This window comes from Tateyamaria sp. ANG-S1, from assembly GCF_000814025.1.
Lineage (GTDB): Bacteria > Pseudomonadota > Alphaproteobacteria > Rhodobacterales > Rhodobacteraceae > Tateyamaria.
On record NZ_JWLL01000006.1, the window covers coordinates 558,464 to 671,057 of the forward strand.

At 60.3% G+C, this 112,594-nt stretch carries 120 protein-coding genes, 1 tRNA gene and 1 other RNA gene (2 of these 122 cut by a window edge); 57 read left to right on the forward strand and 65 right to left on the reverse strand.

Annotation, left to right across the window (positions count from 1 at the left end):
* The 5 genes from RA29_RS14020 to RA29_RS14040 all read left to right on the forward strand — a co-directional run.
* Nucleotides 1–5: the 3' end of a LysE family translocator gene (locus RA29_RS14020; protein WP_039686909.1), read on the forward strand. It extends 598 nt beyond the left edge of the window; only the last 5 of its 603 coding nucleotides appear in the window; its start codon lies beyond the left edge, outside the window; its stop codon occupies nt 3–5.
* A gap of 2 nt (nt 6–7) precedes the next feature.
* Complete coding sequence (locus RA29_RS14025; RefSeq protein ID WP_039687810.1) at nt 8–544, forward strand: GNAT family N-acetyltransferase; 537 nt, start codon at nt 8–10, stop codon at nt 542–544.
* 145 nt (nt 545–689) lie between these two features.
* The gene (obgE, locus tag RA29_RS14030; protein ID WP_039686911.1) at nt 690–1,724 is read left to right on the forward strand and encodes a GTPase ObgE; all 1,035 of its coding nucleotides are present in this window, start codon (nt 690–692) and stop codon (nt 1,722–1,724) included.
* Nucleotides 1,712–2,818 carry a glutamate 5-kinase gene (gene proB / locus RA29_RS14035; protein ID WP_039686913.1) on the forward strand — a complete coding sequence of 369 codons (1,107 nt, stop codon included), beginning with the start codon at nt 1,712–1,714 and terminating at the stop codon, nt 2,816–2,818. The genes obgE and proB overlap by 13 nt, the downstream gene beginning before the upstream one ends.
* 76 nt (nt 2,819–2,894) lie before the next feature.
* Nucleotides 2,895–4,160 carry a glutamate-5-semialdehyde dehydrogenase gene (locus RA29_RS14040; RefSeq protein WP_039687811.1) on the forward strand — a complete coding sequence of 422 codons (1,266 nt, stop codon included), beginning with the start codon at nt 2,895–2,897 and terminating at the stop codon, nt 4,158–4,160.
* A gap of 3 nt (nt 4,161–4,163) precedes the next feature.
* Here the strand turns inward: RA29_RS14040 and RA29_RS14045 are convergent, their stop codons facing one another.
* Nucleotides 4,164–4,757: a histidine phosphotransferase family protein gene (locus RA29_RS14045; RefSeq protein ID WP_039686915.1), complete on the reverse strand. Its 594-nt coding sequence runs from the start codon at nt 4,755–4,757 to the stop codon at nt 4,164–4,166.
* 38 nt (nt 4,758–4,795) lie between these two features.
* On the opposite strand from RA29_RS14045, the gene RA29_RS14050 reads away from it, so the two are divergent.
* The 7 genes from RA29_RS14050 to RA29_RS14075 all read left to right on the forward strand — a co-directional run bounded on the left by RA29_RS14050 (nt 4,796) and on the right by RA29_RS14075 (nt 9,690).
* Complete coding sequence (locus RA29_RS14050) at nt 4,796–4,978, forward strand: DUF3553 domain-containing protein (RefSeq protein WP_039686917.1); 183 nt, start codon at nt 4,796–4,798, stop codon at nt 4,976–4,978.
* Nucleotides 4,979–5,073: 95 nt separating this feature from the next.
* On the forward strand, nt 5,074–5,835 hold the full coding sequence (locus tag RA29_RS14055; protein ID WP_039686919.1) for a GNAT family N-acyltransferase: 762 nt from the start codon (nt 5,074–5,076) through the stop codon (nt 5,833–5,835).
* Entirely contained in the window at nt 5,832–6,689 is an 858-nt protein-coding gene (locus RA29_RS14060) for a lysophospholipid acyltransferase family protein (RefSeq protein WP_052249663.1), read from the forward strand. The genes RA29_RS14055 and RA29_RS14060 overlap by 4 nt, the downstream gene beginning before the upstream one ends.
* Nucleotides 6,690–6,956: 267 nt before the next feature.
* Complete coding sequence (gene rpsB / locus RA29_RS14065; protein ID WP_039686921.1) at nt 6,957–7,757, forward strand: 30S ribosomal protein S2; 801 nt, start codon at nt 6,957–6,959, stop codon at nt 7,755–7,757.
* A 73-nt stretch (nt 7,758–7,830) separates the two neighbouring features.
* Nucleotides 7,831–8,706, forward strand: a complete 876-nt coding sequence (tsf, locus tag RA29_RS14070) for a translation elongation factor Ts (RefSeq protein ID WP_039686923.1) — start codon at nt 7,831–7,833, stop codon at nt 8,704–8,706.
* 69 nt (nt 8,707–8,775) lie between these two features.
* Nucleotides 8,776–9,078: an alpha/beta fold hydrolase gene (locus RA29_RS23410; protein ID WP_206540147.1), complete on the forward strand. Its 303-nt coding sequence runs from the start codon at nt 8,776–8,778 to the stop codon at nt 9,076–9,078.
* A gap of 15 nt (nt 9,079–9,093) precedes the next feature.
* Complete coding sequence (locus tag RA29_RS14075; protein ID WP_206540148.1) at nt 9,094–9,690, forward strand: hypothetical protein; 597 nt, start codon at nt 9,094–9,096, stop codon at nt 9,688–9,690.
* Between the two features lie 369 nt (nt 9,691–10,059).
* Here RA29_RS14075 and RA29_RS14080 read toward each other — a convergent pair whose 3' ends face one another.
* Genes RA29_RS14080 through RA29_RS14100 form a run of 5 tightly spaced genes read right to left on the reverse strand, consistent with a single transcriptional unit; the run spans nt 10,060 to nt 13,383 of the window.
* On the reverse strand, nt 10,060–10,659 hold the full coding sequence (locus RA29_RS14080; protein WP_039686925.1) for a histidine phosphatase family protein: 600 nt from the start codon (nt 10,657–10,659) through the stop codon (nt 10,060–10,062).
* A gap of 3 nt (nt 10,660–10,662) precedes the next feature.
* Nucleotides 10,663–11,412 (reverse strand): LuxR family transcriptional regulator, encoded by a 750-nt coding sequence (locus RA29_RS14085; RefSeq protein WP_039686927.1) that lies wholly within the window; start codon nt 11,410–11,412, stop codon nt 10,663–10,665.
* Nucleotides 11,409–11,852: a type II 3-dehydroquinate dehydratase gene (gene aroQ / locus RA29_RS14090; RefSeq protein WP_039686929.1), complete on the reverse strand. Its 444-nt coding sequence runs from the start codon at nt 11,850–11,852 to the stop codon at nt 11,409–11,411. The genes RA29_RS14085 and aroQ overlap by 4 nt, the downstream gene beginning before the upstream one ends.
* Nucleotides 11,853–11,893: 41 nt before the next feature.
* Complete coding sequence (locus RA29_RS14095; protein ID WP_039686931.1) at nt 11,894–12,385, reverse strand: MaoC family dehydratase; 492 nt, start codon at nt 12,383–12,385, stop codon at nt 11,894–11,896.
* Nucleotides 12,382–13,383 (reverse strand): NADP-dependent oxidoreductase, encoded by a 1,002-nt coding sequence (locus RA29_RS14100; RefSeq protein WP_039686933.1) that lies wholly within the window; start codon nt 13,381–13,383, stop codon nt 12,382–12,384. Before RA29_RS14100 ends, RA29_RS14095 begins: the two co-directional genes overlap by 4 nt.
* Before the next feature lie 26 nt (nt 13,384–13,409).
* Between RA29_RS14100 and RA29_RS14105 the strand changes: the two genes are divergently transcribed.
* Nucleotides 13,410–14,072, forward strand: a complete 663-nt coding sequence (locus RA29_RS14105) for a histidine phosphatase family protein (RefSeq protein WP_039686935.1) — start codon at nt 13,410–13,412, stop codon at nt 14,070–14,072.
* On the opposite strand, the gene RA29_RS14110 is transcribed toward RA29_RS14105, so the two are convergent.
* A complete protein-coding gene (locus RA29_RS14110) occupies nt 14,069–15,064 on the reverse strand; it encodes an NADPH:quinone oxidoreductase family protein (RefSeq protein ID WP_039686937.1) in 996 nt (331 codons plus the stop codon). The genes RA29_RS14105 and RA29_RS14110 overlap by 4 nt on opposite strands.
* A 138-nt stretch (nt 15,065–15,202) precedes the next feature.
* On the opposite strand from RA29_RS14110, the gene RA29_RS14115 reads away from it, so the two are divergent.
* From RA29_RS14115 to RA29_RS14160, 10 genes are all read left to right on the forward strand, one after another.
* A complete protein-coding gene (locus RA29_RS14115) occupies nt 15,203–16,027 on the forward strand; it encodes an SDR family NAD(P)-dependent oxidoreductase (RefSeq protein WP_039686939.1) in 825 nt (274 codons plus the stop codon).
* Complete coding sequence (locus tag RA29_RS14120; protein ID WP_039686940.1) at nt 16,024–16,908, forward strand: SDR family NAD(P)-dependent oxidoreductase; 885 nt, start codon at nt 16,024–16,026, stop codon at nt 16,906–16,908. Before RA29_RS14115 ends, RA29_RS14120 begins: the two co-directional genes overlap by 4 nt.
* Before the next feature lie 90 nt (nt 16,909–16,998).
* Complete coding sequence (locus RA29_RS14125) at nt 16,999–18,195, forward strand: acetyl-CoA C-acyltransferase (protein ID WP_039686943.1); 1,197 nt, start codon at nt 16,999–17,001, stop codon at nt 18,193–18,195.
* A gap of 79 nt (nt 18,196–18,274) precedes the next feature.
* Entirely contained in the window at nt 18,275–19,267 is a 993-nt protein-coding gene (locus RA29_RS14130) for a nitronate monooxygenase family protein (RefSeq protein ID WP_039686945.1), read from the forward strand.
* A gap of 2 nt (nt 19,268–19,269) precedes the next feature.
* Nucleotides 19,270–20,298: a phosphotransferase family protein gene (locus tag RA29_RS14135; protein ID WP_039686946.1), complete on the forward strand. Its 1,029-nt coding sequence runs from the start codon at nt 19,270–19,272 to the stop codon at nt 20,296–20,298.
* A 181-nt stretch (nt 20,299–20,479) separates the two neighbouring features.
* A complete protein-coding gene (locus RA29_RS14140; RefSeq protein ID WP_039686947.1) occupies nt 20,480–21,721 on the forward strand; it encodes a branched-chain amino acid ABC transporter substrate-binding protein in 1,242 nt (413 codons plus the stop codon).
* 135 nt (nt 21,722–21,856) lie between these two features.
* Nucleotides 21,857–22,813 (forward strand): branched-chain amino acid ABC transporter permease, encoded by a 957-nt coding sequence (locus RA29_RS14145; RefSeq protein ID WP_039686949.1) that lies wholly within the window; start codon nt 21,857–21,859, stop codon nt 22,811–22,813.
* A complete protein-coding gene (locus tag RA29_RS14150) occupies nt 22,810–24,108 on the forward strand; it encodes a branched-chain amino acid ABC transporter permease (protein WP_039686954.1) in 1,299 nt (432 codons plus the stop codon). Before RA29_RS14145 ends, RA29_RS14150 begins: the two co-directional genes overlap by 4 nt.
* Nucleotides 24,105–24,860 (forward strand): ABC transporter ATP-binding protein, encoded by a 756-nt coding sequence (locus tag RA29_RS14155; protein WP_039686956.1) that lies wholly within the window; start codon nt 24,105–24,107, stop codon nt 24,858–24,860. The genes RA29_RS14150 and RA29_RS14155 overlap by 4 nt, the downstream gene beginning before the upstream one ends.
* Nucleotides 24,857–25,561 carry an ABC transporter ATP-binding protein gene (locus RA29_RS14160; protein ID WP_342666424.1) on the forward strand — a complete coding sequence of 235 codons (705 nt, stop codon included), beginning with the start codon at nt 24,857–24,859 and terminating at the stop codon, nt 25,559–25,561. The genes RA29_RS14155 and RA29_RS14160 overlap by 4 nt, the downstream gene beginning before the upstream one ends.
* A gap of 92 nt (nt 25,562–25,653) precedes the next feature.
* Here RA29_RS14160 and RA29_RS14165 read toward each other — a convergent pair whose 3' ends face one another.
* Nucleotides 25,654–26,265 (reverse strand): glutathione S-transferase family protein, encoded by a 612-nt coding sequence (locus RA29_RS14165; RefSeq protein ID WP_039686959.1) that lies wholly within the window; start codon nt 26,263–26,265, stop codon nt 25,654–25,656.
* 29 nt (nt 26,266–26,294) lie between these two features.
* Here RA29_RS14165 and RA29_RS14170 point away from each other — a divergent pair, with 29 nt between their 5' ends.
* Nucleotides 26,295–27,551 (forward strand): serine hydrolase domain-containing protein, encoded by a 1,257-nt coding sequence (locus RA29_RS14170; RefSeq protein ID WP_241462613.1) that lies wholly within the window; start codon nt 26,295–26,297, stop codon nt 27,549–27,551.
* Between the two features lie 13 nt (nt 27,552–27,564).
* On the forward strand, nt 27,565–28,443 hold the full coding sequence (locus RA29_RS14175) for an acyl-CoA thioesterase II (protein WP_039686961.1): 879 nt from the start codon (nt 27,565–27,567) through the stop codon (nt 28,441–28,443).
* On the opposite strand, the gene RA29_RS14180 is transcribed toward RA29_RS14175, so the two are convergent.
* The 13 genes from RA29_RS14180 to RA29_RS14240 all read right to left on the reverse strand — a co-directional run bounded on the left by RA29_RS14180 (nt 28,431) and on the right by RA29_RS14240 (nt 40,388).
* Nucleotides 28,431–29,195, reverse strand: coding sequence for an SDR family oxidoreductase (locus RA29_RS14180; RefSeq protein ID WP_039686964.1), 765 nt, complete (start codon nt 29,193–29,195; stop codon nt 28,431–28,433). The genes RA29_RS14175 and RA29_RS14180 overlap by 13 nt on opposite strands.
* Nucleotides 29,196–29,404: 209 nt before the next feature.
* On the reverse strand, nt 29,405–30,094 hold the full coding sequence (gene phoB, locus RA29_RS14185; protein ID WP_039686966.1) for a phosphate regulon transcriptional regulator PhoB: 690 nt from the start codon (nt 30,092–30,094) through the stop codon (nt 29,405–29,407).
* A 12-nt stretch (nt 30,095–30,106) separates the two neighbouring features.
* A complete protein-coding gene (gene phoU, locus RA29_RS14190; protein WP_039686968.1) occupies nt 30,107–30,808 on the reverse strand; it encodes a phosphate signaling complex protein PhoU in 702 nt (233 codons plus the stop codon).
* A gap of 12 nt (nt 30,809–30,820) precedes the next feature.
* Nucleotides 30,821–31,618: a phosphate ABC transporter ATP-binding protein PstB gene (gene pstB / locus RA29_RS14195; RefSeq protein WP_039686971.1), complete on the reverse strand. Its 798-nt coding sequence runs from the start codon at nt 31,616–31,618 to the stop codon at nt 30,821–30,823.
* A 10-nt stretch (nt 31,619–31,628) separates the two neighbouring features.
* Nucleotides 31,629–32,960 carry a phosphate ABC transporter permease PstA gene (gene pstA, locus RA29_RS14200; RefSeq protein WP_039686973.1) on the reverse strand — a complete coding sequence of 444 codons (1,332 nt, stop codon included), beginning with the start codon at nt 32,958–32,960 and terminating at the stop codon, nt 31,629–31,631.
* Nucleotides 32,960–34,432: a phosphate ABC transporter permease subunit PstC gene (pstC, locus tag RA29_RS14205; protein ID WP_039686975.1), complete on the reverse strand. Its 1,473-nt coding sequence runs from the start codon at nt 34,430–34,432 to the stop codon at nt 32,960–32,962. The genes pstA and pstC overlap by 1 nt, the downstream gene beginning before the upstream one ends.
* Nucleotides 34,433–34,543: 111 nt before the next feature.
* Nucleotides 34,544–35,584: a substrate-binding domain-containing protein gene (locus RA29_RS14210; RefSeq protein WP_039686976.1), complete on the reverse strand. Its 1,041-nt coding sequence runs from the start codon at nt 35,582–35,584 to the stop codon at nt 34,544–34,546.
* A gap of 130 nt (nt 35,585–35,714) precedes the next feature.
* On the reverse strand, nt 35,715–36,776 hold the full coding sequence (locus tag RA29_RS14215) for an ATP-binding protein (RefSeq protein ID WP_039686978.1): 1,062 nt from the start codon (nt 36,774–36,776) through the stop codon (nt 35,715–35,717).
* Nucleotides 36,777–36,788: 12 nt separating this feature from the next.
* A complete protein-coding gene (locus tag RA29_RS14220) occupies nt 36,789–37,976 on the reverse strand; it encodes an aminotransferase class I/II-fold pyridoxal phosphate-dependent enzyme (protein WP_039686980.1) in 1,188 nt (395 codons plus the stop codon).
* The gene (locus tag RA29_RS14225; protein ID WP_039686981.1) at nt 37,973–38,296 is read right to left on the reverse strand and encodes a hypothetical protein; all 324 of its coding nucleotides are present in this window, start codon (nt 38,294–38,296) and stop codon (nt 37,973–37,975) included. Before RA29_RS14225 ends, RA29_RS14220 begins: the two co-directional genes overlap by 4 nt.
* A complete protein-coding gene (locus RA29_RS14230) occupies nt 38,296–38,823 on the reverse strand; it encodes a gamma carbonic anhydrase family protein (RefSeq protein ID WP_039686983.1) in 528 nt (175 codons plus the stop codon). The genes RA29_RS14225 and RA29_RS14230 overlap by 1 nt, the downstream gene beginning before the upstream one ends.
* Nucleotides 38,820–39,470 carry a guanylate kinase gene (gene gmk / locus RA29_RS14235; protein ID WP_039686985.1) on the reverse strand — a complete coding sequence of 217 codons (651 nt, stop codon included), beginning with the start codon at nt 39,468–39,470 and terminating at the stop codon, nt 38,820–38,822. Before gmk ends, RA29_RS14230 begins: the two co-directional genes overlap by 4 nt.
* Nucleotides 39,471–39,473: 3 nt before the next feature.
* Complete coding sequence (locus RA29_RS14240; protein WP_039686987.1) at nt 39,474–40,388, reverse strand: YicC/YloC family endoribonuclease; 915 nt, start codon at nt 40,386–40,388, stop codon at nt 39,474–39,476.
* A gap of 228 nt (nt 40,389–40,616) precedes the next feature.
* Between RA29_RS14240 and RA29_RS14245 the strand changes: the two genes are divergently transcribed.
* Nucleotides 40,617–41,279: a PAS domain-containing protein gene (locus RA29_RS14245; protein ID WP_241462614.1), complete on the forward strand. Its 663-nt coding sequence runs from the start codon at nt 40,617–40,619 to the stop codon at nt 41,277–41,279.
* Between the two features lie 59 nt (nt 41,280–41,338).
* On the opposite strand, the gene RA29_RS14250 is transcribed toward RA29_RS14245, so the two are convergent.
* On the reverse strand, nt 41,339–42,712 hold the full coding sequence (locus RA29_RS14250) for a 3-deoxy-7-phosphoheptulonate synthase class II (RefSeq protein ID WP_039686991.1): 1,374 nt from the start codon (nt 42,710–42,712) through the stop codon (nt 41,339–41,341).
* Nucleotides 42,713–42,891: 179 nt separating this feature from the next.
* Here RA29_RS14250 and RA29_RS14255 point away from each other — a divergent pair, with 179 nt between their 5' ends.
* Nucleotides 42,892–43,896, forward strand: coding sequence for a GlxA family transcriptional regulator (locus tag RA29_RS14255; RefSeq protein WP_039687815.1), 1,005 nt, complete (start codon nt 42,892–42,894; stop codon nt 43,894–43,896).
* 69 nt (nt 43,897–43,965) lie between these two features.
* A complete protein-coding gene (locus RA29_RS23245; RefSeq protein WP_193743532.1) occupies nt 43,966–44,124 on the forward strand; it encodes a hypothetical protein in 159 nt (52 codons plus the stop codon).
* A 315-nt stretch (nt 44,125–44,439) separates the two neighbouring features.
* Here RA29_RS23245 and RA29_RS14270 read toward each other — a convergent pair whose 3' ends face one another.
* Complete coding sequence (locus tag RA29_RS14270; protein ID WP_039686997.1) at nt 44,440–45,165, reverse strand: RlmE family RNA methyltransferase; 726 nt, start codon at nt 45,163–45,165, stop codon at nt 44,440–44,442.
* A gap of 113 nt (nt 45,166–45,278) precedes the next feature.
* Nucleotides 45,279–46,403, reverse strand: a complete 1,125-nt coding sequence (locus RA29_RS14275; RefSeq protein ID WP_039686999.1) for a Ppx/GppA phosphatase family protein — start codon at nt 46,401–46,403, stop codon at nt 45,279–45,281.
* Between the two features lie 467 nt (nt 46,404–46,870).
* Here RA29_RS14275 and RA29_RS14280 point away from each other — a divergent pair, with 467 nt between their 5' ends.
* The 10 genes from RA29_RS14280 to RA29_RS14325 all read left to right on the forward strand — a co-directional run bounded on the left by RA29_RS14280 (nt 46,871) and on the right by RA29_RS14325 (nt 54,373).
* Nucleotides 46,871–47,167 carry a virulence factor gene (locus tag RA29_RS14280; protein ID WP_039687001.1) on the forward strand — a complete coding sequence of 99 codons (297 nt, stop codon included), beginning with the start codon at nt 46,871–46,873 and terminating at the stop codon, nt 47,165–47,167.
* Between the two features lie 31 nt (nt 47,168–47,198).
* Complete coding sequence (locus RA29_RS14285; protein WP_039687003.1) at nt 47,199–48,128, forward strand: methylenetetrahydrofolate reductase; 930 nt, start codon at nt 47,199–47,201, stop codon at nt 48,126–48,128.
* Nucleotides 48,129–48,293: 165 nt separating this feature from the next.
* Nucleotides 48,294–49,373 (forward strand): methyltetrahydrofolate cobalamin methyltransferase, encoded by a 1,080-nt coding sequence (locus RA29_RS14290; RefSeq protein ID WP_039687005.1) that lies wholly within the window; start codon nt 48,294–48,296, stop codon nt 49,371–49,373.
* A gap of 192 nt (nt 49,374–49,565) precedes the next feature.
* The gene (locus RA29_RS14295; protein ID WP_039687008.1) at nt 49,566–49,844 is read left to right on the forward strand and encodes an STAS domain-containing protein; all 279 of its coding nucleotides are present in this window, start codon (nt 49,566–49,568) and stop codon (nt 49,842–49,844) included.
* Nucleotides 49,841–50,206 (forward strand): response regulator, encoded by a 366-nt coding sequence (locus tag RA29_RS14300; protein ID WP_039687010.1) that lies wholly within the window; start codon nt 49,841–49,843, stop codon nt 50,204–50,206. Before RA29_RS14295 ends, RA29_RS14300 begins: the two co-directional genes overlap by 4 nt.
* A gap of 8 nt (nt 50,207–50,214) precedes the next feature.
* Nucleotides 50,215–52,314, forward strand: coding sequence for a chemotaxis protein CheA (locus tag RA29_RS14305; protein WP_241462615.1), 2,100 nt, complete (start codon nt 50,215–50,217; stop codon nt 52,312–52,314).
* A complete protein-coding gene (locus RA29_RS14310; protein ID WP_039687013.1) occupies nt 52,311–52,769 on the forward strand; it encodes a chemotaxis protein CheW in 459 nt (152 codons plus the stop codon). Before RA29_RS14305 ends, RA29_RS14310 begins: the two co-directional genes overlap by 4 nt.
* Nucleotides 52,769–53,632, forward strand: a complete 864-nt coding sequence (locus tag RA29_RS14315) for a protein-glutamate O-methyltransferase (RefSeq protein ID WP_039687015.1) — start codon at nt 52,769–52,771, stop codon at nt 53,630–53,632. The genes RA29_RS14310 and RA29_RS14315 overlap by 1 nt, the downstream gene beginning before the upstream one ends.
* A 10-nt stretch (nt 53,633–53,642) precedes the next feature.
* On the forward strand, nt 53,643–54,029 hold the full coding sequence (locus RA29_RS14320; protein ID WP_039687017.1) for a response regulator: 387 nt from the start codon (nt 53,643–53,645) through the stop codon (nt 54,027–54,029).
* Complete coding sequence (locus RA29_RS14325) at nt 54,029–54,373, forward strand: hypothetical protein (RefSeq protein ID WP_039687019.1); 345 nt, start codon at nt 54,029–54,031, stop codon at nt 54,371–54,373. The genes RA29_RS14320 and RA29_RS14325 overlap by 1 nt, the downstream gene beginning before the upstream one ends.
* Before the next feature lie 20 nt (nt 54,374–54,393).
* Here RA29_RS14325 and RA29_RS14330 read toward each other — a convergent pair whose 3' ends face one another.
* The 7 genes from RA29_RS14330 to RA29_RS14360 all read right to left on the reverse strand — a co-directional run bounded on the left by RA29_RS14330 (nt 54,394) and on the right by RA29_RS14360 (nt 61,950).
* Complete coding sequence (locus tag RA29_RS14330; protein ID WP_039687021.1) at nt 54,394–54,906, reverse strand: chemotaxis protein CheD; 513 nt, start codon at nt 54,904–54,906, stop codon at nt 54,394–54,396.
* Nucleotides 54,903–56,012: a chemotaxis protein CheB gene (locus tag RA29_RS14335; protein ID WP_342666416.1), complete on the reverse strand. Its 1,110-nt coding sequence runs from the start codon at nt 56,010–56,012 to the stop codon at nt 54,903–54,905. The genes RA29_RS14330 and RA29_RS14335 overlap by 4 nt, the downstream gene beginning before the upstream one ends.
* A gap of 95 nt (nt 56,013–56,107) precedes the next feature.
* Nucleotides 56,108–56,662 carry a sulfopyruvate decarboxylase subunit beta gene (gene comE, locus RA29_RS14340; protein ID WP_039687023.1) on the reverse strand — a complete coding sequence of 185 codons (555 nt, stop codon included), beginning with the start codon at nt 56,660–56,662 and terminating at the stop codon, nt 56,108–56,110.
* Nucleotides 56,659–57,165, reverse strand: a complete 507-nt coding sequence (comD, locus tag RA29_RS14345) for a sulfopyruvate decarboxylase subunit alpha (protein ID WP_039687025.1) — start codon at nt 57,163–57,165, stop codon at nt 56,659–56,661. The genes comE and comD overlap by 4 nt, the downstream gene beginning before the upstream one ends.
* A 19-nt stretch (nt 57,166–57,184) precedes the next feature.
* On the reverse strand, nt 57,185–58,159 hold the full coding sequence (locus tag RA29_RS14350) for an alcohol dehydrogenase catalytic domain-containing protein (protein ID WP_039687027.1): 975 nt from the start codon (nt 58,157–58,159) through the stop codon (nt 57,185–57,187).
* Nucleotides 58,160–58,213: 54 nt separating this feature from the next.
* The gene (gene hisD, locus RA29_RS14355) at nt 58,214–59,521 is read right to left on the reverse strand and encodes a histidinol dehydrogenase (RefSeq protein ID WP_039687029.1); all 1,308 of its coding nucleotides are present in this window, start codon (nt 59,519–59,521) and stop codon (nt 58,214–58,216) included.
* A gap of 203 nt (nt 59,522–59,724) precedes the next feature.
* Nucleotides 59,725–61,950, reverse strand: coding sequence for an NADP-dependent isocitrate dehydrogenase (locus RA29_RS14360; RefSeq protein WP_039687819.1), 2,226 nt, complete (start codon nt 61,948–61,950; stop codon nt 59,725–59,727).
* 296 nt (nt 61,951–62,246) lie between these two features.
* On the opposite strand from RA29_RS14360, the gene RA29_RS14365 reads away from it, so the two are divergent.
* The gene (locus RA29_RS14365) at nt 62,247–62,609 is read left to right on the forward strand and encodes a hypothetical protein (RefSeq protein WP_206540150.1); all 363 of its coding nucleotides are present in this window, start codon (nt 62,247–62,249) and stop codon (nt 62,607–62,609) included.
* A gap of 4 nt (nt 62,610–62,613) precedes the next feature.
* Here the strand turns inward: RA29_RS14365 and RA29_RS14370 are convergent, their stop codons facing one another.
* From RA29_RS14370 to RA29_RS14440, 15 genes are all read right to left on the reverse strand, one after another.
* Nucleotides 62,614–63,168 carry a pyridoxamine 5'-phosphate oxidase family protein gene (locus RA29_RS14370; RefSeq protein WP_039687033.1) on the reverse strand — a complete coding sequence of 185 codons (555 nt, stop codon included), beginning with the start codon at nt 63,166–63,168 and terminating at the stop codon, nt 62,614–62,616.
* Nucleotides 63,161–64,201, reverse strand: a complete 1,041-nt coding sequence (locus RA29_RS14375; protein WP_039687035.1) for a lipocalin-like domain-containing protein — start codon at nt 64,199–64,201, stop codon at nt 63,161–63,163. The genes RA29_RS14370 and RA29_RS14375 overlap by 8 nt, the downstream gene beginning before the upstream one ends.
* Nucleotides 64,191–66,560 (reverse strand): FtsX-like permease family protein, encoded by a 2,370-nt coding sequence (locus RA29_RS14380; protein ID WP_039687037.1) that lies wholly within the window; start codon nt 66,558–66,560, stop codon nt 64,191–64,193. Before RA29_RS14380 ends, RA29_RS14375 begins: the two co-directional genes overlap by 11 nt.
* On the reverse strand, nt 66,557–67,228 hold the full coding sequence (locus RA29_RS14385) for an ABC transporter ATP-binding protein (protein ID WP_039687039.1): 672 nt from the start codon (nt 67,226–67,228) through the stop codon (nt 66,557–66,559). The genes RA29_RS14380 and RA29_RS14385 overlap by 4 nt, the downstream gene beginning before the upstream one ends.
* Entirely contained in the window at nt 67,225–68,556 is a 1,332-nt protein-coding gene (locus tag RA29_RS14390) for an AarF/ABC1/UbiB kinase family protein (RefSeq protein WP_039687041.1), read from the reverse strand. Before RA29_RS14390 ends, RA29_RS14385 begins: the two co-directional genes overlap by 4 nt.
* Nucleotides 68,557–68,692: 136 nt before the next feature.
* Nucleotides 68,693–68,782, reverse strand: a tRNA-Ser gene (locus RA29_RS14395).
* 58 nt (nt 68,783–68,840) lie between these two features.
* Nucleotides 68,841–69,560 (reverse strand): alanyl-tRNA editing protein, encoded by a 720-nt coding sequence (locus RA29_RS14400; RefSeq protein WP_039687043.1) that lies wholly within the window; start codon nt 69,558–69,560, stop codon nt 68,841–68,843.
* On the reverse strand, nt 69,557–71,974 hold the full coding sequence (locus RA29_RS14405; protein WP_039687045.1) for a DUF3772 domain-containing protein: 2,418 nt from the start codon (nt 71,972–71,974) through the stop codon (nt 69,557–69,559). The genes RA29_RS14400 and RA29_RS14405 overlap by 4 nt, the downstream gene beginning before the upstream one ends.
* Nucleotides 71,974–73,008 carry a cysteine synthase A gene (locus tag RA29_RS14410; protein WP_039687047.1) on the reverse strand — a complete coding sequence of 345 codons (1,035 nt, stop codon included), beginning with the start codon at nt 73,006–73,008 and terminating at the stop codon, nt 71,974–71,976. The genes RA29_RS14405 and RA29_RS14410 overlap by 1 nt, the downstream gene beginning before the upstream one ends.
* 68 nt (nt 73,009–73,076) lie before the next feature.
* A complete protein-coding gene (locus tag RA29_RS14415) occupies nt 73,077–74,186 on the reverse strand; it encodes an NUDIX domain-containing protein (protein ID WP_039687049.1) in 1,110 nt (369 codons plus the stop codon).
* A 4-nt stretch (nt 74,187–74,190) separates the two neighbouring features.
* Entirely contained in the window at nt 74,191–74,631 is a 441-nt protein-coding gene (locus RA29_RS14420; protein ID WP_039687051.1) for a TrgA family protein, read from the reverse strand.
* An 18-nt stretch (nt 74,632–74,649) separates the two neighbouring features.
* Nucleotides 74,650–75,858: a cyclopropane-fatty-acyl-phospholipid synthase family protein gene (locus RA29_RS14425; RefSeq protein ID WP_039687054.1), complete on the reverse strand. Its 1,209-nt coding sequence runs from the start codon at nt 75,856–75,858 to the stop codon at nt 74,650–74,652.
* Nucleotides 75,859–75,933: 75 nt separating this feature from the next.
* Nucleotides 75,934–77,352 (reverse strand): deoxyribodipyrimidine photo-lyase, encoded by a 1,419-nt coding sequence (locus RA29_RS14430; RefSeq protein ID WP_039687056.1) that lies wholly within the window; start codon nt 77,350–77,352, stop codon nt 75,934–75,936.
* Between the two features lie 78 nt (nt 77,353–77,430).
* The gene (locus RA29_RS14435; RefSeq protein ID WP_039687821.1) at nt 77,431–78,657 is read right to left on the reverse strand and encodes an aminotransferase class V-fold PLP-dependent enzyme; all 1,227 of its coding nucleotides are present in this window, start codon (nt 78,655–78,657) and stop codon (nt 77,431–77,433) included.
* Nucleotides 78,658–78,746: 89 nt separating this feature from the next.
* Nucleotides 78,747–80,441 carry a BCCT family transporter gene (locus tag RA29_RS14440; RefSeq protein WP_082029542.1) on the reverse strand — a complete coding sequence of 565 codons (1,695 nt, stop codon included), beginning with the start codon at nt 80,439–80,441 and terminating at the stop codon, nt 78,747–78,749.
* Nucleotides 80,442–80,537: 96 nt separating this feature from the next.
* On the opposite strand from RA29_RS14440, the gene RA29_RS14445 reads away from it, so the two are divergent.
* On the forward strand, nt 80,538–80,741 hold the full coding sequence (locus RA29_RS14445; RefSeq protein ID WP_039687058.1) for a hypothetical protein: 204 nt from the start codon (nt 80,538–80,540) through the stop codon (nt 80,739–80,741).
* 29 nt (nt 80,742–80,770) lie between these two features.
* On the opposite strand, the gene RA29_RS14450 is transcribed toward RA29_RS14445, so the two are convergent.
* The 6 genes from RA29_RS14450 to RA29_RS14475 form a co-directional block, all read right to left on the reverse strand.
* Nucleotides 80,771–81,187, reverse strand: a complete 417-nt coding sequence (locus RA29_RS14450) for an HIT domain-containing protein (RefSeq protein ID WP_039687060.1) — start codon at nt 81,185–81,187, stop codon at nt 80,771–80,773.
* A 41-nt stretch (nt 81,188–81,228) separates the two neighbouring features.
* Complete coding sequence (gene acuI / locus RA29_RS14455; RefSeq protein WP_039687825.1) at nt 81,229–82,215, reverse strand: acryloyl-CoA reductase; 987 nt, start codon at nt 82,213–82,215, stop codon at nt 81,229–81,231.
* An 86-nt stretch (nt 82,216–82,301) separates the two neighbouring features.
* Complete coding sequence (locus tag RA29_RS14460; protein WP_039687061.1) at nt 82,302–83,405, reverse strand: dimethylsulfoniopropionate demethylase; 1,104 nt, start codon at nt 83,403–83,405, stop codon at nt 82,302–82,304.
* Nucleotides 83,405–83,914: a DinB family protein gene (locus RA29_RS14465; protein ID WP_241462617.1), complete on the reverse strand. Its 510-nt coding sequence runs from the start codon at nt 83,912–83,914 to the stop codon at nt 83,405–83,407. Before RA29_RS14465 ends, RA29_RS14460 begins: the two co-directional genes overlap by 1 nt.
* Nucleotides 83,911–84,618: a DUF1326 domain-containing protein gene (locus tag RA29_RS14470; protein WP_039687063.1), complete on the reverse strand. Its 708-nt coding sequence runs from the start codon at nt 84,616–84,618 to the stop codon at nt 83,911–83,913. The genes RA29_RS14465 and RA29_RS14470 overlap by 4 nt, the downstream gene beginning before the upstream one ends.
* A 1-nt stretch (nt 84,619) precedes the next feature.
* Complete coding sequence (locus RA29_RS14475; protein ID WP_039687065.1) at nt 84,620–85,408, reverse strand: DUF2182 domain-containing protein; 789 nt, start codon at nt 85,406–85,408, stop codon at nt 84,620–84,622.
* A gap of 84 nt (nt 85,409–85,492) precedes the next feature.
* Here RA29_RS14475 and RA29_RS14480 point away from each other — a divergent pair, with 84 nt between their 5' ends.
* From RA29_RS14480 to RA29_RS14520, 10 genes are all read left to right on the forward strand, one after another.
* Nucleotides 85,493–86,248, forward strand: a complete 756-nt coding sequence (locus RA29_RS14480; protein ID WP_039687067.1) for an FCD domain-containing protein — start codon at nt 85,493–85,495, stop codon at nt 86,246–86,248.
* A 72-nt stretch (nt 86,249–86,320) separates the two neighbouring features.
* Nucleotides 86,321–87,724: a selenium-binding protein SBP56-related protein gene (locus RA29_RS14485; RefSeq protein WP_039687069.1), complete on the forward strand. Its 1,404-nt coding sequence runs from the start codon at nt 86,321–86,323 to the stop codon at nt 87,722–87,724.
* A gap of 5 nt (nt 87,725–87,729) precedes the next feature.
* Nucleotides 87,730–88,377, forward strand: a complete 648-nt coding sequence (locus tag RA29_RS14490) for a hypothetical protein (RefSeq protein WP_082029566.1) — start codon at nt 87,730–87,732, stop codon at nt 88,375–88,377.
* A 73-nt stretch (nt 88,378–88,450) separates the two neighbouring features.
* Entirely contained in the window at nt 88,451–89,143 is a 693-nt protein-coding gene (locus tag RA29_RS14495; protein WP_039687072.1) for a 1-acyl-sn-glycerol-3-phosphate acyltransferase, read from the forward strand.
* Between the two features lie 37 nt (nt 89,144–89,180).
* Nucleotides 89,181–89,534, forward strand: coding sequence for a DUF4345 family protein (locus RA29_RS14500; protein ID WP_039687074.1), 354 nt, complete (start codon nt 89,181–89,183; stop codon nt 89,532–89,534).
* A 79-nt stretch (nt 89,535–89,613) separates the two neighbouring features.
* Nucleotides 89,614–89,965: a transfer-messenger RNA gene (gene ssrA, locus RA29_RS22460) on the forward strand.
* A 111-nt stretch (nt 89,966–90,076) separates the two neighbouring features.
* Entirely contained in the window at nt 90,077–90,505 is a 429-nt protein-coding gene (locus tag RA29_RS14505; RefSeq protein ID WP_039687076.1) for an ester cyclase, read from the forward strand.
* A gap of 149 nt (nt 90,506–90,654) precedes the next feature.
* The gene (locus RA29_RS22880; protein ID WP_152613017.1) at nt 90,655–91,383 is read left to right on the forward strand and encodes a rhodanese-like domain-containing protein; all 729 of its coding nucleotides are present in this window, start codon (nt 90,655–90,657) and stop codon (nt 91,381–91,383) included.
* Nucleotides 91,380–92,630, forward strand: a complete 1,251-nt coding sequence (gene chrA / locus RA29_RS14515) for a chromate efflux transporter (RefSeq protein ID WP_039687078.1) — start codon at nt 91,380–91,382, stop codon at nt 92,628–92,630. The genes RA29_RS22880 and chrA overlap by 4 nt, the downstream gene beginning before the upstream one ends.
* A 72-nt stretch (nt 92,631–92,702) precedes the next feature.
* Complete coding sequence (locus RA29_RS14520; RefSeq protein ID WP_039687080.1) at nt 92,703–93,206, forward strand: ClpXP protease specificity-enhancing factor SspB; 504 nt, start codon at nt 92,703–92,705, stop codon at nt 93,204–93,206.
* Between the two features lie 9 nt (nt 93,207–93,215).
* On the opposite strand, the gene RA29_RS14525 is transcribed toward RA29_RS14520, so the two are convergent.
* The gene (locus RA29_RS14525; protein ID WP_241462618.1) at nt 93,216–93,782 is read right to left on the reverse strand and encodes a hypothetical protein; all 567 of its coding nucleotides are present in this window, start codon (nt 93,780–93,782) and stop codon (nt 93,216–93,218) included.
* 169 nt (nt 93,783–93,951) lie between these two features.
* On the opposite strand from RA29_RS14525, the gene fumC reads away from it, so the two are divergent.
* Genes fumC through RA29_RS14545 form a run of 4 tightly spaced genes read left to right on the forward strand, consistent with a single transcriptional unit; the run spans nt 93,952 to nt 95,989 of the window.
* Nucleotides 93,952–95,343, forward strand: a complete 1,392-nt coding sequence (gene fumC / locus RA29_RS14530) for a class II fumarate hydratase (RefSeq protein WP_039687081.1) — start codon at nt 93,952–93,954, stop codon at nt 95,341–95,343.
* Entirely contained in the window at nt 95,340–95,516 is a 177-nt protein-coding gene (locus tag RA29_RS14535) for a DUF4169 family protein (protein ID WP_039687083.1), read from the forward strand. Before fumC ends, RA29_RS14535 begins: the two co-directional genes overlap by 4 nt.
* On the forward strand, nt 95,513–95,728 hold the full coding sequence (locus tag RA29_RS14540) for a ribbon-helix-helix domain-containing protein (RefSeq protein WP_039687085.1): 216 nt from the start codon (nt 95,513–95,515) through the stop codon (nt 95,726–95,728). The genes RA29_RS14535 and RA29_RS14540 overlap by 4 nt, the downstream gene beginning before the upstream one ends.
* Before the next feature lie 24 nt (nt 95,729–95,752).
* Entirely contained in the window at nt 95,753–95,989 is a 237-nt protein-coding gene (locus tag RA29_RS14545; RefSeq protein WP_039687087.1) for a hypothetical protein, read from the forward strand.
* 100 nt (nt 95,990–96,089) lie between these two features.
* On the opposite strand, the gene RA29_RS14550 is transcribed toward RA29_RS14545, so the two are convergent.
* From RA29_RS14550 to RA29_RS14565, 4 genes are all read right to left on the reverse strand, one after another.
* Nucleotides 96,090–96,983, reverse strand: coding sequence for a fructose bisphosphate aldolase (locus RA29_RS14550; RefSeq protein WP_039687089.1), 894 nt, complete (start codon nt 96,981–96,983; stop codon nt 96,090–96,092).
* Between the two features lie 85 nt (nt 96,984–97,068).
* Nucleotides 97,069–98,409, reverse strand: a complete 1,341-nt coding sequence (locus tag RA29_RS14555; RefSeq protein WP_039687090.1) for a cytochrome P450 — start codon at nt 98,407–98,409, stop codon at nt 97,069–97,071.
* Entirely contained in the window at nt 98,406–99,626 is a 1,221-nt protein-coding gene (locus RA29_RS14560) for a hypothetical protein (RefSeq protein ID WP_039687092.1), read from the reverse strand. The genes RA29_RS14555 and RA29_RS14560 overlap by 4 nt, the downstream gene beginning before the upstream one ends.
* Before the next feature lie 152 nt (nt 99,627–99,778).
* Nucleotides 99,779–100,531, reverse strand: a complete 753-nt coding sequence (locus RA29_RS14565) for a cytochrome c biogenesis protein CcdA (protein WP_039687095.1) — start codon at nt 100,529–100,531, stop codon at nt 99,779–99,781.
* A 94-nt stretch (nt 100,532–100,625) separates the two neighbouring features.
* On the opposite strand from RA29_RS14565, the gene RA29_RS14570 reads away from it, so the two are divergent.
* Nucleotides 100,626–100,856: a sulfurtransferase TusA family protein gene (locus RA29_RS14570; RefSeq protein WP_039687098.1), complete on the forward strand. Its 231-nt coding sequence runs from the start codon at nt 100,626–100,628 to the stop codon at nt 100,854–100,856.
* A gap of 46 nt (nt 100,857–100,902) precedes the next feature.
* Here RA29_RS14570 and RA29_RS14575 read toward each other — a convergent pair whose 3' ends face one another.
* From RA29_RS14575 to purC, 8 genes are all read right to left on the reverse strand, one after another.
* On the reverse strand, nt 100,903–103,707 hold the full coding sequence (locus RA29_RS14575; protein WP_039687833.1) for a ribonuclease E/G: 2,805 nt from the start codon (nt 103,705–103,707) through the stop codon (nt 100,903–100,905).
* 497 nt (nt 103,708–104,204) lie between these two features.
* Entirely contained in the window at nt 104,205–105,008 is an 804-nt protein-coding gene (locus tag RA29_RS14580; RefSeq protein ID WP_039687835.1) for an endonuclease/exonuclease/phosphatase family protein, read from the reverse strand.
* A gap of 73 nt (nt 105,009–105,081) precedes the next feature.
* The gene (locus tag RA29_RS14585; RefSeq protein WP_052249668.1) at nt 105,082–105,759 is read right to left on the reverse strand and encodes an HAD family phosphatase; all 678 of its coding nucleotides are present in this window, start codon (nt 105,757–105,759) and stop codon (nt 105,082–105,084) included.
* A gap of 110 nt (nt 105,760–105,869) precedes the next feature.
* On the reverse strand, nt 105,870–107,204 hold the full coding sequence (locus tag RA29_RS14590; protein ID WP_039687101.1) for a sigma-54 dependent transcriptional regulator: 1,335 nt from the start codon (nt 107,202–107,204) through the stop codon (nt 105,870–105,872).
* A gap of 20 nt (nt 107,205–107,224) precedes the next feature.
* Nucleotides 107,225–109,006, reverse strand: coding sequence for an ATP-binding protein (locus RA29_RS14595; RefSeq protein ID WP_039687103.1), 1,782 nt, complete (start codon nt 109,004–109,006; stop codon nt 107,225–107,227).
* A 37-nt stretch (nt 109,007–109,043) separates the two neighbouring features.
* Nucleotides 109,044–109,712, reverse strand: coding sequence for a phosphoribosylformylglycinamidine synthase subunit PurQ (gene purQ, locus RA29_RS14600; RefSeq protein ID WP_039687839.1), 669 nt, complete (start codon nt 109,710–109,712; stop codon nt 109,044–109,046).
* A gap of 126 nt (nt 109,713–109,838) precedes the next feature.
* Nucleotides 109,839–110,069 (reverse strand): phosphoribosylformylglycinamidine synthase subunit PurS, encoded by a 231-nt coding sequence (purS, locus tag RA29_RS14605; RefSeq protein ID WP_039687109.1) that lies wholly within the window; start codon nt 110,067–110,069, stop codon nt 109,839–109,841.
* Nucleotides 110,070–110,083: 14 nt separating this feature from the next.
* Entirely contained in the window at nt 110,084–110,845 is a 762-nt protein-coding gene (gene purC, locus RA29_RS14610; protein ID WP_039687110.1) for a phosphoribosylaminoimidazolesuccinocarboxamide synthase, read from the reverse strand.
* Nucleotides 110,846–110,996: 151 nt separating this feature from the next.
* Between purC and RA29_RS14615 the strand changes: the two genes are divergently transcribed.
* Nucleotides 110,997–111,314, forward strand: coding sequence for a DUF1476 domain-containing protein (locus RA29_RS14615; protein WP_039687111.1), 318 nt, complete (start codon nt 110,997–110,999; stop codon nt 111,312–111,314).
* A 164-nt stretch (nt 111,315–111,478) separates the two neighbouring features.
* A protein-coding gene (locus tag RA29_RS14620) for a phosphatidylglycerol lysyltransferase domain-containing protein (protein WP_039687112.1) crosses the window boundary here: on the forward strand, nt 111,479–112,594 show its 5' portion. The gene runs 759 nt beyond the window's last position; the window shows 1,116 of its 1,875 coding nt (coding positions 1–1,116); it begins with the start codon at nt 111,479–111,481; its stop codon lies off the right edge, out of view.

Here is a 112,594-nt window from a genome sequence, read left to right on the forward strand (position 1 = left end):
CATGACGATGGAAATGGAGAAAATCGTGACCCAGGATGTGATCGAGACCGAGCGCTTTGTGCTGCGGCCCTTGCGCAAATCCGACATGGGCCTGATCGACATGTATGCCAGCGACAAGCGCGTGGCATACATGACGGCATCTATTCCACATCCCATGCCACCCGGATCGACCGAGGCGTTTGTCGCGCGCGCAATGACCGATGAACGCGACGAAGACGTATGGGCGATGGATGGTCACAAGGCTGGCGGGACAGAGGTGATGGGCCTGATCTCCCTCACACGCATGGACCGCAACCAGTCCGAAGTGGGCTATTGGGTTGCGCCGCCGTTCTGGAACACGGGGCTCGCGTCCGACGCCGTGCAGGCACTGGTCGAGGCAAACCCGATGGGCAACGACACCATGTTCGCGAGTGTCTTTCAGGACAACCCGGCCTCGGCCCGCGTGCTGACCCATTGCGGGTTCGAATATCTGGGCGATGCAGAAAGCTTCTCGGTCGCGCGGGACGCCACGGTGCCAACCTGGACGTACAGCCGCAAGCTTTAGTCGCTCTTCAACTTCCCTGTTTGAAAAAAATCCCGGGGGTCGCCATTGTGCGCCATTGGTTCAAGCACAATGGCGACGGGCTTTTCCCCCGGTTCCGCGGCCGATCCCCGTTCCAATCCACTCCAATCTGGACTAAGCCCACCCCATGAAGTTTCTTGATCTGGCCAAGGTCTACATCCGCTCGGGTGCAGGCGGGAACGGGTGCATCTCGTTTCGGCGCGAAAAATACATCGAATACGGTGGTCCCGACGGCGGTGACGGCGGCACGGGCGGCTCGGTTATTGCCGAGGCGGTCGACGGCCTGAACACGCTGATCGATTTTCGCTACCAGCAACACTTCTTTGCCAAGAACGGCCAGCCCGGTATGGGGCGGCAGCGCACGGGCAAGGATGGCGATGACATTGTCCTGCGTGTCCCGGCGGGGACAGAGATATTGGACGAGGATCAAGAGACAGTCATTGCTGACCTCGTGGACGTGGGCGACACGGTCGAACTCGCCCGTGGCGGCAATGGCGGCTGGGGCAACCTGCACTTCAAATCCGCCACCAACCAGGCGCCACGCCGCGCCAATCCGGGGCAGGACGGGGTAGAGCGCACCCTATGGTTGCGCCTGAAGCTGATTGCCGATGTGGGCCTGCTGGGCTTGCCCAATGCGGGCAAGTCCACCTTTCTTGCCACCACGTCCAATGCGCGGCCCAAGATTGCGGACTATCCCTTTACCACGCTGCACCCGAACCTTGGCGTTGTGGGCGTGGACAACACCGAATTCGTGGTCGCCGACATTCCCGGCCTGATTGAAGGCGCCAGCGAGGGACGCGGCCTGGGTGATCTGTTCCTGGGCCATGTGGAACGCTGCGCCGTGTTGCTGCATCTGATCGACGGCACATCGGAAACGGTTGCCGAAGACTACGCGACCATCATCGGTGAGCTTGAAGCCTATGGCGGTGATCTGGCCGACAAGCCGCGTATCACCGTCCTGAACAAGATCGACGCGCTGGACGAGGACCAAAGGGACGAGGCACGCGCCGCTTTGGAGGCGGCATCAGGCGGCCCGGTTATGCTGATGTCCAGTGTCGCACGCGAAGGCGTGACGGATGTTCTGCGCGCCTTGCGCGGTCAGATTGACGATGACCGTTTGCGTCACAAACCCCAGGAAGAGGCGGAACCATGGCGTCCTTGACCACGGCCAAGCGGCTTGTGGTCAAGATCGGGTCGGCCCTGCTGGTCGACCGGACCACGGGTGCGTTGCGCACGGATTGGCTGGCCGCCCTTGCACGCGATGTGGCGTGGCTCAAAGGGCAGGGGGTGCAGGTAGTGCTCGTATCTTCGGGCTCCATCGCACTAGGGCGCGGTGTTTTGCGATTGCCGTTGACCGATCTGGCATTGGAACAATCGCAGGCCGCCGCAGCTGTCGGGCAGATCCGTCTCGCGCGCGCCTATGAAGAGGCGCTGGCCCCCCACGACATCACGACAGCACAAGTGCTGATGACGCTGGAGGACAGCCGCGACCGGCGACGTTACCTGAACTCACGCGCGACGCTGGAACAGCTGGTGGGTCTGGGCGTGGTGCCCATCGTCAATGAGAATGACACCATTGCCACCGATGAAATCCGCTTTGGCGACAATGACCGGCTGGCCGCGCAGATCGCCGCAACGATTGGGGCTGACACGCTCGTGTTGCTGTCGGATGTGGATGGTTTTTATTCTGCGAACCCCGCCGTGGACCCCGGTGCGCAACGCTACACAACAATCGACCGGATCACACCGGAGATTGAGGCACAAGCGGGCGATGCGGGATCTGGATTGTCCAAGGGCGGGATGAAGACAAAGCTGATGGCCGCGAAAACGGCGACCGCAGCCGGGTGCCGGATGGCCATCTGTCATGGCGCGGCGCTTCGGCCGCTGACAGCTTTGGAAAACGGGGCAAACGCGACGTGGTTCACGGCGACGCTGGATCCGCAAGCTGCCCGTAAGCGCTGGATCGCAGCCATGAAACCGTTAGGTTCTGTAACGCTCGACGCAGGAGCGGCACAGGCTTTGTTCAATGGAAACAGCCTTTTGCCTGCTGGTGTTCACGCCGTTAGCGGTGCATTTGGGCGGGGCGACCCGGTCTCGATCTCCGGACCTGATGGACGGCAATTGGGTTTGGGTCTGAGCCGCTACACCGCGGATGAGGCACAAAAGATCAAGGGCCACAAAAGCGCGGAGATCGAAGCGCTGTTGGGCTACCCGGGCCGCGCTGCGCTGATCCACAGGGATGATATGGCGCTGTGATCTTCTTCTGACTATAAATACCACCGCCGGAGGCATGGAAATCCTTCGGTGTACCGCCTGCAAAGGACGCGACACAATGAAAGACTTCGCTGACATTCCCACGTTGATGGCCGATATCGGCGCGCGGGCCAAGGCTGCCGCCGCCACGCTTGCCTTTGCGAGTGCGGAACGCAAACATGCGGCCCTGATCGCCGCGGCTGACCATGTCTGGAACAGCCGTGACGCCATCATCGTGGCCAATGAAAAGGATATGACCTTTGGCCGCGACAAGGGCCTGAGCGACGCCATGATGGATCGTTTGCGCCTTGATGAAGAGCGTATTCGGGGCATCGTGGACGGTTTGCGGGCTGTGGCGGAGCAGGCTGACCCGGTTGGTGAGGTCCTGGCCGAGTGGACGCAACCCACCGGGCTCAACATCCAGCGTGTGCGCACGCCTCTGGGCGTTGTCGGCGTGATCTATGAAAGCCGCCCCAACGTGACGGCGGATGCCGGGGCCCTTTGCTTGAAGGCGGGCAATGCGGTGATCTTGCGGGGCGGCAGCGAGAGTTTCCATTCCTCCGCCGCGATTCATGCGGCGTTGCAGGCGGGTCTGCGCGATGCCAACCTGCCCGAAGATGCCATTCAACTGGTGCCGACCCGCGACCGGGCCGCGGTCAGTGAAATGCTGATCATGACGGACACCATTGACGTGATTGTGCCCCGTGGCGGCAAGGGATTGGTTGGCCTTGTCCAGCGCGAGGCGCGTGTCCCCGTCTTTGCCCATCTTGAGGGCATCGTGCACATCTATGTCGACAAGGATGCCGACCCCGAAAAGGTGCTGAAGGTTGTCCTGAACGCCAAGACGCGGCGCACCGGGATTTGCGGTGCGGCCGAATGCCTGCTGATACACGCGGATATTGCGCCGACCATCGGGCAAGGTGTGGTGAAGGCGCTGATGGACGCGGGCGTCCGGGTGCATGCCGACGTCGGACTTCAGACCATCGAGGGCGTACTGGCCGCGTCCGACGCGGACTGGGGCAAGGAGTATCTGGACATGGATATTGCAGCGCGCATTGTGGCTGATATCGACGCGGCTATCGATCACATCCGGACCTATGGGTCAAACCACACCGATTGCATCCTGACCGAGGATGCGGGCGCTGCGGCCCAGTTCTTTGAACAACTGGACAGCGCGATCCTGATGCACAACGCCTCCACCCAGTTTGCCGATGGTGGCGAGTTCGGGATGGGCGCAGAGATCGGGATTGCCACTGGCAAGATGCACGCGCGCGGTCCGGTGGGTGCTGCGCAGCTGACCAGTTTCAAATACCTGGTGCGCGGCGACGGCACCGTACGGGCATAGCGGTCAGAACCGGATCGACAGCCTGTCGGGTGCGATATCGGTGCTGAGGGGGCGGTTTGCATCTTTTGCAACTTCATGCAGGAGCGCAAACTGAACGTGGGCCGGGGCAAGTTCGTCCACCTCATTCCCCTCCAGCAGGCCCCAGAGGCCAGCATCCACGCTTTGCTTGGCCGAATGCCCCGAGATGTCCCAGGTGCCATTGGCGTGGGCCATTTCGATCCGACCGCCATAGGGCAGGCTGGTTTCCAGGCATTGCACCGCGAGAAAGGCCATGCGGACAGCCCAGCGGGGTTGCGCATCAAGCGGGCCATAAACGACCTTGAGCCGCTCGCCCCGCATGCTGTCAGACAGGATCGACACCACTTCCGCGCGCCCCAGGGATTGATCACTGGCAGCGCCATAGGCGATACGGAAGAACCGGATGCGGGCGCTGGCATTGCCAACACTTTCCGAGATCAGGTCGAGCTCCGGCCCCTCGCGCGCGTCGGACATCCCCAGCAGTTCAAGGCCATTGTTGATCGCCCCAATCGGGGATATGAGATCGTGGCAGATCCTGCTGCCGATGAGAGCGGCCAGGTTGATGTTACTTTGGCCCATCAGCGGCCCCCCAGTTCAGAATATGGGAAGGCCCTGTCATGGAAGATCTGAACGCCATTCTGGCCCCCGGTATGTTGGTGCGTCACCCGCAGCATGAAGACTGGGGAACAGGTCAGGTTCAAAGCAACATCGCGGGCAAAGTCACCGTGAATTTTCCCAATGAGGGCAAGGTGGTGATCGATGGGACGCGGGTTGCACTGATCCCGGTGTTTGATGCCTGAACATCCTTTCTGAATTGTTAACGTGTTGCAACCTGTGGTCGCATCTGCATTGGAATGCCTATCCAATTTCAAATGATCTCGCTAAACGGCCTGCGATGACCCTGACCCACGCGCCTGAATTCCGCATAGCACTCGCCGACACTGACGCAGATCTGCAGGACGCGCAGCGCCTGCGCTATGATGTGTTTGTGCGCGAGCTGGGTGGGGGTGGGCCGCTGGTTGACCATGAGGCCGGGCTGGAGCGGGACCGGTTTGATCCGTTCTTTGACCACCTTCTGTTGCATGACGATGCCGTGGGGCAAGTGGTGGCCGTCTACCGGATGCTGCGTCCCGAACAGGCCGAGGCGGCCGGGCAGTTCTATTCCGAGGATGAGTATGATCTGGCGCCCCTGCGCGCCACGGGGCGCCGCCTGTTGGAGTTGGGGCGGTCCTGTGTGCATGCGGATTATCGCGGCGGGCCTGCGATGTTCCATCTTTGGAACGGTTTGGCGGACTATATCGACCGGCACGGGATCGAGATTCTGTTTGGTGTTGCGTCCTTTCATGGCACCGACACGGGGCGTCTGGCGCAACCCTTGTCGTTACTGCATCACCGGCATCTCGCGCCGGAGCACCTGCGCGTACGGGCCCGTCCGCCCCATGCCGTTTCCATGAACCTGCTGTCCGAAGCCGAGATCGACAGGCGGGCTGCCATGCTGGAGGTGCCCGCGCTGATCAAGGCCTACCTGCGTCTGGGCGGCGTTGTGGGGGAAGGGGCGTTTGTGGATCATGGCTTTAACACCACTGATGTTTGCCTGATCATGGACACGGCCGCGATGTCGGAGCGACAGAAACGCATCTACGGGGCGCAGGCATGAGTATTACATGGGACGGTGCGCCGCCGCCCGCGCATATCAAGCTGGGGCCGCTTGCGGTCCTGCGCGTGGTTTGGCGGGGCCTGGGCATTCTGTTGATCATTCTGGCGGGCCTTGCGATTTTGCTGCCGCTGAGGCTGATTGAGCGCCCCTTGTTTGGTCTGCATCGCCCGTGGACGCCCTGGATCACGCAGGTCGTGTGCCGCCTGTCCCTGTTCTGGCTTGGGTTGGCCTATCGTCGCAGTGGCAAGCCGATGAAGGGGCAGGGGGCGATTGTGGCGAACCATTCGTCCTGGCTGGATATTTTTGTGCTGAACGCGGCTGACCGCATCTATTTCGTGTCGAAGTCCGAAGTGGCAGGTTGGCCCGGGATCGGGACATTGGCACGCGCGACGGGCACGCTGTTCATCGCCCGCGATCGGCGGGAGGCCAAAGCGCAGACGGAGCTGTTTCAGGAGCGTTTGCTGGCCGGTCAGCGGCTGCTGTTTTTTCCCGAGGGTACCAGCACCGATGGGCAGCGTGTCTTGCCATTCAAGACGACGCTTTTTGCGTCTTTCTTTGCCGATGACCTGCGCCCGCGCGTGGCTGTGCAACCCGTCACCGTTGTCTATCACGCGCCACGGGGGCGCGACGCGCGGACTTATGGGTGGTGGGGAGATATGGAATTTGGCACGCATCTGTTGGCCACGCTTGCGTTGCCGCGCCACGGTCATGTCGAGGTGATCTATCATCCGGCGATTGCGGTGTCGGATGTGGCGGATCGCAAGGCGCTGGCGGCGGCGGCGGAGGCGGTTGTGCGGGACAGTCACCGGCTTGCCTCGGATGAACAGGGCGTTACAGAAAGCACTGTCACTTAGCCAAAGGCCGCGCGGACGCGCGACGACATGTTTTAGGGGGCTCTGCCCCGTCCTGCGGACTCCCCGAAGTATTTTCAGCCAGAAGAATGGGAGTTGCGGTTGGTGGGGCATTTGGGGCTTGTCAATTGGGGGCGGCTGCCGTAAGGCCCGCGCATCAATCCGCAGTTCGGGGCGGGCAGATGGGGGAGACATCCCCAGATGTCCACCGGTTGACGCATCCGCGTTGATACCCCGGGCAAGGCGAAAACCGGAAAAAGGATAAAGCACATGGCTCTTCCCGAGTTCACCATGCGCCAGCTGCTGGAAGCAGGCGTTCACTTTGGTCACCAGACACAGCGTTGGAACCCGCGCATGTCGCCGTTCATCTACGGCTCGCGGAATGGCATCCACATCATGGACCTGACGCAGACCGTTCCCATGCTGGACCAGGCTCTGCAAGCGATCCGCGACACCGTCGCCAAGGGCGGCCGCGTTCTGTTTGTGGGTACCAAGCGTCAAGCCTCCGGCCCCGTGGCCGAAGCAGCTGAGAAATGCGCGCAATACTACATGAACCATCGCTGGCTGGGTGGCACGCTGACCAACTGGCAGACCGTGTCGCAGTCGATCAACCGTCTGAAGTCGATCGACGAGCAGGCCGAGACCGGCTTTGAAGGTTTGACGAAGAAAGAGCGTCTGGGCATGGAACGTGACCAGGGCAAGCTGCAAGCCTCGCTTGGCGGTATCCGCGAGATGGGCGGTCGTCCCGACCTGCTGTTCGTCATCGACGTCAAGAAAGAGGCATTGGCCGTCGCAGAAGCCAACAAACTGGGCATTCCGGTTGTGGCTGTGGTCGATACCAACTGCTCGCCCGATGGTGTGGACTACATCATTCCCGGCAACGACGACGCGGCCCGTGCCATCGCGCTCTACTGCGATCTGGCATCCCGCGCGGCTCTGGACGGTATGAGCGCCCAACTGGGTGCGGCTGGCGTTGACCTGGGTGCGATGGAAGAAGCACCGGTCGAGGAAGCTGTGGCCGAAGAGGCGCCCGTCGAGGAAGCCGCAGCCGAAGCGCCTGCCGAGAGCTGAAGCGTCACGGAACTGACATATGCGGCAGGCTAAGCCCTGCCGCAGCACACACCTATTTGAGGAGAGCCGAGAGATGGCAATCACAGCAGCATTGGTGAAAGAACTGCGCGACAGCACCGGCGCAGGCATGATGGACGCGAAAAAGGCGCTGACCGAGACCGGTGGCGACATGGAAGCCGCCGTGGACTGGCTGCGCACCAAGGGTCTGGCGAAAGCGGCCAAGAAGTCTGGCCGTACGGCTGCCGAAGGTCTGGTCGCCGTCGTCGTTGACGGTGGTACCGGCGTTGCGGTCGAGGTGAACTCGGAAACCGACTTTGTTGGCAAGAACGCTGAGTTCCAGGAAATGGTGTCGGGTATCGCCACCGCCGCTCTGGGCGTTGATGATGTGGACGCGCTGGTGGCTGCTGACATGGGCGGCAAGTCCGTGGCTGACGTTGTGACAGACAAGATCGCGACCATTGGCGAGAACATGTCTGTGCGTCGCATGGCAAAGATCTCCGGCGGCACTGTTGTGTCGTATGTCCACAACGCCGCCACGGCGGGCATGGGCAAGATCGGCGTTCTGGTCGCCATGGATGGCGGTGACGAGGCGTTTGGCAAGCAGGTTGCGATGCACATCGCTGCTGTGAATCCTGCCGCGCTGTCCGAGGCTGACATGGACCCCGCCGTGGTCGAGAAGGAAAAGCAGGTCCAGATGGACATCGCCCGCGAAAGCGGCAAGCCCGAGCAGGTCATCGAAAAGATGATCGTGGGCCGCATGAAGAAGTTCGTCGCCGAGGCGACGTTGCTGAACCAGTCCTTCGTGGTGAACCCTGACCTGACGGTTGAGGCCGCAGCCACCGAAGCCGGGGCAACCATCACCGGTTTTGCCCGTCTGGAAGTGGGTGAGGGCATCGAGGTCGAGAAGGAAGACTTTGCAGCCGAGGTGGCCAAGGCCGCTCAAGGCTAAGCTTCTCCTTGCATTGAGTTCGAAACGGCGCGTCCATGAGGGCGCGCCGTTTTGCGTTGGAGGGCTGCGATGTTTCTGGATGTGGGCGATGGACACCGCCTGTGGTTTGAGCAGGCGGGGCAGGGCGTGGATGCGCTGGTGCTGCATGGCGGGCCAGGGTCTGGATGCAGGCCGGGGCATTATGATCTGTTTGATCTGACCCGCTACCGGGTGACCTTGCTTGATCAGCGGGGATGCGGGCGGTCAGAGCCGTTGGCATCCGAGACGCTGGAAGCCTTGGAGGCGAATACGACCGCGCATCTGATCGCAGACATCGAGGCGTTGCGGGCGCATCTGGGTGTTGAGGCGTGGCTGCTGTTTGGCGGGTCGTGAGGAACGACGCTGGCGATGGCTTACGCGCAGGCGCACCCGGCGCGCGTGCGAGGGATGGTGCTGGCCGGTGTAGCCACAACGTCGGCGCGCGATCTGCGATGGCTCTACAGCGATGTGGGGGCCATGTTTCCGGAAGCCTATGCTGCGTTCTGTGCGCATGTTCCCGAGATCCCGGATGATGCGCTTGCGACCCCGCAGAGGATTTCTGCATATGCGGAGAGGGTGCGGGACCCCGAACGGGCACAACCAGCGGCTGATTCGTGGTGTCAGTGGGAAACTGCGATCTTTGGCGGAGATATTCATGATCCGGCGTCGCGCTATGCGGATCCGGCGTTCCGCCTTGGCTTTGCGCGAATCGTTACGCACTATTTTGCCCATCGGGCATGGTTGCCCGATGACATTCTGCGCAAGAACATCGGTCGCATGGCCCATATCCCGTGTGCCATGATCCACAGCCGATTTGATCCATCGTGTCCTTTGCGCGGTGCGTGGGAGCTGGCGCAGGCATGGCCCGCGTCCACCCTGCAAATACTGGGCGGCACAACCCATTCCGCACTGGATGCAGAAATGTCAGCGGCCATACGCGCGGCTACGGATCGGTTTGCAGACTAGAGAAACAAGGTGGGCGGGACTGCGTTTGGGGTCGCAATCCCGCCCTTTTGTCGGCGTCCTTGGCCACGGGGATGAGACACGTGGACGCTACAAATCCGACCCACCTGCCGATCAATAAGCAGGCGAGTCGGTTCCGGATAACCGGTCGAAACGAAGAGCCCCCGATATCGCGAGGGGTCCGCCCCGCTGTTCCCTGGCTAAAGCCACCACTCACGGAACTTGGCCACAATGCCAAATTTAGTCGGGAATGGCAAAGTGGGGGATTCCTTACCCGACAGTCAAATGTTTCTAATGACGTAGGGTTTGTTGCATTTTTGTTTCGGATCGGACACGTGAAACGGAGTAGAGGTGCGCCTGAACACCTTTGTTTTATAGGCGAAAGTGACCTTCGAGGGACTGCCATTCACTATTGATTTCAAGTGTTTCACGGTCGAACATGAGAAGATTTCCGCCACCGCCGGGCCCCTGATCGTAGTCGCGGCTGATGGGATGCCCCTTGGCTGCACAAAAAAGCAGCGTTCCGACGGCACCATGTCCGACGATCAACACATCACCGTCCGGTGCTTCGCTTAATACGTGTTGGACACTGCGCAGAATCCGGGTCTGAGCATCGACCGCGCGCTCCCAACCGCGAACAGATTCTCCGGGTCTTCCAAAGAAAGCATCGGCCGTCTTTTCGAATTCAGCCGGGGGCAGGAAGCCGGTGGATGAACGGTCATTCTCGTAGCTGTCATCGGCAATTCGGACCGGCATGCCAAGGGCTTCGGCAATCGGTTCGGCGGCCTCGCGGGCCTTGCGTTCCGGGCTGGAGTAGATGGCCGTTGTCCCTGCCAGCCTGTTGGATGCGACAGCCGCGAGCGCGTAGATCCGTGCGCGCCCGACGTCATTCAGCGACCATTCGGTGATTTCAACAGCGGGATCGATCTGAACCTGGGGGTGGCTCAGATACCGCAACACGGATTTTGGCATGGGCTAGGCCTCGAGGATAAACATCTGGTTGGCGAAGGCCGCCTTGAGCACGGCTTGTGCCGTGGTTTCCACCGCCAGCGCTTCGCGTGCAAGGCGCAAATGCTTTTCCACGGTGGCAGATGTCAGGCCCATGAGGACTGCAATATCTTGCATGGTTTTGCCGTCCCCGACCCATTCCAACGCTTCGCGCTGCCGCTTGGTCAGGGACCGGTTGGGCGCGCTGTAGGGCAGGGTGAGGATCTTGAGGTGCGCGACGTTGTTCATCAGGTGAATGTCGCGCCCATGTTCAGCCCAGATGGCATCGACGTCTTCCTGGCTCGTCCCTGCGCGGGCTGTCAGAGCGATGGCCCCTTTGGACCGGGCGGACACGGATTTGAAACTGATCGTGTAGCCGGCGGTCACGCCCATAGAGAAGTTGAACTCCAGCACACGCTGTTCGGATCTGGTGAGCGTTTGGGTCGACTGCATCTGGCGCAGAATACCCCAACTGCAAGCACCCTCGTTGTTGAGCGCCCAGTTGACCATGGGGGCGTGCACATAGTGCTGCTCCCCCAGGAACGTGTCGGTGTATTCCTTGGCGTGGTTCGTCAGGATGATGAAGTCTTCGGGATCGCCCAGCGACGTGCCAGAGCGGTAGCGCGTAAAGCCGTAGATCAGCCGGTCAAACCCGTACTCTTCCATCTTGCGCGTGTGGGCTTCCCACAACTCTTCGATGGTCTGGCAGTTTGACAACCTGTGCAGATAGCTTTTCACGTGCGTCCCCCAAGATGCCCGATCAATGCGTCCAGAGCCAGAGTATACCCAGCAACGCCGAAGCCGCAAATCATACCAATGGCCACAGGGGAAATGTAGCTTTGGTGGCGGAATGCCTCGCGCGCGTGGATGTTGCTGAGATGCAGTTCGACCACCGGCAGTTCTGTGCTGAGGATCGCGTCATGCAGCGCGATGGAGGTGTGCGTGTAGGCACCAGCGTTCAGGATGATGCCGCCATGCGTGCCCTTGGCCGCGTGAATTGCATCTACCAACGCGCCTTCGTGATTGGATTGGTCGCAGGTGACGTCACAGCCATTGGCAGCGCCGTGATCACGGCACATCTGTTCGACCTGCGGCAGCGTTGTAGCGCCGTAGATTTCAGGTTGGCGCGTGCCCAACAGATTGAGGTTGGGCCCATTGAGAACCAGAACGGAAGTCATCGAAATTACCTTGATGTTCCCGAGGTGTTAGCGAGTCTGGACTATGCCTGTCCAGAGATACGTTGATGCAATTGTGCAAAGACCGCCAACCCAAGCCATTCTGCAACAAGGGCAGGGGTTTCGACGCCTTCGATCTGAATTGTCAGATCGAAGCTGCGCAACAACTCGGTTGGGCTGCGTTTGCTGACATCGCGCAGGGTAAAGCGCCCGCGCAGCTGTTGCCCCGGACGCACGGGTGTCAGAAACCGCAGGCGGTTAAAGCCGTAGTTGATGCCCATGCTTTGCCCCGGCAGGAGCGGGAAGCAGTCGTAGGCGAATCGCGATGCGAGGCTGAGTGTCAGGAAACCGTGCGCGATGGTGCCGCCCAGGTCGCTGTCGGCGGCACGCACGGGGTCAATGTGGATCCATTGGTCGTCACGGGTGACGTCCGCAAATCGGTTGATCATGGGTTGGTCGACGGTGATCCAGTTGGATACGCCGACCTCGGACCCGATTTGTGCTTGGAGCGCATCGAATGCCGCCTCGATGCTCATGGATCGGCGCCCACGCGCACCATGCGCTTGCCGGTATTGTCGCCGTTTAGCAGTCCGATCAGCGCGTGCGGCGCGTTTTCGAGGCCATCCACGATGTCTTCGGTCACCTTGATCTTGCCCTGTGCGACCCATTCCTGCAGGGCGCGCGTTGCCTTGGCGTCGTCGCGGGCGAAGTCCATGACGATGAACCCTTCCATACGCAGGCGTTTCACAACAACAACGCCCGGCAGGTTACGTGGTCCAGTCGGGTTTGTCGTGTCGTACTGACTGATGGCACCGCAGCACACAACGCGCCCGCGTTCGTTCATCAGGCCTAGCGTTGTTTCGAGGATCTCGCCGCCGACATTGTCGAAATAGACGTCGATGCCATCGGGGCAGGCGGCGCGCAGCGCTTTGAACACGCCGTCCGCACGATAATCGACGCAGGCGTCAAAGCCGAGTTCTTCGGTAACAAACGCGCATTTTTCGGGGCCACCCGCGATACCCACGACCCGACAGCCCAGTGCCTTGCCGATTTGACCTACATAGCCGCCCACTGATCCTGCCGCCGCGCTGACCACGATCGTTTCACCGGCCAGCGGTTGGCCGATCTGCATGAGCCCGTGAAAGGCTGTTTTGCCCGCGATGCCGTAGACGCTGAGTAGGTGGCTGAGTGGCTGCACCTTAGGCAGTTTCTGCACCTTGTGGGCGGGGCGCGTGACATGATCGGCCCAGACGCTTTCGGCAGCGACGATGTCACCGGGGCTGAGGCGGGGGGACGTGCTCTCCATCACTTCGCAGATGGCGTAGGTCGGCATGGGATCGCCTGCGTTGACCGCGTCGCGGTAGGTGGCGCCCTGCATCCACGAGCGGTTGGCGGCGTCGATGCTCATCAGGATGGTGCGCAGGAGCACCTCGCCGTCCTGGGGCTTGGGCATGGGCCCCGTCTGCAGTTCGAAATGATCCGGGCTGAGGGAGCCCTGCGGCAGTTCGGCGACGACAATCTGGCGGTTGGTCATATGGTGGCTCCTGTGTATGAGGGGGCATGACGAAAGAGTACCGCCAGCCCGTCTATGCGCCGCCCGCGGGGGCGGCTGATCTGTTGTTGATCCGGCACGGTGAGAGCGCGCCCGCGCGCCCCGGCGTGTCGTTTCCGATGAAAGATGGGCATGGCGACCCGCCATTGCACCCGCAAGGGGAGCGGCAGGCTTTGGCCGTGGGTGATCGTTTGAAAGGTGAAGCCTTTGCAGCGCTTTACGTGACGAAGTTGACGCGAACACATCAGACGGCGGCGCCGCTTGCTGCGCATCTTGGGCTGACGCCGCAGGTGAACCCCGACCTGCATGAGGTGAGTCTTGGCGATTGGGACGGTGGTTTGTATCGGATCAAGGCGGCTGAAGGCGATCCGATCTACCGCAAGGTTGTTGATACACAAGACTGGTCGCCTATTCCAAACGCCGAAACCCGAGACAGCTTTTTTGGTCGCGTGCGCAAAGGGTTGCTGGACATTGCTCAGGCGCATGCGGATCAGAGGGTTGCCGTGTTCGTACATGGCGGCGTGATCGGAGCCGCGATGGCCATCGCCTCGGGCTCCGAGCCATTTGCTTTTCTCGGGGCTGCCAACGGGTCGATCAGCCGGTTGGTGATCACCGACGGTCGGATGAGGGTGCTCGGGTTCAATGATACGCAGCATCTGGCGCACCTCTAGGTGTTGGTCAGCACCACTTTGCCCAACACCTTTCGGTCCGCGATCAAATTCAGCGCCTTAGCAGCGTCCTGCATCGGAAAGCTGGCAGAGATGCGCGGTTTGACCTGACCTTTTGCATACATATCAAAGAGCTCCGCGACATTCTGCATGTGTCCAGCGGGGTCGCGGTAGATGGATGCGCCCCAAAAGACGCCGACGACCTGGCAAGATTTCAACAGTGTCAGGTTGAGGGGGATCGACGGGATACCTGCTGGAAAGCCGACAACAAGAAACCGGCCGCCCCACGCCATGGAGCGGATCACCGGCTCGGCATAGTCACCACCCACCGCGTCGTATGCGACATTGACGCCATCCGGGCCGGCGATCTTCTTGATCTCCACCGACAGCGCCTTTTGCGCGTCGCGGTCCATCTCGCGTGGATAAACAATCGTGTCGTCAGCGCCCAGCTCTTTGCAAAAATCCGCCTTGTCCTGTGAACTGACCGCAGCGATCACGTGGGCATCCGCAGCCTTGCCCAATTCGATGGCCGCAGCGCCTACGCCACCTGCGGCCCCGAGGATGAGCAGAGTTTCACCGGATTGCAATTCCGCACGGTTTTTCAATGCATAATGGGACGTTCCGTATGTGAAGATAAAGCAGGCAGCATCTTCGAAAGGCATGTCATCCGGGATTTTAACGCAGGCTATGGCTTGCGCGCAGAGATGGGTGGTAAAGCCGCCAAAGCCGGTCATCGCCAGCACCCGGTCGCCTTCGGCCAGATGCGACACGCCTTCGCCAACGGCTTCGACCACGCCAGCAACCTCGCCACCCGGTGCAAAGGGACGCGGCGGTTTGACCTGATAGAGATCGCGAATGATCAACGTGTCGGGGAAGTTCACGCCCGCCGCCTTGACCGCGATCCGGACCTCACCCTTCTTCGGCTCAGGGGTCGGCCCTTCGGTCCATTCCAGCGTTTCGGGTCTGCCGGGCGCGGTGCTGAGCATGGCGTGCATATCGGGTCCTCCCTCCCGTGACGTTACGGCAGGGGTGCAATGTGCCTGCCTTTGTCTCATCCTGCAGTTGAGGAGGCGCCGCTGTAAAGCGGCTGGGCCGGGCGACGTAGCGGTAGCCCGCGCAAGGGAGGAAAAGCGATGGACCCCAGGACCCTGTTTTCGTTGGAGGGCAAGGTGGCCCTTGTGACCGGTGGTGCGACCGGCATTGGGCGGATGGCCGCCACCGGGCTGATGATGGCCGGTGCGCGTGTTTTGATTGCGAGCCGCAAGGGCGATGCCTGCGAAGCGGTCGCGGCGGAGTTGAACGCCATGGACGCCCCGGGCTCAGTCGAGGGCTTTGCCGGAGACATTGGCAGCGAGGAGGGAATCGCAACCCTCGTGGCTGAGGTAACCGGGCGAACGGATTATCTTCATATCCTGATGAACAATTCTGGCGTCACCTGGGGTGCGCCTATGGGCCAGTTCCCCCATGCCGCCTGGGAAAAGGTGATGAATGTGAACGTGGCCGCGATGTTCCATCTGACGCAATCGCTGCTGCCTGTGCTGATCAAGACCGGTACCGCCGATGATCCGGCGCGCGTGGTCAACGTGGGCTCTGTCATGGGCGAGGTGCCGCTTGGGGATGGGGCCTATTCCTATGCCGCATCCAAGGCCGCTGTGCTGCATATGACCAAGATCATGGCCAAGGAACTGGCGTCGCATCATGTCACCGTGAATGCGCTGGCGCCGGGGCCGTTCGTGTCTAACATGACGGCCTTTGCCACCGCTGACGAGGATATGCGTGAAAAAGTCGGTGCCGATGTGCCGCTGGGGCGCGTGGGCCGGGATGAGGACATCGCGGGCTGTATGCAATTCCTCTGCGGGCGCGGAGGCGCGTATTTGACAGGGGCGGTGCTGCCGGTGTCGGGTGGTGTTCAGGTCATGACCGGACCGAACCTGTTCCGCGCGGCCTTGGGCGGATGATCCGCTTCGACGATCAGGTTGCGATCGTCACCGGGGCGGGCGCAGGATTGGGCCGGTCCCACGCCCTTGGGCTTGCGTCCAGGGGTGCGAAGGTCGTGATCAACGACATGCACGCGGCAGGCGATATCGTGGCCGAGATCGAAAGCGCAGGGGGCGAAGCGTTCGCTATAGCGGCAGACATCTCCGACACACAGGCCGTCGCCGATATGGTCGCGCAGGTCATGGAGCGCTGGGGCCAGATCGATATTCTGATCAACAATGCGGGCATCCTGAGGGACAAGACCTTTGCCAAGATGGACATGGCTGATTTCGCCAAAGTCATAGAGGTGCACCTGATGGGCACGGCGCTGTGCTGCCATGCGGTCTGGCCGATCATGCGGGCGCAGGGGTACGGCCGGATCGTTCTGACGTCATCCGGGTCCGGGCTTTACGGGAATTTCGGCCAATCGAACTATGCAGCGGCCAAGGCCGCGATGGTTGGGTTGATGAATACGCTTCATCTGGAGGGCGCACGCGACGATATCCGCGTGAATACGCTGGCCCCAACCGCCGCTACGGCAATGACCGAAGGGTTGCTGCCGGACGCGGCACTTGCTCTTTTGCAGCCGGAAACGATCACACCCGGCGTTCTGTATCTGGTGAGCAAGAACGCCCCGAGCCGCACGATCCTGTCGGCGGGCGGTGGCACCTTTGCCGTGACGCAGATCACCGAAACAAAAGGCGCGCTGATCGACGGTGACGTCACACCGGAAGCCGTGGCGGCTGCATGGTCGACGATAACCGACCCGACGGGTGCCGAACCGCTTGAAAACGCCTTTGCACAAACCCGCAAATACGCCCTTCGGGCAGCCGCAGCCAAGGGGGTGGACCTTGACTGGTAAGACCCCAATCCCCTTCATCTTGCCAAGTAAACTCCGGGGTCCGGGGCAGCGCCCCGGTCCTGACCTCTCAAAACACAAGGACATCTGATCATGCGCGACGCCGTTATCGTCTCCACCGCCCGCACGCCCATCGGCAAGGCATACCGTGGCGCATTCAATGCAACGCCGCCGCAAACGCTCGCGGCCCATGCCATCGAACATGCGGTCAAGCGGGCAGGCCTTAACGGGGCCGAGGTGCAGGATGTCATTATGGGGGCCGCACTCCAACAGGGCCACCAGGCGGGCAACGTGGCACGACAGGCCGCGATCCGGGCGGGGCTGCCCGTGACCGTGGCGGGGATGAGCGTGGACCGGCAGTGCGCCTCGGGCATGATGGCGATTGCGACCGCGTCGAAGCAGGTGGTGCATGACGGGATGGAAGTTGTCGTCGGTGGCGGGGTCGAGTCCGTGTCGATGGTGCAGACGCAGGAGATGCGGACCCATGCAGACCCGTGGCTGAAGCAGAACAAGCCCGAGATTTACATGACCATGCTTGAGACAGCCGAGACTGTTGCGGCCCGGTACGGCGTGAGCCGTGAGGCGCAGGATCGCTACGCCGTGCAGAGTCAGGCACGCACCGCAGCAGCACAGGAGGCGGGCAAGTTCGATGATGAGATCGTGCCGCTTTCCACGGTGATGAAGTTCCAGGACAAGGAGACTAAGGCGATCTCGGAGCACGAGGTGACGCTCGACAAGGATGAGGGCAATCGGCCCGAAACAACCTACGAGAACGTCGCTGGGCTAAAGCCGGTTTTCGCGAATGGCATTCATGTTGAGCAGGGTGAATACATCACTGCGGGCAATGCCTCGCAGCTGTCTGATGGGGCGTCTGCTGCTGTTGTGATGGAGGCGTCGCTCGCCGAGAAGAAGGGGCTTTCGCCCTTGGGCCGGTGTGTCGGCGTCATGGCCGCCGGGTGCGAGCCGGACGAGATGGGAATTGGACCCGTCTTTGCCGTGCCCAAATTACTTGAGGCGCATGGGCTGGGCATGGACGATATTGGCCTTTGGGAATTGAACGAGGCCTTTGCGGTTCAGGTGCTCTATTGCCGCGATACGCTCGGCATTCCCGACGAGCTGTTGAACGTCAACGGCGGGGCGATTTCCATCGGACACCCATATGGCATGTCGGGCGCGCGGATGGTGGGCCATGCGCTGATAGAGGGCAAACGGCGGGGAGCCAAGCATGTGGTCTGCACCATGTGTGTGGGTGGCGGCATGGGGGCGGCTGGTCTGTTCGAGGTGCTGTGACCGTGGCTTGGTTTGAGGGTGCGGGAGCCTCCGGCGGGGATTTTTTGAAACAGGGAAGGATGGACCCGTGGCGCGAGATATGATGGCTGACCGACACTTGCCTGCCGCTTTGCAGGGCTTGCGGATTCCCATGATCGCGGCACCGCTGTTCATCATTTCAGTGCCGGAACTGGTCATCGCGCAGTGCAAGGCGGGTATTGTCGGGTCGTTTCCGGCGTTGAACGCGCGGGAGGCCGAAGGCGAGCCGCCGCTGCTGGAAGCTTGGCTGACGCAGATTTCGGAAGAGCTAGATCGCCATAACCAGGCACATCCGGACCGGCCGGCGGCACCTTTTGCCGTAAATCAAATCGTGCATCGTTCGAACGCGCGGCTGGACCGCGATCTGGAGATTTGTGTGCGTCACAAGGTGCCGATCTGGATCACCTCGCTTGGCGCGCGGGTCGAGGTGAACGAGGCCGCCCATTCCTGTGGCGGTGTGGTCTTGCACGATGTCATCAACAATACTTTTGCCCGCAAGGCCATCGACAAGGGCGCGGACGGCCTTGTCGCCGTGGCGGCAGGGGCCGGTGGACATGCGGGCCAGCAATCACCCTTTGCCCTGATCCGCGAAATTCGCGAATGGTTTGACGGACCGCTTGCCTTGTCCGGCGCCATCGCGACGGGCGAGGCACTGTTGGCAGCCCGCGCCATGGGTGCTGATTTCGGCTATGTCGGCTCGCCCTTTATCGCCACGGACGAGGCCAACGCCGTGCAAGGATACAAGGACATGATCGTCGAAAGCGGGGCGGAAGATATCGTCTATTCGTCCCTGTTTACCGGTGTTTGGGGCAACTATCTGCGCGGATCGGTAGAGGCTGCGGGGATGGACCCCGACAATCTGCCAACGGCAGATGCCTCGTCCATGAACTTCGCGTCTGGTTCTTCCAAACCGAAGGCGTGGAAAACCATTTGGGGATCGGGGCAGGGTATCGGTGCGGTCACATCCGTGGGTCCGGCGGGCGCAATTGTAGACCGTATGGCGGATGAGTATGCGGCTGCGGGCGCACGGCTTGCGCGGGATTTTGTGGGGTAGTTATGGACACGCAAACACTCGATACCGTGGCTGTTGCGCACTTTCTCAGGGACAAGCTGCCCGGGTTCGATACGGCCATCACGGCGACGAAGTTCACAGGCGGGCAGTCCAACCCGACATTCCTGCTGGAGACGGGCGCGGGAAACTATGTCCTGCGCCGCAAGCCGCCGGGACAATTGCTCAAGTCTGCGCACGCCGTCGACCGCGAGTTTCGTGTCCAAAAGGCCCTGCATGGCTCTGAGGTGCCCGTCGCCAAGATGCATGTGCTGTGCGAGGATGCTTCTGTGATCGGTTCGGACTTCTATGTGATGGATCACGTGAAAGGTCGCAATTTCAATGAGCCGACGATGGAGGGGCTGACCAACGCCGACCGTACCGCGGTGATTTCAGACATGAACCGGGTTCTGGCAGCCCTGCATGACGTGGATGTGGACGCCGTTGGGTTAAGCGATTACGGCCCGCCCGGGCACTATCTCGAACGGCAGATCGGGCGCTGGACCAAGCAATACCGCGCCTCGGAAACGCAGGACATCCCGGCCATGAACAGTCTCATCGAACGGCTGGCGGCCGATATGCCGGAGGATGATGGGCAACGAACGCTCGTGCATGGCGACTACCGGATCGACAATATGATCTTTGAGGCGGAGGGCACTCGCTGCCTTGCCGTGCTGGACTGGGAGCTGAGCACCATCGGTCATCCCAATGCTGATCTGGCATCTGTCATCATGCAATGGCAACTGCCCGCTGGATCAGAGGGCCGCGGGTTGATGGGCGTAGATCGAGGGGGGCTCGGCCTGCCCACGGACGCGGAATTTGTGGCGGAATATTGCCAACGCCGCGGGTTAGAGCGGGTGGACCGCTTCGGCTTTTTCGTCGCTTTTTGTTTTTTTCGCATGGGCGCGATCATCCAGGGGGTGCTGAAACGGGCGCTGGATGGCAATGCGTCGAACCCGAAACGTGCCATGCAACTTGGTGCCTTTGTTTCGGTCTTTGCTGAGAATGGTCTGAAGGCACTGGAAAATGATGTTTAGCAATGGTTTGCGATGCTATCCTTATGTGTTACCTGAAGTAGCTTGCCGCGCCATGCTGAACGCAAACGGATTCAACCTAGACGCTTGACTTATCCTGTACCTGTGCAACGCTGGACTTATCCCGCCTCGCAAACTGGCCCGAAGAGGCCGCTTGGCGGACCGCGTTCTAGGGAGGAACATCATGCGCACCAAGACCATGCTGGGGCTGACGACAGCCCTGACACTTGCCGTCAGTGCCTTTGCCGCTGGCGCTGACACCATCAAGATCGCCTTTATCGATCCGCTCAGCGGACCCTTCGCCGGGACGGGCACCAACGGGTTGCACCAGTATGAATTCGCGGCCGAAGAGCTGGTGAACAAGAAGGGCGGCGTGCTGGATGGCGACATGTTCGAGATTGTCGCCTTCGACAACAAAATCAGCCCAAAAGAGTCCCTGATCCAGTTGCAGGTCGCGATTGACCAGGGCATCCGCTACATCGCACAGGGCAATTCGTCCGGCGTTGCCAACGCCCTGACCGAAGCCATCAACAAGCACAATCGTCGCAATCCAGACGACCGGGTGCTGTTTCTGAACTATTCGGCCGTCGATCCTGCGCTGACCAATGACAAGTGCAATTTCTGGCACTTCCGGTTTGATGCCAATGCCGACATCAAGATGGACGCCCTGACCGACAGCATCGTCAGTAATGACGAGATCGAGAAGGTCTATATCATTGGTCAGGACTACAGCTTTGGCAAAGCGGTTGCTTCGGCGGCGGTAAGGTATCTGGGTGAAAAGGCCCCCGAAATCGAGATCGTCGGGAATGAGCTACACCCCATCGGCAAGGTCAAGGATTTCACGCCGTACAGCCGCAAGATCGTGGCATCCGGCGCGGATGCGGTGATCACCGGAAACTGGGGCGCAGACATGGTGGGCCTTGGCAAATCGGTGCTTGAGAATGGCTTTACCGGTCCGATCTACACCTACTATGCCGCCGCAGACGGGATCACCGCCGCCTTTGGCGATGCAGGTGTGGGCAGTCTGCGCCTGGTGGCTGAGGGCCAGTTGAACCCGCCGCCGAACGACCGTGCGTCGGAATACATCCAAGCGTTCAAAGCCAAATATCCGGATGGCAATCTGAGCCAGGCGCGGATCACCAACGTGATTGAAATGCTCGCCAAGGCCATCAATGAGGCGGGCACAGCTGATGATGTGGTGCCCGTGGCCTACGCTCTGGCCGGGATGGAGCATGAAAGCCTGTGGGGTGGTAACCTGATGATGCGCGAAAGCGATCACCAGCTGATCCAGAACGTGCATATCATGGAACACACCAGCGACGTGGTGCACGACCATGACAACTCCGGCTTCGGCGTAAAGGTCGTCAAAACAGTCGAGATGGCGGCCGCAGACAGCCCAACGACGTGCGAGATGCGTCGCCCGTAAACGGTGCGCACGGGGTGCAACCACATCCCGTGCTTCTTCTCTTTCCAAATACGGTGGGGAGTTTGAGGGGTGAAACCCCTCATTCCTCAAACATGAATCGTTTCGCCGCACGGCGTCCTTTGGATCACAGCTGATATGGACCTCATTCTCGTCAATCTCATCGACGGACTTGTCACTGGCCTCCTGCTTTTCATGCTGTCGGCGGGTCTCACGCTCATCTTTTCGATGATGGGTGTACTCAATTTTGCCCATGCGAGCTTTTACATGCTGGGGGCCTATTTCGCCTTCCAGATCAGCCTTTACCTCGGCTTTTGGATGGGTCTGCTGATCGCTCCATTGGTTGTAGGCGTGCTGGGGGCAGGGGTCGAACGATATGGCCTCAGGCGGGTGCATCAATACGGTCACGTGCCCGAGCTGATCTTTACCTTCGGCCTTGCCCTGCTGATCGAAGAGCTGGTGCAGTTCATCTGGGGCAAGAACCAGATGCCCTATGCCACGCCCGAGATCCTGCAATTCACTGCCTTCTCCATCGCGGGCAATTCGATCCCGGCCTACAAAATCTTCATGATCTTCATCTCCATCGCGATCTTCATCGGGCTCTTGTATGTGCTGACGCGCACACGGGTGGGCATGATCATCCAAGCAGCGCTGACCTATCCCAAGACGGTCGAGGCTTTGGGCCACAACGTGCCGCTCATCTTCATGGGAGTGTTCGGCGTGGGCACAGCACTGGCCGGTGTTGCAGGCGTAATCGCAGGTCCGGTCTTGGGCACGTTTCCGGGCATGGCCTTCGTCCTCGGCTCCATCGTCTTTGTCACCATTGTCATCGGGGGGCTTGGCAGCCTCTGGGGGGCGCTGGTGGCCTCTCTGCTCATCGGATGGATCACGACATTCTCCAAAGCCTACAACCTGCGGATGGAGGATCTGCTCACCTGGCTCGGCTTCACCAAGCCGGAACCCATCTGGGACAGTGCGTGGCGTGACCTCTGGTCGATCACCAGCCCGCAGATTGCAGACATCCTGCCTTACATCCTGATGGTGCTGATCCTGATCTTCCGCCCCTATGGCCTGTTCGGAAAGCGTGACGCATGACAGATCAGCTGACCACCGACCCGACCAAACCTGCCCAGCGGATTGGGGCAGGGTCCCTGACCGTCCCCCTCATCCCTTGGGTACTGGCCGCGGCGCTGTTGATGGTCCTTCCGTTCATCTTCACAGCCAATTCCGCCATCACGATCATGAATCAGATGGCGATCACCATCATCTTTGCTTTGGCCTACAACATGCTTTTGGGGCAGGGCGGGATGCTAAGCTTTGGCCATGCCGTCTACGCCGGCGTCGGCGGCTTTGCCTGCGTTCACATCATGAACATGGACGACTTTTTTGCGCAGATCCCGCTGCCACTGCTACCGATCTTTGGCGGGTTGATGGGCATGGGGCTCGCGACGATCGTGGGCGCCTTTTCGACCCGTAAAGCAGGCACAGTCTTTGCCATGATCTCGCTGGGCGTGGGCGAGTTGATCGCAGCCTGTTCGGTGATCATCGTCGCCTTCTTTGGCGGGGAAGAGGGTATTTCCGGCGACCGCACCTACGGCATGCCATTCTTCGGCGTCGAGTTCCTGCAACAGATCGAGGTGTATTACCTGATTGCGGCGTGGCTGCTGATTTCGGCTGCGCTGATGTATCTCTACTCCCGCACACCGCTGGGCCGGATGGCAAATGCCGTGCGCGACAACCCAGAACGTGCAGAATTCCTTGGCTACTCTGCCCGCTGGGTGCGTTTCTTTTCCTTCGTCGCATCCGGCTTTTTCGCAGGTGTCGCGGGCGCACTCTTTGCCATCAACTACGAAATCCTGACCGAAGAGAACCTGAACACCACGCAGTCCGGGCTGATCCTTCTGGCCACCTTCCTTGGTGGCGTGGGCTTTTTCTTTGGGCCCATCCTTGGGGCCATCGTCTTCACGTTGGTCCAGACCGTGCTGAGCCTGCAAACTGAACTCTGGGCCTTTTATCTGGGCATCGTCTTTGTCGTCACAGTGATGTTTTTCCCCGGCGGGCTGGCAGGTCTCTTGATGATGCATGTGCCTGCCATGCGTCTGGGCAAGCTGGGCCGGTTGGGTGTGCCGTACCTGAAAACGCTCGGGTCAGGTGCAATCGGATGCCTCGGGGCCGCGGGACTGATCGAAATGACCTTCCATCTGCGCCATGCAAGCGCGGGCGATCACAGCATGACCCTGTTCTGGATCACATTCGACAGCCACACCATCTTGCCTTGGATCGTCGCGATCGCGGTCACCTTCGTGGGCTTGGGCATTGCGCGCCGCACAGCCCCCGCACTGGCTGAGGCATGGAACGAGGCCAACACACCTGACGGAGCCCCAAGATGACCGCCGCGCTCGAACTCGATGGGCTCAAGAAGTCCTTTGGCAAGACCGAGATCATCCGCGGCGTTGACCTGAGTATTGGCAAGGGCGAGCGGCACGCGATCATCGGGCCGAATGGCGCGGGCAAATCCACGCTGTTCAACCTGATCACGGGGCGCTTTCCGCAATCCGAAGGCCATATCCGCATGCACGGGCAGGATCTGGCGGGCAAGGCCCCGTTCCAGATCAATCGCATGGGCCTGTCGCGCAGTTTCCAGATCACCAACATCTTTCCCAAGATGTCGGTTTTTGAAAACGTGCGCTGTTCACTGCTGTGGTCGATGGGCTACCGCTATAATTTCTGGTCCATGGTGGGCCGGTCCCGGGCGTTGACCGAAGGGACGGACAGGATCCTCGACCAGATCAACTTGACCGCCCGACGTGATCTGCCCGCCGGTGTGCTTAGCTATGCCGAACAGCGCGCGCTCGAGATCGGGATCACCATTGCGGGTGGCGCGGATGTGATCATGTTGGACGAACCCACGGCCGGGATGAGCCACTCGGAAACCGATTACATTGTTGAGCTGATCCGCGCCGTGACCGAGGGCAAGACATTGATCATGGTGGAACACGACATGGGCGTTGTCTTTGGCCTCGCTGATCAGATCAGCGTGCTTGTCTATGGCGAGATCATCGCGACCGGCACACCTGAAGCCGTGCGCGCCAACCCAAAGGTGCAGGAAGCCTACCTTGGCGAAGCGATGGAGGTGCACTGATGCTCGATGTCACTGATCTGCATGCCTATTACGGCAAGTCTCACATCCTTCAGGGTGTGAACATCCAGATCGCCGAAGGGGAGATCGTCGCGTTGTTGGGCCGCAACGGGGTCGGGCGCTCGACCACCTGCAAGGCGGTGATGGGCGAGGTTGAGCCGTACGGCTCCGTCAGGTTCCGGGGGCAGGAGATTGCAGGCAAGAAGGCCTATGAGGTGGCCAATATGGGCATCGGCTACGTGCCAGAAAACCGCGATATCTTTCCCGGTCTGACAACGCGGCAGAACCTGATACTTGGTCTCAAGCCCGGCCAGAAGGATGGGGAAGGGCGCTGGTCCATGCAGGACATGTTCGACATGTTTGAAAACCTCGAACGCCGTGCAAACGTCGAAGCGTCTGTCCTGTCGGGAGGCGAACAGCAAATGCTGACCATGTGCCGCACCCTGATGGGCGATCCAGACCTCGTGATGATTGACGAGCCGACCGAGGGGTTGTCACCGCAGATGGTGCAGCGTGTTGCGCAACTGCTGCAAGAGATTGCCAAGCGCGGGATTGCGACGCTGCTGGTGGAACAGAAGCTGTCCATTGCCCTCGACATCGCGCATCGCGTCTACGTGATGGGTCACGGACAAGTGGTGTTCGAAGGCACGCCAGCCGAGCTCAAGGCGCGCGACGATGTGCGCAAGGAATGGCTGGAAGTCTAACCTTCTTCTCTTTGGAAATACGGTGGGGAGTTTGAGGGGTGAAACCCCTCATTCCTAAATATGGATCGCGTCGCCGCAAGGCGTCCTTTGGATCACAGAGCCGCAGCTTTTTCATAAGCAGGGCGGGCCGTCAGCCGTGCAACATAGGCAGAGAGATGCGGCATGTCTGACATATCAATGCCGATCCCCTTGGCAGAGATTGCCGCCGAACCTGTCATGATGTCAGCCGCTGAAAAATCCCCTGCAAGATAGTCGCGCCCCTGCAGTGCAGCATCGACCGGCACCAGCATTTGACCCATCAGCTTCGCCGCCCGTTTGGCATGCACCTCTGATCGCCGCTCCGGGGGCAAAAAGAACGTCTCCACCATATAGCTGTTCACCTGCGGCATGATCATGCCCTCGGAGTAGTGCAGCCACTGCAGATAGGCCGGGTAGTCTGCGCTGTCGGGCAGGGGGCGAAAGCGCCCGTCACCGTGCCGTGTCAGCAGGTATTCGAGGATCGCGCCGCTTTCCATGACCTGCACATCGCCATCGACAAGCACCGGCACGCGCCCCACTGGATGCACCTGCTCTCGAAAGTCTGCGCTGCGCATGGCCGGATCGCCAAGGGCGTAGGACACAAGGTCATAGCCCAACCCCATTTCTTCCAACAACCAAGCCACCCGGACCGCGCGGCTGCGCGGTGCAAAGTAAAGTTTCAGCATTCTGTCCTCCCTCAAGACAAAGGCTAGCCATGATGCTTTTGCCTTGGCAAGGCCGCACAGCCCCGTATCGTGGCGGCATGCCCTTGACCCTTGATCCCGCCCGTCTGTCTCGTATTCAAACCTGGGCCGACGGGTACGTGGGGGCGGAGAAGTTCGCGGGACTATCTGTTCTCATCCACCAGCACGGCAAGGAAGTTTTGTTCGTTCAATCCGGGGTTCGTGACCTCGACACCGGCGCGCCCTTTGATCGAGACACGGTCGCGCGCATCTATTCGATGACCAAACCCATCACCTCGTTTGTTCTGATGACATTGGTTGAGGAGGGGCGCGTGCATCTGGACGCGCCGCTATCCCGTTTCTTGCCCGCGTTCGAGGATATGCGCGCGCTTCGGTCTGGTGCTACCGACATCACGCACACAGATCCGTGCGCGACGCCGACATTGCACCAGTTGCTCACGCACCGCTCCGGTCTGAGTTATCCCTTCAATCCCGGCGTATTGCCCCAAGCGATGGAGGCGTTGGATCTTCTGTTCAAACCCACGGCTGGCACATTGGCGGAACAATGTGATCTGTTGGCAACGCTGCCGCTGGCTTTTGCGCCTGGGCAGCGCTGGGAATACTCCGTCGGGATCGACGTTATTGGCCGTGTGATTGAAGTGATTACTGACGAAACACTCGATCAGGTGTTTCGTGACCGGGTGCTAGGACCCTTGGGGATGGTCGACACGGGCTTTGCAATTCCTGACAGCGCGCTTTCACGGTTTGCCAGCCTGTACACGCCGCTGGCAGGGGACGCGATGAACCTGAACGCTTCTGCGGACGGCGATACGACCTTGCGTATGTTCGATGATGCGGCGGGCTCTCCGTTTCGGCACACGACTTGTTTCAGCGGCGGCGGCGGTCTTGTCGGCAGCATTGATGACTATATGGCCTTTGCCGAATGCTTGCGGCGGCGGGGTCAGGGGCTGATCTCACCCTCGACGGCGGACTTTATGATGTCGAACCACCTGCCCGGAGACATCGCAAGCCTTGGCCCGGCCAGCTTTGCCGAGCAACCGATGGAGGGGATGGGGTTCGGCATCGGCGGCGCCGTCGTCATCGACCCGGCGCGCAGCCGCGTGCCGTCTTCCATTGGGGATTTCAGCTGGGGCGGTATGGCGTCGACCTTTTTCTGGGTGGACCGTGTGCATGATTTCAGCGTGGTGATTTTCACGCAGCTCAGCCCGTCCTCAAGCTACCCGGCCCGGGCAGAACTCAAGGCGCTGGTGCATGGCGCATTGATGTGACAGGACAGCGCCCATGACAGATGCACATCAAACCTTGCTGGATCTGCTAGCCGTCGAGCGGCTGGAGGTCGATCTATTTCGCGGCACAGGGCAGGGGGGTGAGACCCCGACCCGCATCTTTGGCGGACAGGTGATCGGGCAAGCGCTGGCCGCAGCCTATCTCACGGTCGAAGACCGGCTGTGCCATTCGCTGCACGCCTATTTCATTCGGCCCGGTGACCCGTCGATCCCCGTCATCTATCAGGTCGACCGTGCCCGCGACGGGGGCAGTTTCACCACCCGCCGCGTGGTGGCAATCCAGCATGGGCGACAAATCCTAAACATGTCGGCCTCGTTCCACGCGGACGAGGATGGGTGGTCGCACCAGCATCCGATGCCCGAAGTCGAAGGGCCCGAGCACCTGCGCGACCGCAAGGAGTTGCGTGAAACCGTCGTCGATCGCATTCCGGAGAAGTATCACGAGGAATTCCTGCGCCCGCGTCCCATCGACATCCGCGAGGTGGCGCCGCGCGATTTCTTCACGCCAGAGCCGATGGACGACCGCAGCCATCTGTGGTTCCGCATGGCGGCTGCACGCGGCATCAGCCCGCAATTGCAGCATTGTCTGCTGGCCTATGCCTCTGACCTGAACCTGCTGGGCACAGCGCTGCGCCCGCATGGACAGACATGGTTTACGGGCCGCGTTATGGCGGCGAGCCTTGACCACGCCATGTGGTTTCACGCGCCAGCGACGTTCTGCGACTGGCATCTTTACACGATGGACAGCCCTTGGTCCGGTAAGGGCAGGGGCTTTAACCGAGGAATGATCTACGACAAGGACGGCACGCTTGTTGCTTCCGTTGCGCAGGAAGGGCTTATTCGCCCGATCACGCCCAAGGATCAGCCCGAATAGGCGCGGTTCAGCTTTTGCATCCCGGCAATCCAGCGGTCGTAGTCGGCTGTCTTGAGTTGCATGTATTTGCGCACATTGGCGTGCGGCAGAACCAGAAACGCCTCGCTGCGGATGGCATCGATACATGCATTGGCCGCGTCCGCCGGTTCAAGCATCCCGTCGATTGCGGCCACATGATCCTCGTGCCCCTCGGTCATCGCGGTGCGCACCGCCTGAGGACAAAGAACCGAAACCTTGATCCCAGCATCGCCATGTGTGATCGCCAGCCACTCGGCAAGCCCGACGGCAGCGTGTTTGGTGACGCCATAGGGCGCTGACCCGATCTGGTTCAGCAGACCTGCGGCGGAGGCCGTGTTCAACAAATACCCGCCACCGCGTTCGATCATACGTGGAACCACATGGCGCGCCGCCCAGACATGCGCCATGACATTTATGTCCCAAAGCCGCTGCCAGTCTGCATCCGGCGCGTCTGCGCCACCTTCGACCAGCACGCCCGCGTTTGAACAAAAGATGTCGATGGGACCAACGGACTGTTCGACATCCGCAATCAGATTGGCAATCTCAGCCTCGTGGGACACATCAACTGTCCTGGCTATCCCATTGATTGAGAATGCTGTTTCTTCGGCGCCATTGGCGTCGATATCCGCACAAACAACCGTGCGCGCGCCTTGGGCTGCAAAAGCGCTGCACAGCGCGCGGCCGATACCGGCTGCAGCGCCTGTGACGACGACAACCTTGTCCTTGATGTCCATTGCTGTTCCTTGAACGGCGGTACTCGTTAGGAACAACCCTAGGATGCACAGAATGATGTGCCAAGGGACGAGGGCGCTTGGACACAAACCTGACGGAACGTCATGGATGATCGACATTTGATGCAGTTGTGCCTAAACCTTATAATCCAAATTATGTAAATTATAGGAGTGACTAAAAGCATGTAGAACAGCTGCTTATAGTGCTTAACTCATCCAAGTGCGTATCCGGCGCCCCGGACCGTCCGCACCGGATCTGCACCGCCAAAATACGTCAAAGCCTTGCGCAAGCGACCGATATGCACGTCCACGGTCCGCGTATCAACGTAGATGTCGCGGCCCCAAACACGGTCCAGCAATTGCTCGCGGCTCCACACGCGCCCCGGCTTCTCCATGAACGTGCTGAGCAAACGGAACTCTGTTGGTCCAAGTTTCAACTCATCCGCACCGCGCGTCACCTTGTGGCTTTCGGCGTCCAACACGATGTCATCAAATTCAAGCCGCTGGCCCACGGTTGACGGCCGCACGCGGCGCAACTGGCTGCGCACCCGCGCCATCAACTCGATCACCGAATACGGTTTGACCACGTAGTCGTCCGCACCGGTTTCCAGCCCGCGCACCTTGTCCACTTCCTCGGAGCGTGCGGACAGCATGATGACCGGAATGCCGCGCGTCTCTGGCTTGATCTTCAGCCTGCGACACACTTCGATCCCCGACAGGTTCGGCATCATCCAGTCCAGAACGATGATGTCCGGCATGTCTTCGTCCACGAGCAAAAGCGCTTCGTCGCCGTTCTGCGCGCGGCTGACGGCAAAGCCTTCGGCCTCTAAGTTATACGCAAGCACTTCGCGTTGTGCCGGCTCATCTTCGACAACCAGAACTCGGGGCTGATCGGCGGACATTGGACTGTTCTCCTAGGCCTGAAGCGAGGTTTTGTCCGCCTTCTGGCGGTTTTCGTCGGGTGTTGTGCCGGTCACCAGATACACGACCTGTTCGGCGATGGATGTGACGTGATCGCCCATCCGTTCGATGTTCTTGGCGATGAAATGAAGGTGCATACACGCCGTGATGTTGCGCGGGTCTTCCATCATAAAGGTCAGGAATTCGCGGAAGAGCGCATTGTACATCTGGTCGACTTCGGTGTCTCGATCGATCACATCCTGTGCCAGTTCCGCATCGCGCGCCACGTACGCATCAAGGGCGTCCTTCAGCATCCGTTCAACCTCTTTCGCCATGCGGCGCAAGGCGGCGGCACTGTCGTTCACCGGCGCCATCTGGGACAGAACGCTGGTGCGCTTGCCCATGTTTTTGGCATAGTCTCCAATGCGCTCCAGGTTGGCGCTCACCTTGATCACAGACAGCACGAGCCGCAGATCGATGGCCGTAGGCGCACGCAGCGCGATAACGCGCGCGGCTTCCTCGTTGATCAGCTCTTCCAGCTCATCAATTGCCTTGTCGCCCTTACGGACCTGTTCGGCACGCTCTTCGTCGCGCGTCTCAAGGCTGATGGCGGCTTCGAGAATGGCGTTCTCGACCAGCCCGCCCATTTTCATGATCTGCGCCTGGATCGCTTCGAGGTCCCGGTCAAAGGCCGACGCAATGTGTTGGTCTTGCATATGTTCTGCTCCTTAGCCGATGCGGCCAGTGATGTAGCTTTCGGTGCGCGGATCGTTCGGGTTGGTAAAGATTTGACCCGTCTCACCATATTCCACGAGATTGCCGAGGTGGAAGAAGGCCGTCTTTTGGCTCACCCGCGCTGCCTGCTGCATGGAGTGCGTGACGATCACCACCGAATAGCTTTGACGCAACTCGTCGATCAGTTCCTCAACCTGCGCCGTTGCGATCGGGTCGAGGGCCGAGCATGGCTCGTCCATCAGCAGCACCTCAGGTTCCGTCGCCACAGCCCGCGCGATGCACAGGCGCTGCTGCTGACCACCAGACAGGCCAGTTCCAGGCGCATCGAGACGGTCCTTAACCTCGTCCCAGATCGCTCCGCGACGCAGAGATTTCTCAACCAATTCATCAAGTTCCGCCTTGTTCTTCGCAAGGCCGTGGATGCGCGGGCCGTAGGCAACATTGTCATAGATCGACTTCGGAAACGGGTTGGGCTTCTGGAACACCATCCCGACCTTGGCACGCAGCTGTACCGGATCGACCTTAGGGTCATAGATGTCTTCGCCGTCGATATGGATGTCACCGACCACGCGGCATACATCAATTGTGTCGTTCATCCGGTTGATACAACGTAGAAAAGTCGACTTGCCACAGCCCGACGGTCCAATGAACGCGGTCACTGTCTTGTCTTCGATCTCGACATCCACGTCCTTGATCGCGTGATTGTCCCCATAATAGACCTGCACGCCCTTGGCCGCGATCTTGACGTCGTTTTGCTGCACGTCTCTCTCCACAATTCTCATGTCGTTCATGGGCTTGCCCCTACCAGCGGCGTTCGAACCGGCGCCGCAGGATCACGGCGATGGTGTTCATGGTGACCAGGAACAAGAGCAGCACAATGATGCCGCCCCAGGCCTTTTCGGTAAAGACCGCGTCGGAACGCGCGGCCCAGTTGTAGATCTGCGCAGGCACGGCCGAGTTCGGTTCAAGGAACCCTTCGAGGAACGTGTCCGGATAGCGCGCCACGAAACCGACCATCCCGATCAGCAGCAATGGTGCGGTTTCCCCCAACGCCTGGGCCAGACCGATGATGGTGCCGGTCAGGATACCGGGCGCGGCCAGCGGCAGCACATGGTGGAACACGGCCTGCATTTTTGAGGCCCCTACCCCAAGTGCCGCATCCCGGATCGACGGCGGCACCGCCTTGAGCGATGCGCGGGTCGAGATGATGATCGTCGGCAATGTCATCAGCGTCAGCACCAGCCCACCAACCAGCGGCGCGGATTGCGGCAGATGCGCAAACTGAATGAACACAGCAAGGCCCAGGATACCGAACACGATGGACGGCACGGCAGCAAGGTTTGCGATGTTGATCTCGATGAAGTCGGTAAAACGGTTCTTGGGTGCAAATTCCTCAAGGTAGATGGATGCCGCCACACCAATGGGCAGGCTCAGGACCAGCACCACCAGCATCATGAAGAACGAGCCCAAAACCGAGGCGCCGATCCCTGCGCCACCGGGGTTGTCCACGCCAGTGTCGACGCCCGTGATGAAGTTCCAGTTGAACACCTGTTTGATCAGACCAGCCTCTTTCATGGCGTCGATCAGATCGAAATCTTCGGGCATGAAGAAGCGGTTGCCGCCTTGCAAGTCTTCGCGGGTAAAGGTGCCTTTCAGATACCGGTCCACGCGCGAGGACGCAGCCAGCTCAAATTCAATCTCTTCCCCGATCTGATCCGGGTTGTCGCGAAAATGCGAACGCAGATCGCCACCGACCTTGCCCAGAAGGCGCTCAACAGCGTCTTCATCGAACTTGATCTGCACACCTTCGGCCTGCATCGTGTTCGACAGCGATGTGATGAAGTAATTGGTGTAGATCGCAGTCTTCAGCATCGCCTCTTCGGCTTCGTCATGCTGTTCTTGCGTCAGGGTAAAGGGCACTTCGACCACAGCCTGGCGGAAGGCGGGCAGCCCTGCGCTGAGGATTGCGGCCAACAGGGCCAACAAGAAGAACAATCCAGTGCAAATGGCGGCGATGCCGTAGGCGCGGAACCGGCGCTCGGATGCGTTGCGTTTCTTGGTGCGCGCGTCTTCCTGCGTCAGTGATCTGGGCGCACGCGCGTTGTCTGGGGAGTTGAGGCTTGCGTCAGTCATTACTCGTATTGCTCCCGATATTTGCGCACGATGTAGAGGGCGAGAACGTTCAACCCGAGCGTCATGATGAACAGCGTCATGCCGAGGGCGAAGGCCACCAGCGCCTCGGGCGAGGCGAAGTCGCTGTCGCCGGTCAATTGCGATACAATCTTGGCGGTTACGGTCGTCATGGCCTCAAACGGGTTGAGGCTGAGCCGGGCCGCGGCCCCTGCCCCAAGCACAACGATCATCGTCTCGCCAATCGCGCGGCTGGCGGCCAGAAGAACAGCGCCCACAATGCCGGGCAAGGCGGCTGGCAGCACCACCTGCTTGATGGTTTCGGACTTCGTTGCGCCTAGGCCATAGGATCCGTCGCGCATCGCCTGTGGCACAGCGTTGATGATGTCATCAGACAGCGAACTGACAAACGGGATCAACATGATGCCCATCGCCAATCCGGCCGTCAGAACAGCGCGTTGCCCCTGCATCCAACCCAGACCGTCATTGCCAAAGACCGACAACAGGATCGGCCCGATGGTGAGAAGCGCAAACAGGCCGTAGACGATGGTCGGGATGCCGGCGAGCACCTCCAGCAGCGGCTTGGCGATGCTGCGCATCCTGGGACCTGCATATTCCGATAGGTAGATCGCCGCAAAGAGCCCGATAGGCACAGCGACGAGCAGAGCCACGAACGAGATGTAAAGCGTGCCCCAAAGAAGCGGGATGATCCCGAGGCTCGAAGCCCCGCCGCGACCCGAGAAGCTGGGCGCCCATTCCAGCAGGAAAAAGAATTCGGAGGCTGGGTACAGCCGGAAAAACTCGACCGTGTTGAAGATCAGAGACAGCACAATTCCAACCGTCGTCAGGATCGCGACAGAGGCTGCGGCGATCAGCAGTGCCAGCACGCCCTGTTCCACAGTGTTTCGCGCGCGAAAGGTTTTCTGCCCCTCGCTCGCGCCCCAAACCGCCCCTGCGAGCGCCACGATCAGCACCGCAATTGTCATCAGCAGGTTCGATGTTCCGCTGAGCGCGCGATAGGCTTGCGCGGCTTCCAGAACAGGCTGTGTGATCTGGCCCGTCACCACCTGCCCAGCATCGCGCAGGATCTGCGTCAGTTCGGCGACATCCGATTGACCGTTTCGTGCGGCATCATTGTCCAGCAAACCCGCCGCAACGGCGTTCTCAAGACCATCGGCGGTCCGGCGCACTTCTGCCATCACCAGCCCAATGTTCGACCCTTCGGCAATTCCGGCCTCGGGGATCATCTGGGCGATGCGGTTGTCGATGAACAGCGGTTGCGCCAGCAGCCACAAAACCATCAGGCCAAATGCAGGCACGATCGATTTCATCAGGGCGTTTGAGCCATAATAGATCGGCAGCGAGTGCAGGTTACGGCTGTCGCCATCCGCACTGGCCAGCGCGCGACGGCGTCCCAGAACGAACCCGACAACCGAGATCGCCAGAACGATCAGCGTGAGCCAGATGACAGGCATATGTCCCCCAAAGTGCGAGGCGCGCGTCTCAGGCGGCCTTGAAAGCAGAAAACCGGGCGACATAGGCGCCGCCCGATTGTGTGTTTTGGCATGAGATGATCCGTACTCAGATCAGGAACCGCTGCCCATGGTCTGTTCTTCGGCTATCATGGCTTGCGTTTCCGCCAGCTCAGGGTCGGACACGAGGCCATAGGCGGCCAACGGACCGTCAGGACCTGCCAGAGCGTCCGAGACGAAGAATTCTGCGAATTCCTTGAGGCCAGGGATCACGCCGATATGCGCCTTCTTGATGTAGAAGTAGAGCGGACGTGACACGGGGTACTCACCGGCTGCGATGGTTGCGGTGGTCGGCTCAACACCCGACATGGTCGCCACTTTCAGCTTGTCGGTGTTGTTTTCGTAGAAGGCCAGACCAAACACACCGATGGCGTTAGCATTGGCGTCGATCGAGGCCAGCGTTTCGGTGTAGTCACCGTCGATGTCGACCGAACGGCTGTCGGTGCGAACGCTCAGGCAGGCATCTTCGGCGTCATCCTCGGACATGCCGCCCGCGATCATTGCTTCCATCGCGCCTGTGGCTTCGCAGCCTGCCGCAATCACCTTTTCCTCGAACACTTCACGTGTGCCGTGCTTGGTGCCGGGGATGAAGGCCAGGATGTCCGCTGCAGGCAGGTCGGCGTTGAAGTCGGACCATTGCGTGTGCGGGTTGTCGACCAGCGCGCCATCGACCATCACCTGGGGTGCCAGCGCGTTGAAGATGTCGGAGGGTGTGAAGGCCGTGAATTCGGGGCCTGCGATCTGGCTGGCGAACACGATGCCGTCATAGCCGATGCGCACTTCGATGATGTCGGTCACTCCGGCTTCGGCACAGGCCTTGATTTCCTTGTCACGGATCGCACGCGAAGCATTCGCGATGTCGGTGTGCTGGGTGCCAACGCCCTGGCAGAAGCGCTTGAGGCCAGCCGAGGAGCCACCTGATTCCACAACCGGTGTCGGGAAGTCGGAGTTGTCGCCGAAGAGTTCCGCAACGATGGATGCGTACGGAAGAACGGTGGACGACCCGGCAACTTGAACCTGGTCACGCGCCACAGCGGCAGTTGCAGCCATGGCCGAAAGGGCCAGCGCCGATGTGGTGAGTTTCACGAAGGACATGAATGTCTCCTGTCTGAACATTTCTCTTGATCCCCCCTATGGGAACCTTGCCGCCCATCTAGGGACCGTGCGCAATGCTTTTGTGACAGATACGTAACAGTTTTATGACAGGCCGCAGAATGCCCTGACGTCAGCGCAAATTTTCCTGCATCGGCAGAACGACGGTAAATGTCGCGCCCTCTCCCAGAGTGCTTTCCACGCGCAACCGCCCACGGTGCCGGTTGATGATGTGCTTGACGATGGCAAGGCCGAGCCCCGTGCCGCCAAGCGCGCGACTGCGGTGATCATCGGCCCGGTAAAAACGTTCGGTGATGCGTGGCAGGTGGACCGGGTCGATGCCCGGTCCATAGTCCACGATCTGCACCCGTACACCGGGCGCGCGCAGCGCAGGTTCGCGCGCGCTGGTGGTGACACGCACCGTCACACGCCCGCCAGTGCCGCCATATTTGATCGCGTTTTCAATGAGGTTGGTGAACACCTGCTTCAGCTGATCTGCGTCGGCCATGATGTGCACCGGATCGCCGTTGAACTCCCGTTCGAACGTGACACCTGCCTCTTCGGCTAACGACCTTAGGGTGCGCAATGTCGAATCCAGGATGTCATTCAACACCACAGCCTCGGTCGGGCGCACACGCTCGTCGCCTTCGACCCGGTTGAGCGACATCAGATCACCCACAAGCCTGTTCATGCGCTCGGCTTCGTCCTGCATGATGTTCAGGAACCTCTCGGCCGCCGCGGGATCGTTGCGGGCGGGGCCGCGCAACGTCTCGATGAAGCCCATCAGGGCCGTCAACGGTGTCCGCAATTCGTGGCTGACATTGGCCACAAAATCGCGCCGCATCTGGCTGGCCTGTTCCACATGGGTGATGTCCTCGAACACCAGCACGACCGCCCCTGCCGCATTGCGGCCCATACCGGGGACCGCTCGCACACTCACGCGGAACGTTGTATCCTGTGCGCCGTCATTGCCCAGATAGCTGGTGCCGCGCGGCTGCCCGTCCTGCAAGGTGGCCTCGATCGCGTCCAGCAGCGCGGGTTGGCGCAGCATTGTGACGTAGTTCCGGTCAAGGGCCTGTTGCCCGATCAGCGTCAGCGCCTCAGCATTGGCCGCAATGATGCGTTCGGTGCCGTCAATGGCGAGTGTCGGCAGCGGAAATGCCGACAGCAGCGCGTCCAGAACATCATTTCCCATTGGCCTGCTCCTTCAACCGGACGCTGCCTCGACCGCGCGGCTGAATACCTCGCACAGTGTCGTGGGGTCTTCGAGACCGACAGAGACGCGGAAGAACCCTTCGGACATGCCCAGCTCCGCCCGCTGCTCCGATGTCAACGCGCGGTGAGAGGATGACGCCGGGTGTGATATGGTCGTGCCCACGTCCCCAAGCGTCGGTGCGAAATTCAATCCTTCGGCCCCACGGGCAAAGGCATTCGCCGCCGCGCGCCCGCCGTCGATTTCAAAGCTGACCATGTTGCAATACTGGCCCTTCAGCAGCGCCTCGGCCCGCCCGTGATCGGGATGATCCCGTCGCGCCGGATAGATGACGCGCTTGACCCCTGGCAGATCGGCCAAGTGTTCGGCCAGCACAGCAGCCGTTGCCTGTGCCCGGTCATAGCGCAGATCGAAGCTGAGCAGCCCGCGTTCGGCCAGCCAACAGTCGAACGGGCTGGGCGTCATGCCTGCGGTCACGGTGAACACGCGCAAGCGGTCGTTGACCTCTTTGTCCTTGGCCGCAACGTAACCCAGCATAACGTCGGAGTGCCCTGACAGAAGCTTTGTCAGCGAATGGATCACGATGTCCGCCCCATGATCGAACGCCTTGAACGCGCGCGGCGTGGTAAAGGTGTTGTCGATGACGAAGAAAACCCCGGCTTCCTTGGCCAGCGCGGATAGCCCCAGCACATCGGCGACGCGCAAGGTCGGGTTGGAGACGACTTCGACCAGGATCATCTTGGTTTCAGGCCGCAATGCAGCCCGCACAGCCTCGACATCACCGGGATCGACCATTGAGGTTTCGATCCCCAGTCGCGGCAGATCCTCAGCCATCATCCGCAGGCTGCGTCCGTAAAGCTGGTTCCCACCAATGACGTGGTCCCCGGACTTAAGCAGGCCGAGAAGAACAGCAGACACGGCGCCCATACCTGATGAGGTCAACACACCCAGATGCGGCGCATCTTCCATGCGGTCGATGGCTTTGGCGACGACATCTGCATTTGGGTGCCCTTCCCGGCTGTACGTGTAGCCATGCAGATCACCGTCATACTGCGCATCCAGCATGTCAGGCGTGTCCGAAGCGTAAACAACCGACGGGCTGAGCGGTGTGACCACTGGGCGCGAGGCACTTTCGGGCAAGGGCGTGGGACGCGTGAGCGACCCCTTGGTGTTCGAGGTCATTCCAGGAACTCCGTATGATATGTCTGGGAACTGAAGGTGATGTCGACGCTCAACCAGCAAGGCCGCGGCAAATGGGCCGAGATCACGTCGACCAATTCCTTCTGCAACGCGGCGGTGAACGCCGCGCCACGGTGCGGTTTGGCCAGCAGTGCAACGGACGCCTTCATGTGCGTATGCAAAAACGCGACCGCGGGATAGGCGCGGCCTTTGGTCTGTCCTGCTCCGTCGTCGTGGCGCAGAATGCAGGCCTCGACTTCGGCCAGAATAGCCTTGGCGTCGATGTTCAGGTCACCGGAATAGCTGAGGTCGCAATGCGGCATCAGCCCGTAACCTCGACCATTGTGTCGCGGAACCTGCGCATGTTTTCCTGGTAGTGCAGCGCCGAGGCGCGCAGCCCCTGAATGGCCTGTTCGTTCAGTTCGCGCACGACTTTGCCGGGCACGCCCATCACAAGCGACCCATCCGGGATTTCCTTGCCCTCTGTGATCAGCGCCCCTGCCCCGATCAGGCAGTTCTTGCCGATCTTGGCACCGTTCAGAACTGTGGCCCCCATACCAATCAGGCTGTTTTCACCAATCGTGCAGCCATGCAGCATGACCTTGTGTCCGATGGTGCAGCCGGGCCCGATGGTCAGTGGAAAACCGGCATCGATGTGCATCACGCAGTTTTCCTGCACGTTGGTGCCTGCGCCAATGCGTATATCCTCGTGATCGGCACGGATGGTACAGCCAAACCAGACACTCGCCGCCTCTTCCAAGATGACCTTGCCGATCAGGTTGGCATCGGGTGCAACCCATGTATCATCTGCGATCTGCGGGCGGTCATCGCCAAGTGCGTACAGGGTCATGCCAACTCCTCGAACTCGGATTGCAGGTCACGCACGTGGTCGGTCAGCTGTGGCTGCTGCTGGCGCCGAAGCCGCGTCGCGCTGATGATAGTTTTCAACTGGTTTTCGGTCGCGTCCAGATCATCGTTGACCAAAACGTAGTCATATCCGCCCCAATGGCTGATCTCGTCCCAGCTTTTCTGCATCCGGCGCGAGATTGTATCCGCGTCGTCCTGTGCGCGGGTTTCTAGCCTGCGACGCAGTTCGGCAATGGAGGGCGGCAGGATGAAGATCGACAGCGTATGCTGCCCAAGGGCCGAATTGGTGATCTGCTGTGCCCCTTGCCAGTCGATGTCAAAAAGCACATCGCACCCCCGGTTGATCGCCTCTTCGACTGGACCCTTGGGGGAGCCGTAGAAATTTCCGAACACATGGGCATGTTCCAGCATCTCGCCTGCGGCCACATCGCTTTTGAATTCCGCCTCGGTGACGAAGCGGTAGTGTTCACCATCCACCTCACCGGGCCGCGGTTTGCGCGTTGTCGCGGACACCGAAAACCCAAGGTCGGGATCCCAGTCACGCAAACGGCGTGCCAGGGTGCTTTTGCCGGCTCCGGATGGTGAGCTGAGGATGATCAAAAGACCACGTCGGGTCAGCGTTTCGGTCATCTGCTATTCCACGTTCTGAACTTGTTCGCGCATTTGGTCGATCAGCGCCTTCAAAGCCAACCCTACTGCGGTCAAATCCGTGCTTTGCGCCTTGGAGCAGAGCGTGTTGGCCTCGCGGTTGAACTCCTGCATGAGGAAATCAAGCTTGCGTCCGACCGGTCCGCCATCATTCAGCAGCGCATGTGCGGCCTGCACATGGGTTTGCAAGCGGTCAATTTCTTCGGTGACGTCGGCTTTGACTGCGATCAGCGCGAGTTCCTGCGCCACCCGGTCCGCATCGGCCCCGTCGGAGTTGTCCAGAACGCGCGCAAGATTCCGCTTCAGCGCAGCCGCCATGTCGTCCTGGCGCGCAGCCGCCAGCGTCGCAGCCTGTGCGGTCAGCGCCTGGACGTCCGACAATTGACCCAGAAGAACCTCGCGCAGCGCGGCCCCTTCGCTGGCGCGCATCTCATCAAAGGCATCCAGCAGTGTCGGGACCTCTGCCAGCAGTGCGGCGCGCAGGGGGGCTGGGTCGTCTTGAGCCGGTCCGGCATCCATGACGCCCCGCATCGCAGCGATATCGATGGCGCGCGATGGCTCCAGCGCCAGTCCCTGCTCTTTCGCTTCTGCTTCGATCTCGAGAAGGGTCGCGATCACCGCGCGCATCGTGTCAGTGTTCAGGGCCAGACCGGTCGCCGCATCATCGCGGGTGATGCGCAAGGACAGAGTGACGTTGCCGCGCTTGGCACGTGCCGAAACCAACGGGCGCAACGCCGCTTCAAGCCCGTCAATCCAATCGGGCACCCGCAAACGCAAATCCATGCCCTTGCCGTTGACACTTCGAATGTCCCACGCCCAGCGAAACGGCTGTGACGCGCCGGTCAGAGCTGCAAACCCGGTCATCGACCGCACGGTAGCATCTTGGCGTTTTTTCGTCATGTCCAAGCGTTTAGGGGGAAGTGCGTGGCTGGGCAAGCCATCAGACATATACCCGCGGGAACAGACTGCGGTTCATCAACAGTGGTTAACCAATCGTTAGCTTTCTGCGCGCGAAGCCCCTCAAATTTGATATGTTTTGCATCAGAGGCGCCTGAACAGGCCCGGATGCAGTAGTGAGAGTATGTACCGATGGACAAATCAAAGCTGAACCCGCACAATGTGTTGGCTATGACAGAGTTTCGTGCAGAAATTGGTTTTTCCGCGATTTCGCAGGTGGAGGCCTATTGGGAGGGCCTGCGCGGTGCACGGCTGATGCCAAAGCGGTCGGAAATTGACCCGCGTGGGATCGAGTCTGCTCTGGAATACACTTTTGTCCTTGAACGGATTGCACCGGGCATGGCGCGTATCCGCATTGCGGGCAGCCACCTGGGTGATTTGATGGGGATGGAAGTGCGTGGAATGCCGCTGACATCACTGATCACCCCGCCCTGCCGCCGGCAGATTGCGGACGCTATCGAAGATGTGTGCCAACGCCCAGCCGTTTGCGAGCTGCGGATGAGCGCCGAGACAACGGTTTCAAAGCCGCATATGGAAGCAAGGCTGCTTCTTTTGCCGCTCAAGAGCGATTTGGGCGATGTAAGCCGTATCCTTGGCTGCATGGTCGCAAATGGAGAGATCGGCCACACGCCGCGGCGCTTCAATGTCGTCGGCGCGCGTATCAGGCCCATTTCGGCGCCATCAACTGCGCCCGCACCGGTCAAACCGACAGTCCAACAGGAAGCACAACGCGCCAAGGTCGATGGCTTTGCCGAAAGCCAGAAGAGTTTTGAAACGACGACACCGCGGTCGGATGTTCCGTACTTGCGTTTGGTCAAGTCGGACGACCGCTGATCCAAACCTCTTTTTGAGACAAACGCGCCGAACCGAAAGGTCCGGCGCGTTTGCGTTTGTCAGCTTGCCGCGCGCGCCTTGGCGCGGGTGGACCGCAGTTGGGACAACTCCTCGGCCACCAGGAACGCGAGTTCCAGCGACTGCGAGGCATTCAGGCGCGGATCACACGCCGTGTGGTAGCGGTCGCTCAGGTCCTCTTCGGTTACGGCGCGCACGCCGCCGGTGCATTCGGTGACGTCCTGTCCCGTCATCTCGAAATGCACACCGCCGGGGACTGTGCCCTCGGCCGCATGGACGCCGAAGAATTCGCGCACTTCGCGCAGGACCGAGTCAAATGGCCGGGTCTTGTAGCCGGTCGACGACTTGATCGTGTTGCCGTGCATCGCGTCGCACACCCAGACAACATTCGCGCCCTCTTCCTGAACCGCCTTGATCAAGCGTGGCAGATGTTCGCCCACCGATCCGGCACCAAAGCGTGCGATCAGTGTCAGGCGACCTGCCTCGTTTTCCGGGTTCAGTTTCGCCATCAGAACCTTGAGGTCTTCTGTCGTCATGCTTGGACCGCATTTGAGACCGATGGGGTTCTGCACACCACGCGCGAATTCTACATGTGCGCCATCGGGCTGGCGCGTGCGGTCACCGATCCAGATCATGTGACCCGAGCCCGCCAGCCATTTGCCGCTGGTCGAGTCGATGCGCGTCAGCGCTTCCTCGTATTCCAAAAGCAGGGATTCATGGCTTGTGTAGAACTCCACGGACGAAAACTCGTGCGTGGTGTCGGCATCAATGCCAGCCGCGGCCATGAAGTCGATCGTGTCCTGAATGCGTGTTGCGATCTCGCGATACTTCTCGGTCCCTTGCCCGTCTGCAAAGCCAAGCGTCCAGGAATGCACCATGTTCATGTCGGCGAAACCGCCGGTCGAGAACGCGCGCAGCAGGTTCAGGGTCGCGGCGGCCTGGGTGTAGGCTTGCAGCATCTTCTGCGGGTTGGGAATGCGCGCCTCGGACGTGAAGGCGAGTTCGTTGATGATGTCACCGCGGTAGCTGGGAAGTTCCACGCCGTCCACAACCTCGGTCGGGGCCGAGCGCGGCTTGGCAAACTGACCGGCCATGCGGCCCAGTTTGATCACCGGCACTTTGGCGCCGTAGGTCAGTACCATTGCCATTTGCAGCATGACCTTGAAGGTGTCACGGATGCTGTCGGCGCTGAACTGGTCAAACGCTTCAGCACAATCGCCACCTTGCAACAAAAAGGCGTTGCCACGGGATGCATCGGCGAGATGAGCCTTTAGCCGCCGCGCCTCGCCTGCAAAAACCAGCGGAGGATACTTGGAAAGCTGCGCCTCAACCGCGTTCAGTGCCGCAGTGTCGGTATAATCGGGCATCTGGATCCGGGGCTTGGCGCGCCAGTCAGATTTCGTCCAATCGCTCATCTTCTCTCTCTCCGCAATAAGCTGTTAGCGGTCACGTGACCGTAGGCCTCTATACAAAAGGTATCTAACGGACACCATATCACAATTGCAGCCTCTTGACGTAGCGTTTGGCCCGTGATCAGGCTGGCAAAACATCCGGGCGGCTCACACCCGGCAACGACAACAGGATGTGCGCCGCGATGTCGCTTTCTCGCCAGGCAAATCAGACCCGCCAAGAGGTCGATAAACCCAAGCGTTTCGTTTTTGTCCTGCTCGACAATTTCACAATGCTTTGCTTTTCGGCGGCGCTCGAAAGCCTGCGCATTGCCAACCGTATGGCGGACCGAGAGCTGTATGCCTGGAAGATCATCGGCGAAGGCGGCGACGTTGCATATTGTTCCGCCGGGACCGGTTTCAAGTTGGACGGTGATCTGGACGAGTTGACGCGTGATGATGTGGTCATGGTCTGCGGCGGTATCGATGTGCAGGCGGCAACGACCAAACGCTTGCTTGGCTGGCTGCGGCGCGAGGCCCGCAAGGGTGTGCCGATGGCGGGCCTTTGCACGGCGGCCTATTCACTTGCCAAAGCAGGGCTGCTGGATGGCAGGAAGGCGACCATACATTGGGAAAACCAGGACAGCTTTTCCGAAGAATTTCAGGAAGTTGAGCTGACAAAGTCCGTGTTCGTCGTCGATGAAAAGCGTCTGACCACGGCTGGCGGCACGTCCTCGATCGACCTGATGCTGAAATTGATCGCTGATGATCATGGCGAGGATTTGGCCAACGCCGTGGCGGATCAGTTGATCTATTCCTCGATCCGCACCGATCAGGACACGCAGCGCCTGTCTGTTCCGACACGCATCGGCGTGCGCCATCCCAAGCTGAGCCAGGTCATCCAGATCATGGAACAGAACATCGAAGAGCCGATCAGCCCCTCAATTCTGGCCAAGGATGTCGGCATGTCGACCCGGCAGCTTGAACGGCTGTTTCGCCGTTATCTCAACCGCAGTCCCAAGCGTTACTACATGGAATTGCGGCTGCAGAAGGCCCGTAACCTGCTGATGCAGACAGATATGAGTGTAATCAACGTCGCACTTGCCTGCGGATTTGCGTCCCCTTCGCACTTTTCGAAGTGTTACCGGGCGCATTACGACACGACCCCATATCGGGAACGTGGAACACACGCAGCCCGCCTGTCGATTTGATTGCGATACGCCACGCCTTTGCCATTTCGTTTTCATTCTTGAGCCGGATTGCGCACGCAGGCTGCGCATATGAAACCAATTCTGCCGAATGTCACAGCGCATATGCGACTGTTCGAATTGATGCGCCAACAACGCCTTGCGAAGGTGGCGGCATCCCACCCGGACCGGGAGGACGGCGACGCCTCGACCAGACTTCAGGCTGCGGCACTCGCTTCGTTTCAACGGTGATGCACTTGTTTTGGCCGACACGCTATGAATTGCGCTCACTCCAAGTCGAAGCCGTACATCGGCTCTTGAAGCGCGGTTGGACTTGCCCAACGCTGAAACCAAACGCTCCTGCCGAAAAGCATCTTTGCCGACCGCCGCATGTCACTGCACGATCCCAAATCGCCGCGCCACCGCCGCGTCTTCGAATTACTGCGCCAAAACGACAGCGCCTTGGTCGTGACGCTGACGCAAGACGTTGAGGACACCGCGCAAGCGCCGCGCGTGGATTTTGAGCGTCTCAAGTCGACCGCGCTGCAATCTTTTGAACGTGCAGGATCAATCAGCGCTGCCACGAAACCCGGTCGCAACCACAAACTTCTCTGAACTGTCGGCGCGCGACGCCGGAGGTTTGACATTCGCCACTTTGGCAAAGCGCTGCTTGAGCAGTTTTTGCAGGCTCCCTTCCGCACCGCCAGCCAGCACTTTGGCGACGAATGTGCCGCCATCATCCAGCGCGTCGAAGGCGAAATATGCCGCCGCTTCGCACAGCGAGATGATGCGCAGGTGGTCGGTCTGTTTGTGCCCGGAGGAGGCAGCCGCCATGTCGGACATGACAACATCGGCCTTGCCGCCCAACCATTCCTTGACCTTGAGGTCGGCGTCATCTTCCATGAAGTCCAACTGGTGCAATTCGCAGCCCGCAATCGGCTCCATCTCCTGCAAGTCGATGCCGAGAATCGTACCCACCGCCTTGCCAGATTTTTCGCCTAGGGCGTTCACACGCTTGACTGCCACCTGGCACCAGCCGCCGGGCGCCGCCCCCAGATCAACAACGCGCGCACCGGGGACCAGAAAGCGGAACTTGTCATCCAGTTCCATGATCTTGAACGCTGCCCTGCCCCGGTATCCTTCGGCCTGGGCGCGTTTGACATAGGGATCGTTCAACTGCCGTTGCAGCCAACGGGTGGAGGACAGCTTGCGTCCGCGGGCGGTCTTGACCTTGACCTTCAGATCGCGCTGCCCGCGTCCGGATGTGTTCTTGCCTGTGGGTGTCTTGGCCACTGTGCTCACCTGTCCTGTTCGACATCGCGTTACCGTGCCGCGCGCATCAAGAGAAGTGCAATATAGATGTTTTTGCGCCGAATTGCAGGCCCCAGACCTGCACGGCACCCGCGTCAGGCGGTCTGATCCTCCAGAACGCCATCGGCGCTCATTTGAGCATACAACAACCCTTCGCGTAGGCCCCGGTCAGCAACAGACAGTCGGTTTGTCGGCCAGCACCGCATCAGCGCCTGCAGGATCGCCGCCCCCGACATAATCAGGGCGTGCCGGTCCGACCCGATCCGTGGATCGGCCTGCCGCCCGCCTGGCCCCATGGCAAGGTAGGAGCGAATAACCTTGTCGATCTGCTCGGACGTCATCCGCAAACCGTCCACCTTGGTCCTGTCGTAGCGCTTGAGACCCAGATGGGATGCAGCAACCGTGGTGACTGTGCCCGATGTCCCGATGATCTGGAAGCGCTCGGTCGGTTCGGTTGCGTGGTATGGGGAAAAATCGGCCAGGTTTTCCTCAAAAAACCAACTCATTAGGGCAAATCGCGCAGAATCGTCCTCCACATCGTTGAATTGCTCGCGCAACGTGGCAACGCCCAAGGGCACACTGATCCAGTCGACAACACGCGCTTCGGGGATCTCTGATGCGGCCTGCGTGAAGCCGGAATGCAAACGCATGATGGCCTGCGGGCGATCCTCGCGTGCGACAGCGGACAGGTCGATCCACACCAACTCGGTCGAGCCGCCGCCGATATCGACCACCAGCAGGTTCTCGGTCTTCGGACTGACAAGCGGCGCGCAGGAGATCACGGCGAGGCGCGCCTCCTCCTCCGGTTCGATGATATCGAGACGCAGACCCGTCTCGCGATGCACACGCTGTACGAATTCGCGTGCGTTTACCGCTCGGCGGCATGCCTCGGTCGCGACAAGACGCATGCGCCTGACCTTGTGACGCTTCAATTTCTGCTGACAGATACGCATGGCTTGCACCGTGCGTGTCATGGACCCGCGCGACAGCTTGCCGGACATCTCAAGACCAAGACCCAGTTGCACCGACTTCGAGAAACTGTCCACAACATGAAAGCCCGCGCCTCGCGGCTCGGCGATCAACATGCGACAACTGTTCGTACCCAGATCAAGCGCGGCATAGAGCTCGGGCGATCCTGGGGCACGCGGCACGGGCTTGCCCCTGTCACGGGGGCCTTTGGTCTTTGTCGCGCCCGCACCTTGGGGACGCTGTGGCGCCATATTCTGCGCCTTTCATAACGGGTTAGTTTGACGATATGTTCTGTGACCCATTCACGCAAGAGGGTTGGAGCCCAAGTCGTTCATAAGGTTTCGCGGCGCATAGTAACCCCACTATTTGCGGCATATGCTCCACCCCGTTTCAGGGGTTGTGCAACACGCGAAGATCCGTTCATCCCGGTGTCCGCCGCGCGTTCGAGATGATTAAACGATCCGATGTCTCGTCCGATCTTTGACGAAGCCGCCGACAGCTACGTTTGAACATTGCGGAGATGGGCATCTGGTGCAGCTGGCCGGTGCAAAGAGCCATCTCCCTGGATAAAAGGCGCGCGGAATCCGCAAAATGGGCGACACCATCGCAAAAATGTTCACAACCTGGCGCGTCGCAAGTGCAGCTTTGTTTGTCGAAAACGGGCTGCTGTGTCCCTATGTCCTCGCGTATGCAGGGCCATCATCCACGGAGGAATCACATGCCTGACGTCACCATCGTTTTCTGGCGGGACATCCCGGCCCAGGTGATCGTGGGCAAGGGGCGTCGTGGGGCAAAACGCCAGCTTGAGGAACGCTTCGAACAGGCCATCGACCGCGCTGCGATGAAAGTGAACGCCAAGGACGCTGATGCCTATCTGGCCGAGTGGCGCAAAGCGGCCCCCTACCCCGTCGACGGGGATCCGGCAGAGGTGGCAGAGGCCGAAGCCGTCAGGCTGGAAACAGAATATGATCAGACCCGTATCAAGGCGCTGATCGACAATGAAGGGTGGGCCTGACCCCAGGTCCCGGCAAGTGGGAGGTGCCGCCATGGCATTGCTGAATTTCAAACGCGACGACGGCCCGGTGGCTGGAACACTGTCGCCCGAGGTCGAGGCCTTTCTGCAAGGGTACTCGATCGAGGTGATGCCACGCACAGCGCAAAAGGTCGAAGACTTCCGCGCCATCCTGCCCGCCGGAACGCGCGTTTACATTGCGCATATCGAGGGCACGCCAATCGCAGACATGGTTGCAACGGCTAAACGCCTGACAGCCGAAGGCTTCCCTGTCATGCCGCACTTTCCAGCGCGCATCATCAAGGATCAGGCGACGCTTGAGGATTGGATTGCCCGATATCAGGGCGAAGCAGGCGTTAACCAGGCCCTGCTCCTGGCAGGTGGCGTTGATCAACCACACGGCGACTTTCACAGCTCCATGCAGTTGATGGAAAGCGGCGCCTTCGACCGGGCGGGCTTCAAACGCTTGCACGTCGCCGGGCATCCGGAGGGCAACAAGGATATCGACGCCGACGGCAGCATGAAGAACGTCGATGAAGCGCTTCAATGGAAACAGAAATTCTCTGACCGAACCGATGCCGAGATGGCGATCGCAACCCAGTTTGCATTCGAGGCCGGTCCGATCATCCAATGGGCCGATGCCCTCAAGAGGGCCGGCATTGATCTGCCCATTCACATCGGAATTGCCGGTCCGGCGAAACTGCAAACCATGATCAAGTTCGCCATCGCCTGCGGTGTCGGCCCCTCGCTGCGTGTGCTGCAACGGCGGGCGAAGGATGTGACCAAGCTGCTGGTGCCGTTCGAACCGACAGATGTGATTTCGGAACTGGCCGCGCACAAGGCCGCGCATCCGGACTTCAATATCACTCAGGTCCATTTTTTCCCCCTTGGCGGCATCAAGACCAACGCCAACTGGGCCATCGAGAACGGTGGGGCGTCCGCTGTGCCAGCCGCCGCAGGCTAATCTGCCTCATAACCGTCCTGAAAAGGTTTCAACCCTGTCCCTCTCGCGCAGGTCGCCGCTGCGCGGTAGGTGTCTTATCCAATCCGCGAGATGTCGTTTTGACCTGCGCAGCAGCACGGGAATCGGACGAACACTTCGCTCATCACATGCACAAAGGCCGCGCCCATGACCCGCACCGTCGTCGAATCCAAAACCAAGACCGCGCTCATCGGTTTTTACCAACCGTTTTGCGTGATCGGCGAACGGATCAATCCTACGGGCCGCAAGATCCTGAATGAGGAGCTCGAGCGCGGCGATTTCAGCCGCGTGCAGGCGGATGCAATCGCGCAGGTCGAAGCGGGTGCGACCGTGCTGGACGTCAATTCCGGCGCAGTCTTTTCAAAGAAAATGGCCGAGGATCCGCGCTACGCTGACAACAACTTTGTCGAACCGGAGTTGATGAGACAGCTTGTTGAAACCGTACAGGCGGTCACCGACTGCCCACTTTGCATCGACAGTTCGGTACCGGGTGCGCTCGAAAACGGCCTCGCGGCCGCCGAAGGGCGTCCGCTGCTGAACTCTGTCACCGGTGAAGAAGAACGTCTGGAACTGGTTCTGCCGCTGGTCAAAAAGTACAACGTGCCGGTCGTCGCCATCTCGAACGATGACACCGGCATTTCCGAAAACCCCGATGTCCGCTTCGCCGTAGCCAAAAAGATTGTCGAACGGGCCGCCGACTTCGGCATTCCGGCCCACGACATCGTGGTTGATCCACTCGTAATGCCCATTGGCGCGATGGGAACGGCCGGTTTGCAGGTCTTCACCCTCGTGCGGCGCTTGCGTGAGGAGTTGGGTGTGAACACGACCTGTGGTGCCTCCAATATCTCGTTTGGATTGCCGAACCGGCACGGCATCAACAATGCTTTCCTGCCGATGGCCATGGGCGCAGGCATGACCTCGGCCATCATGAACCCGGTTGCCCTGCCCGTCGGCCCGAAGAAAATCGCCGAAAAGCGCGCCGAGATCGCAGCGTCAGGCATCGTTTTACCTGACGGGATGGATGACGAAGCTTTTGTCCAGATGTTCGGCATGGGCTCGACCAAACCGCGTGCGGGCAAGGAAATGGAAGCGATCCGCGCCGCCAACTTCCTAACCAACAATGACGAGGGCGGTGGCGAATGGATCAAATTCAACAGGGCACCGGCAAAAGCAGGTGAAGAGGGCCGTGGACGTGGTGGACGCGGGGGGCGCCGGCGGCGCGGCTGACGCGTCTTTTCACTGCCTTGAACACGTTCCGCCCGGGCTCATCCCCCGGGCGGTTTTCAGTTGTTGTCGCGGCGCTATCAGCACAGTTTCGGTAACCCAGTCTTAACGGAGCGTCCGCTACACGGGGCAGCGTAGTCGCAATCCGGAGGGACAGGATACGCCGCCGCTCAGGCGTAGCTTTCCGCATAAACCATGAATGACGTGATACCCCTGCCCGTCCGGCTTGATGCCGCCACCGCTCCGCTCTTGGCGGCTGAGTTGCTCACATGCGATCCCCACGCTGACATGCGGCTTGATGCGGGCGAAACAGTGCATATTGGCGCACTGGGGGCGCAGGTGCTTGCAAGTGCGCGGCAGACCACTGTCGCCAACGGCACGACGCTGATCATCGCCAATCTGCAACCGCGCGCCAGCCAACAGCTGACCCTGATGGGCCTGACTGAATTGACAACCCCAAAGGAAGTGACATGAGCCTTGAAATCCTCGCGGTGGATGACAGCCGCACAATGCGGGACATGATACGCTTGGCGCTTGAACCGGTCGGTTTCACAGTGCACACCGCAGACGATGGCGTCCATGGGACAGAAGTGCTGGCCGACATCGACCCCGACGTGATCATCACCGACATCAACATGCCACGTATGGATGGTTTCGGCTTCATCGACGCGGTCCGCGAAGGCGCAAAGCACAAAATGACCCCCATTCTCGTCCTGACCACAGAAGCCGCGCCGGAAATGAAGATGCGCGCGCGGACGGCAGGTGCCACTGGTTGGATCGTCAAACCGTTCGACCCCACCAAATTGGTCAAAGCCCTGCAAATGGTCGCGGGATAGATCCACTCATGTCGTCCACGGACCCCATGGCAGAGATCCGCGCCTCATTTTTTGTTGAGTGTGAGGAGCTTCTCGAAGCGTTGCAGGACGGCCTTTGCGCCTTGGAGAATGGAAGCGACGATGGCGAAACCATCCATGTCGTCTTCCGAGCTGTGCATTCGATAAAAGGGGGCGCGGGCGCGTTCGGGTTCGACCATTTGGTACAGTTCTCCCACCAGTACGAGACGGTACTGGACGCGGTTCGGGACGGGCGTCTGCCGGTCACGCCTCAACTCCTGAACCTGTTTTTCAGAGCGGCCGATCACCTTTCGGACATTATCCGCGCCGCGCGGGAGGAGGAGAACTTTCCCGTCCAGACCAGCGCTGCCATTCTGGCAGAGTTAGATGCCCAGGTTACCGATGCAGCACCACAATCGCCGCCAGAAGAGATTGCATTTGCGCCGGTTGCACTCAATCTAGATCTCAACATTGCAGATGACGTTGCACTACATGATGATGCGCAAGCCAAGCGGTTCATCATCCAGTTCACGCCCGAGCCTGAGCTTTTTGAAACAGGCAACGACGTGCCGCACATCTTTGCAGCGCTCGCCGAACTGGGGACGCTCGACGTTCAATGTGATACCGGCCGTATTCCAACGCTGGATCTTTTGGTGCCAGAAGCCGTCTACCTCAGCTGGTCCCTTGTATTGCAGACCGACGTGGATGAAGCCGAAATCGCGTCAACGTTCGAGTTTGTCGAAGGATTGTGCGATCTACAGATACTGCCTGAACCAATGGCTGAAATGGGCGCGCCATATCCCGAAAACAAATCCAAATTGCCGAGCAGTGATGCGCCCAACGCGGCTCCACTGCAGGTAGATCAGCCCGCACCGTCAACACCAACAGACACCAAAAAGAAAACCGTCATTCGTGTCGATATCGAACGGGTCGAACGGCTTGTGAACCTGGTGGGCGAACTGGTCATCAACCAGGCCATGCTGTCACAAAGTATGCAATCCGCAGGGCTATCTCCGCATTCCGACGCGATGAACGGCCTTGAAGAATTCCAGCGCCTCACACGGGATATTCAGGACAGCGTCATGATGATCCGTGCGCAACCCGTGAAATCCCTGTTCCAGCGCATGTCGCGCATCGTCCGCGAGACGTCTGCCTCCGTGTCAAAGGACGTCCGCCTGATCACGGAAGGCGAAACCACGGAGGTGGACAAAACAGTCATCGAGCGCCTGGCCGATCCGCTAACACATATGATCCGCAACGCGGTGGATCATGGGATAGAAAGCGCACAGTCAAGGGTGGCAAACGGCAAGCCCGCACACGGCGAAGTCCGCCTGAAGGCATCACATCGGTCTGGCCGCGTGGTGATCGACATCTCAGACGATGGTGGCGGCATTGACCGCGACCGCGTTCTTGAGATCGCAAAAACAAAGGGGCTCGTCCCTACCGACGCCAAACTGTCCGACACGGAAATCGACAATCTGTTGTTTATGCCCGGATTTTCGACGTCATCCAATGTGTCCGACCTTTCCGGCCGCGGTGTCGGTATGGATGTTGTCAAAACGGCTATTCACGCATTGGGCGGTCGAATTGCGATCCAGTCAACCATGGGGCTGGGCACCTCCTTCAGCATATCGCTGCCGCTCACGCTTGCCGTGCTGGACGGAATGGTGGTGGACGTCGAAGGTGAAACACTGGTTGTGCCTCTGAACGTCGTGTCCGAGACCGTGACACTTACGGACCAAAACGTCGAGATGGTGCGCTCCGGCTGTTCGATTGTACGAAATCGCGGTGGATTTCTGCCACTCCTCGATCTGGGTGAACTCCTTGGCTACCGCGACGTAACAAATTGCTTCGTTGATCGGATCGCCCTGCTTTTGACGTTAGACGACGATATGTGCGTGGCCCTTGTCGTCGATGAAATCCACGATCAGCGACAAGTTGTGATCAAGGGACTTGATGACAGTTTCTATCGCGCGCCTGGGATCGCCGCCGCCACCATTCTTGGCGACGGTCAGATCGCGCTGATCCTCGATCCAGCAGATATCGTGGCCCATGCGGGCACATCCGAAAAAACATTGAGCAAACACCAAGTATTGGAGGCGCATGCATGAGCGATGGCGACATGAAACAGCCCATTGAATTGCTGACATTCAAATTGGGAGATCAGGAATACGCCCTTGAGATCATGTCCGTTCGCGAAATCCGTGGCTGGACCAAGGCAACACCGATGCCGCTTGCTCCCAGCTTCATGCGCGGTGTGATCAACCTCAGAGGAACAGTTTTGCCTGTCATCGACCTGGCTGAACGGCTTGGCCTTCCCAAATGCGGCCAGAACAATCGAAACGTGATCATCGTCGTAAAGCTCGAAGGTCATATGACCGGGCTCCTTGTCGATGCGGTGTCGGACATCGTGGCGCTTGGCAATAGTGATCTGCAGGATCCGCCGGACGCCGCCGGCGGGAATGGAATGCACGTTATCAAGTCACTCACCGTGATAGACGAGCGCATGATACGGGTGCTTGATCTGGCCCAGGTCGTTGTTCAGGCCGAGAGCGACGCCGCCTGATGCGCCAACCGGTGAGCCCACCTCAGATAGACGACCAGCAATTCGACAGGATTGCGGCGCTGACGTACCGCGAAAGCGGTATAAAACTCGTGCCAGAAAAACGGGCTATGGTGCAATCACGTTTGCGCCACCGGCTAAGGGCTCTGAATATCGAGGGTTTTTCATCATATGCCGATCACGTGACATCGACGCAAGGCGCCGATGAAAGACGCTTCATGATCTCGGCTCTGACCACAAACGTCACACAGTTTTTCCGCGAGGCGCAGCACTTCGAGGCACTCTGCCGAGCAATGCTGCCAGAATTTACAGAGCGTGTATCAACCAAGAGACGGATCCGGATCTGGTCCGCCGGATGCTCAAACGGTCAAGAGCCTTACTCCATCGCCATGCATCTTCTGGCTCAGGAGCCAAAGCTCGCCCTCGCCGACTTTCGCATCTTGGCGACAGACATTGATCCTCGCGTGATCAGTTTTGCGTCCAAGGGACAGTACAGTCCGGCGCAACTTAGCGAATTGCCTCAGGAACACCTGGAATGCTTTACGACCGAACGGCCCGATCAAACAGGTGACAGGATCATAAATGACACGCTGAAATCTATCGTGTCCTTTCGAGAACTCAACCTGTTTTCGGATTGGCCCATGCAGTTCCAGTTCGACGCCATTTTCTGCCGCAATGTCGTGATCTATTTCGACCAGACCATGCAAGAAAAACTGTGGCCACGTTTCAGTCGCGCCCTGCAACCTGGCGGTCTATTTTTTCTCGGTCACTCTGAACGCATCGCAGATCCAAGCGCGTATGGATTTCGATCCTGCGGAACAACCGCGTACGTCAAATCGACGCCTCAAAATTTCAAAGCGCAGTAGGAGATCCACAATGGCACTGCGAGATCAAATCCGAATAATGGTCGTTGATGACATGTCCACGAGCAGAGGGCTTCTTGTGCAGGCGCTGGAGGCTTTGGGCATTCGCCACATATTCACGGCACCCGACGGTGCCAGCGCGGTTGGGCTCTTGGCCAAAACACCTGCACATCTCGTGATATCGGACTACAACATGCCGAACATGGATGGGCTCAAACTACTGCACACGTTGCGCAGTGGCACCAAAACCCGCGGTATCGGCTTCATCCTGATCACCGGCAGAGCGGAACATCAGATCATAGATCATGGTCGGAAACTGGGTATGAACAACTACCTCAAAAAGCCATTTGCAGCGACGCAGCTAAGACAATGCATAGAAACGGTCGTCGGTCCGCTCTGATGCATCCCGAACCGGACGCTGCCACTCGACTGGCCCTGTTGCGCATGTCCAAACTGTTGTGTTCGTTGAAAAACGACATGTCCTCTGTGACAGATCTGGTGTCGGAACTGGTGTTAGGGCAGGGCGCGGCGTTGGAGGGTGCACAGCTTGAACAGTTGCAAAAACTAGATCGGTTGGACCAATCACTGCGCGACCTGTCCATCGTTTCCGAGATACTCGCCGACGGAATGAACGATGTGACACAGCGACAAAATCAACTGAGTCTGTCTGAAACGCGCGCGATCCTGTACGGCGATCCTGCCGCAAGCGTGCCCAAACCTTCTGGAGAAGTTGAACTGTTCTGACGGCGGTACGTCAGCAGGTGCTAGAAGAGTTCCAGGCCGTTTCCTTTGGGCATCTGCACGTTTGCCGCTGTGTCCTGGACAATCGCGTCCGTCATCCGCTGCAGCACCCGGCCTGTCCCCGGCCAAAACCGTATGTTGCGGGCCAGCGTGCCCCCCAAGGAATGCGTGACAAGCTGGATACCTTCCTGCTGCAGATACTCCCTCAGAAAGTTCGCGTTCTGCATCCCGATATCGGACAGCCCTGATATCATTCTCGAACCGCCAAATGCCTTGGCTCTCAACCGCGTGCGGTCAGCGCCAAGTTTGACCAGATCATTGATCAACAGCTCCATGGCATTGATGCCCGACAGCGTTCTGTGCGTAGTCTGTCCGCTCGCATGCGCCAGCAACATGTGGTTCATGCCTCCGACCTTTGTTGTTGGATCCCATAGGCAACAGGACACGCAGGATCCAAGCAGCGTGGCGATCACCACATCCGGCCCGGTTCCGGTGGCGTGTTCTCCTTGCGTGATATGGATATATTGCTCTGTCATGGGGCAGCTTCACCACCAAACAGCAGATGCGCCATGCGCGATGGCATGGCCGCAAGGTCCAGCTCCTCATCGACGGCATCCATTGCCAGGGCAGCCGCTGGCATGCCATAGACAGCGCATGTCCGTTCGGATTGGCCAAGCGTCCGGGCCCCGTTGCGGCGCAGCATCAGCAACCCCTTGGCGCCATCATTGCCGAGCCCCGTTAGGATCATTGCACCAACCTGATGCCCCCAAGGGGCCGCAGACCCGAAAAGCACATCAACAGAGGGACAAAACACGTCATCGCGCCCGCGCCTGATGGATTGCACATGCCATGCACCACTGTGCCAGGTTAGGCTGGTCTGCATGGTCTCGGCACGCGCCAACCGAACCTGACCTGCTCTCAACCGTTCGCCATCTGCGGCAAAATCCACGCAACGATCCAGTTGTCGATCCAACCGTTCGATGAAACGGTTCAGAAACGCATGCGGCATATGCTGCGCAATCACGATGGGAGGGCCGTCTGCCGGGAAGCAAGGCAGAATGCTCTCCAGCGCAGTCACACCACCGGTCGATGCACCGATGAGAATGATCTTGTCTGACTTCGCCCAACGCTCATGCTCTGCGCCATCTTCATGACGTGCAGCCGCAACAATGCTGTCGCAGAGGCGTTCCAGCACCTCGGGCGTCGGTATAGTTGGCTTGGACAGACAGGCCGCTGCACCCAAGGCGCGTGCGCGCTGCGCCTGTGGGTCGTTTCTGCGCATACGGCTGCTCAGCATCACGACGGGCATGGGACGCAAACGCATCAGGTGGGACAAAAACTCTATCCCATCCATTCCCGGCATCTCGACATCCAGCGTCAACACATCCGGATTTGTACTTTTGATCACATGCCGCGCTTCATCGGCCGAAGCTGCGGTTCCCGCCAATTCAAGGCGCGGATCAGTGGAAATCATGCTTCCCAACCAGCGACGCATCACGTTTGAGTCGTCAACGACGACAACCCGATGCGGCTTGTGATCATGCGTGTTGTAAGGCCGCGCAGACACAAAGCTAAACCGCTGTTCCAGCGCGCATACACGTATCAATTCGTGAGACTGAAAAGAGCAAGGTGACCTGTCCACCAAGATGCCGGTACATTTGGCGGACAGGTTAGGCCAACACGCATGAATGCTGTGTTAATAACCCTGCTTTGAGAAGGGCAAACCGACCTTTAAAATCAGGCGCTGACGGCCTTCATAAACCGGTCCTTGATGACGACGGGGTCCATTGTGATGACTGGCATCTTGGCATTCCCGCTGTCGCACTTGACAACCATGACAGTCATCTTGCGTTCGGCTATGGCCTTTTCCAACGCGGGCCCAGTGTCGACATCCATAACCTCAACCACGTTTTCACACCCGGCGGCGCGTGCCATCCCGGCAAGCGACGTCTTCTTTCCGGTGTAGGTCGGCTGATCACCGGTAGAGCCGTAAGAGCCGTTGTCGATAATCATCAGGATGTAGTTGTCAGCCACATTGTTCGCGATCGTTGGCAGCGTGCACAGGTTGGTCAGCACCGACCCGTCCCCATCAATCGAGATGACGGTCTTGTCCTGCGCCAGCGCAAGGCCCAACCCAATGGACGACGCCAGGCCCATCGTGCCAAGCATGTAGAAATTCGTCGGCTGGTCGTCGATAGCGTGCAGTTCCTGACTGGGGATACCGATGTTGCAGGCTACGAGTTGGTCACGCAGGATCGGAGCAATTTCCTTTAGGATTTCAGAACGGATCATTGGTCGCCATAGCCTCCCCAGAAGTTGGCGTCGGTCAGGATCGCCACGGGTTTGTTGCACATGAAAGTGTATTTCAGGATCATATCCAGCTCTTCCACGTCCTTTTGATGGTGGAAGTGGTAGGTCGGGATGTTCAACTGCGCGAGCAGCGCTTTGGTGTGCACCGCCATTTCGACCTGGCAGGCCACGGGTTCGCGCAGCTCACCCCGGTAGCTAATCAACATGGGCAGCGGCATCCGGTAGTATTGGATCAGCGTCGCCAACGTATTGATCGTCACGCCAATGGCCGTGTTCTGCATGATGATGGCGGGGCGCTTGCCGCCCATCCATGCGCCCGCGCACAAGCCCATCCCCTCGTCTTCCTTGTTCGACGGGATGTGGAAAATGTCATCGCGGTTGTCGATTTCCTCGATCACACCGGCCAACTGCTTGCAGGGCACCGTAGTCACGAATGAAATGTCATTCGCCACCAGGTCGTCAGTGATCTTCTTGTCTATGTCCATCTGTGAGCAATCTCCGGCATCAGGGGTGCAGAATAATTTTCGGGGCGGCGACGCGCCCGGCGCGCAGGTCGGCGAAAGCATCAGCCCCGTCCGACAGGCTGCGCTGTTCCGTCCAGTCGAGCGGGCCCAAACGACCGTCGAATATGGCGGCACAGGTATCGCGGAAATCCTTGGGTGTGTAGGTATAGGTGCCTATGAAGGTGATCTCTTGCAAGGTCATGCGGCGGATGTCGAGACCGCCAAGGTCCTCGCCCAAACCGATATGCACGATCACACCGCCCGGTTCCGTGAGTGATGAGGCGATGTCGCGTGTTGAGGCGTAGCCAACCGCGTCCACGACCATCCCGAACTGACCTGTCCCCGCGGGGACAGATGAGATAAGGCATTGATTTTCCACAAACAGGCGCCGGGTTTCGTTGGGTTCAGCAATGACCACATCGTCCAGCCCCTGCGCTTTGAGCGCAAGAGCGGCAGCGACCCCAATTGCGCCGCCCCCAAGCACAAGTGCTGACCTGCTGGCTCCGGGATCAAGTGCTGCAAGCCCAAGGCGAACAGAATGCCAACTGACCGCCAGCGGTTCCGCCAATGCCGCTTTGTCAAAGGGCACGTGATCGGGCACCGTCACGAGGTTTTCAGGCCGCATCGCAACCAGCTCGGCAAAGGCACCCTCGCGGGGTGGCATCGAGATGATTTTACGTTCAGGGCACAGGTTTTCCCGGCCCGAGGTACAGTACTGGCAGGTCCCGCATCCTACGAGCGGATTGATCGTCACCCGTTCCCCGTCTCTCGCGCCGCCAATGATTGTACCTGCGGCCTCGTGGCCGAGGATCAGAGGGGCCGGACGACGATCATCATGGCCCAGATAAGCGTGCATGTCGGACCCGCATATGCCTGACGATGCGATGCGGACCAACTCTTGATCCGGCGCAGCGATGGCGTCAGGGACGTCCCTAAATATCAGGGTTTCTACCCCGTCATAGACCAGCGCTTTCATGCTTTGGCCTTCCCACCGCTTCCACGGCGGTGACCACAGCCGGGTGAGCCGAAATCACTCATTGGCACTCAGATCGAAATTCTCGCCCGGGAAATACTTGGCAAGGCGCACATCGGCAGCGCGCGCGTGGCCCTCCATCCCTTCGAGACGGGAAATACGTGCGGTCGCCTCGGCAACCCGTTTGGACCCCTCGCGTGTCGCGCGCTGCCAGGTCACGATCTTCATGTATTTGTGGACGGACAGGCCGCCGGTGTAGTTCGCGGCGCGGGATGTGGGCAGAACGTGGTTTGTGCCCGACGCCTTGTCGCCATACGACACCGTCGTTTCCTCACCCAGAAACAGCGAGCCGTAACACGTAAGCCGGTCGAGCCACCAATCGAGATCGTCAGCCTGCACTGTCAGGTGTTCAGGTGCATAGTCGTCAGAACACGCCGCCATCTCTTCCCGGTCTGCGCACAGAATGACTTCGGCATAATCGCGCCATGCGGCGGTCGCGTTCTCGCGGTTTACCTCTGGCAGGTCGTTGATGAGCTTCGGCACCATCTCCATCACCGTCTCCGCCAGATCTCGGCTGTCAGTGACCAGCCAGACGGGAGAGTTGTAGCCATGTTCGGCCTGACTGACCAAATCAGTTGCAACGATATGCGCGTCAGCCTGACTGTCGGCAAGGATCAGGCTGTCTGTCGGTCCCGCAATCATGTCGATGCCGACGCGACCAAAGAGGATGCGCTTGGCTTCCGCCACGAACTGATTGCCCGGTCCGACAAGGATGTTCGCCTTGGGCAGCCCAAAGAGGCCAAAGGTCATGGCGGCCACGCCCTGCACGCCGCCCATCGCCATGATCTTGTCTGCGCCGCAGATGTGTGCGGCATACACGATGGCGGGGGCCACGCCGACGCCGGGACGCGGGGGCGAACAGGCGGTGATGTGTTTGCATCCTGCGACTTTGGCCGTGGTTACAGTCATAATAGCGCTCGCCACATGACTGTAGCGCCCGCCGGGGGCGTAGCAGCCTGCCGCATCGACCGGGATGGCCTTTTGACCTGCGATCAGGCCCGGCACGACCTCCATCTCGACATTCGCAACCGTCTGTTTCTGAGTTTCAGCAAAGCGTCGAACGTTGTCATGGGCGAACTGAATGTCTGCCTTCAGCTTCTCTGGGACCAGCGCACAGGCGGCTTCGATCTCTGCGTCGGTTAACAGGACATTGCCGCCATACTTATCGAACTTTGCAGCATACTCCAGGGCCGCTTCGTCCCCCCGCACTTCGATGTCGTTCAGGATGCCGGTGACGATGTCATGAACGTCAGACGCGCCGGAGGTCGCCGTGAGTGTTGCTTTTTTGAGGTATTCGCGTGCCATTGAGTGCCCTGATCAACCGGTCGTTGGCCGCACGCTAGGGCCAGGTCACAGGCAGGTGCAAGGCCCGCGCCGAGGCCTTTGACGAGTTTCAGAAAGAGATCGCCCCACCTTTCGGTTTTCGAAAGATGGGCCGGTGTTTTGTCTCAGTTTTAGCTACTTTGCACCCGCAGCATTCACATCCTGAATACTGCAGGCCGGCCAAATCAGCTGTCGATCAGGGCATTCAGCGTGGCTGACGGGCGCATGACAGTCGCGACTTTCGCGTCATCGGTGTTGTAATAGCCACCCAAATCCACGGCCGCACCGCGGCCTGCCATCATCTCGGTCGAGATGGTGTCGGCCTGCGCATTCAACGCACCTGCCAGATCGGCAAAACTTGCGGCCAATTCGGCGTCGTCGGATTGTGCCGCCAGTGCTTCGGCCCAGTAGAGCGCAAAGAAGAAGTGGCTGTCCCGGTTGTCGGGCTGACCCACCTTGCGGCCCGGTGACTTACCTTTGCCCAGCAGCTTGATGATGGCCGTATCCGCCGCATCACCCATCACTGCGGCCTTGGCGTTGCCGTGAGCTTCGCCGAAAAAGCGCAGGCTTTCCGCGATGGCGCAGAATTCACCAAGCGAGTCCCAGCGCAAGTGGTTCTCTTCCATCAACTGTTGAACGTGCTTCGGGGCAGAGCCGCCTGCCCCGGTTTCGAACATACCGCCGCCGTTCATCAGTTTCACGACCGACAGCATCTTGGCCGAGGTGCCGACCTCGAGGATCGGGAACAGGTCGGTCAGGTAGTCGCGCAGCACGTTGCCGGTGATAGCGATACAGTTGTCACCCTTGGTAATGACCTCAAGCGCGTGGCGTGTGGCTGCAGCAGGCGCCATGATCTGGAACGTATCTGCCTTGCCCTTCTCGGCCAGGATCGGAGTGATCATCTTGATCAGTTCGGCATCGTGGCCGCGCGTTTCGTCTAGCCAAAAGACCGACGCATAACCCGTTGTTGCTTCACGCGAAATCGCCAGATCAACCCAGTTCACCACGGCTTCCCTGCGGGTGGAGGCCATGCGCCAGATGTCGCCTGTTTCCACGTCGTGGCTGGTCAGCACGTCGCCATTGGCTGCGATCACCTTGACCGTGCCGTCTGCCGGGATTTCGAACGTGGTCGGGTGCGAGCCGTATTCCTCGGCCTTCTTCGCCATCAGGCCGATGTTCTGCACGGTGCCCGCCTTGGTCACATCCAGCGCACCGTTGGCTTTGAAGAAATCTACCGTCTCGGCATAGACCGGGGCGTAGGAGCTGTCGGGGATCACGCAGTTCGTGTCACCTTCCTTGCCGTCCGGACCCCAGCCCTTGCCACCTGCGCGCAATACAGCGGGCATGGAGGCGTCGATGATCACGTCCGACGGCACGTGCAGGTTCGTGATGCCCTTGTCGGAGTTCACCATGTACATCGGCGGACGATCGGCCATGACGGCGTCGATCTCGGCCTTGATCTCAGCGCCCTTATCCATGCCCGCGATGACGTCCAGCATCGTGCCAAGGCCCGAGTTCGGGTTGACGGCAGCGGCTTTGAACTCCGCGTCATACTTGTCGAAGACGGGCTTGAGATAGGCGCGCACGGCATGGCCGAAGATGATCGGGTCTGACACCTTCATCATCGTAGCCTTCATGTGCAGCGAGAAGAGTGTGCCGTCGGCCTTGGTCTCATCGATGGCTTTGCCAAGGAAATCCATCAGTGCCGCGCGGGACATGAAGGTTGCATCGACAATCGCGCCTTCGGGCATGTCGATGCCGTCCTTGAGCACGGTGACGCTGCCATCCGCTGCGGTATGTTCGATCTTCAGCGCGCCGGCCTGTGCCGCGCTCAAAGTGACGGACTTTTCATTCGACCGGAAGTCATTGGCACCCATGGTGGAGACTTTGGTCTTGCTGTCAGCGGACCACGCACCCATCGAGTGCGGGTTATCCTTCGCGTAGGCTTTAACAGCCGCAGGCGCGCGGCGATCAGAGTTGCCCTCGCGCAGGACCGGGTTCACGGCCGACCCCTTTATTGTATCATAACGCGCGCGGATGTCTTTTTCTTCATCCGTTGCAGGCGCTTCGGGATAGTCAGGGACATCGAACCCCTGCCCCTGCAATTCCTTGATCGCCGCCTGAAGCTGCGGGACGGAGGCGGAAATGTTCGGCAGCTTGATGACGTTTGCCTCAGGCGTAGTCACCAGTTGGCCGAGCGCAGCCAGATCATCGCTTTGGGCCTGTTCGGCGGTCAGGCGCTCAGGAAAGGTCGCCAGAATACGCCCTGCGACCGAAATATCGCGCGTCGACACGTCGATGCCTGCCGCAGATACGAATTTGCGCACGATGGGCAAGAGCGAGGCGGCTGCAAGCTGCGGCGCTTCGTCGGTAACGGTGTAGATGATATCGGATGCGGCGTCTTGGGACATGGGGCGGTCTTTCGCTTGTTTCGGGTTCCGGGCGCTTGGTGTGACGTTCTGCACACCATTGTATACCGCGCACATACCGACTTCGGCCAAAAGGCTCAATGCCAGTCATGAAGGCGCGACAATTGTATCCGCTTCCTTTGTATGGCTCGCGCAAAGTGTAGCCTGACCGATTGCCAGTGCTCAAACCCACATGATCCACCCGCGAAGATTGAAATCAGTCAAAGTTTTCATATCGCACAGTTGACGGACGTGTTTTCTGGCGCAATGCTCAAGAAATGAGCGGAATAAAAACGATAATGACCGCCGGAGCAGTCACATTAATCATGGCAGGCGCGGCAGTCGCACATGACACACTAGCCTACACCTTCGCCGAGTGTGCAGGACGCTTTTCAGCAGAAATGGAACATGCGTGGCTGATGAATGACCTCGGCGCGTCGGATCATGAAACGGACCGGGCGTCTTTTTCAATGCTCACATCTGCCACAATGGCACCGAATGAGGGGCGCGACATTCTCAATCACCGGATTGAGGTGAAACTGGCACATGCAGCCCTGTTGCAGCAGGCAAGTTTCGGGACCACACCCCAGCGGGCTCAGTCCGCGCAGAAGGTGGCCAAACAACATATCGCTGCCTGCCGAACCCTGCTTCTGGGCAGCTAGTCGGTTACGGCGCGCGCCAGGTCCCCGCCCAATCGTCCTGTCGCACATATTCAGCGCGGCGGTGCCGTTCGCCAAGATGCACCAGATCGATATGGTCGATCACGCAACGCAGAACTGCAAAGCGGTCGCGTTCTGGCGGCTTGTCATACGCATAGACGTGATCAATCGCTGTGCCCGGATCTGGCACAGTGCCGTAAGACACGCGCGAGGCAGGTGGCACTTTGGCCCACGCCACGTTGACCTGATCACCGGTCAGGATCTCGACACGTGCCGTCAGCCGGATCTGCAAGTTCGATTTCGGTATCCAGACATGCAAGGCCGCCACAGGAAACGCGCGCAAGGCAGTCACCTTCGGCGTGACGATATCCGTGTGAACCTCAACCACAGCCTCCGCCTGCGATGCATGCCGCAGCGCAACCGTTCGCGCTTCGGGGACGCCCGAGGGCGACACTGTGGCAAAGGTGGGATACCGCGCGGGCGATCGGCTGTCGGCCACCCCCCGGCGCAAGAGTTGCCAGGCCTCACCCAGAAAGGCCGACAAATCGTTAGGATCACTCATATCCCGTCATCTCCAAATACCCGACGCCTGTGTGGCTGCCCGAGACACGCACCGGTCCTTCCCAATACGGGATGCTCAGCGGCATCCAAGCGTTCGGGTTCAACGCTTCCACCCGGACATCCACGCCCCGGTCCGGCAAACGCACCTGCCACGCAGTGGGCACATCCCGCCCGGCGACGGACGTCGTTTCAAGCGGTTCGGCACGGAACGCGCCGTCGGGATAAGGCGTCGTCGATCCATCCGGCTCAATCCATGTCGAGGCGGTGAACCGGCTGCCGTCGCGCTGTCGCAACTGAAAACCCATCATCTTGTCCCCGCTGTCAAAAGACAGTGAAAACCAATCCCACCCAGTCTGGTTCTCCGACAAAGGTTGCGAAGACCATTCACGATCAAGCCACGCCTGCCCTGTCACTTCAACAGGCCCTTCTGGCAGCATCAAAGTGCCTGCGATCTGATAGAACGGTTGCGAATAGTAATAGCTCGCCTGCCCGTCTGCGGACTTCACCGAAAAACCGCCCTGCCCCTGAAAGACCAACGGCCCCTGTGCCGTGAGTTCCATCTGGTAGCCAAAATCTGGTCCCTGCGCCCGCAGGCGCACCGCATCAAGGGTCTCCCCCTCCATCACCCACTCGTCGATCCATGCGCGAAACGGTTCAGGCACAACGCCTGCAACACCAGTGCCACCGCGCGCAAACCGTTCGGTTGCGAAATGCGCATCCGGCGTGGTCACAGCGGCGTGCGCGAACCACACTTGCGGCGACTGCCAACCCTCTGCCTCGCCCGGGGCCAACGCAGACCGGAACAGCGTCCATTGCAGCCCATAGGGCGTGCCATCCGCATCGCTCAGGTTGGCCGTTAGATACCACCATTCGATCCGGTAGTCGGGATGCGGGCCATGGTCGCTGGGGAAGTCGAAAACCGGGTCGGGTTCTGGGATCGCAAAGCCGTCCGCATCGGTTCCCAACCCGGCAAAGCCCTGTGACAAGGCTGCCATCGGCCACAACAGGAAAAGCAAAAGCACCTTAACGTTCATGGGCAAAGACCTTGAGCAAGGCATTCGGCGGCGTGCGCATCAGCCGCCATGCGGGCCAGGCAGCCGCCGCAACCGCAGCCAGCAGCGCATAGCCCCCCAGCCGCGCATAGTCGCCCGGGAACAGGAACATCGGTAGCCGCCAGCCGAAAGCCTCAACATTGATGATGGCCAAAAGCACCCAGGCCAACCCCAGCCCAACAGGCACGGCAAACAGAAACACCACAGCGGCAAAGACAACTGCGCGCAACAACTCCAGCCTGCCGATGCGCGCCCGCGTCAAACCAAGCGCCCAGACGGGGGCAAGTTGCGGCACACGCAGGTCGGCCAGGGTCAGCAGGCTCATCAACATCGCAAAGCCCGCAACACTCAGGGTCAGAATATTCAACGCAGCCGTCACGGTGAACGTGCGTTCGAACACCTGAAGTGAGAACGCCTTGAGCGCCGCCTGATCCGTGATGGCGCTGTCCGGCACACCCAGCTCTGCAACAAGCATGTCGCGCAGGGCCTGTGCATCGTCGGTGCGGATGCCGAATTGCCGTGGACGTACCTCTGGATAGAGCGATCGAAACATATCCTCACTGACAATGGCCTGCCCTTTCGGATTTCCGTAGTCGGCGACAATCGCAACCACGGGCAAGGGCGCACCAGGCGCAATCTCGACCAAATCACCAAGCCAAAGGTTGGCCCGCCGCGCCAGCTGCTCGTTCAGGACAACAGCTTGTCCATTCTCCACCGCGTCCCAGGCGTCTGGCATTGCGTTAAGAAACGCCCAGCTTTGCCTATACGTCGGGCCCACGCGGACACCAAACAAACGGGCTGGCAAATTGGCAATGGGCCGGTCGACGGAAAGAAGCGGCAGCACGGTTGCACCGGCTTGCGTCAGTCGCGCCTCGATGTCATGCGCCTGTTCGGTGCTGTCGGTCTGAACATACAGCTCCGGCGCAAGCCGTTGATCCAGGAAGGACACGAAGGTCAGCCGAAAGCTGGACACCATCGTTGCCACGCCGATGTTAGCTGAAATCGCCAGCAACAGCGCCATGAGCGCAAGGCTCAACCCCGGCAATTGCTGCCGTGTATCGGCCCAGAACCACCGCCAGACCGGAGAGGTGGCCCCCTGCTCTGCCATCTTCAAAAGCGGCGCGATGAGGACTGGCAGGATCAAAGCCGCACCGATCAGGAAACACCCCAACAGCGCAAAACCGGCAAGCAGGCCATGCCCCACTGCCCCCAGTGCCACTGCGGCAACAAAAAGAAAGGCAGCACAAACAGCCTGCACACGCTGCGCGCGGCGCGACGACATCGCCCAGGCGCGCGGCCGTGCGCTGGCCAACAGCGGCATGCGGGCGATCTGCCAAAGCCGTATACCTGCGGCGGCTAACGCGCCAAGCACCGCAATCGCAAATCCCGAACCCCACCAGGACACGCGGAACTGCAGGCTGCCGGAAACCTCCGCTCCGTATAACCCGCGCAAAGTCACTGCGACGTCTGGCAGAAGGGCGGCGGCAACCACATAGCCCAGAAGAATACCCAGCCCCGCGCCAATCACGCCGAGGATCAAAACCTCAACCACCATCAAGGTGATCAGGCGCGGCAGCGGGACACCCAGCGCTCGGAGGGTGCGCACCATCCCCCGCCGCTGCTCAAACGCCAGCCCGATGGTGCTGTAGACAATGAACAGCCCCACGGCGAAGCTGAGCAGGCCAAAGGCGGTCAGGTTTAAGTGAAAGCTGTCGGTCAACTCGCCCACATCAGCTGTCTGGCTCGCAGGCTGCAGACGCAGATGCGGGGTGATGCTGGCAAGATCCGGTTGCATCAACGGCTGTTGCGGCAGCACCAGCAATCGGCTCAGATCATCGCGATCCAGCAGCCGTTGCGCGACGCCGATATCGGTCACGGCCAGGTTTGGCGCAACGCTGGGGTCCACAGTCACCGATAAGTCCGACGGCAGCCGCGATGCCGTTTCCTGATTGGCAAAGACGCGATCCCCGGCCAAAAGGTCGGTCAGATCCCCATCCTGTCCGGCACCAAACCCCGCGGGAGAGGAGAGCGGATCGAAACCAAGCAGGCGGACATCGCCCAAGCGCCCCTCGATCAGAGGCGCGACCCGCCAGCCTGCGCGCCGCAAATCGACAAAGTCCGACTGTGCGATCCGGTCACCCGATATGGGCAGGATCTGATCGAACTGACCTTCGCCCAGCGTTTCTGCCGCCGCATCGTAACTGGCACGCGCTTCCGCGTTGATCGCCTGCACCCCGGACCAAAGGGCAGTGGCAAGCGCGAGACCGGCCAGAAAGGCAAACAACTGAAGCGGGTTGCGCCGCCAGTGCGACAGGAGTGCTGCAAGACACGCGCGCGTCATTCCACCCGACCCCGCCGCAAATGCAGGCGTCGGTCCATGCGTGCGGCAATGCCGGGCGAATGTGTGACCAAAAGCAAACCCGCACCTGTGTCGGCGACAAGCCCGATCAGCTGTTCCAGCACGTCATCTGCCGTGCTTTCGTCCAGGTTTCCGGTCGGCTCATCCGCCAACAGGACACGCGGGCGCGCCGCCAGTGCGCGAGCGATAGCGACCCGTTGCTGCTGTCCGCCAGACAGGGCCTCGGGATACTTTCTCATCTGTTCGGACAGGCCCAGTCGGGCAACCAAGTGGCCAATGAAGTCCGTATCCACACGACCCGCGAGCCGCGCCTGAAACGCGATATTGTCCGCCACGGTCAGCGAGGGGATAAGATTGAACTGCTGAAACACGACGGCCACGTCCTTGCATCGCACAGCGGCACGGGCGCTATCGGACATCGGCACCAGATCCTGCCCCGCAACATGCACCTGGCCGGTATCCGCCGTCTCCAACCCTCCGGCAATGTGCAAGAGGGTGCTCTTTCCGCTGCCGGATTCGCCCGTCAGGGCGAGCGTTTCACCTGGACCAAGCGTCAGGTCCACACCATGCAGCACCTGAACAGGACCATCCGCACCGGCATAAGACTTGGTGACACCGCTCAGGTGCAGGACTGGTTCGATCTGTGTCATGCGCGTGCCGTGTAGGGCGCAATCAGTTCAGCCACAGGAACACGCGCCCGCAGCCGACGCGCCAGCAGAAACATACCAGCCAACTTGCGCTGGATATACAGCAGGTCCATGGGCACCGGCGGCGGCACGAACCCATCCCGCGCCAGCGCTTCGCCCATCTGTTGCAAACGCCGCGACAGGTCAGATTGGGCAAGGTCCAGAAAGGGATGCGTCCGCAATTCGTCAAAAACAAGCATGGTCATGTCGAGAATGCGATTGCGAAACGCGGGTGCAACCGACAAAGGGACGAGCCCCATGTCAGCCACGATCCCGGACACCTCATCCCGCGCGCCTTGCATGCCTGCGCGCATCAGCGCCCGCATCTGGTCAGACAGGCCAGACGGAACCGCTCGGGTCGCGCCAAAGTCCAGCAGAACAATCCGACCGCTCTCGCGATCAAATCGGTAGTTGGCGAAATTCGGGTCGGTTTGCATGAGCCCGAAGTCGAACAGCTCGCGCAACACCAGCTCACACAGGTCGCGCATGACGCGGTCCCGTGCGTCCTGCGTCTCTTCGCTGACAGCTTCAATGGCTTCGGACGGCACGAATGACATCGCAAGCACACGTTCGGTGCTCAGGGGGGCATGGACCCGAGGCAAAAGAAACCTGGCATCGCCGTCAAGAAGTCCCGCGAAACGCGCAAGATGCTTGGCCTCAGCGCGGTAATCAGCCTCTTCCCTCAACTGCCCGCGCGCTTCTTCCAGATACGGATCAAGGGCGAAGCCCTCGGGCAGCAGGCCGGACAGCCGGATCAGACGCCCGATATTGACAACGTCACTGTCGATACTGCGGGCAATTCCGGGATACTGAACCTTGATGGCCAATTCCGTCCCATCCGGCAAGGCGGCCCGGTGGACCTGACCGATTGAAGCTGCCGCAATGGGTCTCACATCGAATGCGGCAAACCCGGCACGCCATCCAGCCCCCCATTCGGCATCCAGCACGTCGCGCAACTGCTTGGGCGGCATAAAATCTGCATCCGCTCTAAGGCGCGCCATGATATCGGCAAGCTCTGGCGGCAGAACGTCACCTGTGTCCATAGACACAAGCTGTCCCACCTTCATGGCCGCACCGCGCATCCGCGCCAGCTCGTCCGCAACGCGGCGCATGTTGGCGGGGGTCAGCAGCAGGTCGCGGGCGTTCGGGCGTGTCCCCTGACCCAACTGGCGCGCGCCATCTACTGCCATTCGCCCGGCCACACCGACGGCCAGCGACCCCATGCGACCAAAGCGCGATAGACGTCCCGCCGGAACCGCCAAAGGGCGGGAAAGATTGGAATGATCTGCCATCTGCGTCGCGTATCCTTGCCTTGCTCGAAAGCTAAGTGGCGCAGGACGAAAATCAAACGCTCTGACAACGGCTTGTCGCAAATGCAAAGGTGATCTGCCTTGGCCGCGCGATAGACCAGAATGGAATGAGAGGGAGTGGCGGACAGGAAGGGATTCGAACCCTCGAGACGGTTTCCCGCCTACGCACTTTCCAGGCGCGCGCCTTCGACCACTCGGCCACCTGTCCACCGCCGTCTCTATCGAATGAAGGCACCGGGATGCAAGCGGGTTCGTTGCGAAAAATCTCAACCGTCGAGATGAAGATAGACGCGGCGGTTCATGCGCCCCTTCTTTTCAACCTTGCCGATACGCAATGCACCGATCTCGCCTGTTCTGGCCACGTGGGTGCCACCGCATGGTTGCAGGTCAATCGTCGACGGCCCTTCGCCAATGCGGATCAACCGGATCTGACCAGCGCCGCGCGGCGGCTTCACGGACAAGGTCTTGACCATTTCCGGGTTGGCATCCAGCTCAGCCTCAGTGATCCACTCGGCACTCACACGGGCATCGGCGGACACGTGATCGTTCAGAACGTCGGCAATGGCGTCCTTGTCCTCGGGCGCGTCAGCCATATCAAAGTCAAGACGCCCGCGCCCGGCAGAGATGGACCCGCCCGTCACACCGAACGGCAAAGCAACGGACAACAAATGCAGCGCCGTATGCACACGCATATGGGCGTGGCGCCGATCCCAATCCAACGACTGCACCACCTGCGCACCCACCGGGGGCAAGGCGCGTGGCTCGGCCGGAACAAGGATGATACTGTCGCCATCGCCTTTGACTGTCGTGGCAATGGTCAGCGCCCCGCCATCCCAACTCAGCGATCCGCTGTCGCCCGGCTGTCCGCCGCCCGTGGGATAAAACACCGATCGGTTCAAAACGATGCCACCTTCGGGCGTGTGTGCTATGACGACGCCATCGGCATCCCGCATATAGGCATCGTCGCGAAACAGCGGTTCGGTCATCTTGCGTCTCCGTCGCCATCATCCGCCGAGGCATCCGGCTCAATGTCGCTGTATTCGATGTGATCTGCGGTTGGCTTGTTGTCTGTGGTCGCCTCAGGCACGCTCGCAACCTTGGGTTGCAACACTTCAGGATTACGCAACCAGACATCCCGCTGGGCAAAGGGTATCTCGATTCCCTCCTGCTGGAAGCGTTCGTTGATCTGGTGGTTGATCTCGTTCTTGACGGCCAGCATCCAGTTCACGTCGCGCAGAATAATGCGGATCTCGAAATCCAGGCTGTCGGCGCCAAAGCCCATGAACAGAACCGCCGGGGGCGGATTGGCCAGCGCCATAGGGTGGGCATCTGCAATCTCTTTCAGGATGCGTTCGACACGCCGTGTGTCGGTGCCATAGGCGACACCGACGGGCACGATAACCCGGCCAACCGTGTTGCCACGGGTGTAGTTCGTGACCGTGCCGGAAATCAGGTCGGCATTGGGCACGATCACATCGGTGCGGTCAAAGGTCTCGATCCGTGTCGACCGGACCGAGATCGAGCGAACATAACCCATCTGCCCGCCGACCTCGATCCAGTCCCCCTCGGAGATCGGGCGTTCGATCAGAAGGATGATGCCCGAGACAAAGTTCGACACGATGGTCTGTAGGCCAAAGCCGATGCCCACCGACAGTGCACCCGCCACGATGGCGAGGCTCGACAGGTCGATACCGGCTGATGTGATGGCAATCAGCGCGGCAAGGAAAATCCCGACATACCCCAGGCCAGACACAATCGCGACCTGCCCACCGGGGTCGAGCTTCGTCTTGGGTAAAACGGATGTCTTTAGGGCGTTTTGCACCGCGCGGGTCAGCACGTAACCAATGGTGAAAACGATGATAAGGGTAAAGAAGTTGCCGGGCGAAATCGTCACATCGCCGATGGTCAGACCAGAGCGCAAGGCGGCCCAAACCTCGGTCAAATCAGTGACACGAGCGCCCCAGATCAGCGATAGGGGGATAATGGCAAGCAAAACCAGTAGGAAGCTGACAAGGGTCGGCACCAAGCTTTCGCGGGCACCTTCACCCGGGCGCAACGCGGCATAGACATCGCGGACAAAGCCTTGAAGCAGAACGACAGTACCAATCAACGCAAGGGTGAGGATGGTTGGATAGATCAGAAATTTCGACGCTGCACCAAAGCCAGACGCGGCGAGGACGGGGGCAAGCAACCCAACTGCAATCACGGCCCGGCCAATCGTGGCGGCGACCCGGTCACCGTATGGAACCGGTTGTTCTAAATCCGTGCTGCGCTCGCGCACTTTGCGGCGCAAGAGCCAACCCAACCGCACGAGGACAAGGCCCGCGACGATCACAAGTGGGAAATGCAGAACCGCATCCGATCCCGCATCATAGCGGTCAAAATCGGACACGCCGGTCAGCAGGACAGCCAGACCAAAGACACACGCCAAGATGGCGGCATAGACGCGGCCTTCGCCCCGCCGGTTGTCCGGAATAGCCACAGACAGCCGCAACGCATCATCTTGTGGGAACAGACGGCTGGCCAACCAGCGCGAGAAAAACAGCACAAGGCCAAAGATCTCCAGCCCGTCCAACAGCAGATCACCTCTTGGTCCAAACAGCTCTGTCGCACGGACCGCGCGGATAAAGGCAAACAGGCCGAGCATGGGCAAAATGATCTGCCCCAGCGACACGACAAAACTGGCGACCCCGGCGCTTGATCCTGTCCCGCCCCGCTGAATGCGCACGGCCAGCAACTCTGTCCAATGTCGGGACCGGGCCAGAAGCACAATGCCAACCGCCAACAAAAACAGAACCAGCGGAAGATTATCGCTTGCACTGGATCGACGCGAAGGGTTTTGCCAGGCTTGGCGCGTGCCCGCGACAAGTGCTGTTAGAGATTCCTGCGCATGTCGCAACGCGGCGGGCCAATTGTTCGGGTTGACCGGCCACGGGCCCATGTTCAGCAGCTCTTCGGTCTGCCTGTCCCGCAGGATACCGTCAATCTCGGCGATGATACCGTTGGCCCGGCTGAACGCTTCTTCTGCCGTGCGCCTTGGCGTGCTCAACCGCTCGCGCTGTTCAGTCAGTTCCGCGCGACGGTTTGCAATCTCTGTCGGTTCCTCCTGACCCTCTTCGGGGGCTGGCCCCAACGCAGCGATCTGATCGCGCAAGGTCTGCAACCGGCTTGCATTGGCATTGAGCTGGTTCTCAAACCGGATGCGCCAGTCGGCCACCTCGGCGCGCAAGGTTTCAAAGGCCTGGTTCGAGGCCTCGGCAACCTCAACCGCCCGTTCGGCCCGGGTGGCGGTGTTTTCCCACGCTTCGTAATCCGGTCCGTTGTTCTGAGCGACCGCAAGGCTGGCAAACAGAACGATGCAGGCAGTCAGAAGTGCGGTACGCAACCACGCCAAGGGCATCAAACGTCCTCAAACACACCGGGAATGCTGGATGGCCCCTGTTCCAGCCAGTCCGGCACCGGCAGGTCCTTGCTGCGCAGGAAGTCCGGGTTGAACAGTTTGGACTGATACCGCGTGCCGAAATCACACAGGATCGTCACGATGGTATGCCCCGGCCCCAGATCCTTGGCGAGCCGAATGGCCCCCGCCACATTCACGCCCGACGATGCGCCCAGGCACAGGCCCTCATTCTCCAGCAGGTCAAAAACGATCGGCAGCGCCTCAGCGTCGGAGACATTGTAGCTGAAATCCGGCGCGAACCCTTCAAGGTTCTTGGTGATGCGCACCTGCCCGATGCCTTCAGCGATGGAGCCCCCCTCCATCGCGATTTCACCGGTGGTGTAATAGCTGAACAGGCCGGCCCCATCGGGGTCTGCCAGGCCGATCTTGACCCCCTTTGGCTGCAAGACCTCAGCCACGCCTGCCAATGTGCCGCCAGAGCCGACAGCGCAGATGAACCCATCGACCTTGCCGTCCGTCTGCTCCCAAATCTCAGGCCCGGTCGTCTCGACATGCGCCTTGCGGTTGGCCACGTTGTCGAATTGGTTGGCCCAGATCGCGCCATTCGGCTCCGTCTTGGCAAGTTCCTCGGCCAAGCGCCCGGAATAGCGTACAAAATTGTTCGGGTTGCGATAGGGTGCCGCGGGAACCTGAACGAGTTCCGCACCGGCCAAGCGCAGCATATCCTTCTTTTCCTGGCTCTGCGTTTCTGGGATCACAATGACGGTCTTGAACCCCATCGATGCACCCACCAGTGCCAGACCGATGCCCGTGTTGCCCGCCGTGCCCTCGACAATCGTGCCACCCGGGCGCAGCGCACCGCTCGCGACAGCCTCCTGAATGATCGACAGCGCCGCGCGGTCCTTGACCGACTGGCCGGGATTCATGAACTCGGCCTTGCCCAGAATGGTACAGCCCGTCTCCTCACTCGCCCGCCGCAGCTTGATCAGGGGCGTGTTTCCAATGGCCGCGGCCAGATCAGATGCGTAGCGCATAAGGCGTTCCTTCCGTCGTTCGATCAAAGGTGTAGCGATGCAATGACGCGACCTCAAGCCGCGTCCGGTTACGATGCGCCGCGCAAGCGATCACGATGCCGGTGCAGCCAATAGGTCAGCATCCCCAGCGGCGCATTCGCGATGTAGCGGTCGTCGGCCATGGCCAGCAAAGCGTCAAAACCCATGACATGGCTGCGAATGTTCTCCCCTTCCGAAGGTTCGCCACCAATCCCCGCAACACCATCGGGCAGATTGCACAGGCCAACGAACATATGAAAGAAGTCCGTCGTCGCACCGGGCGAGGCATAGCATTCGCCAACAGGTTCAAGCACGTCAAAGCGCAGGTTCGCTTCCTCCAGCCCCTCGCGTCGCGCCGCCTCTTCGGGGCTTTCGCCGGGGTCGATCAGACCCGCCACCGGTTCCAGCTGCCATTGCACCGGATCATCACGGCCCACAGGCCCCATGCGGATTTGTTCGACCAGCAGGACGCGATCCCGGACCGGGTCATAGGGCAACACCAACGCCGCGTCAGAGGACACGAACACGCCCCGATCCATCACGTCGGACATGCCACCGTCAAAGGTCTCATGCCGCAGAACCACATCTTCCATGGCAAAGAAGTTTACATAGCCCTGCCGACGCGACAGAATCTCAACCCGCCCATCCAGAACATCGCGGCCGTGGCGACCGGACTGGGCCAACACCTTGCTCCAGGCCCGGGCGCGGATGCGGGGAAAACGGGCAGCGATCTCATCCCTGCTCAAGCAACCATAGCCTGCCATGACCTCACGCGCAGCCCATACTGCCATTTCGGCCCACTTTGCCCGCCAAGCCTCAAAATCCCAAAGCGCATCGGTGGCAGACACACCCTGCCCCGGGACATAGACATGCACCTCTTCGCCCGACGCAAGGCGCTCAGCCCGCACATCGTAGTCAAAACCGCCCTCGTAGAAGTTCAACCGCGCAAGCTCATCATCCGTGATACCCTGCACCACAACACCTGCTGTCACCGCATCAGGCGCCTCGACCAACACAGGATACAGACCATCCGCAGACGCGCGCGCCGCGTATCCCGGCAGCTCTGCAGCAGTGGCTTTGCACGCGCTAGCGCTGCGCCCCAGCACGCAGTTCAAAAGCGGCCCGTGCTGCAACGTGCCGTAAAAGAACAAAGATCTCATTGTGTTACCGCCAGGTGCGCCAGGCGTATTCGGTCATAAGCCCGGTGATGACCCCGCCCGCCAGAAGTGTTGCCCAGATCGGGATCGTTGACATCAGCAGCGCCCATTCCGCCCCAATCTGAAAGATCGCGACGATGGCCTCGAATGGTCCGTCATAACGGTTCTTCATCGCCAATCGCACCATCTCGTTGCAGGATTGAATGAAGAGCGCCCAAAACACCAACACAACCGGGCCCGTCAGGCCCACATTCACGGCCGACGTCATGCCACGCCCTGCACGCCCGCCGATCACCATCCAACCAGATATGAAACCTACGGCCACGTTCAAATATGTGAACCAGCCGAAATTTGTGTCTTCCTCAAACAGCGGCATGATCATGCCGGACACGATGAACGCCACGAGCGCCAGACCTAAGCCACCGACAAGTTTGGCTGCGTCAGGCATCGGTCAGGTCTTTCATATCTATCCAGGTCGTTTTATCGTGATCTGCGTCACGTCGCAGTTGGCACTTTCAAAGGTGGCCGCGCAAGAGGTCAGGTAAAAATTCCACATACGGCGAAAGCGGTCGTCAAACCCCATCTCGGCAATCTCGTCCCACTTCTGGTTGAAGGTCTCATGCCAGCGACGCAGCGAGATGTTGTAGCTTTGCCCGAACTCGATGGACCGCTCGACCCCCAGACCCGCCTTGGTGATCTGCTGGCGCAGCACGGATGGGCTTGGCAACATGCCACCGGGAAAGATGTATTTCTGGATGAAATCCACGCCGCGCTTATAGACCTTCCAGCGGCGATCCTGCACCGTGATGATCTGTAGCGTCGCGTTCTTGCCCGGCTTGAGCCTTTCCTTGACCGTCTCGAAATAGACAGGCCAATACTTCTCGCCCACGGCCTCGAACATCTCGATCGACGCGATGCCATCGTAAGTGCCGCGCTCATCGCGGTAGTCCTGCAGCTTGAAATCAACGAGATCAGAAAGGCCCGCCTTCTCAATGCGTTCTCGGGCGTACTTGAACTGCTCTTCGCTGATCGTCAGCCCCGTGACCTTCAGCCCGCGCTCCTTGGCCGCGTATTCGGCAAAGCCACCCCAGCCGCAGCCAATCTCAAGGATGTGATCACCAGGCTGTGCACCCATCTGGTCCACCATGCTGGCGTATTTTGCAATCTGCGCCGCCTCGTGGCTTTCCTGGCCCGTCTCGAACAGGGCCGAGGAATAGGTCATCGTGTCATCCAGCCATAGACCATAGAAGTCGTTGCCAAGATCGTAGTGATAGCTGATGTTCTTGCGCGCCTGCTCGCGGTGATTGCGTTGCAGCCAGAAGCGGAACTTCTCAAACCGCCGCACCAGCCCCATGCCCGGAAAGCCATCATAGATGTCGTCATTGTCCGCATGGACCCAATCCATGAAGGCTTGCAGGTCCGGCGTGCTCCACCACTCGTCCAGATAGGCGTCGCAAAACCCAAGATCGCCTTCGCGGATCAGGCGGGCAAAGAGGTCGTCATTGTGAATATGCACCTCGGCCACCGGACCGGGGTTCGGCCCCTCCGCCCGAAAGTGGCGCCCATCGGGCAGCACGAAATCCACCCGTCCGTTGTTCATCCCCTGCGCCATGTCGAAGACACGGGCGAAATAGCGCGGCAAGTTTGACTGGCCGTCAGTTGTTGTCAGGATCATACACGCTCCCCGTTCGCGTTTTTGTCAAGTTAACTAGACAGTTTGCACGGCGCAAGCATCCGCGCGCCGTTGTCATCAGAAATCGCGGTTTTCATAAGCACTTAGCGCACGTTTGCGTCCCTCGTCGGCAGGCACAATCGGGTTGGGATAGGTGTCATCCGGTGACATCTGCCAGGACTGCGGGATCGCATCGAAATAGGAAAGCGCCTCGGGTGCCTTGTTTCTGCGCCCATCTGCGATCCAGCGCCTCACGTAGTCGCGGTTCTTGTCGAACTTGTCGAGCTGTGTGACCGGGTTGAACACGCGGAAATAGGGCGTCGCATCTGGACCGGAGCCTGCCGACCATTGCCAGCCCATCGCATTGCTGGCCGGGTCCCAGTCGATCAGGCACTCTTCGAACCATTTCTGGCCAATCCGCCAGTGACACATCAAATGCTTGCACAGATACGAGGCGACGATCATGCGCCCCCGGTTGTGCATACGGCCGGTTACATACATTTCGCGCATGGCCGCATCCACGAACTGGATGCCGGTGCGCCCTTGTTTCCAGGCTTTGACCTCGGCCTTGCGCTCGTCCTCGTTCCAGGGAAAGGCGTCCCAATCCTCTTTCCAGTTCTGGTCCACGATGCGCGGCGTGTGATGCATCAGGTGATACGCAAACTCGCGCCAGACAAGTTCCTTGAGGAAGGTCTCGGCTCCGGCCTTCCCCTCGTTCAAAGCCCGCATGCCAGCATGCCAGCATTGATGCGGGCTGATCTCTCCCAGAGCGAGGTTTTCGGACAGGTTCGAGGTGCGATCCTCTGCCGGGATGTCGCGTCCGTCATCATAGCTCGCCACCTTGGACGCCATGAACGCGCCCAACCGGGACTGCGCGGCACTTTCACCAAGCCGCACGTAAGGGCGCACGACCTGCGCCCCACGGTTCATCGCTGCACCCAAGTTCCAGTCATCAAGCGCTTCGCTCATCGGCCAGGCATCCGGTGCCGGAATGCTGCCCGGAGTGGACAAAGGCGCATCGACCTCGCGATCCTTCACTGTCCGCCAGAAGGGCGTATAGACCTTGTAGAAGCCGCCGGTTTTCGTCTCTGCTGTCCAAGGCTCGAACATCAGGTGTCCGCCATAACTGCGCGCCTCTATTCCAGCATCTTTCAGCGTCGCCTTGATCTTGCTGTCGCGCTCAACGGCTTCTGGATCGTACAGCCGCGACCAATAAACGGCCCCGGCCCCAGTTTCTTCCACGAGGTTTCGAAGCACCTCCAGCGCGTCACCGGATCGGCAGATCAGCTTGCTGCCCTTTTCGGCCAGCGACGCGGCCAGATGCCCGACCCCAAGCCCCCAGCGCCATTTGGGGGCGGCCCCCAGGGCATCGACGCTGGCGTCACGGATGACGACCGGGATCACGGGGCGTCCGCTGTCGCAGGCGGCTTTCAACGCAGGGTGATCGCTCAGCCGGAGGTCGCGGCGGAACCACATGATGATCGGTGTGCTGCTCAACGCCCCGTCCTCTTTTACTTACCGAGGCTTACGTAGCGTGTCCGCACTTGGATCAAGATGTCGCAGGGTGCCTTTGCGTCAAAGAACGGCGTCAAGTGCGGTCAGCAATTGGTCGATTTCGGCATCGTTCGTGTAATGCGTGAAACTCAGGCGCAGAACGCCCCGGTTCGGATCGACGCCCATGGCCTGCAAGGCGCGCACGGCGTAGAAGTCCCCGCCGCCCGCCATGATCCCGTGCCCAGCCAGTTCTGCGGCCACAGCGACCGGGTCGCGGCCCAGATCAACGGCGACCGTCGGGGCGCGGGTCACGGGATCGGTTGGGCCGATCACGCGCAGGTCGTTGCGGTCTTTCAGGGCGTCCATCACGCGGGTCAGCGCCTCGACCTCGCGGCTGCGCATCAGGTCATGGACGATTTGTCCCCGCGGGGACACTTGTGCCTCACCCCCACCGATATGGTGATCGTAAAGTGCGTCTACATAATCTGCCATGCCTGCACAGGCCGCGACTTGCGCGTGATCGGGGCCTGCGGGGGTGAAGCGTTTGTAAAGAGAGCCCGCGTTGAAATAATGACCCTGGTTCGGCAACAGCTCACCCAAGGCGCGACGGATGACCATCAGACCCTGGTGGGGGCCGTAGGTTTTGTAGGCTGAAAAGAGGTAGATGTCGGGGCCGAGTGTGCCGACATCGGGGAAGCCGTGGGGCGCGTAGCTGACACCATCGACACAGACGAATGCTCCGGCAGCGTGGGCCAGTGCGGTGATCTCTGTCACTGGATTGATCTCTCCCACCACGTTCGAGCAGTGAGGAAAGCAAACCAGCCGCACTTTTTCATCAAGCAGGTTTTCGAGCGCTGCCGGGTCAAGGTGGCCAGTACCTGGATCGACCTGCCATTCGCGCACCTCGAACCCGCGTTCGGCCAAGCGCCGCCAGGGGCCGGAGTTTGCCTCGTGATCCTGGTTGGTGACGACGATGGCCTCACCCGGTTGCATCATACCAGCAAAGGCATTGGCCAATACGTAAGTGTTTTGCGTGGTTGATGGGCCAAAGCTCAGCTCATCCGTTTCTACGCCCAGAATGGCGGCCATGCGCGTGCGTGCCTCATCCATCTCTTCGCCGCCCAGCCGCGACGCCTCGTAATCGGCGTAGGGCTGCACCTTGCGCTGAGTGTAGAAGCGAAAGAGCCGGTCGATGACCTGCTTGCAGGTGTAGCTGCCGCCCGCGTTCTCAAAGAAAGCTTGCCCCTGCAGGGATGGTTCGGAAAACGCCGGGAACTGAGCGCGGACAAAGTCGAGATCAAGGGACATGGGCGGACCTTTCAACGTCATGCCCAGAGTACGAAAAAGGCCCCGGCACGCAAGCGCCGGGGCCCATGATTCACGCGTGTGACTGCGTACTACTCGGCAGGCGAAAGCCCGTTCCCCGTGGCACCCGGAATTTCCGAGTGCACGGCAGGCACACCTGCAGCCTCGCGACGGCCATCATTGTAGATGGCCTTGATCAGTGCCAGACACATCAGCGCCATCACGATCGAGAACGGCAAGGCCCCGATTACCATGGCGGTCTGAATGGCCCCGGTTCCGCCCGAGATGAGCAGACCTGCCACCACGAGCCCAAGGGCCGAGCCCCAGAACAGGATGTGTGGACGTGCCTTGGGCCCTTCGTCACCGGCAGCGTTGATGGTGTTCACGATCAGCACGGCGGAGTCAGCGGAGGTCACGAGGAACGTCATCAGCAGGACAACGATCACCACGGCCATACCCCAAGCCAGGAACTGAGCAATGGGCGCCAGCATGAACTCGGTCATGGCAAAGATCTTGTCGCCATTGGCCGCGTCCAGAATGACACCACCTGCGTCACCGTTCAGTTCAAGGTCGATGGCGGTGCCACCGGCCCAGGAGAACCAGACAAAGCACATCAGCGACGGCACGATCATGGCACCCAGCACAAACTCCCGGATGGTCCGACCGCGCGAGATGCGCGCCAGGAACAGCCCCACGAAGGGTGCGAACGCAATCCACCAGGCCCAGTAGAAGACCGGCCACCAGCCCTGCCATTGTGCCAGCAGGAACGCTTCGGACCCTTCGACACCGTCAGATTGGTAGACGTTGAAGCTGAGCCACGGGAGCGCCACCAGGTAGTCCCAGATGCCGACAAAGAAGGCCGCCGCACCGAAGAAGGTCGCCCCGAACAGGATGAAGAAGCCCAGAAGGAAGATCGACAGAACCATATTGATGTTGGACAGCCACTTGATGCCCTTGCCGACGCCGGACAGTGCGGACAGGGTCGAGGCGCCCATGATGACCAGCAGGGCCACGATGATGCCAAGTGTGGTTGCAGAACCGCTTTCTTCCATCAGGCCGCCGATCCCGATCCGGGTCAGGCCAGCCACGAACTGTTCCACACCGAAGCCCAGGGTTTGGGCCACACCGAGGATGGTTGCCACAACAGCCACGATGTCGATCAGGTTGCCGAGGAAGCCAGACAACTTTGCACCAAAGAGCGGCGTCAGCGACGACCGGATCGTCAGCGGCAGGCCGCGACGGTAGCTGAAGAACGCGAGCGCAAGGCCCGCAATCGCATAGCAGGCCCACGCGCCCAGACCCCAGTGCAGAAACGACCAGACATAGGCCTCGCGCACGTTGTCCTCACCCAGCGCGGTTGTTGCGCCCTGGATGACAGCGGGGTTGTTTTTGAAGTGCGCCACCGGTTCGGCCACGGCCCAGGTCAGCATACCGACACCGATCCCGGCGCCGAACATCATGGAAAACCATGAGAAATTGCTGAACTCCGGCTTTTCACCCGGCTGGCCGAGGTTCAATTTCCCGGCGGTCGGCCAGATGGCCAAGCCGATACAGACAATCACGAAAAACGTTACGACCCAGATGTACCAGGCGGCAAAGTTTTCGAGGATGACGCTGTTCCAATCGCCCAGGATCGTCCCGGCCTCGGTCGGCCAGACGATACACCAGACGACAAGCAGACTGATGATGATCTTACTGATCACCGCAACATTGACGCTGAACCCACGATAAAAACCGCTGTCGGCGGTCTTGATCGGAAGCTCCGTCAAAGGGGGTTGAATAGACATGGATACCTTCCTGTTGTCATTTTTATGACACTAGGAAAGCACGGGTTTCGGCGCGCGCGAAGGGTAAAATGTAGCTTCCCGCGTCGGAATTGGCACGTGATCGCCGGTTTTGTGTCGTATATGAAATTCGCTACGGGAATTTCAGAATCAGTGACCGAGATCGCGCAGAATTTACGCCTTGGTTGGTCCTTTTCCGACGTTGTTTGTCTCATTTTTGCGAGAATCGGGCACGACATTGGCTTTGGATCGACGAAAACCGACAAATCCGCGCTGTTTGGTGTCGCAGAATCACCAGCGTGAGCGAGGCTCACCTTCCTTGAGTCGGTCTTCTACAGGGCCGCACTGATCTGTTCGGCATGCCCCTTGATCACATCCATATCACCCATCGTCCCGGGCGGGCGCATCGACACGCCTGCATGGCGGGGATGTATGTGGAAATGCAGATGAAACACCTCTTGCCCGCCAGCCGTTTCGTTGAACTGCTGGAGGGTGATGCCATCGGCGTCAAAAGCCGCCTTGGCCGCATTTGCCACTTTCTTGACCGTTGACATGACAGCCGCCAGTTGTGCGTCGCTTGCGTCCAGCACATTGCGGCAGGGTGTCTTGGGGATCACCAAGCAATGCCCATCCGTGCGCGGCATGATGTCCATGAAGCACAGGGTGTCGTCGTCTTCGTAGACCTTGAAGCACGGGATCTCGCCCCGCAGGATTTGGGCAAAGATGTTCTGGTCGTCATAGGCGGTCATGCGGGTCTCCGAATGCGTGTTCGGAGACCCGTTTAGACCGATCAGGCGTTCACGTCGACCACGACACGGCCCTTGACCTGCCCTTTGAGGATGTCTGCCCCCAGTTGCGGCAGATCGGACAGGGTTGCGGGCTGGACCATGGCATCGAGCTTGTCCATGGGCAAATCCTTGGCGATGCGCTGCCAGGCGCGGACGCGGTTGTCATAGGGCTGCATGACACTGTCGATGCCCAAGAGGTTCACACCGCGCAGCAGGAACGGAATGACCGTTGCAGGAAGGCCTGCACCGCCAGCAAGACCGACAGCGGCGACCGAAGCGCCGTATTCCATCTGTCCCAGCACACGCGCCAGCATCGCGCCGCCCACCGCATCAACGCAGCCGCCCCATGTCTCGGATTCCAGCGGGCGTTTCACTGTTTCGTTGATCTCTTCGCGGGCAACAATCTGCGTTGCACCGAGGCTTTCAAGATACTCGGCCGTCTCAGGCCGCCCAGTGACGCCAGCAACCTTGTGGCCCAGATTTGCAAGGATCGCGGTCGCGACAGAGCCGACACCACCGGCAGCGCCCGTGACCAGCACAGGCCCCGGTTTGATCCCGTGATCTTCCAGCGCCATCACCGCAAGCATCGCTGTGAACCCGGCGGTGCCGACAGCCATCGCCTGCCGCGTGTCCAGACCTTCGGGCAGCGGGACCAGCCAGTCGGCCTTGACCCGCGCCTTCTGCGCATAGCCACCCCAATGCGCCTCGCCCACGCGCCAGCCGGTCAGCACGACCTTGTCGCCAGGCTTGTAGCGGTCATCGTCCGATGCCTCGACCGTCCCGGCAAAGTCGATGCCGGGCACATGCGGATACTTGCGCACGAGACCACCGCCGGGTCCGATGCACAGACCATCCTTGTAATTCACGGTGGAGTATTCGACCGCCACGGTCACGTCGGCCTGTGGCAGATCATCCAAAAACAGTTCGGTGACTGCAGCAGATGTCTTGCCGCTTTCCTCGTCCTTGTTGACCACCAATGCATTGAACATATCGCTCTCCATTAATTCAGGGATGATCCCCTGCTTCATCTTGCAAAACAAACTCCGGGGTCCGGGGCAGAGCCCCGGTCCGACGCTTACAACCAGAACGCCTCTTGCACCGTTGCGCGGCGCATGCCGTCCAGCGTCTCGACTTCCAATTCCGTGCCCGGATCCCAATGGGTCATCCGCACCATACCTATGGACACATTGGTCTTGAAATCAGGCGACCAGGCGGCCGAAGTCACCTGCCCTACCCGCTTGCCGCCCGCGTAAAGCGGCCATGGGCGGTCGCAGGTGGGGACCGGCTCGCCATGGATAGAAATCGGGCGGATCTGTTGCACCGGTCCTTCCTTGGAGACGCGCAACAGCGCGTCGCGCCCAATACAACCAATGGCGGTCTGCGTGTCGCAGAACCGGCCCAACCCGCATTCATGGGGCGTGTTGTCGTCGGTCATGTCATTGCCATAGCTCAGCAGCCCGCCTTCGATCCGCTCAATCCCGTTCGGGCACCCTGCCCGCACCTGCAAGTCCGCGCCTGCATCGAACAGCGCGTTCCAAAGCGGCATGCCAAGCGCCCCATTTTCAACGTAAATCTCAAATCCACCCTGTTTGGAATAGCCAGACCGCGCGATGGCAAGGTCCTGCCCTTCGAACTGGAACATGTCGAAGCGGAAAAAGCGGATGTCACGGATGCGGTCACCAAAGACGCGCGCCATGAGGTCATCTGCCTTGGGTCCCTGTATGGCAAGTGGCGACACATCGGGCTCATCCACAAGGACATCCAGCCGGTAACCATTGGCGATCCCCTTGACCCACAAGAGCAGGTCACTGTCCGCAATGGAAATCCACCAGCGGTCCTCGCTGAGCTTCACCGCAACCGGATCGTTCAGCATCCCGCCTGTCTCGTCCACGATGGGCACGTAATAGCATTGGCCGGGCAGCATCCGGCGCAGGTCGCGCGGGGTGAGCATCTGCATCAGCCGCCCCGCATCGGGGCCGCGCAGCTCGACCTGCCGCTCGACCGAGACGTCCCAGATTTGCACATGATCCTTGAGATGCCGGTAGTCGGCCTCGACACTCTCAAAGACCGTAGGCAGCAGCATGCGGTTGTAGATGGTATAGGCTTTGACGCCTGCCGCCTCGACCCCGTCGGAAAACGGTGTGCGGCGCAGGCGGCGCGAGGGGGATATGACGGCCATTAGTCTTCCTTTGGCATAAAGACCAGATCGCTGACCGGTGCTTGCAGCCCTGCTGCGGTCATCATGGCGTGGATCTGGCCACGGTGGTGGGTCTGATGGTTGAAAAGATGCGTGACGCAGGTCTCAAACGGTGCCTGAAGCTGTCGCTGAGTCATTCCGGAATACCAGGACAGCTCGCTTTTCAGGTCGACCGTATCGAGCCCATCGGCCCAAAGCCGGATCGTGCCATCCATGCGGAAGCGTTCGGCAGCCCAGACAGCAAAGGTGGGCGCGAATTCCTTGTGCTTTTCAGCGGGTATCGAAGGCGCTGCCACGTCCGGAGAGAACCGGCTCATCCACATTGTGTCGCCCCACAGGATGTGGTTCAGCGTCTCCATGATCGAACCAAAGAAGGCGCCGCGCTCCTTGCGCAGCTCATCGTCCGGGACACCCGTCAGCATCTCCGTCAACTGGCTGTTCTGCCAGGCGTTGTAACGGGCCATGGTGCGCACATAACCCGCGTCGATCACGGCTTGGGGCCTTTCCAGTCGATCGGGCAGATCTCGGCCGATTTGCCGCCGAAGTCCCAGATGCGGCCATAGTCGCGCACCTTGGATTTCACGCCGCGCGCCGCGATGATGTCGGGCCCCATCCAGTATTTTGAGTTGGAGATCATCACCGGATGATCCGGTGACTTCCCGTCGATCATCTCGATCTCGCCCTGGATCTTGCGCCCGATGTAGAGCCCGCGCTTCTTGCCCTCGCGGACAATCTCGACCTTTTCGCGCTCGGCCCCCACGATGTCGCTCACCAGCATGGTGAAGAGACCTGTGGTGCCCCCGGCAGCACCCGAGAAGATTTGCAACAGCCCATTGTAGGCTTTGCCACTCGCGCGCTCGTCCACATAGGCCGCGACGCGCCAGCCGCCCTCTCCCATACGGCCTGGAATGTCGACCATCAGGCCCACGTTCAGACCGGAAAGGTCTTCGCCCTCGTAGTGCCCCTCGTCGATCGCGATGGCCATCCAGGCGTGGCAGTGCCCTTCGGTGGGCGGGTGTGCGCCTAGCGAGACGACGCAAGGGCAGAACACCTCGCACGAGCAGTTGAGGAACAGCTCGCCCTTGATCGCCCATTCGGTGGGCGACATCTGGCGGCGACCGGGGTTCGGCATGCGGCTGTCGATGCGCTGGCTGACCGGCAGCTTGTCGGCGTCGGGGCGTTTTTTCACGGCCATCTTAACCTCCTGTAACGTATGGATAGGCGAGCACACCGATGCCACCCAGCACCAGCAGAGCACCCATGGGTTTTGTGACAACATGCCCGATCTGCGGCAGTTTTTCGATCACCATGAAAAGCGTGGCGATGCCCATCCAGAGCAGGCTCATCACCCCGCCGACGAATCCAAGTGCCATGAAGCCCCAGCAACAGCCCACGCAGAACGCACCAAGGCCAAGACCCATGCGAAGACCACCTCGGAAGCCGGTGCGCCAATGGCCGAGGAAATAGGTCATCGGACTGTGGCAGACGCCATGGCAGATTTCCTTGGCGCGGGTGAATTGAAAGAGGCCCACGGCCAGCAGCAGGACGCCCGCGAATGTCGTGGTCTTGGAAATGCCCAGCATGTCGACCACACCGCCGAAGAGCAGCGCAAGCTGCACGCCCGTGATCAGCGCGGCAAATGCGACCCATGCGATGGAATAGCCGGTGAGAACGCCCAGCCAGCCTGCCCGCGTGCCGTTGGCGCTGACCATCAGGTCCTCATAACTGCGCAGGGTCGGTACCAGTGTCGGCAGCATCATTGCCGCCATCATGATAGCCCACATCGCGAACAGCGGTCCGAAATTCGCCATCGGCATATACATGGGCATGCGCGGGTCCATCGCGGCCATGCGCGCGCCCATCTCGCCCGGTCGCCCGATCAGGTCCACGTCCATGTCGACCGACATGGCATACATGACCCACCATGCCACCAGGATGGCTCCAAAGAACCCCAGCCAGAGTGTTGATCTGACGAGATGCGGCATGTGTCCTCCCCGACGCACACGACTCAACGCTTGCGAGATTAAATGTCAGACAATAAAATGTATGACAAATGAAAAAGTGCGCGCATGAGAATTGATCCCGACAGCACGGTTGACCTGTCGGCCCAGATTGCAAAGGCGATCCGGGATGCGATCATTGCGGGTGATCTGATTGTCGATCAGCGGTTGCCATCCGAATCCGAACTTGCGGACCACTTTCACGTCTCCCGCCCAACGGTTCGCGAGGCGCTGAAACGGCTGGCAGCGCAATCCTTGATCCGCACCCAGCGCGGTGCCGCTGGCGGTGCTTTCGTCAACCGGCTGCGCTTCGAAGATGCCTATGCGCAGCAGGTCACCACCTCGACCCTGCTTCTGTCCATGAACGCCGTCAGCTTCGACGTCGCTTGTGAAGCACGCTACGCGCTTGAACGCGCCTGCGCCCCGCTCTCAGCACAGCGCCGCACGCCGGACCAACTCGCGACCATGCGGGCCGAGATCCACCGCCAGGGCCAACCGGGCCTCACGGATGAGGCCTTCTGCGCCTCAGACGTCACTTTTCACCGGGCCCTCGTTGATGGTGCGGGCAACAAGGTACTCAGCTACCAGCTTGCAGGCGCGGTCGAGGCGATGCAGCCTCTTATGAACATGATCACCTTCACTGCCCGTTCGCGGGAAGAGATCGTGGCGCTACACACCGATATCGCAGACGCGGTGGAAGCGCAGGATGCGCCGAAACTCGACGCGGCACTTATTAAACTAGAAGCCTACACGCGGCTCTTGGCGCATTCCGTCGTCAAGTCCCGCGAAAACCGGGCCGCGGAAAAGGAGCACAAGACCGCCTGATCCCTCCCCACCAAGTCGCAAAGGCAGCCGAGGGGCCAGGCACCGATAGACATATGCTTCAGGGAGGAAGCCATGAATTTAAGACCTGACCCCACATTTTATCCGTCCCCCAATGACGCGATCCACGCGCCGGTGGAAAAGCTGGCCTTTACGCTGATGCTCAGCCCGGATGGCACGAAACCCGACGGATTGGCCGTCGTGGATGTCGATCCGGAAAGCAAGACCTACAGCCAGATCGTTCATGAACTCTATGTGCCGAACCTCGGCGATGAATTTCACCATTTCGGCTGGAACGCCTGTTCTTCGGCCCTGTCGCCGCTCACCGGCCATGCGTTCCTAGAACGCCGCTACCTGATCATCCCCGGCATCCGGTCATCGCGCATCTACATCATTGATGTGAAAGAGCCGCTGAACGCCAAGATCCACAAGATCATCGAACCCGAAGAGCTGATGGCAAAGACGGGATACTCCCGCCCTCACACGATCCATTGCGGCCCCGAAGGCATCTATGTGTCGACCCTCGGCGGTGGTGGCGAGGATGGGACCGATGGCCCGCCCGGCATCTTCATCATGGATTGCGAGAGTTTCGAGATCCTCGGCCGGTACGAGATGGACCGCGGCATTCAGGACAAGCACTACGATTTCTGGTGGAACCTGCCGCGCGACTACATGGTGAGCAGCGAATGGGGCCTGCCGCCGCAGTTTGAAAATGGCGTGGTGCCCGAGGATCTGCTCAGCAACAAATACGGCCACACGATCCACTTCTGGGATCTACGTGGGCGTAAGGTGACAAAGTCCATTGATCTTGGTGCACATCACCAGATGGCGCTGGAGATCCGGCCCGCCCACGATCCGGTCAAGGAATACGGCTTCTGCGGTGTGGTGGTCGATACGACCAACCTGCAGGGCGCAATCTTCACTTGGTGGCGCGATGAGAATGGCGAATGGCAGGCGAAAAAGACGATCACCATTGACCCTGTGCCTGCCGATGCCGACGATCTGCCCGAGTTGCTCAAAGGCTTCGGCGCCGTGCCTCCGCTCGTGACCGACATCGACCTCAGCCTCGATGACAAGTACCTCTACGTCGCCTGCTGGGGTCTTGGCGAGATGCACCAATACGACGTGTCCGACCCGATGAACCCGGTGCTGGCAGGCAAGGTCGAGATCGGCGGGATCGTCGCCAACCACAAGCACCCCAATGGCAAGACCTTCGGCTACGGCCCGCAAATGGTTGAGGTCAGCCGCGACGGCAAGCGGGTCTACTGGACCAACTCGCTCTATTCCACCTGGGACGACCAGTTCTATCCCGGCGACCGCGGTGCGGCGATGGTCATGGCGCGCGTGGGCGAAGATGGCAGTTTTGCCCTTGATCCCGACTTCTGGATTGACTTCCCCGAAGGCTACCGCAGCCACCAGATCCGGCTTGAGGGGGGCGACTGTTCCACGGACAGCTTCTGCTACCCGTCGGTGGGCTGATGGACATGACGACCGCGGCGGGCCTCTGGCTCGCCGTGATCCTCTCCGGCCTCTATCACGGCCTGAACCCTAGCATGGGCTGGCCGCTTGCGGTCTCCTCCGCTCTGTTCGAGCGTCGTCGCAGCGCGCTTTGGCCCGCGCTGGGCGCGCTATCTTTGGGCCATTTCGCCGCGATGCTCGGCATCCTGCTCCCCTTTTCGATGATGACCTTGCTCATCGATTTTGAGGCCCAGATCCGCATCGGTGCGGGCATTCTGGTCATCGGCATGGGCCTTTACCTCGCCATCACCCGCAAACACGCCCGTTTCCTCGCCCGCATCCCGCCGCACAAGCTAACGCTCTGGTCGTTCCTCGTGGCCCTCGCCCATGGCGCAGCCCTTATGCTAGTGCCCATCTACCTCGGCCTCTGCGCGATCGAAGAACTCGACGCAGGCCACCGCGCGGCCTCTGCGCTTATGGCAACAACCGCCCTCGCCCTTGCCGTTGCCGTCCTGCACACCGCCGCGATGATGGGATCAGGGGGGGCCGTCGCCTATGCCGTCCACCGCTGGCTCGGCCTCAATTTCCTCAAGCGTGGCTGGTTCGACTTGGAACTGGTTTGGGCGCTCAGCCTGATCCTTGTGGGCGGCATCGGCCTTTGGACCGCCTTCTGAAAAACCGATTGACCAAACGTCACCGGATCGCGAGTTTTGGTACGAGTGCGACGACGTTCAGGTATCCCAAGACATGGTTCGGTTCATTGACAACACGCTGGGCAAATGGCTGCGCCATTTCTTTTTCGCCATCGTGCGCACCTATTTTTCGCTGTTCTACAATGTCAGTTGCTCGGGCAAACACCTGCTGCAGGATTCAACGGGAACATTGATCCTCGCCACCCATGTCAGCCGCTTCGACGGCCCGCTGATTGCCGCGATCCTCTACACGACCCAGCGCATCCGACCGGTGGTGCACTATCGCGAATACCACAATTGGGTGCAGTGGTTCCCCATGTTCGTGGCCCGCGCCATCCATGTCAGTTCCCCCAAATCATGGCCCGCCGAAAAGCGTCAGGCGCAAAAAGAGCGCAGCATGGCGCGCATCCTGGCCGCCCTCGACCGTGGCGAAAGCGTGCTGCTCTTTCCGGCCGGACACACGCGGCAGGTCGGCCCCGAAATCATCGCCCCACACCTGTCCGGCGCGCGCGACATCCTGCAAAAGCGGCCCGACCGACCCGTCCTGCTGCTGCGCATCGATGGGCTGGGCCGGTTTCAACCCGCCCGCTACGACTATTTCTGGACCTTCATCGGGCGCAGCAAAGGCCGGCGCCATATTTCGGTCGACATAAAGACGGTGGATGACCTCGATCCGCAGATGGAGCTGTCCGACTTCAACCGGGATCTGGAAGAGCGCTTGAATCGTCCTCTCCGCGACCACTTCTGACCTTGCCGCGCCGCGCCACCGGCGCTACCTGCCGCGCATGATTGACATCCTGAACATCGTCGCCGCCCTGCTGACCATCGCATTCGGGCTTTTCGGCTTTCTGGCTCCGCGCTACACCGCCTCCGCGCTCGACCTCGCACCCACGGACAGCACAATGGGACTGAGCGAGATGCGCGCCTCTGTCGGTGGGCTCTTTGTCGTGGCGGGTTTCGCTGCGATTTGGATAGATGCGCCACTGGCCTATGCGATGATCGGTTTCGCCTTTGTGGGTGCCGCTGCGGGTCGGGTAATATCTCTGATATTGGACAAACCTCCATTAAAAAAAGTGCTTCTATTTGGCGGAATAGAAGCGGCGCTCGCCGCATGGTTCATAGCTGCAAACCCTTTCTAATCAATACACTACACGGCGAAGATTATGCACTGAGGCAGCATCTTCCCTGTTTCAAAAAAATCCCCGCCGGAGGCTCCCGCAGATTGCAAAGAGCGCGTGGCTGACATATTTATGTGATGTCCTTCGGGACTATGGACATAAACGCGCTCGTAATAAGCGGATCGGACCCGGGGGCGGTACCCGGCGGCTCCACCAAATATCCTGTCGTTTGCGGGATCATGGGGCCGAAACAGGATCGACGGACGTCTAAAGGGGTTTGCTTTGTCTCGGCTGTCTGCCACCGTTACCGGCGAAAACAGTACAATTGCAAACGACAATCGTGCTCCGGTTGCAATGGCTGCGTAAGCAGCCCTTGTCGAACCGACTTTAAGCCCTTGCGCCTAGCCGCGTAAGGCGGGGTTCGCAGGCACCTGGCAACAGAAGCCTGCACTTTCATCCCCATAACATCAGTCCGAAAGCGCGACTTTTTTCCATAGCTTCAACGGTTGTTAACGACCGAGCGCTAACTCTGGCGATCAAAGAGGTTATTCGGGACAGAATACATGCCGCACAAGGTCAAGACCCTGCAAGGCTGGTACGACGAAGTGTGGACCCAAGGGGATCTTGATGCGATTCCAAAATTCCTGGCTCCCAATGCGCGTTCGCGCGGGATCATGGGGGACATGCCCTTTTCGATCGAAGACCTGACCGAACTGGTCACAATGGTGCGCGAGCTTTTGGGCGATATCGAAATCACCTTGCCCATCACGATGGAGCAGGACGACTGGTTGTCGGCTCTTGTCGAAATCAAAAGCCATTCAGCCGATACGGGCGACCCCGTGCATGTTTTTGGCCAGGTCATCGCCCGATTTGAAGGTGAGCAAATTGCCGAAGTGTATACAGGGACAGACTCTCTGACCTTGTTCGAACAACTGGGACTTCTGCCGGAGAATGCGATGGCGGTCATGCTCAGCGGCAACCGGCTGCGTTAGGGCTTCTGCCCGCCGCGCATCGTCTGGCTTGACGGAGGCGGCCCAATCTCGCTACGTCCATATAGGGGCCAAAGCGACTGCCCCATCAGGCGTTGCACTTCTGCTGGCCCAAATGTCGCATCCTTTTGTTGTGTTCAAAGGATGCCAATATGGACCACACGCCTTACGCCGTTTCTGCGCATGATCTAGTTGATAAGTTAGGTACATTTCACCTGCCCCAGCTAATCGATGTGCGCTTTCCCGAAGACATCTGCGAAACTCCGCATCGACTGCCCACGGCGCGACATGTGCCACATCGAGACGTTGCAGAGTTAGCCTGGGTGCTAGACCGAACACGGCCGGTAGTCACGATCTGCCATAGAGGCCTGAAACTATCGCATGGCGTTGCGGCACACCTGCGCAGCGCAGGTTTTTCAGCGCAGGTTTTGTACGGAGGGAATGCTGCGTGGCGCGACGCCCAATACCCAACCCTGTCGCTCGCAACATGTCCGACCCACGGCACGCCATGGGTTCTGCCCGCAACCAAAGATCGCCGCGCACCCCTCAGCGCGTGGATCGTCCGTCGTTGGTTTGATGCAAACGCGACGCTGCTCTGGGTGCCGCCCGACCATGTTCAGGATGTCGCACATCGTTTCGACGCACCGGCCTGGAGCGGCGAAACTGCTCTGACATCGACATGCACGGCGTTTGGCCTGACGGACCCTGACGTGCTGACACATGTGGACGCGATCGAGACAGGCAAGGCCCCGGGAACCAACTGGATCGACATGTTACCCAACCTTCACGAAACTGATGAAGACTTGGTCGAAGCCGCCCTGCCCGTCCTCGACGCCGCGTGGCTTGCTCATCGCCAATTGACTGGGCAGGATCGCACATGATGGAATTTAACTGGTCCCAGATGACCCGCGTCTTTGGCCGCATCGGCCTTTTGTCCTTCGGTGGCCCTGCCGCGCAAATTGCCCTGATGCACGACGCGCTCGTGGCGCGCCAAAAATGGCTGACAGAGGATCAGTTTCTGCGCGCCCTGTCTCTTTGCATGCTCTTGCCCGGACCTGAAGCGATGCAACTGGCCACCTATGCAGGCTGGCGTCTGCGTGGTGTTGCGGGTGGCGTGCTCGCGGGGCTGCTCTTTGTCGTTCCGGGCGCGGTGATCATCCTCGGGCTGGCACTCGTCTACGTTCAGTTTGGCGATGTGCCGTTCGTCCAAGCGGCATTTCTTGGTGTCAAGGCGGCGGTGATTGTCGTCGTCCTCCAAGCGCTCTTGCGATTGGGCCAAAAGGCGCTGACCGGCCGTACTGCATGGGTGCTGGCCGGGGCTGCTTTCGTTGCTTTGTTTGTCTTTGGTCTGCCATTTCCTGTGGTTGTGTTAACGGCTGGCTTGTTCGGTGCGTTAAGCACAAAAGAACGCGCGAAAGAGATCCCCGACACGTCGCAGAATAGCATATTGCCAACGGTGTTGACCTTCGCCGCCCTTTGGGCCGCGCCGCTTGTGTTTATCTGGATCACGGCGCGGGAGTTCCTGCTCGACATCGGCCTGTTCTTCTCCAAGCTCGCCTTTGTCACCTTTGGCGGCGCCTATGCCGTGCTGGCCTACATGACGCAGGAGGTGGTGCAGGAGCACGGCTGGATCACCACGGGCCAGATGATCGACGCGCTGGGGCTGGCCGAAACGACCCCCGGCCCCCTGATCCTTGTGACCGAGTTTGTGGCCCTGCTTGCCGGGTACGCCCAAGGCGGGATGTCCCTTGCCCTTGCCGCCGGGGCGTTGACGCTGTGGGTCACCTTTATCCCCTGTTTTATATGGATATTCGCAGCCGGTCCCTATCTCGATCATATCGCGGCGCGGCCCCGATTGTCTGCTGCGCTGTCCGCAATCACGGCTGCGGTGGTCGGTGTCATCCTCAACCTGTCGGTGTGGTTTGCACTGCATGTGATCTTTGGCACCGTTGGCGGCAGCAGCATCCTCGCTCTGCCCCAACCTGACCTGTCGACACTGAATGGGTGGGCTGTCGGTCTTACATTCATCGCTGCCTACCTGATGCTGCGGCTGAAGATCGGGTTGCTCACCACACTGGCAATGATGGCAGGTCTGGGCTGTACACTTTCCGTTACAGGCCTGGTTTAGCGCGAACAGAGCCTGCGGCCCCTTCCCTCTACGTCAAATTGGGATATGGTTGGCTCAACGACGGGGGATACTATGAGCCGCAGCATTGATTACGGCAACCTTATGCACGAGGCCATGCGGGGGCTCATCCGCAAGGTTTTGACCGATGTGTCCAAAAACGGCCTGCCCGGTGCGCACCATTTCTTCATCACCTTCGACACCAGCCACCCCGATGCCGAATTGGCGGATTGGCTGAGCGACCGGTATCCGGGTGAGATGACGGTGGTCATGCAGCACTGGTATGACAACCTGGATGTCGGCAGCGAAGGCTTTGCCGTTACACTTAACTTCGGCGACGCGCCCGAGCCGCTTTATATCCCCTATGACGCGATCAAGACCTTTGTCGATCCGTCTGTAGAATTCGGACTGCGCTTTGAAACGCAAGCGGACGAGGACGACGACAGCGTTCCCGCACCGCCACCAGAGATCCTGCCCAGCCGCGCCCCCGCTGCGCCCAAACCAGCGGACGAGGCCAAGAACGGGGGCAAAGACGGCAAGGATGCCGACATCGTCTCGCTCGACAGTTTCAGGAAGTGAGTTGAACGCCTAGCCGCGCTCAAGGAACGTATCGACGGCGCGCAAAATGCGACCGTCCCGAATGACCTGGAACCGCAGGTCAAGACCGCCTTCTGTAACTGTTCGATCATATTGCTGCAGGCTGTATCCCCCATCGACATCCACGAAGAGCGAGAACACCGTAAGCGTTTCGTCCACGATACGCGCCCAGACATAGGGCTCGCCCTTCATCGGATCGAGTTGGACCTCATGGCCGAATACGTTCTTTCTCTGGGCGGCGGCATAGACTTGTCCACGCCCGCTCGGCACAAAATCCACGGTATAGGACTTCTCAGACACTTTGCCGGTGTCGCGGTGGGTCACCGATGTCCATGTCACCGTAAATCCGGCCCGCGTCTCGCTGATCTCCACGCTCATGTCACGCGGCACGCTTGTGCCATCGACCTGCACCACATCGGCGCTGCCGGAATATGAGCCCACAAAGGGCGCTATATCGGCCCGCACAGCCGTTGCCAAAGCAAGCACGGCAACGCCCAAAGCCATCAATGCGGTCCAGACCTGCTGGTGAGACAAAACTGGAATGCTGCGTGCGAACATGATGAATGGACCCTCATTCTTCCGGTGTGTCCAATATAGGACCGGTCGCGACAGGATGCACCCTCGCGGATGCGGCGTGTGATCACATGTGCGTCGCGCGCTTGTCTGGCGGGCACGCGCCCGGTACATGCACAAGCTAAGACGACACTGCGCAACAAGGAGCCGCCCGATGGCCGACACCCGCACCGAATCCGACAGCTTTGGCCCGCTGGAGGTCCCCGCCGACAAGTACTGGGGCGCGCAAACGCAACGCTCGATTATGAACTTCCCGATCGGCTGGGAAAAGCAGCCCGTTGCCGTGGTGCGCGCGCTGGGCGTGATCAAACAAGCCTGCGCGATGCAGAACAAGGCGCAGGGCGCGCTGGATGCGAAGCTGGCAGATGCAATCATAGAGGCCGCTAGCGAAGTGGTTGCGGGCAAGCTCGACGACAACTTCCCGCTGGTCGTGTGGCAGACCGGCTCCGGCACCCAATCCAACATGAACGCCAACGAAGTGATCGCCAACCGCGCCATCGAAATCCTCGGCGGCGTGATCGGGTCCAAGGACCCCGTACACCCCAACGATCACTGCAATATGGGTCAATCCTCGAACGACACGTTCCCGACGGCCATGCACATCTCGACCGCGATGACCGCGCGCGACGTGCTGCTGCCGGGGCTCGAAAAGCTGCACGCGGGACTTGAAGCCAAGGTCGCGCAGTTCGATGGTATCATCAAGATCGGGCGCACCCACACCCAGGACGCAACGCCCCTGACACTGAGCCAGGAGTTTTCCGGCTACAGCCATCAGGTCGCCATGGGCATCCAGCGGGTAAAGGACGCGCTGGGCCGTATCTATGAACTGGCTCAGGGCGGCACCGCTGTGGGCACGGGCCTCAACACCAAGGTCGGATGGGCCGAAGCGGTCGCGGGCCACATGGCCGACATCACCGGCTTGCCCTTCATCACCGCCCCCAACAAGTTCGAGGCGCTCGCCGCGCACGACGCCATGGTCGAGATGTCGGGCGCGCTCAAAACAGTCGCCGCGTCGCTCTTTAAGATCGCCAACGACATCCGCCTGCTTGGCTCCGGCCCCCGCTGCGGTCTGGGCGAACTGGTGCTGCCCGAAAACGAACCCGGCTCGTCCATCATGCCGGGCAAGGTAAACCCGACCCAATGCGAGGCGCTCACACAAGTCTGCGCCCATGTGATGGGCAACGATGCCGCCGTGGGCTTTGCCGGATCGCAGGGGCACTTTGAACTCAACGTCTACAAGCCGATGATGGCCTATAACGTGCTGCAGAGCATGCAACTTCTGGGCGACGCGTCCGTGGCCTTCACCGACAACCTGATCGACGGGCTGCAAGCGGATGAGGTCCGCATCGACAAGCTGATGCGCGAATCGCTGATGCTGGTGACCGCCCTTGCGCCCGAGATCGGCTATGACAACGCCACCACGGTCGCCAAGACGGCGCACAAGAACGGCACGACGCTGATCGAGGAAGCGGTCAAGCTGGGCTTTGTGACCGAAGAGCGGTTTGCCGAAGTGGTGCGCCCTGAGAACATGATCGGACCCAAGTGAGCACACCCATCAACCTGAACAAGGCCCGCAAGGCCCGCGCTCGCGCTGAAAAGAAAGCGCGCACAGACGCCAACGCGGTGACGTTCGGATTGACCAAGGCCGAAAAAGAGCGCGTCAAAAAAGACAATGAACGCGCCAAGCGAGATCTTGATGGCAAGAGTAAGTCGCCGTGAGCACGCGGCCGCAAAAGCACTCGCTCACGCTCAAGGGACACCGCACCAGCGTGTCGCTTGAACCTGAGTTTTGGGATGCATTCCGCGCCATAGCATCGAAAGAAGGCCGCCCAATCAATGATTTGGTCGCTGAAATTGATGTAGGGCGTGGGGATGTCGGGCTTGCTTCGGCGATCCGCGTCTATGTGCTGCGGCACTTCAGGGATCGTTAACCAAACGTCGGGCAAGTTGGCGGGATGACACATCATGTGTTGCCCCGCCCACTTGATCCTGAAACCTACATGCGTGACCTTTTCAGATCCAAGGCTGTCCGCGATGGCGCAGTCATTCGCCGCAAGTCTCGCGATATTGATCGCTTGATCGGCCGCGACCGTTTCTTGTCAGAACTCAATAGACGCGGATTTCGGGCCGTTGAAAATGCGGGGCAGATCATCGTTTTTTGCAACGCCGAACCGGCCCGTATCCTGACATAACCGGAAAGCGTCGCGCTTTCCGTGGGTTTTCCGATGTGGAAAACAGGCACTTCACTAGAAATCGCGCCGATTTCCACCCGATTTTCGCGCCGAAAACCGATCAGGCCACCGACGCGCGGTAAATCTGGTCGATATTCCCACCCAGCGCCGCATGAAAGCCGTCATCACTCATGTCACGCTGCAGCCCTTCGGTCAGCGCCCGACTAAAGCTCGCAATCATTTTGTGATTCTTTGCCAGACGCGCGCTGGCATCATCCGTCGAATAGCCGCCCGACAGCGCCACGACGCGCTGCACGCGCGGATGATCGGCCAAGGCATCATAAATGCCAGGTTGCTCGGGCAGCGTGAGTTTCAGCATGATGTTCTGCCCCTCATCCAACGCCTCGGTCTGCGCCATCAGCATCTCAGACAGCATCGCCTCTGCCTCGGCCTTGGTCTCGGAATGAATGTTCACCTCCGGCTCTATGATCGGCACCATACCCGCCGCGATCACCTCGTGCGCCACCTCGAACTGGTTGTCGACGATGGCCTTGATCCCGTCCGCATTGGCGCTGTGGATCACCGACCGCTCCTTGGTCCCGTAAATGCCCATCGGCTTGGCCGCCGCCAGCATCTCGGCCAATCCCGGAATGGGCTTCAAGAGTTGCACACCGTCGGCCTCGTCCTGCAACCCCTTGTCGATCTTCAGAAACGGCACCACACCGCGCTTTTCCCACAGATAGGACGGCACCGGTTGTCCCTCGATCTGCTCATGCAGCGTCTTTTCGAAGAGGATCGCGCCAATCACCTTCTGGCTGGTGAAATCCGGGCTCAGGATGATCCGCGCGCGCATCTTCTGGATCTCGGCGAACATCTCGTCCTCGGACTCGTAGGCCGAGGCGTCGACACCATACAACGCCAGCGCCTTGGGCGTGGACCCGCCCGACTGATCCAAAGCGGCGATGAACCCGCTCCCGTTTTCCATCTGATCCCGCATCTTGGCAAAGTCGGTCATACCGTGCTCCAAAGTCATGGCTTCAATTGCCTCAGACCTAGCGCATTCCGGCCCCCAACGTCATCCCGCCAAGTCTCTGTTTGCGCTATCTTTTGGCGAGATTCAGCCAAATCCCGTCCCGCGCCCGCACCGTCAGGTGCGCCACGGGCACCGGCACGCGCCCCTCTACCGGCGAAACCACCACATCGCGCAAGAGCCGCGCCAGAATCAGCGGCCCCTCGACCATGGCAAAGCCCGCCCCTGTGCACACCCGCGCCCCGGCAGAGAACGGGATATAGGCGTCACGGCCACAACGCCGCCCATTCTCGGTTTGCCAGCGACCGGGATCAAAGTCATCGGGCCGCTGCCAGAGCCGCTCGTGGCGGTGCAGATGCCACGGGCTCACCACCAGCTGGCTGCCCCGTCTCACATCCCGGTCTCGGAAACGCTCGGGACACGTCGCTTCGCGCACCATCATCGGCACCGGAGGATAGAGCCGCAGCGTCTCGCGAAACACGTCCCGCGTCACCGGCAGCTTCGACATCACGGCAAAGTCGCAGGTTTCAAGCGCCTGCGCCTCGGCCGCCACCTTTTCCTGCCACTCCGGGTACAGCGCCATCAGATAAAGCGCCCAGGCCAGCGCCGACGCGCTTGTTTCGTGCCCGGCAAGGAAAAAGATCGCCACCTGATCTACCATTTCGTCGGGCGTAAATGTCTCGCCCGTCACTGGATCGCGGGTCGTCATGATCTTGGTCGCCAGATCATCCGGGGCCGTGCCTGCCGCAATTTCATCAGCCCGCCGGTCCACCAATTGCGCGATCAGTCCCCGAATGCGCGTCGCGCTGGCGCGCGTGTCCCGGCGAAACAGGCGTGGCGCCCAACGGGGCAACGGCACAAAGGCCGCCAGATTAAGGATCGGCTGACTGCGCTGATAGGTGCGGAACTCGTGAAACACGGCGGTCGCCAGCGCATCCTCGATCGGAATGGAAAACAAAGTGCGAAAGATGACATCCGCCGCCGCATGGCTCGTCTGTTCCTCTATCTCGACCACGCCCTCCGGCAGCCGTGCCGCTGTGGCTTCGGACGCATCCCACATCGCCGGAAAGGTCTCGCGCAGCCGCCCGCCTTCAAAGGCCGGGTCGATGATCCGCCGCTGCCGCTTCCACACATCGCCATTGGTCAGAAACACCGAATTGCCCAAAAGCGGGCGCAGCCCCTCGCCCACACGATCCGATTTGGGAAAATCGTCTGGACGGTCCTTGAGCACCGTTTTCACCAGCTCGGGCTGGTTCATCAGGTAGCTGCGGAAAAACGGCGTCCGAAACTCCGCCATCCATGCGCGATAAAGACGCGCAGGCTGCGCCGACAGGATGTCCTGCCGGAAAAGCTGCATGTAGCGCCACAACGAAACACGGTCCGGGCGACTTGGGGGCTTGGGTGGGATCATGCCGCCACGCTGGTGTATTTCGAGACGGCCACGTCGATGCGCGATTTCGACGGCGGTCGGTCAGCGTAGCGGTCGGCCAACGTCAAAGGCCCGGCAGTGATCTGGAAATAGTCGTAGTCCCGGGGCCGATCAAACGCACAAAGATACTGAAAGTGCAGACGGAAAAACCGCCAGCGCAGCTCTTTCCAGCGTTCCGGGCTTAGGGATTGCGTGAAGGCAGCAGAGAAAACCAATGGCCAGCGCTTGTTTTCCGGGGCCACCCCCGACACGGACACCGGATCGCACAGGGCAAAGGCGCAGCCATCACCGGGTGCGGTCACATCCACCCAAGTTAACTCATGGCGAGCAGACAGGTATTGCAAATCGGCCCGCAACCGGTGCGCGTCGGGCAAAAATGACACCATCGGCACCACCTGACCGAGCGACAGAAAGGCAAGTGCCGGCCCATCGGCCGGGACCCGTCCCGCCCGGATAAGGTCGGCCAGGATCGAAACTGCAAGATGCGCGCCTGAGGAATGTCCGACCACCAGCACCTCGTCCACATTGTCCTCGAGTGCCGCCGCTATGCTATCCTGAAACGCACGCATACGCTCTTCCAATGCTGGCGGATTGGCCCCGTTTGACGCCGCAGAATACGCATAGTCGTGCATCAGGTAGTAGGCAAAGAACTTGCCATCCTTCGCTTTGAACCACCGCAGCAGCGCCACGAACCCAACTGTGCCAAGCACTGCTCCTGCGAACGCGCCACCTGGGCCAAACATGCCGCCAATGCGCCAACAGGCATACCAAAGCGCCAGCGCGAGCAGCGCCTGCCCCAAGAGCATACCCACTGGATAAAGCGCCGCAATCACCGGCCCCTTGCGCAACCGCATCAAGCGCCGCAGCGCACCCGAGGCGATGTAGATCCATGCCGTGCGCACCAGTTGCAAATAGGTGCCGGGAATGGTCGCCTCCATACTGTCGCGCACGATGTCGGACCAGACCAGCACCTCGACATCCGCACGCACGGGCCGCCCGTCCATCCGCGCATCCACTTGCCAGCCGAAATGCTCTGCTTTCGCAGCCGGTGTCAGCGCGATCTCATATCCCGAAATCTCTGCCTGCGCGGCTCCCTCCTTGCGGTAAAGCTCGCGATACCTGCGCGGATGAATCGGGTCGTAACCCGGAATGTAAAACACCCGGCGCCGCGTGACTGGATTGGGATGCGACCTGCTCATTCCTGCACCTCTTGAGCGTACTCTAGCGCAGGTCTGGGACCAAAGTAAGGCGGAGACCGTCGCGGTCTCCGTCAGGTTTTCGACGCGAAAACCGGTCCAGATGGCAAAGGAAATCGCGTCGATTTCCACCCGGTCTTTGCGTCAAAGACCGCTTACCCCAGCGTCGCCAGCGCCGGAAACTGCTCAAGCAGCCAGAACGAAAACCGCGTAAACAGGCCAAAGAGCATCGCCGCCCCAACAAGCAGCAAGAGGCCCCCCATCACCTTCTCGATCAGCGCCATATGCCGCTTGATCCGGTTCATCAGGCCCATGGCACGGCTCATGAACATCGCAGCCAGCAGGAACGGAATGCCCAAACCCGCCGCATAGATACCCAGCAGGAACGTACCCCGCGTCACCGACGCTTCGGTCGCCGCCAGCGTCAGGATTGCGCCCAGCTGCGGCCCGATGCACGGGGTCCAGCCAAAGGCAAAGGCCAGCCCGAGGATATAGGCGCCAAAGGCCGATCCCCCCTGGTCCCCCGCCTCCATCCGCGCCTCGCGGTCCAGAAACGGAATGCGAAAGACACCCAGGAAGTGCAGGCCAAAGATCATGATGATCACGCCCGAGATCTGCGCAAAGAGCACCTGGTTCTGCAGGAAAAACGCGCCAAAGGCCGACGCGGCAAAGCCGAGGAAGATAAACACCGTCGACAGGCCCAGCACAAAGAACAGTGCCGTCACCGTTGCGCGGTTGCGCCCTGCGCGGTCGTCCGACATCTCGCCCACGCTCATGCCCGACATGTACGCCAGATAGGGTGGCACGATGGGCAGCACGCAGGGGCTGAGAAAGCTGATGATGCCTGCAAACAGCGCCACGGTCATGGCGGGGATCAGGCTGGCGTCGATGATATCAATTCCGAACATGTATCCCACCTAGCGGTCATGCGCGCCTGCGTCACGGGGGCCAACGGTCACATGTCTGTGGACAGGATGTAACATCGCGCCTAATTCTGCCGATATGAACGACAACGCACATGAACTCGACGCCGTTGGGCTGCTCTGCCCCCTGCCCGTGCTCAAGGCACGCAAACGCCTGCAGGCGCTCGCCAAAGGCGATGTCCTGATCGTCGCAGCAGATGACCCGGCAGCGGTGGTGGACGTGCCCCATTTCTGCGCCGAGGCCGGACACACGCTCGTCTCAGCCGACACCGACGGGCCCATTCAGCGCTACGCTATCCGCAAAGGATAAAGGGCGCGCCATCAGCACGCCCTTTGATTTCGTTCCCAGTTTTCGCCTATTTGCCCAGCGACCACCAGCCGCGCTTTTTCGGCTTGGGTGGTTCGTCCGGTGCAGGCGCCGCCGCCTCCGCAACGGGTTCAGGCACCTTGGCCTCTTCAGCAGGCGTCGCCTCTGGCGTCGGTTCCGCTGCGGGCTCAGGGGACGCGGGCTCCGCAACCGCCGTGGCGTCTGTGGCGGAATTGCCCTCAACCGGCACCACAGCCGACTCAGTATCCTTGGTCGTCTTGGCCTTTGTGCTTCGCGACCTGGTGGAGCGGGTCGCTTTCTTGGGTGTCTCAGTGGGCGCGTCCGCAGCAGTCTCACCAGCATCCCCCGATGCGGGTTCGGAAGCATTCTCCGCTGCTGGTGCGTCCGCCTCTGCAACATCGGCCTCGGCCTTGGCCTTCGAAGATGTCCGCGACCGCGTAGAGCGGCTGCGCGTCACCTTCTTTGGCGCCTCCTCAACTGTTTCGGCCGGAGCATCAGCAGTCTCGGGTTGCGGCGCCTCTCCTCCCTCTGGCTGCGCAGCATCTGCTGGCGCCTCATCTGGACTGTCCGCTTCAGTTGCAGACGCAGCTTTCGAGGCTGCATTCTCGCCCTGATCCCCCGCTTCGGCCGCTTCGGTCGTGGAGGATTTGCTCCGGCTCCGGCTGCGACGACGACGACGGCGGCGCTTTGGCTTCGTTTCACCCTCCTCCGCTGCAGGTGCATCAGGTGCCTCGGTCACCGCATCCTCTTCCTCGTCCACCTGATCCATGATGGACGTGTCAACAGACACAACCGGCATATCGACTGCCTTCACCACGCGTGTCGCCGTCTTGAACTTCTCAAGCGAGAAGTCGGGGCTCACCAGATGAGGATCGCCCTCAATACGGACGGACAGCCCATACCTGCCCTCGATCTGCGCGATATGCTCACGCTTCTGGTTCATCAGGAAGTTGGCGATGCCCACAGGGGCCTTGATCAGAACCTCGCGCGAGCGGCGGCGGGTGCCTTCCTCCTCGATCTGGCGTAGGATAGACAAAGCCAGGTTATCGTCGGAGCGGATCAAACCCGTGCCATGGCAATGCGGGCACGGCTGAGTTGTCGCCTCGATCATGCCCGGACGCAGACGCTGGCGGCTCATTTCCATCAGACCAAAGCCCGAGATGCGGCCAACTTGAATGCGCGCGCGGTCGGTCTTGAGCCGGTCCTTCATACGCTTTTCGACGGCCGAGTTGTTCTTACGCTCGTCCATGTCGATGAAGTCGATGACGATCAGACCGGCAAGGTCACGCAATCGCAACTGGCGCGCCACCTCATCGGCAGCCTCCAGGTTGGTCTTCAACGCGGTCTCTTCGATCGACCCTTCCTTGGTCGCGCGACCAGAGTTCACGTCGATGGCCACCAGCGCCTCGGTCACGCCGATTACGATGTAACCACCCGATTTCAACTGCACGGTCGGGTTGAACATACCGGCCAGGTACGTCTCGACTTGATAGCGCGCAAACAGCGGCAGGCTGTCCTGATACTGCTTCACGTTCTTGGCGTGGGACGGCATGATCATCTTCATGAAGTCCTTGGCGATGCGGTAGCCGCGCTCGCCCTCGACAAACACCTCGTCAATCTCACGGTTATAGAGATCCCGGATCGAGCGTTTGATCAGGTCGCCTTCCTCATAGATCTTGGCAGGCGCGATGGACTTCAGCGTCAACTCGCGAATCTGCTCCCACAGACGCTGCAGATATTCATAGTCGCGCTTGATCTCGGCCTTCGTTCGCTTGGCACCCGCCGTGCGGACGATCAGGCCAGCACCCTGCGGCACCTCGATCTCGTTGGCGATCTCCTTCAGCTTCTTGCGGTCGGCAGCGTTGGTGATCTTGCGGGAGATGCCGCCGCCACGGGCGGTGTTGGGCATCAGCACGCAGTAGCGACCGGCCAGGGACAGATAGGTGGTCAAGGCCGCACCCTTGTTGCCGCGCTCTTCCTTGACGACTTGCACTAACAAGATCTGGCGGACCTTGATGACTTCCTGGATCTTGTAGCGGCGCGGGCGGGGCTTGCGCGGCGGACGGATGTCCTCGCTGTCGTCCTCGTCGGCCACGGACTCGATGCTGTCATCTTTGGATGTGGCATCAGAGCCCTTAGCTTTCACCTCATCATCGTCTTCATCAGGCGCTGCATCTTCGTCTGAAGCATCATCTGCCTTGGCTGCAACGTCTTCCGATGGCACCGCATCATCTACAGAACCCTCGCTATCAGATGCCGCATCGGCAGGGGCAGCGTCGGCCTCGGCAGGCTCTTCGCCCGCCTCGGGTGTGTCTACCGGTGTGTCCTTGACTGTCTCCATCGGCGACGACGCCTCGCCTTCAGGCACGGTGACATCAGAACCCGCGTCGGCATCGAGGTCGATGGTCTCCATACCCTCGATCTCTGTGGACACCGTGGCATCCGTGTCCTCGGTCTTTGCCGCCTTGGATTTTGACCGTGACGACCGCTTGCGCGCGGGCTTGGGTTTTTCGTCCTCTTCGTCACGCGCCTTCATCGCCTCGGCATAGGCGCGCTCTTCCTCCATCAGCGCCTCACGGTCGGCGACGGGGATCTGGTAGTAATCCGGGTGGATCTCGGAAAAGGCCAAGAAGCCATGGCGATTGCCGCCATAATCAACAAACGCCGCCTGAAGCGACGGCTCGACCCGTGTTACTTTTGCGAGATAGATGTTGCCAGCAAGCTGGCGCTTGTTTTCGGATTCAAAGTCAAACTCCTCGACCTTGTTTCCGTCCACCACCACGACGCGGGTCTCTTCCGCGTGGGTGGCATCGATAAGCATTTTCTTAGCCATATAAGTCCATTGCGCGCCCCCGCGCGCCTCGCGCCAGGCGGCGCAAGTGTATTGGGGGCGTGTCTTGTCTGGGCGATTGGGGACGCGCTGCAGATCAGGCCGGTTGGGCCGTCTGCCGGGATCAGTGATGTCCTCACGCGCGTCATCGCGGTTCTTCTCCGACACACGCACGAGTGGTCGTGCGGTGTCCGTTCATACGCTGCGCCAGGCCTCGGCCCGCGTCAGCAACTCGTGGCCATTTCTGGCCCAATCGGTCTGTTGAAAGCGGCAGAAGGCCTGCCCGGATCAATCAACAGCGAAACTCACATGAAGCGGTGCGCCTGCACCCTGCGCTTCAACCCCTAGATAAGAGCAAGGCGTGGCAAATGACAATGGGCAATCTCCGTCACCGGAGAATGACACGTTTTCGCGGCCGTTTTCCGCAGCAGAGAATAGCGCAATACTATAGGAAACCTCGCCGGTTTCTCCGCGATTTTCGCGGCAAAAACCGGCAGTGCTTAGAAACGCAAGATGAGCGGCCGGTGATCCGACACCACAGGCTGTGCCGGGACGTCAAAGCTCGCAGACAGCAACCCGTCAGACACAAGCATATAGTCCGCAAAACGCTGCGGCTTCTCATAGAGCGCAGTGCGGGTGTCGGTGACGCCGTGATGGGCAATCAGATCATACAGACCCACCGCCTTGAACCGGGCAAAGGCCGCACTGTCCGGCAACAGATTGAAGTCCCCCGCCAGCACAGCGGCGCCCTCTCCTGCCCGGACGCGCTGGAACAACGCGATTGCGGCTTCGGTCTGCCGGTCCCGCGCAGGCGTGTCGCCCTTGCCCGAAGGATCGCGCAAACCATGAAAATGGCCCACGCAGACATGCGCCCAGGTGTCCGGATCCACAATCCGCGCCGCCTGCATCGTGCGCGGCACAGGTTCCGGCCCCCATCCATCCGGGCGAAAGGTGCCGTGTACGAAATCCTGGGCCATTCGGGTGACTGCCAGATCGCGCCGCACCCACATTCCGAGCCCATGTTCGGATGAGACAGCATCGCCCGCATCATTCGAAAGCACGCCGCGTGTTGCCGGTGCAAAGTAGGTCTGATGGTCTGGCAGTAACGCCGACACATCGCCAAACAGATCCGCCCGCTGGGCAAGATTACGATAGGGATCGACATAGCGCAGCCACTCTGGGCTTGATACAGGCGCGCGCGTGACTTCTTGCAGGCACAACACATCGGGCTGCACCTTGGACACCCAAGGCGCCAAGGCATCCCAAACCTGACCACCCCAAGCATTCAGACTGACAATCTTCATCGCGTAACCCCGGATCACGGTCTTGCAGCCTCTCACTGCCTGGTCCCACCCACAAGGCAAACTGTCGCCCGACTCATTCAGCCACGCTGCGATGACCAAACGCCCCGACCATATACAGCGCAGTCGCAAGGTCCGCCGCCACCATCTGCCCAAGCGCAGGCAGAGGCAGGTCGGCGGGGCGCATATCCGGCACCTGCACCGCGCGGCAGCCTGCATGAACAGCAGAGGTGATCCCACGATCACTGTCCTCGAATGCGGCACATAGTTCCGGCGCAAGGCAAAGGGCGGCGGCTGCCTCTTTATAAGGCGCGGGGTCAGGCTTACGCGCCGACACCTCATCGCCGCCCAAAATCACCTCGAAGTGCGTCAAGAGCCCCGCACGACCAAGATGCCGCCGCGCGGCGTCGCCGTTGGTCGAGGTGACAACGGCCATCCGCGCGCCCTGCCCCGCAAGCCGCTCAAGACTTTCGCGCACAGTTGGGCGCAAGGGCACATCAGCGCCCACGCGCACGGCCACTTCAGCGTGCCAGGCGGCGTTGAAGGCGTGCACATCCGTCTCCGGCCTCAGAAAGGTCTCCAACCGGCGCACGCTTTCGGCCCCGGAACAGCCCACCATCGTCAGGAAAAAAGCGTCCACCGCCGCGGCCTCGTAGCCCCGGGGCATCAGAATATCCCGCGCCACCGCGCCATAGATCCGCTCGCTGTCAAGCAGCAGACCATCCATATCAAACAGGTACGCATGTGGGGGCATGATGAAAGCTCCTTGGGACCTATGGGTTCCTCATGCCACGGCCCCACCCCACATGAAATGACCGCCGGGGCCCCGGCGGTCACATGTTCCAACAGGCTGTTACAGTTGGGTCAGAGGTAATCCGACCGCTGCAACCCGTACTTCGCCATCTTCTCGTTCAGGGTCCGGCGCGGCAGGCACAGCTCTTCCATGACAGAGGCAATCGAGCCTTTGTGCCGACGCATCGTGTTGTCGATCAGCATCCGCTCGAACGCTTCGACATACTCCTTCAGCGGCTTGCCTTCGGTCGTCATCACGGGCTGCATCTCTTCATGATCGTTCATCAACAGCGACGCGATGGAGCCGGTGCCGCGCCGGGCTTGCAATACAGCACGCTCGGCAATGTTGATCAACTGACGCACGTTGCCCGGCCACGGCGCTTGCAACAGCTGGGCCGCTTCCTGCGCAGACACCTTGGGGGCCTCGCAGCCATACTCATCCGCAAACTGATCACTCAAACGAGTGAACAGGGTCAGAATGTCCTCGCCCCGCTGACGCAGTGGCGGCACGGTGATCTTCAACGCTGCCAGACGATAGTAAAGGTCAGGACGCAGCGCATCCTCACAGGTCCTGCCAGCCTCCTGCATGTTGCAGATGCCGACAATACGGGTCTCTGCCGGGGTGCCCTGGTCATTGATGACGGACAGCAAACGGGCTTGCAGCGCCTCGCTCAACGCCTCGATGTCTTCAAGGACAAGCGTGCCCCCACGGGCCTCCTCGACCGCGGGCAAAGCCGAATCCTCGGGCAACATCGGCCCGAACAGACGCTTTGCCAGCGCCTCTTCTTCCCACGCCGAACAGCTGACCAACACGAACTTCTTGCCCGCCCGGCTGCCAACCGCGTGCAACGCATGCGCCACAAGGGTCTTGCCGGTGCCGGTCTCGCCATCGATCAAGACGTGACCGTCAGCTTGACCAAGATCCAGAATATCCTCGCGCAAGCGCTCCATCACCGGGCTCTGACCAATCAGCTTCTTCATCAACTGACCGCCATCAGACAACTCACGACGCAGCGCACGGTTGTCCATGGTCAAGCGCCGCGCACCCGTGGCGCGCTTGGCCAGCTCACTCATGCGATCCGGGTTGAACGGCTTTTCCAGGAAATCAAAGGCCCCGACGCGCATGGCTTCAACCGCCATGGGCACATCCCCGTGGCCCGTGATCATGATGACGGGCAAGGCACTGTCGTTGCCCATCAGTTTCTTCAAAAACTGCATCCCGTCCATGCCGGGCATTTTGATGTCTGAAATAACGATGCCAGGGTATTCCGGCCCCAGGACCTTCAGCGCATCCTCGGCGCTGGCAAAGGTCTCGGTGTCGTAGCCCGACAGGGCCAGCCACTGGCTAATGGATTGGCGCATGTCCTGCTCGTCGTCGACGATGGCAATCTTCATGGCTTGGGTCATTCTATGCTCCTCGCGGGTCTCTATTCCGCCGCGCTGATCTTGTTGTTGTCACCTTCCGTGTCCTCGTCACCAAGCACAGGAAGCTGCATTTCAAATACGGCGCCGCCCATTTGTCCGTTGCGGGCGACCAGCCGTCCTCCTAAATCGTTTACAATGCCGGAGGATATGGCAAGGCCCAGTCCAACGCCGTCACCGGGTTGCTTGGTTGTGTAGAACGGCTCGAACAGGCTGTCCAAATCCTCAATCCCCGGACCATTGTCACGCACCGTCAGGGTGGCGGTTTCACCTGCGGACAGGATGATATCGACCTGCGGCTCACGCTCCGACTTGGTGGCGTCGATGGCATTGCGCAAGAGGTTCACCATCACCTGTTCGATGCGCATCCGGTCGCCCATCACTTCAATGGGTTCAGGGGGCACAACCCGGTTGATCAACACCTGACGCTGACGCAATTGCGGCTCCATCATCGACAGACTTGACGCCAGCGCATCGCCCATGTTTACAGGGCTTAGCGCGTCCTGTCCCTTGCGGGCATAGGACTTGAGCTGGCGCGTGATCGCGCCCATCCGTTCGATCAGATCGTCAATGCGGCCAAAGCTGACCAACGCCTCGTCCGGGCGGTTGCGGCGCAGCAGCAGCCGCGCTCCGGCAAGGTAGGTTTTCATAGCAGCCAGCGGCTGGTTCAATTCGTGGCTGACAGCCGCCGACATCTCGCCCAAAGCGGCCAATTTCGACGACTGCTCAAGCGTCTGTTCAGCCTGTGCAAGGTCCTCTTGCACCCTTTTTCGCTCGGCGATTTCCCGCTGGAGCTGGATGTTCAGCCGGCGAAGCTCTGCCGACTCCCGTGCAAACAAGGCGACGCGCAAAGCAGACCGGCGGCTCATTGCATAAAAAGCGAGCGCCAGAAGGATGGCGAATCCCATGATTTCAAGGGCCAAGACCCCATTCACGCGCTCACGTACGGATTCGTACGTGGTGAATGATGTCATCCGCCAGCCGCGGAACGGGATACGAGCCTCAAGCCGCATCACCCCCTCGCCCTGCAAATAGGCATCAGGCGGCAACGCGGTCCAATCGGCGGTGGCGCGAATGGCACGTTCGATGGCGCTTTGCGGGGTCTGCCGGGCCAGCGCGACCTCTTCCGTGCGGCCGCGCCAGCGCGGCTCGGTCGCCAGAATGATCTGCCCTTCACTGTCGGTCACCAGAACAGCGGCCGAAATACCGGCCCAGGCGCGCTCGAACTTCTGCAGGTCCACCTCAACAGCAATCACACCGAGCACATCGCCGCCTGCTGTGACCCTGCGCGAATAGATGAATGAGAATCCACCTGCTTCCCGCTCAGTAACCGTGAAGATGGTATTGCTCGCGCGCAATGCATCAATAAAATAGGGCGCTGTGCGGTGGTTCGACCCCAATCTGCTGCGATCGGTCGCCGCGACCGTCCGCCCGTCCCCGTCCAGCAGGATCAGGTTGGCCGCCCCAATCTCTTCAACAAAGGAAATCAGCCGCTGCGTCGATTGCTGATAATCCTGACTGTTCAATGCGCCGATCAGCGTGGGATCACGGGCCAAAAGCTGCGGTACGATCTGGTTTTGGCGCAATTCGCTCAGCAGGTTGCCGGAATAGAGCGCAAGGCGCAGTTCCGCCCGGTTACGCGTCGTCTCTGTAAACCGGTCCGTCAGCAGGCGATTTGTATAAAAGACGGTCAGCACCGCTGCGACGGTCAGAACCACCAATGAGATCCGCACACGCCAACTTGTCGTGGAGGTTCGAGGTTCCTTGTTACGCGCAGCAACTGACATAATCACAACCCTACGGCCTCGGTCAGGCTCGCTCAAGTCACGCGGATGTCAGTTGCCCCACCACTGCGCGGAAGAGCGCCTGTCCGTCCGTTCCACCATGGCCGGCATCCGCCGCCCGTTCCGGGTGCGGCATCATCCCCAGCACGCGGCGGTTCTCGGACAGGATGCCCGCGATGTCGCGCTGGGACCCGTTGGGATTGTCCGTGTAACGGAAGGCCACGCGGTCATCGCCTTCAAGCGCATCGAGCGTGCTGTCATCCGCAAAGTAGTTGCCGTCATGGTGCGCGATCGGGATATCGACCACATCGCCCGCATTATACCCTTCGGTAAACGCCGATTGCGAGGTTTCGACCCGCAGGCCAACGGTTTTGCAAATATACTTTAGCCCCGCATTGCGCAGCAGCGCCCCCGGCAGGATCCCGGTCTCTGTCAGCACTTGAAACCCGTTACAAACACCAAAAACGTAGCCGCCCTTGTCTGCATGGCCCTTTACCGCCTTGCAAATGGGTGAGTTCGCCGCGATCGCCCCGCAACGCAGGTAGTCTCCAAAAGAAAAGCCGCCCGGCACGCCCACGATGTCGACGCCCTGTGGCAGTTCGGTATCCTTGTGCCAGACCATCTCAACCTCAGCACCCGCGGCACGGAAAGCGACGGCGAGATCACGGTCACAATTGGATCCCGGGAAGACAACAACAGCAGCTTTCACGTCGCACACTCCTTAAGCGCTAAGATCATGGCAAGATCAGGAGACAATTCAAGATAAGATTTCGCGCGTAAATCACGGTTTTAAAATGATTTAAACCAAACAAAGCCGCTCACGCCAGTTAACATCTCAACCCATCTCGACCCGATAGCTTTCGATCACGGTATTGGCCAACAACTTCTCGCACATAGCAGTAACATCGTCCTCACTGGTGCCATCGGCCAGATCCAGTTCAATGACCTTGCCCTGCCGCACCCCGTTGACCCCGTCAAAGCCCAGGGCCCCCAGCGCATGGCGCACCGCCTCGCCCTGCGGGTCCAGAACCCCGTTCTTGAGCATCACATGCACGGTCGCTTTCATGTCGGTTGGGTCCTTCAGTTGATCAGGGTCGGTTTGGTTATGGGAGCCGCGTTTTTGGGCATCACACCCAGGCGGCGGGCCACTTCGGTATAGGCATCGGCCAGATTGCCGAGGTCACGGCGGAACACATCCTTGTCCAGCTTCTGACCCGTCTCAATGTCCCACAGGCGGCAACTGTCCGGGCTGATCTCGTCGGCGATGATCAGGCGCATGAAGTCACCCTCATAAATCCTCCCAATCTCAATCTTGAAGTCCACAAGTCGGATGCCGACGGCTAGCATGACGCCCGACAGAAAGTCGTTCACACGCAGCGCGAGAGACAGAATGTCATCCATATCCTGCTGGCTGGCCCAACCGAAGGCGGCGATGTGCTCTTCCGTCACCAGCGGGTCGCCCAGCTTATCGTCCTTATAGCAGTATTCCACGATGGGACGGGGCAATTGCGTACCCTCTTCAATCCCGAGACGCTGGCTCATGGTGCCAGCGGCATAGTTGCGCACGATCACTTCCAGCGGCACGATCTCGCAGGACCGAACAAGCTGCTCACGCATGTTCAGGCGCTTGATGAAGTGGGTCGGCACGCCGATCTGACCGAGACCAGTCATGAAGAACTCGCTCAGACGGTTGTTCAACACGCCCTTGCCCTCGATCACGTCCTTTTTCTGGGCGTTGAAGGCAGTGGCATCATCTTTGAAATATTGGACAATCGTGCCGGGCTCAGGGCCTTCATACAGGATTTTGGCCTTGCCCTCGTAGATCTTCTTGCGTCGCGCCATGGGCGTCCTTTCGCGTGTGCGGGCGGCTGAGTCTGCCCACCGTTGCGCACCTCATAAGCAATAGACCCAATTGCCGCAAGCAATGGGGTTGCATGGAGCGGCTGTGACTGCCTATCTGATATGGAAACATTGCCAAAAAAAGGGGGGGCCAATGAGCACCTTTGACGATCGCGAAAACGCATTTGAGAACAAGTTTGCCCATGATGCGGAGATGCAGTTCAAGGCCGACGCCCGCCGCAACAAGCTGCTTGGCTTGTGGGCGGCTGACCTGATGGGCAAGACCGGAGACGCAGCTGCGGAGTATGCCCGCGAGGTGGTCAAATCCGACTTCGAGGAAGCGGGTGACGAGGATGTCTATCGCAAGGTATCTGGCGATCTGGGCGCTAAGGCCGATGAAGCGACAATTCGCGCAAAGATGACAGAGCTAATGGTCGAAGCCAAAGCACAGCTGATGCAAGAAATCGACTGAAAACAGAATTTTACACCCCACACTTCATGCAGATAGGGCGTGCGCCGGAATCGGCCCACGCCCTTTTGATTTGTATTCTCCATACTTCCTGCTCGCCCGTTAAGACTTGACTTACCATTGATCCCTAGCCGTTGGTTCGGGCGTTCGGGAAAGGGGTCACGAGTATGCACAGATCACAGGCGGTAGCCGTCGCGCGTGCGGCGGTGCGCATCAGTTTTCCAATCCTGATCCTGACCGGTTGCGCGATGCTTTTGGCCCGGCAGATACCGATGGACGTGGTTGCCACCCTGCCCCGACAACTTGCCAACATCACCGCGCTGCAATGGATTACCGCGGCCGTGCTAACCGTGGGCAGTTTTTTCGCAGTTGCGCAATATGATGTACAAGCGCATCGCACCCTAAACACAGGCGTTTGCGCCCGGCGCGGACGGATCACCGGATCCGTCGGTATCGCAATTGGGCAGACCGTCGGCTTTGGGCTGGTGTCGGGCGCGGTGGCGCGCTGGCGCATGCTGCCAGAAATGAGCGTCGGTCAGGCGTTGAAGCTGTCAACTTTTGTTTCGCTGACGTTTGTTGCGGCCTGGGCCTGCGTGACAGGCGTTATATGCGCACTGCTGCCTGCGCCCGCGTGGACCACAGTGCTGTCGCTGGGCACTCTCATCCTGATGCCTATCTGTGCGGGCCTGTTATTCTGGCATCCGAAATTGCAGGTCGGAAAACATCACATTCCGCTGCCCAGCCTGCGGGTATCGGGTGCGATCCTGCTGTGGGCTTTTGCGGATATGGTGCTGGCGGCCGCCGCGCTGTGGGTGCTCATGCCCGCGGGAACGATGAGCTTTCTAACACTGTTGCCCCTTTTCGTGGTGGCGCTTGGCTGCGGTCTTGTCTCGAACACGCCGGGTGGCGTCGGCCCATTTGAGCTTGTTCTGGTGTCCGGCCTGCCACTTGGCGCGGAAGCCGGTGTGCTGGCGGCCATCTTGGCATTCCGCATCGTATACTATGCTCTGCCCGCGTGCATCGCCATGGTTGCCATGCTGCGGCCCTTGCCCACACCGCAGCCAGTCACACTCCGCCCGCCCGAGTGGCATCACATGCCGCGTAGCGAGGTGCAGGCGCTGCGTCAGAATGGTGGACGGGTCGAGACGGCGCCTGGCACGACAGCACCCCTCTGGCAAACGGCGCAGACCGAAACGCTGTTTACCGACCCCAAGGGCGTGTCGCGCGCTGCGCTTACCTTGCTGAAAGAGCGGGCCGCACGCCACGGTCGTGTACCGCTGATC

Coding starts and splice junctions, on each gene's coding strand:
- RA29_RS14025 (WP_039687810.1), top strand. CDS start 8: ATGGAAATGGAGAAAATCGTGACCCAGGATGTGATCGAGACCGAGCGC.
- obgE (WP_039686911.1), top strand. CDS start 690: ATGAAGTTTCTTGATCTGGCCAAGGTCTACATCCGCTCGGGTGCAGGC.
- proB (WP_039686913.1), top strand. CDS start 1,712: ATGGCGTCCTTGACCACGGCCAAGCGGCTTGTGGTCAAGATCGGGTCG.
- RA29_RS14040 (WP_039687811.1), top strand. CDS start 2,895: ATGAAAGACTTCGCTGACATTCCCACGTTGATGGCCGATATCGGCGCG.
- RA29_RS14045 (WP_039686915.1), bottom strand. CDS start 4,757: ATGGGCCAAAGTAACATCAACCTGGCCGCTCTCATCGGCAGCAGGATC.
- RA29_RS14050 (WP_039686917.1), top strand. CDS start 4,796: ATGGAAGATCTGAACGCCATTCTGGCCCCCGGTATGTTGGTGCGTCAC.
- RA29_RS14055 (WP_039686919.1), top strand. CDS start 5,074: ATGACCCTGACCCACGCGCCTGAATTCCGCATAGCACTCGCCGACACT.
- RA29_RS14060 (WP_052249663.1), top strand. CDS start 5,832: ATGAGTATTACATGGGACGGTGCGCCGCCGCCCGCGCATATCAAGCTG.
- rpsB (WP_039686921.1), top strand. CDS start 6,957: ATGGCTCTTCCCGAGTTCACCATGCGCCAGCTGCTGGAAGCAGGCGTT.
- tsf (WP_039686923.1), top strand. CDS start 7,831: ATGGCAATCACAGCAGCATTGGTGAAAGAACTGCGCGACAGCACCGGC.
- RA29_RS23410 (WP_206540147.1), top strand. CDS start 8,776: ATGTTTCTGGATGTGGGCGATGGACACCGCCTGTGGTTTGAGCAGGCG.
- RA29_RS14075 (WP_206540148.1), top strand. CDS start 9,094: ATGGCTTACGCGCAGGCGCACCCGGCGCGCGTGCGAGGGATGGTGCTG.
- RA29_RS14080 (WP_039686925.1), bottom strand. CDS start 10,659: ATGCCAAAATCCGTGTTGCGGTATCTGAGCCACCCCCAGGTTCAGATC.
- aroQ (WP_039686929.1), bottom strand. CDS start 11,852: ATGACTTCCGTTCTGGTTCTCAATGGGCCCAACCTCAATCTGTTGGGC.
- RA29_RS14095 (WP_039686931.1), bottom strand. CDS start 12,385: ATGAGCATCGAGGCGGCATTCGATGCGCTCCAAGCACAAATCGGGTCC.
- RA29_RS14100 (WP_039686933.1), bottom strand. CDS start 13,383: ATGACCAACCGCCAGATTGTCGTCGCCGAACTGCCGCAGGGCTCCCTC.
- RA29_RS14105 (WP_039686935.1), top strand. CDS start 13,410: ATGACGAAAGAGTACCGCCAGCCCGTCTATGCGCCGCCCGCGGGGGCG.
- RA29_RS14110 (WP_039686937.1), bottom strand. CDS start 15,064: ATGCACGCCATGCTCAGCACCGCGCCCGGCAGACCCGAAACGCTGGAA.
- RA29_RS14115 (WP_039686939.1), top strand. CDS start 15,203: ATGGACCCCAGGACCCTGTTTTCGTTGGAGGGCAAGGTGGCCCTTGTG.
- RA29_RS14120 (WP_039686940.1), top strand. CDS start 16,024: ATGATCCGCTTCGACGATCAGGTTGCGATCGTCACCGGGGCGGGCGCA.
- RA29_RS14125 (WP_039686943.1), top strand. CDS start 16,999: ATGCGCGACGCCGTTATCGTCTCCACCGCCCGCACGCCCATCGGCAAG.
- RA29_RS14130 (WP_039686945.1), top strand. CDS start 18,275: ATGATGGCTGACCGACACTTGCCTGCCGCTTTGCAGGGCTTGCGGATT.
- RA29_RS14135 (WP_039686946.1), top strand. CDS start 19,270: ATGGACACGCAAACACTCGATACCGTGGCTGTTGCGCACTTTCTCAGG.
- RA29_RS14140 (WP_039686947.1), top strand. CDS start 20,480: ATGCGCACCAAGACCATGCTGGGGCTGACGACAGCCCTGACACTTGCC.
- RA29_RS14145 (WP_039686949.1), top strand. CDS start 21,857: ATGGACCTCATTCTCGTCAATCTCATCGACGGACTTGTCACTGGCCTC.
- RA29_RS14150 (WP_039686954.1), top strand. CDS start 22,810: ATGACAGATCAGCTGACCACCGACCCGACCAAACCTGCCCAGCGGATT.
- RA29_RS14155 (WP_039686956.1), top strand. CDS start 24,105: ATGACCGCCGCGCTCGAACTCGATGGGCTCAAGAAGTCCTTTGGCAAG.
- RA29_RS14165 (WP_039686959.1), bottom strand. CDS start 26,265: ATGCTGAAACTTTACTTTGCACCGCGCAGCCGCGCGGTCCGGGTGGCT.
- RA29_RS14170 (WP_241462613.1), top strand. CDS start 26,295: ATGATGCTTTTGCCTTGGCAAGGCCGCACAGCCCCGTATCGTGGCGGC.
- RA29_RS14175 (WP_039686961.1), top strand. CDS start 27,565: ATGACAGATGCACATCAAACCTTGCTGGATCTGCTAGCCGTCGAGCGG.
- RA29_RS14180 (WP_039686964.1), bottom strand. CDS start 29,195: ATGGACATCAAGGACAAGGTTGTCGTCGTCACAGGCGCTGCAGCCGGT.
- phoB (WP_039686966.1), bottom strand. CDS start 30,094: ATGTCCGCCGATCAGCCCCGAGTTCTGGTTGTCGAAGATGAGCCGGCA.
- phoU (WP_039686968.1), bottom strand. CDS start 30,808: ATGCAAGACCAACACATTGCGTCGGCCTTTGACCGGGACCTCGAAGCG.
- pstB (WP_039686971.1), bottom strand. CDS start 31,618: ATGAACGACATGAGAATTGTGGAGAGAGACGTGCAGCAAAACGACGTC.
- pstA (WP_039686973.1), bottom strand. CDS start 32,960: ATGACTGACGCAAGCCTCAACTCCCCAGACAACGCGCGTGCGCCCAGA.
- pstC (WP_039686975.1), bottom strand. CDS start 34,432: ATGCCTGTCATCTGGCTCACGCTGATCGTTCTGGCGATCTCGGTTGTC.
- RA29_RS14210 (WP_039686976.1), bottom strand. CDS start 35,584: ATGTCCTTCGTGAAACTCACCACATCGGCGCTGGCCCTTTCGGCCATG.
- RA29_RS14215 (WP_039686978.1), bottom strand. CDS start 36,776: ATGGGAAATGATGTTCTGGACGCGCTGCTGTCGGCATTTCCGCTGCCG.
- RA29_RS14220 (WP_039686980.1), bottom strand. CDS start 37,976: ATGACCTCGAACACCAAGGGGTCGCTCACGCGTCCCACGCCCTTGCCC.
- RA29_RS14225 (WP_039686981.1), bottom strand. CDS start 38,296: ATGCCGCATTGCGACCTCAGCTATTCCGGTGACCTGAACATCGACGCC.
- RA29_RS14230 (WP_039686983.1), bottom strand. CDS start 38,823: ATGACCCTGTACGCACTTGGCGATGACCGCCCGCAGATCGCAGATGAT.
- gmk (WP_039686985.1), bottom strand. CDS start 39,470: ATGACCGAAACGCTGACCCGACGTGGTCTTTTGATCATCCTCAGCTCA.
- RA29_RS14240 (WP_039686987.1), bottom strand. CDS start 40,388: ATGACGAAAAAACGCCAAGATGCTACCGTGCGGTCGATGACCGGGTTT.
- RA29_RS14245 (WP_241462614.1), top strand. CDS start 40,617: ATGACAGAGTTTCGTGCAGAAATTGGTTTTTCCGCGATTTCGCAGGTG.
- RA29_RS14250 (WP_039686991.1), bottom strand. CDS start 42,712: ATGAGCGATTGGACGAAATCTGACTGGCGCGCCAAGCCCCGGATCCAG.
- RA29_RS14255 (WP_039687815.1), top strand. CDS start 42,892: ATGTCGCTTTCTCGCCAGGCAAATCAGACCCGCCAAGAGGTCGATAAA.
- RA29_RS23245 (WP_193743532.1), top strand. CDS start 43,966: ATGAAACCAATTCTGCCGAATGTCACAGCGCATATGCGACTGTTCGAA.
- RA29_RS14275 (WP_039686999.1), bottom strand. CDS start 46,403: ATGGCGCCACAGCGTCCCCAAGGTGCGGGCGCGACAAAGACCAAAGGC.
- RA29_RS14280 (WP_039687001.1), top strand. CDS start 46,871: ATGCCTGACGTCACCATCGTTTTCTGGCGGGACATCCCGGCCCAGGTG.
- RA29_RS14285 (WP_039687003.1), top strand. CDS start 47,199: ATGGCATTGCTGAATTTCAAACGCGACGACGGCCCGGTGGCTGGAACA.
- RA29_RS14290 (WP_039687005.1), top strand. CDS start 48,294: ATGACCCGCACCGTCGTCGAATCCAAAACCAAGACCGCGCTCATCGGT.
- RA29_RS14295 (WP_039687008.1), top strand. CDS start 49,566: ATGAATGACGTGATACCCCTGCCCGTCCGGCTTGATGCCGCCACCGCT.
- RA29_RS14300 (WP_039687010.1), top strand. CDS start 49,841: ATGAGCCTTGAAATCCTCGCGGTGGATGACAGCCGCACAATGCGGGAC.
- RA29_RS14305 (WP_241462615.1), top strand. CDS start 50,215: ATGTCGTCCACGGACCCCATGGCAGAGATCCGCGCCTCATTTTTTGTT.
- RA29_RS14310 (WP_039687013.1), top strand. CDS start 52,311: ATGAGCGATGGCGACATGAAACAGCCCATTGAATTGCTGACATTCAAA.
- RA29_RS14315 (WP_039687015.1), top strand. CDS start 52,769: ATGCGCCAACCGGTGAGCCCACCTCAGATAGACGACCAGCAATTCGAC.
- RA29_RS14320 (WP_039687017.1), top strand. CDS start 53,643: ATGGCACTGCGAGATCAAATCCGAATAATGGTCGTTGATGACATGTCC.
- RA29_RS14325 (WP_039687019.1), top strand. CDS start 54,029: ATGCATCCCGAACCGGACGCTGCCACTCGACTGGCCCTGTTGCGCATG.
- RA29_RS14330 (WP_039687021.1), bottom strand. CDS start 54,906: ATGACAGAGCAATATATCCATATCACGCAAGGAGAACACGCCACCGGA.
- comE (WP_039687023.1), bottom strand. CDS start 56,662: ATGATCCGTTCTGAAATCCTAAAGGAAATTGCTCCGATCCTGCGTGAC.
- comD (WP_039687025.1), bottom strand. CDS start 57,165: ATGGACATAGACAAGAAGATCACTGACGACCTGGTGGCGAATGACATT.
- RA29_RS14350 (WP_039687027.1), bottom strand. CDS start 58,159: ATGAAAGCGCTGGTCTATGACGGGGTAGAAACCCTGATATTTAGGGAC.
- hisD (WP_039687029.1), bottom strand. CDS start 59,521: ATGGCACGCGAATACCTCAAAAAAGCAACACTCACGGCGACCTCCGGC.
- RA29_RS14360 (WP_039687819.1), bottom strand. CDS start 61,950: ATGTCCCAAGACGCCGCATCCGATATCATCTACACCGTTACCGACGAA.
- RA29_RS14365 (WP_206540150.1), top strand. CDS start 62,247: ATGACCGCCGGAGCAGTCACATTAATCATGGCAGGCGCGGCAGTCGCA.
- RA29_RS14370 (WP_039687033.1), bottom strand. CDS start 63,168: ATGAGTGATCCTAACGATTTGTCGGCCTTTCTGGGTGAGGCCTGGCAA.
- RA29_RS14375 (WP_039687035.1), bottom strand. CDS start 64,201: ATGAACGTTAAGGTGCTTTTGCTTTTCCTGTTGTGGCCGATGGCAGCC.
- RA29_RS14380 (WP_039687037.1), bottom strand. CDS start 66,560: ATGACGCGCGCGTGTCTTGCAGCACTCCTGTCGCACTGGCGGCGCAAC.
- RA29_RS14385 (WP_039687039.1), bottom strand. CDS start 67,228: ATGACACAGATCGAACCAGTCCTGCACCTGAGCGGTGTCACCAAGTCT.
- RA29_RS14390 (WP_039687041.1), bottom strand. CDS start 68,556: ATGGCAGATCATTCCAATCTTTCCCGCCCTTTGGCGGTTCCGGCGGGA.
- RA29_RS14400 (WP_039687043.1), bottom strand. CDS start 69,560: ATGACCGAACCGCTGTTTCGCGACGATGCCTATATGCGGGATGCCGAT.
- RA29_RS14405 (WP_039687045.1), bottom strand. CDS start 71,974: ATGCCCTTGGCGTGGTTGCGTACCGCACTTCTGACTGCCTGCATCGTT.
- RA29_RS14410 (WP_039687047.1), bottom strand. CDS start 73,008: ATGCGCTACGCATCTGATCTGGCCGCGGCCATTGGAAACACGCCCCTG.
- RA29_RS14415 (WP_039687049.1), bottom strand. CDS start 74,186: ATGAGATCTTTGTTCTTTTACGGCACGTTGCAGCACGGGCCGCTTTTG.
- RA29_RS14420 (WP_039687051.1), bottom strand. CDS start 74,631: ATGCCTGACGCAGCCAAACTTGTCGGTGGCTTAGGTCTGGCGCTCGTG.
- RA29_RS14425 (WP_039687054.1), bottom strand. CDS start 75,858: ATGATCCTGACAACAACTGACGGCCAGTCAAACTTGCCGCGCTATTTC.
- RA29_RS14435 (WP_039687821.1), bottom strand. CDS start 78,657: ATGTCCCTTGATCTCGACTTTGTCCGCGCTCAGTTCCCGGCGTTTTCC.
- RA29_RS14440 (WP_082029542.1), bottom strand. CDS start 80,441: ATGTCTATTCAACCCCCTTTGACGGAGCTTCCGATCAAGACCGCCGAC.
- RA29_RS14450 (WP_039687060.1), bottom strand. CDS start 81,187: ATGACCGCCTATGACGACCAGAACATCTTTGCCCAAATCCTGCGGGGC.
- acuI (WP_039687825.1), bottom strand. CDS start 82,215: ATGTTCAATGCATTGGTGGTCAACAAGGACGAGGAAAGCGGCAAGACA.
- RA29_RS14460 (WP_039687061.1), bottom strand. CDS start 83,405: ATGGCCGTCATATCCCCCTCGCGCCGCCTGCGCCGCACACCGTTTTCC.
- RA29_RS14470 (WP_039687063.1), bottom strand. CDS start 84,618: ATGGCCGTGAAAAAACGCCCCGACGCCGACAAGCTGCCGGTCAGCCAG.
- RA29_RS14475 (WP_039687065.1), bottom strand. CDS start 85,408: ATGCCGCATCTCGTCAGATCAACACTCTGGCTGGGGTTCTTTGGAGCC.
- RA29_RS14480 (WP_039687067.1), top strand. CDS start 85,493: ATGAGAATTGATCCCGACAGCACGGTTGACCTGTCGGCCCAGATTGCA.
- RA29_RS14485 (WP_039687069.1), top strand. CDS start 86,321: ATGAATTTAAGACCTGACCCCACATTTTATCCGTCCCCCAATGACGCG.
- RA29_RS14490 (WP_082029566.1), top strand. CDS start 87,730: ATGACGACCGCGGCGGGCCTCTGGCTCGCCGTGATCCTCTCCGGCCTC.
- RA29_RS14495 (WP_039687072.1), top strand. CDS start 88,451: ATGGTTCGGTTCATTGACAACACGCTGGGCAAATGGCTGCGCCATTTC.
- RA29_RS14500 (WP_039687074.1), top strand. CDS start 89,181: ATGATTGACATCCTGAACATCGTCGCCGCCCTGCTGACCATCGCATTC.
- RA29_RS14505 (WP_039687076.1), top strand. CDS start 90,077: ATGCCGCACAAGGTCAAGACCCTGCAAGGCTGGTACGACGAAGTGTGG.
- RA29_RS22880 (WP_152613017.1), top strand. CDS start 90,655: ATGGACCACACGCCTTACGCCGTTTCTGCGCATGATCTAGTTGATAAG.
- chrA (WP_039687078.1), top strand. CDS start 91,380: ATGATGGAATTTAACTGGTCCCAGATGACCCGCGTCTTTGGCCGCATC.
- RA29_RS14520 (WP_039687080.1), top strand. CDS start 92,703: ATGAGCCGCAGCATTGATTACGGCAACCTTATGCACGAGGCCATGCGG.
- RA29_RS14525 (WP_241462618.1), bottom strand. CDS start 93,782: ATGTTCGCACGCAGCATTCCAGTTTTGTCTCACCAGCAGGTCTGGACC.
- fumC (WP_039687081.1), top strand. CDS start 93,952: ATGGCCGACACCCGCACCGAATCCGACAGCTTTGGCCCGCTGGAGGTC.
- RA29_RS14545 (WP_039687087.1), top strand. CDS start 95,753: ATGACACATCATGTGTTGCCCCGCCCACTTGATCCTGAAACCTACATG.
- RA29_RS14550 (WP_039687089.1), bottom strand. CDS start 96,983: ATGACCGACTTTGCCAAGATGCGGGATCAGATGGAAAACGGGAGCGGG.
- RA29_RS14555 (WP_039687090.1), bottom strand. CDS start 98,409: ATGATCCCACCCAAGCCCCCAAGTCGCCCGGACCGTGTTTCGTTGTGG.
- RA29_RS14560 (WP_039687092.1), bottom strand. CDS start 99,626: ATGAGCAGGTCGCATCCCAATCCAGTCACGCGGCGCCGGGTGTTTTAC.
- RA29_RS14565 (WP_039687095.1), bottom strand. CDS start 100,531: ATGTTCGGAATTGATATCATCGACGCCAGCCTGATCCCCGCCATGACC.
- RA29_RS14570 (WP_039687098.1), top strand. CDS start 100,626: ATGAACGACAACGCACATGAACTCGACGCCGTTGGGCTGCTCTGCCCC.
- RA29_RS14575 (WP_039687833.1), bottom strand. CDS start 103,707: ATGGCTAAGAAAATGCTTATCGATGCCACCCACGCGGAAGAGACCCGC.
- RA29_RS14580 (WP_039687835.1), bottom strand. CDS start 105,008: ATGAAGATTGTCAGTCTGAATGCTTGGGGTGGTCAGGTTTGGGATGCC.
- RA29_RS14585 (WP_052249668.1), bottom strand. CDS start 105,759: ATGCCCCCACATGCGTACCTGTTTGATATGGATGGTCTGCTGCTTGAC.
- RA29_RS14590 (WP_039687101.1), bottom strand. CDS start 107,204: ATGACCCAAGCCATGAAGATTGCCATCGTCGACGACGAGCAGGACATG.
- RA29_RS14595 (WP_039687103.1), bottom strand. CDS start 109,006: ATGTCAGTTGCTGCGCGTAACAAGGAACCTCGAACCTCCACGACAAGT.
- purS (WP_039687109.1), bottom strand. CDS start 110,069: ATGAAAGCGACCGTGCATGTGATGCTCAAGAACGGGGTTCTGGACCCG.
- purC (WP_039687110.1), bottom strand. CDS start 110,845: ATGGCGCGACGCAAGAAGATCTACGAGGGCAAGGCCAAAATCCTGTAT.
- RA29_RS14615 (WP_039687111.1), top strand. CDS start 110,997: ATGAGCACCTTTGACGATCGCGAAAACGCATTTGAGAACAAGTTTGCC.